General features: G+C 32.8%; 121 protein-coding genes and 2 tRNA genes (1 of these 123 running past the window's edge). 74 read left to right on the top strand and 49 right to left on the bottom strand.

Annotated features, from left to right (window positions below; genetic code table 11):
- From truA to prfA, 5 genes are all read left to right on the top strand, one after another.
- A protein-coding gene (gene truA, locus A9601_RS17275) for a tRNA pseudouridine(38-40) synthase TruA (RefSeq protein WP_011819149.1) crosses the window boundary here: on the top strand, window positions 1-137 show its 3' portion. The gene continues 670 nt to the left of window position 1, outside the view; the window shows 137 of its 807 coding nt (coding positions 671-807); its start codon lies off the left edge, out of view; its stop codon occupies window positions 135-137.
- Between the two features lie 116 nt (window positions 138-253).
- Entirely contained in the window at window positions 254-685 is a 432-nt protein-coding gene (gene rplM, locus A9601_RS18430; RefSeq protein ID WP_011819148.1) for a 50S ribosomal protein L13, read from the top strand.
- A gap of 9 nt (window positions 686-694) precedes the next feature.
- Window positions 695-1,105, top strand: coding sequence for a 30S ribosomal protein S9 (gene rpsI / locus A9601_RS18425; RefSeq protein ID WP_011819147.1), 411 nt, complete (start codon window positions 695-697; stop codon window positions 1,103-1,105).
- A gap of 14 nt (window positions 1,106-1,119) precedes the next feature.
- Window positions 1,120-1,380 carry a 50S ribosomal protein L31 gene (rpmE, locus tag A9601_RS17260; protein WP_011819146.1) on the top strand — a complete coding sequence of 87 codons (261 nt, stop codon included), beginning with the start codon at window positions 1,120-1,122 and terminating at the stop codon, window positions 1,378-1,380.
- Window positions 1,381-1,408: 28 nt separating this feature from the next.
- Window positions 1,409-2,503 carry a peptide chain release factor 1 gene (gene prfA, locus A9601_RS17255; protein ID WP_011819145.1) on the top strand — a complete coding sequence of 365 codons (1,095 nt, stop codon included), beginning with the start codon at window positions 1,409-1,411 and terminating at the stop codon, window positions 2,501-2,503.
- Window positions 2,504-2,516: 13 nt separating this feature from the next.
- Here the strand turns inward: prfA and A9601_RS17250 are convergent, their stop codons facing one another.
- Window positions 2,517-3,074: an HNH endonuclease gene (locus A9601_RS17250; RefSeq protein ID WP_011819144.1), complete on the bottom strand. Its 558-nt coding sequence runs from the start codon at window positions 3,072-3,074 to the stop codon at window positions 2,517-2,519.
- A 17-nt stretch (window positions 3,075-3,091) separates the two neighbouring features.
- On the opposite strand from A9601_RS17250, the gene alr reads away from it, so the two are divergent.
- The 6 genes from alr to A9601_RS17220 all read left to right on the top strand — a co-directional run bounded on the left by alr (window position 3,092) and on the right by A9601_RS17220 (window position 7,665).
- Window positions 3,092-4,291 (top strand): alanine racemase, encoded by a 1,200-nt coding sequence (gene alr / locus A9601_RS17245; RefSeq protein ID WP_011819143.1) that lies wholly within the window; start codon window positions 3,092-3,094, stop codon window positions 4,289-4,291.
- Window positions 4,292-4,352: 61 nt separating this feature from the next.
- A tRNA-Ser gene (locus A9601_RS17240) sits at window positions 4,353-4,441 on the top strand.
- A gap of 94 nt (window positions 4,442-4,535) precedes the next feature.
- The gene (locus A9601_RS18975; RefSeq protein ID WP_263890294.1) at window positions 4,536-4,664 is read left to right on the top strand and encodes a hypothetical protein; all 129 of its coding nucleotides are present in this window, start codon (window positions 4,536-4,538) and stop codon (window positions 4,662-4,664) included.
- 85 nt (window positions 4,665-4,749) lie between these two features.
- A complete protein-coding gene (locus A9601_RS17235) occupies window positions 4,750-6,111 on the top strand; it encodes an arylsulfotransferase family protein (protein WP_011819142.1) in 1,362 nt (453 codons plus the stop codon).
- Complete coding sequence (locus tag A9601_RS17230; protein WP_011819141.1) at window positions 6,104-6,328, top strand: hypothetical protein; 225 nt, start codon at window positions 6,104-6,106, stop codon at window positions 6,326-6,328. Before A9601_RS17235 ends, A9601_RS17230 begins: the two co-directional genes overlap by 8 nt.
- A 350-nt stretch (window positions 6,329-6,678) precedes the next feature.
- The gene (locus tag A9601_RS17220) at window positions 6,679-7,665 is read left to right on the top strand and encodes a sulfotransferase (protein WP_011819139.1); all 987 of its coding nucleotides are present in this window, start codon (window positions 6,679-6,681) and stop codon (window positions 7,663-7,665) included.
- A 229-nt stretch (window positions 7,666-7,894) separates the two neighbouring features.
- Here the strand turns inward: A9601_RS17220 and A9601_RS17215 are convergent, their stop codons facing one another.
- Together A9601_RS17215 and cobJ are read right to left on the bottom strand one after the other, a co-directional pair.
- A complete protein-coding gene (locus A9601_RS17215; protein ID WP_011819138.1) occupies window positions 7,895-8,683 on the bottom strand; it encodes a TIGR01548 family HAD-type hydrolase in 789 nt (262 codons plus the stop codon).
- Between the two features lie 96 nt (window positions 8,684-8,779).
- Complete coding sequence (cobJ, locus tag A9601_RS17210) at window positions 8,780-10,582, bottom strand: precorrin-3B C(17)-methyltransferase (protein WP_011819137.1); 1,803 nt, start codon at window positions 10,580-10,582, stop codon at window positions 8,780-8,782.
- A gap of 334 nt (window positions 10,583-10,916) precedes the next feature.
- Here cobJ and psaA point away from each other — a divergent pair, with 334 nt between their 5' ends.
- The 3 genes from psaA (at window position 10,917) to A9601_RS17195 (ending at window position 16,542) form a co-directional block, all read left to right on the top strand.
- Window positions 10,917-13,220, top strand: coding sequence for a photosystem I core protein PsaA (gene psaA, locus A9601_RS17205; RefSeq protein ID WP_011819136.1), 2,304 nt, complete (start codon window positions 10,917-10,919; stop codon window positions 13,218-13,220).
- Between the two features lie 27 nt (window positions 13,221-13,247).
- Entirely contained in the window at window positions 13,248-15,476 is a 2,229-nt protein-coding gene (gene psaB / locus A9601_RS17200) for a photosystem I core protein PsaB (protein WP_011819135.1), read from the top strand.
- Window positions 15,477-15,579: 103 nt separating this feature from the next.
- Window positions 15,580-16,542 (top strand): glycosyltransferase family 2 protein, encoded by a 963-nt coding sequence (locus A9601_RS17195; RefSeq protein ID WP_011819134.1) that lies wholly within the window; start codon window positions 15,580-15,582, stop codon window positions 16,540-16,542.
- A 4-nt stretch (window positions 16,543-16,546) separates the two neighbouring features.
- Here A9601_RS17195 and A9601_RS17190 read toward each other — a convergent pair whose 3' ends face one another.
- Window positions 16,547-16,939 carry a hypothetical protein gene (locus A9601_RS17190; RefSeq protein WP_011819133.1) on the bottom strand — a complete coding sequence of 131 codons (393 nt, stop codon included), beginning with the start codon at window positions 16,937-16,939 and terminating at the stop codon, window positions 16,547-16,549.
- A gap of 92 nt (window positions 16,940-17,031) precedes the next feature.
- Here A9601_RS17190 and A9601_RS17185 point away from each other — a divergent pair, with 92 nt between their 5' ends.
- Together A9601_RS17185 and A9601_RS17180 are read left to right on the top strand one after the other, a co-directional pair.
- Complete coding sequence (locus A9601_RS17185) at window positions 17,032-17,145, top strand: photosystem I reaction center subunit VIII (RefSeq protein ID WP_002807990.1); 114 nt, start codon at window positions 17,032-17,034, stop codon at window positions 17,143-17,145.
- A 27-nt stretch (window positions 17,146-17,172) separates the two neighbouring features.
- Complete coding sequence (locus A9601_RS17180; protein ID WP_011819132.1) at window positions 17,173-17,772, top strand: photosystem I reaction center protein subunit XI; 600 nt, start codon at window positions 17,173-17,175, stop codon at window positions 17,770-17,772.
- Between the two features lie 64 nt (window positions 17,773-17,836).
- Here the strand turns inward: A9601_RS17180 and A9601_RS17175 are convergent, their stop codons facing one another.
- On the bottom strand, window positions 17,837-18,595 hold the full coding sequence (locus tag A9601_RS17175; protein WP_011819131.1) for a C40 family peptidase: 759 nt from the start codon (window positions 18,593-18,595) through the stop codon (window positions 17,837-17,839).
- A gap of 3 nt (window positions 18,596-18,598) precedes the next feature.
- Here A9601_RS17175 and A9601_RS17170 point away from each other — a divergent pair, with 3 nt between their 5' ends.
- Window positions 18,599-19,507, top strand: a complete 909-nt coding sequence (locus A9601_RS17170; protein ID WP_011819130.1) for a serine hydrolase — start codon at window positions 18,599-18,601, stop codon at window positions 19,505-19,507.
- Here A9601_RS17170 and A9601_RS17165 read toward each other — a convergent pair.
- Window positions 19,504-19,716: a hypothetical protein gene (locus tag A9601_RS17165; RefSeq protein ID WP_011819129.1), complete on the bottom strand. Its 213-nt coding sequence runs from the start codon at window positions 19,714-19,716 to the stop codon at window positions 19,504-19,506. The genes A9601_RS17170 and A9601_RS17165 overlap by 4 nt on opposite strands.
- A 1-nt stretch (window position 19,717) precedes the next feature.
- Window positions 19,718-20,341, bottom strand: coding sequence for a recombinase family protein (locus A9601_RS17160; RefSeq protein ID WP_193328896.1), 624 nt, complete (start codon window positions 20,339-20,341; stop codon window positions 19,718-19,720).
- Window positions 20,342-20,684: 343 nt separating this feature from the next.
- Here A9601_RS17160 and lipA point away from each other — a divergent pair, with 343 nt between their 5' ends.
- On the top strand, window positions 20,685-21,578 hold the full coding sequence (gene lipA, locus A9601_RS17155; RefSeq protein ID WP_011819127.1) for a lipoyl synthase: 894 nt from the start codon (window positions 20,685-20,687) through the stop codon (window positions 21,576-21,578).
- A gap of 6 nt (window positions 21,579-21,584) precedes the next feature.
- Here lipA and A9601_RS17150 read toward each other — a convergent pair whose 3' ends face one another.
- Entirely contained in the window at window positions 21,585-21,878 is a 294-nt protein-coding gene (locus tag A9601_RS17150) for a YciI family protein (protein WP_011819126.1), read from the bottom strand.
- Window positions 21,879-26,453, bottom strand: a complete 4,575-nt coding sequence (gene gltB / locus A9601_RS17145) for a glutamate synthase large subunit (RefSeq protein ID WP_011819125.1) — start codon at window positions 26,451-26,453, stop codon at window positions 21,879-21,881.
- A gap of 195 nt (window positions 26,454-26,648) precedes the next feature.
- Here gltB and rpsL point away from each other — a divergent pair, with 195 nt between their 5' ends.
- The 7 genes from rpsL to A9601_RS17110 all read left to right on the top strand — a co-directional run bounded on the left by rpsL (window position 26,649) and on the right by A9601_RS17110 (window position 33,005).
- Window positions 26,649-27,023, top strand: a complete 375-nt coding sequence (rpsL, locus tag A9601_RS17140; protein ID WP_002805703.1) for a 30S ribosomal protein S12 — start codon at window positions 26,649-26,651, stop codon at window positions 27,021-27,023.
- 25 nt (window positions 27,024-27,048) lie between these two features.
- Window positions 27,049-27,519, top strand: coding sequence for a 30S ribosomal protein S7 (gene rpsG, locus A9601_RS17135; protein ID WP_011819123.1), 471 nt, complete (start codon window positions 27,049-27,051; stop codon window positions 27,517-27,519).
- Between the two features lie 97 nt (window positions 27,520-27,616).
- Entirely contained in the window at window positions 27,617-29,692 is a 2,076-nt protein-coding gene (gene fusA / locus A9601_RS17130) for an elongation factor G (RefSeq protein WP_011819122.1), read from the top strand.
- Between the two features lie 45 nt (window positions 29,693-29,737).
- Entirely contained in the window at window positions 29,738-30,937 is a 1,200-nt protein-coding gene (gene tuf, locus A9601_RS17125; protein ID WP_011819121.1) for an elongation factor Tu, read from the top strand.
- Window positions 30,938-31,035: 98 nt separating this feature from the next.
- On the top strand, window positions 31,036-31,356 hold the full coding sequence (rpsJ, locus tag A9601_RS17120) for a 30S ribosomal protein S10 (RefSeq protein WP_002807536.1): 321 nt from the start codon (window positions 31,036-31,038) through the stop codon (window positions 31,354-31,356).
- A gap of 56 nt (window positions 31,357-31,412) precedes the next feature.
- The gene (locus A9601_RS17115; RefSeq protein ID WP_011819120.1) at window positions 31,413-32,069 is read left to right on the top strand and encodes an LON peptidase substrate-binding domain-containing protein; all 657 of its coding nucleotides are present in this window, start codon (window positions 31,413-31,415) and stop codon (window positions 32,067-32,069) included.
- The gene (locus tag A9601_RS17110; protein ID WP_011819119.1) at window positions 32,070-33,005 is read left to right on the top strand and encodes a methyltransferase domain-containing protein; all 936 of its coding nucleotides are present in this window, start codon (window positions 32,070-32,072) and stop codon (window positions 33,003-33,005) included.
- Between the two features lies 1 nt (window position 33,006).
- Here A9601_RS17110 and pheA read toward each other — a convergent pair whose 3' ends face one another.
- Window positions 33,007-33,852, bottom strand: a complete 846-nt coding sequence (pheA, locus tag A9601_RS17105; protein WP_011819118.1) for a prephenate dehydratase — start codon at window positions 33,850-33,852, stop codon at window positions 33,007-33,009.
- 52 nt (window positions 33,853-33,904) lie between these two features.
- On the opposite strand from pheA, the gene A9601_RS17100 reads away from it, so the two are divergent.
- Entirely contained in the window at window positions 33,905-34,423 is a 519-nt protein-coding gene (locus A9601_RS17100; RefSeq protein WP_011819117.1) for a DUF1997 domain-containing protein, read from the top strand.
- Here the strand turns inward: A9601_RS17100 and A9601_RS17095 are convergent.
- A complete protein-coding gene (locus A9601_RS17095; protein ID WP_011819116.1) occupies window positions 34,409-35,026 on the bottom strand; it encodes a ribonuclease HII in 618 nt (205 codons plus the stop codon). The genes A9601_RS17100 and A9601_RS17095 overlap by 15 nt on opposite strands.
- The gene (locus tag A9601_RS17090) at window positions 34,983-36,803 is read right to left on the bottom strand and encodes an Rne/Rng family ribonuclease (protein ID WP_011819115.1); all 1,821 of its coding nucleotides are present in this window, start codon (window positions 36,801-36,803) and stop codon (window positions 34,983-34,985) included. Before A9601_RS17090 ends, A9601_RS17095 begins: the two co-directional genes overlap by 44 nt.
- A gap of 298 nt (window positions 36,804-37,101) precedes the next feature.
- Here A9601_RS17090 and A9601_RS17085 point away from each other — a divergent pair, with 298 nt between their 5' ends.
- Together A9601_RS17085 and clpS are read left to right on the top strand one after the other, a co-directional pair.
- Window positions 37,102-38,328 (top strand): LL-diaminopimelate aminotransferase, encoded by a 1,227-nt coding sequence (locus A9601_RS17085; protein WP_011819114.1) that lies wholly within the window; start codon window positions 37,102-37,104, stop codon window positions 38,326-38,328.
- Window positions 38,329-38,359: 31 nt separating this feature from the next.
- A complete protein-coding gene (clpS, locus tag A9601_RS17080; RefSeq protein WP_011819113.1) occupies window positions 38,360-38,677 on the top strand; it encodes an ATP-dependent Clp protease adapter ClpS in 318 nt (105 codons plus the stop codon).
- A 15-nt stretch (window positions 38,678-38,692) separates the two neighbouring features.
- Here clpS and A9601_RS17075 read toward each other — a convergent pair whose 3' ends face one another.
- The 3 genes from A9601_RS17075 to A9601_RS17070 form a co-directional block, all read right to left on the bottom strand.
- The gene (locus A9601_RS17075; RefSeq protein WP_011819112.1) at window positions 38,693-40,312 is read right to left on the bottom strand and encodes a photosystem II high light acclimation radical SAM protein; all 1,620 of its coding nucleotides are present in this window, start codon (window positions 40,310-40,312) and stop codon (window positions 38,693-38,695) included.
- Window positions 40,313-40,425: 113 nt separating this feature from the next.
- Window positions 40,426-40,596, bottom strand: coding sequence for a hypothetical protein (locus tag A9601_RS18845; RefSeq protein ID WP_011819111.1), 171 nt, complete (start codon window positions 40,594-40,596; stop codon window positions 40,426-40,428).
- 18 nt (window positions 40,597-40,614) lie between these two features.
- A tRNA-Thr gene (locus tag A9601_RS17070) sits at window positions 40,615-40,686 on the bottom strand.
- 54 nt (window positions 40,687-40,740) lie between these two features.
- Here A9601_RS17070 and A9601_RS17065 point away from each other — a divergent pair.
- Window positions 40,741-40,977, top strand: coding sequence for a DUF3493 domain-containing protein (locus tag A9601_RS17065; protein WP_041484569.1), 237 nt, complete (start codon window positions 40,741-40,743; stop codon window positions 40,975-40,977).
- 16 nt (window positions 40,978-40,993) lie between these two features.
- Here A9601_RS17065 and infB read toward each other — a convergent pair whose 3' ends face one another.
- Genes infB through rimP form a run of 4 tightly spaced genes read right to left on the bottom strand, consistent with a single transcriptional unit; the run spans window position 40,994 to window position 46,606 of the window.
- Window positions 40,994-44,374, bottom strand: a complete 3,381-nt coding sequence (gene infB / locus A9601_RS17060; protein ID WP_011819109.1) for a translation initiation factor IF-2 — start codon at window positions 44,372-44,374, stop codon at window positions 40,994-40,996.
- A gap of 57 nt (window positions 44,375-44,431) precedes the next feature.
- Entirely contained in the window at window positions 44,432-44,704 is a 273-nt protein-coding gene (locus A9601_RS17055) for a YlxR family protein (RefSeq protein ID WP_011819108.1), read from the bottom strand.
- Entirely contained in the window at window positions 44,701-46,104 is a 1,404-nt protein-coding gene (nusA, locus tag A9601_RS17050; RefSeq protein ID WP_011819107.1) for a transcription termination factor NusA, read from the bottom strand. The genes A9601_RS17055 and nusA overlap by 4 nt, the downstream gene beginning before the upstream one ends.
- Window positions 46,105-46,138: 34 nt before the next feature.
- The gene (gene rimP / locus A9601_RS17045; RefSeq protein ID WP_011819106.1) at window positions 46,139-46,606 is read right to left on the bottom strand and encodes a ribosome maturation factor RimP; all 468 of its coding nucleotides are present in this window, start codon (window positions 46,604-46,606) and stop codon (window positions 46,139-46,141) included.
- A gap of 159 nt (window positions 46,607-46,765) precedes the next feature.
- On the opposite strand from rimP, the gene A9601_RS17040 reads away from it, so the two are divergent.
- Window positions 46,766-47,896 (top strand): trypsin-like peptidase domain-containing protein, encoded by a 1,131-nt coding sequence (locus A9601_RS17040; RefSeq protein WP_011819105.1) that lies wholly within the window; start codon window positions 46,766-46,768, stop codon window positions 47,894-47,896.
- A 65-nt stretch (window positions 47,897-47,961) separates the two neighbouring features.
- Window positions 47,962-48,657 (top strand): ribose-5-phosphate isomerase RpiA, encoded by a 696-nt coding sequence (gene rpiA / locus A9601_RS17035; protein WP_011819104.1) that lies wholly within the window; start codon window positions 47,962-47,964, stop codon window positions 48,655-48,657.
- Here the strand turns inward: rpiA and hisD are convergent.
- Window positions 48,654-49,940 carry a histidinol dehydrogenase gene (hisD, locus tag A9601_RS17030; protein WP_011819103.1) on the bottom strand — a complete coding sequence of 429 codons (1,287 nt, stop codon included), beginning with the start codon at window positions 49,938-49,940 and terminating at the stop codon, window positions 48,654-48,656. The two genes, rpiA and hisD, sit on opposite strands and share 4 nt — an antisense overlap.
- 119 nt (window positions 49,941-50,059) lie before the next feature.
- On the opposite strand from hisD, the gene rpsT reads away from it, so the two are divergent.
- From rpsT to A9601_RS16970, 13 genes are all read left to right on the top strand, one after another.
- On the top strand, window positions 50,060-50,353 hold the full coding sequence (rpsT, locus tag A9601_RS17025; RefSeq protein WP_011819102.1) for a 30S ribosomal protein S20: 294 nt from the start codon (window positions 50,060-50,062) through the stop codon (window positions 50,351-50,353).
- A 17-nt stretch (window positions 50,354-50,370) separates the two neighbouring features.
- On the top strand, window positions 50,371-51,165 hold the full coding sequence (locus A9601_RS17020) for a TatD family hydrolase (RefSeq protein WP_011819101.1): 795 nt from the start codon (window positions 50,371-50,373) through the stop codon (window positions 51,163-51,165).
- Between the two features lie 236 nt (window positions 51,166-51,401).
- The gene (rpoB, locus tag A9601_RS17015; RefSeq protein ID WP_011819100.1) at window positions 51,402-54,695 is read left to right on the top strand and encodes a DNA-directed RNA polymerase subunit beta; all 3,294 of its coding nucleotides are present in this window, start codon (window positions 51,402-51,404) and stop codon (window positions 54,693-54,695) included.
- 38 nt (window positions 54,696-54,733) lie between these two features.
- On the top strand, window positions 54,734-56,638 hold the full coding sequence (locus A9601_RS17010) for a DNA-directed RNA polymerase subunit gamma (protein WP_011819099.1): 1,905 nt from the start codon (window positions 54,734-54,736) through the stop codon (window positions 56,636-56,638).
- Between the two features lie 33 nt (window positions 56,639-56,671).
- Window positions 56,672-60,772 carry a DNA-directed RNA polymerase subunit beta' gene (locus A9601_RS17005; protein WP_011819098.1) on the top strand — a complete coding sequence of 1,367 codons (4,101 nt, stop codon included), beginning with the start codon at window positions 56,672-56,674 and terminating at the stop codon, window positions 60,770-60,772.
- A gap of 55 nt (window positions 60,773-60,827) precedes the next feature.
- Window positions 60,828-60,980 carry a high light inducible protein gene (locus tag A9601_RS17000; RefSeq protein ID WP_011819097.1) on the top strand — a complete coding sequence of 51 codons (153 nt, stop codon included), beginning with the start codon at window positions 60,828-60,830 and terminating at the stop codon, window positions 60,978-60,980.
- A gap of 28 nt (window positions 60,981-61,008) precedes the next feature.
- On the top strand, window positions 61,009-62,055 hold the full coding sequence (rlmN, locus tag A9601_RS16995) for a 23S rRNA (adenine(2503)-C(2))-methyltransferase RlmN (RefSeq protein WP_011819096.1): 1,047 nt from the start codon (window positions 61,009-61,011) through the stop codon (window positions 62,053-62,055).
- Between the two features lie 48 nt (window positions 62,056-62,103).
- On the top strand, window positions 62,104-62,250 hold the full coding sequence (locus tag A9601_RS18840; protein ID WP_011819094.1) for a hypothetical protein: 147 nt from the start codon (window positions 62,104-62,106) through the stop codon (window positions 62,248-62,250).
- Between the two features lie 18 nt (window positions 62,251-62,268).
- Window positions 62,269-63,036, top strand: a complete 768-nt coding sequence (locus tag A9601_RS16990) for a HEAT repeat domain-containing protein (protein WP_011819093.1) — start codon at window positions 62,269-62,271, stop codon at window positions 63,034-63,036.
- Between the two features lie 147 nt (window positions 63,037-63,183).
- Window positions 63,184-63,399 carry a DUF2997 domain-containing protein gene (locus A9601_RS16985; protein ID WP_011819092.1) on the top strand — a complete coding sequence of 72 codons (216 nt, stop codon included), beginning with the start codon at window positions 63,184-63,186 and terminating at the stop codon, window positions 63,397-63,399.
- Entirely contained in the window at window positions 63,386-63,778 is a 393-nt protein-coding gene (locus tag A9601_RS16980) for a DUF1257 domain-containing protein (protein ID WP_011819091.1), read from the top strand. The genes A9601_RS16985 and A9601_RS16980 overlap by 14 nt, the downstream gene beginning before the upstream one ends.
- A 9-nt stretch (window positions 63,779-63,787) precedes the next feature.
- Window positions 63,788-64,147, top strand: a complete 360-nt coding sequence (locus A9601_RS16975; protein WP_011819090.1) for a ferredoxin — start codon at window positions 63,788-63,790, stop codon at window positions 64,145-64,147.
- 10 nt (window positions 64,148-64,157) lie between these two features.
- Window positions 64,158-65,351 carry an aldo/keto reductase gene (locus A9601_RS16970; protein ID WP_011819089.1) on the top strand — a complete coding sequence of 398 codons (1,194 nt, stop codon included), beginning with the start codon at window positions 64,158-64,160 and terminating at the stop codon, window positions 65,349-65,351.
- A 2-nt stretch (window positions 65,352-65,353) separates the two neighbouring features.
- Here A9601_RS16970 and rsmG read toward each other — a convergent pair whose 3' ends face one another.
- Window positions 65,354-66,067, bottom strand: a complete 714-nt coding sequence (rsmG, locus tag A9601_RS16965) for a 16S rRNA (guanine(527)-N(7))-methyltransferase RsmG (protein ID WP_011819088.1) — start codon at window positions 66,065-66,067, stop codon at window positions 65,354-65,356.
- 89 nt (window positions 66,068-66,156) lie between these two features.
- Here rsmG and A9601_RS16960 point away from each other — a divergent pair, with 89 nt between their 5' ends.
- The gene (locus tag A9601_RS16960) at window positions 66,157-66,597 is read left to right on the top strand and encodes a J domain-containing protein (protein ID WP_011819087.1); all 441 of its coding nucleotides are present in this window, start codon (window positions 66,157-66,159) and stop codon (window positions 66,595-66,597) included.
- A 16-nt stretch (window positions 66,598-66,613) separates the two neighbouring features.
- Window positions 66,614-66,871, top strand: coding sequence for a DUF3143 domain-containing protein (locus tag A9601_RS16955; protein ID WP_011819086.1), 258 nt, complete (start codon window positions 66,614-66,616; stop codon window positions 66,869-66,871).
- 8 nt (window positions 66,872-66,879) lie between these two features.
- On the opposite strand, the gene bioA is transcribed toward A9601_RS16955, so the two are convergent.
- The 5 genes from bioA to A9601_RS16930 are packed head-to-tail and all read right to left on the bottom strand — an operon-like array spanning window position 66,880 to window position 71,444.
- Entirely contained in the window at window positions 66,880-68,181 is a 1,302-nt protein-coding gene (gene bioA, locus A9601_RS16950) for an adenosylmethionine--8-amino-7-oxononanoate transaminase (protein WP_011819085.1), read from the bottom strand.
- Window positions 68,182-68,847: a dethiobiotin synthase gene (gene bioD / locus A9601_RS16945; protein WP_011819084.1), complete on the bottom strand. Its 666-nt coding sequence runs from the start codon at window positions 68,845-68,847 to the stop codon at window positions 68,182-68,184. It lies immediately after the preceding gene.
- Window positions 68,844-69,602, bottom strand: coding sequence for a methyltransferase domain-containing protein (locus A9601_RS16940; protein WP_011819083.1), 759 nt, complete (start codon window positions 69,600-69,602; stop codon window positions 68,844-68,846). Before A9601_RS16940 ends, bioD begins: the two co-directional genes overlap by 4 nt.
- A gap of 1 nt (window position 69,603) precedes the next feature.
- Entirely contained in the window at window positions 69,604-70,308 is a 705-nt protein-coding gene (locus A9601_RS16935; RefSeq protein WP_011819082.1) for a hypothetical protein, read from the bottom strand.
- Window positions 70,305-71,444 (bottom strand): aminotransferase class I/II-fold pyridoxal phosphate-dependent enzyme, encoded by a 1,140-nt coding sequence (locus A9601_RS16930; RefSeq protein ID WP_011819081.1) that lies wholly within the window; start codon window positions 71,442-71,444, stop codon window positions 70,305-70,307. The genes A9601_RS16935 and A9601_RS16930 overlap by 4 nt, the downstream gene beginning before the upstream one ends.
- A gap of 139 nt (window positions 71,445-71,583) precedes the next feature.
- Between A9601_RS16930 and A9601_RS16925 the strand changes: the two genes are divergently transcribed.
- Window positions 71,584-74,310: a DEAD/DEAH box helicase gene (locus tag A9601_RS16925; protein ID WP_011819080.1), complete on the top strand. Its 2,727-nt coding sequence runs from the start codon at window positions 71,584-71,586 to the stop codon at window positions 74,308-74,310.
- Window positions 74,311-74,320: 10 nt separating this feature from the next.
- Here A9601_RS16925 and A9601_RS16920 read toward each other — a convergent pair whose 3' ends face one another.
- The gene (locus A9601_RS16920) at window positions 74,321-75,706 is read right to left on the bottom strand and encodes a class II fumarate hydratase (RefSeq protein ID WP_011819079.1); all 1,386 of its coding nucleotides are present in this window, start codon (window positions 75,704-75,706) and stop codon (window positions 74,321-74,323) included.
- Between the two features lie 48 nt (window positions 75,707-75,754).
- Window positions 75,755-77,050 (bottom strand): adenylosuccinate lyase, encoded by a 1,296-nt coding sequence (purB, locus tag A9601_RS16915; RefSeq protein ID WP_011819078.1) that lies wholly within the window; start codon window positions 77,048-77,050, stop codon window positions 75,755-75,757.
- A 281-nt stretch (window positions 77,051-77,331) separates the two neighbouring features.
- On the opposite strand from purB, the gene A9601_RS16910 reads away from it, so the two are divergent.
- A complete protein-coding gene (locus A9601_RS16910) occupies window positions 77,332-78,144 on the top strand; it encodes a TlyA family RNA methyltransferase (protein WP_011819077.1) in 813 nt (270 codons plus the stop codon).
- A gap of 1 nt (window position 78,145) precedes the next feature.
- Here the strand turns inward: A9601_RS16910 and A9601_RS16905 are convergent, their stop codons facing one another.
- Together A9601_RS16905 and A9601_RS16900 are read right to left on the bottom strand one after the other, a co-directional pair.
- Complete coding sequence (locus A9601_RS16905) at window positions 78,146-78,484, bottom strand: P-II family nitrogen regulator (protein WP_011377098.1); 339 nt, start codon at window positions 78,482-78,484, stop codon at window positions 78,146-78,148.
- Window positions 78,485-78,508: 24 nt separating this feature from the next.
- On the bottom strand, window positions 78,509-78,754 hold the full coding sequence (locus A9601_RS16900) for a hypothetical protein (RefSeq protein ID WP_011819076.1): 246 nt from the start codon (window positions 78,752-78,754) through the stop codon (window positions 78,509-78,511).
- A gap of 189 nt (window positions 78,755-78,943) precedes the next feature.
- Between A9601_RS16900 and queF the strand changes: the two genes are divergently transcribed.
- On the top strand, window positions 78,944-79,354 hold the full coding sequence (gene queF, locus A9601_RS16895; protein WP_011819075.1) for a preQ(1) synthase: 411 nt from the start codon (window positions 78,944-78,946) through the stop codon (window positions 79,352-79,354).
- Here queF and A9601_RS16890 read toward each other — a convergent pair.
- The 3 genes from A9601_RS16890 to A9601_RS16880 form a co-directional block, all read right to left on the bottom strand.
- Complete coding sequence (locus A9601_RS16890) at window positions 79,351-80,637, bottom strand: cytochrome c biogenesis protein ResB (protein WP_011819074.1); 1,287 nt, start codon at window positions 80,635-80,637, stop codon at window positions 79,351-79,353. The genes queF and A9601_RS16890 overlap by 4 nt on opposite strands.
- Window positions 80,638-81,294 (bottom strand): cytochrome c biogenesis protein CcdA, encoded by a 657-nt coding sequence (locus A9601_RS16885; RefSeq protein ID WP_011819073.1) that lies wholly within the window; start codon window positions 81,292-81,294, stop codon window positions 80,638-80,640.
- An 82-nt stretch (window positions 81,295-81,376) separates the two neighbouring features.
- Entirely contained in the window at window positions 81,377-82,612 is a 1,236-nt protein-coding gene (locus tag A9601_RS16880; protein WP_011819072.1) for an FtsW/RodA/SpoVE family cell cycle protein, read from the bottom strand.
- Between the two features lie 267 nt (window positions 82,613-82,879).
- On the opposite strand from A9601_RS16880, the gene A9601_RS16875 reads away from it, so the two are divergent.
- From A9601_RS16875 to A9601_RS16825, 11 genes are all read left to right on the top strand, one after another.
- Window positions 82,880-83,356 (top strand): ATP synthase subunit I, encoded by a 477-nt coding sequence (locus tag A9601_RS16875; RefSeq protein ID WP_011819071.1) that lies wholly within the window; start codon window positions 82,880-82,882, stop codon window positions 83,354-83,356.
- Between the two features lie 23 nt (window positions 83,357-83,379).
- Window positions 83,380-84,105 (top strand): F0F1 ATP synthase subunit A, encoded by a 726-nt coding sequence (gene atpB / locus A9601_RS16870; protein WP_011819070.1) that lies wholly within the window; start codon window positions 83,380-83,382, stop codon window positions 84,103-84,105.
- Window positions 84,106-84,270: 165 nt separating this feature from the next.
- On the top strand, window positions 84,271-84,516 hold the full coding sequence (gene atpE / locus A9601_RS16865) for an ATP synthase F0 subunit C (RefSeq protein ID WP_002805169.1): 246 nt from the start codon (window positions 84,271-84,273) through the stop codon (window positions 84,514-84,516).
- Between the two features lie 68 nt (window positions 84,517-84,584).
- Entirely contained in the window at window positions 84,585-85,046 is a 462-nt protein-coding gene (locus A9601_RS16860) for a F0F1 ATP synthase subunit B' (RefSeq protein WP_011819069.1), read from the top strand.
- Window positions 85,043-85,555 carry a F0F1 ATP synthase subunit B gene (locus A9601_RS16855; protein WP_011819068.1) on the top strand — a complete coding sequence of 171 codons (513 nt, stop codon included), beginning with the start codon at window positions 85,043-85,045 and terminating at the stop codon, window positions 85,553-85,555. Before A9601_RS16860 ends, A9601_RS16855 begins: the two co-directional genes overlap by 4 nt.
- On the top strand, window positions 85,555-86,097 hold the full coding sequence (gene atpH / locus A9601_RS16850; protein ID WP_011819067.1) for an ATP synthase F1 subunit delta: 543 nt from the start codon (window positions 85,555-85,557) through the stop codon (window positions 86,095-86,097). The genes A9601_RS16855 and atpH overlap by 1 nt, the downstream gene beginning before the upstream one ends.
- Before the next feature lie 31 nt (window positions 86,098-86,128).
- Window positions 86,129-87,646: a F0F1 ATP synthase subunit alpha gene (atpA, locus tag A9601_RS16845; RefSeq protein WP_011819066.1), complete on the top strand. Its 1,518-nt coding sequence runs from the start codon at window positions 86,129-86,131 to the stop codon at window positions 87,644-87,646.
- Window positions 87,647-87,665: 19 nt separating this feature from the next.
- Window positions 87,666-88,616, top strand: a complete 951-nt coding sequence (locus A9601_RS16840) for a F0F1 ATP synthase subunit gamma (RefSeq protein WP_011819065.1) — start codon at window positions 87,666-87,668, stop codon at window positions 88,614-88,616.
- Window positions 88,617-88,632: 16 nt separating this feature from the next.
- Complete coding sequence (locus A9601_RS16835; RefSeq protein ID WP_011819064.1) at window positions 88,633-88,959, top strand: 2Fe-2S iron-sulfur cluster-binding protein; 327 nt, start codon at window positions 88,633-88,635, stop codon at window positions 88,957-88,959.
- The gene (locus tag A9601_RS16830; RefSeq protein WP_011819063.1) at window positions 88,956-89,147 is read left to right on the top strand and encodes a hypothetical protein; all 192 of its coding nucleotides are present in this window, start codon (window positions 88,956-88,958) and stop codon (window positions 89,145-89,147) included. The genes A9601_RS16835 and A9601_RS16830 overlap by 4 nt, the downstream gene beginning before the upstream one ends.
- Before the next feature lie 27 nt (window positions 89,148-89,174).
- Window positions 89,175-90,236, top strand: a complete 1,062-nt coding sequence (locus A9601_RS16825; protein ID WP_011819062.1) for a DUF3326 domain-containing protein — start codon at window positions 89,175-89,177, stop codon at window positions 90,234-90,236.
- Here A9601_RS16825 and A9601_RS16820 read toward each other — a convergent pair.
- From A9601_RS16820 to A9601_RS16805, 4 genes are read right to left on the bottom strand one after another with little or no spacing between them, the layout of a single operon-like run.
- Entirely contained in the window at window positions 90,230-91,927 is a 1,698-nt protein-coding gene (locus A9601_RS16820; protein ID WP_011819061.1) for an NAD+ synthase, read from the bottom strand. The two genes, A9601_RS16825 and A9601_RS16820, sit on opposite strands and share 7 nt — an antisense overlap.
- A complete protein-coding gene (locus A9601_RS16815; protein WP_011819060.1) occupies window positions 91,924-92,502 on the bottom strand; it encodes a nicotinate-nucleotide adenylyltransferase in 579 nt (192 codons plus the stop codon). The genes A9601_RS16820 and A9601_RS16815 overlap by 4 nt, the downstream gene beginning before the upstream one ends.
- Window positions 92,503-92,510: 8 nt before the next feature.
- Window positions 92,511-93,752, bottom strand: coding sequence for a GTP-binding protein (locus A9601_RS16810; RefSeq protein ID WP_011819059.1), 1,242 nt, complete (start codon window positions 93,750-93,752; stop codon window positions 92,511-92,513).
- On the bottom strand, window positions 93,749-94,732 hold the full coding sequence (locus tag A9601_RS16805) for a CNNM domain-containing protein (protein ID WP_011819058.1): 984 nt from the start codon (window positions 94,730-94,732) through the stop codon (window positions 93,749-93,751). The genes A9601_RS16810 and A9601_RS16805 overlap by 4 nt, the downstream gene beginning before the upstream one ends.
- Before the next feature lie 74 nt (window positions 94,733-94,806).
- Here A9601_RS16805 and A9601_RS16800 point away from each other — a divergent pair, with 74 nt between their 5' ends.
- The 3 genes from A9601_RS16800 (at window position 94,807) to A9601_RS16795 (ending at window position 96,927) form a co-directional block, all read left to right on the top strand.
- Window positions 94,807-96,132, top strand: coding sequence for an aminopeptidase P N-terminal domain-containing protein (locus A9601_RS16800; protein WP_011819057.1), 1,326 nt, complete (start codon window positions 94,807-94,809; stop codon window positions 96,130-96,132).
- Window positions 96,133-96,185: 53 nt separating this feature from the next.
- Window positions 96,186-96,344: a hypothetical protein gene (locus A9601_RS18835; protein WP_011819056.1), complete on the top strand. Its 159-nt coding sequence runs from the start codon at window positions 96,186-96,188 to the stop codon at window positions 96,342-96,344.
- A gap of 106 nt (window positions 96,345-96,450) precedes the next feature.
- Window positions 96,451-96,927 (top strand): 30S ribosomal protein PSRP-3, encoded by a 477-nt coding sequence (locus A9601_RS16795; RefSeq protein WP_011819055.1) that lies wholly within the window; start codon window positions 96,451-96,453, stop codon window positions 96,925-96,927.
- 3 nt (window positions 96,928-96,930) lie between these two features.
- Here A9601_RS16795 and atpC read toward each other — a convergent pair whose 3' ends face one another.
- Window positions 96,931-97,335 (bottom strand): ATP synthase F1 subunit epsilon, encoded by a 405-nt coding sequence (gene atpC / locus A9601_RS16790; RefSeq protein ID WP_011819054.1) that lies wholly within the window; start codon window positions 97,333-97,335, stop codon window positions 96,931-96,933.
- 42 nt (window positions 97,336-97,377) lie between these two features.
- Window positions 97,378-98,838, bottom strand: coding sequence for a F0F1 ATP synthase subunit beta (gene atpD, locus A9601_RS16785; protein WP_011819053.1), 1,461 nt, complete (start codon window positions 98,836-98,838; stop codon window positions 97,378-97,380).
- A gap of 219 nt (window positions 98,839-99,057) precedes the next feature.
- Here atpD and groES point away from each other — a divergent pair, with 219 nt between their 5' ends.
- The gene (gene groES, locus A9601_RS16780) at window positions 99,058-99,369 is read left to right on the top strand and encodes a co-chaperone GroES (protein ID WP_011819052.1); all 312 of its coding nucleotides are present in this window, start codon (window positions 99,058-99,060) and stop codon (window positions 99,367-99,369) included.
- A gap of 51 nt (window positions 99,370-99,420) precedes the next feature.
- On the top strand, window positions 99,421-101,058 hold the full coding sequence (gene groL, locus A9601_RS16775; RefSeq protein WP_011819051.1) for a chaperonin GroEL: 1,638 nt from the start codon (window positions 99,421-99,423) through the stop codon (window positions 101,056-101,058).
- A gap of 68 nt (window positions 101,059-101,126) precedes the next feature.
- On the opposite strand, the gene secG is transcribed toward groL, so the two are convergent.
- Together secG and gpmI are read right to left on the bottom strand one after the other, a co-directional pair.
- A complete protein-coding gene (gene secG / locus A9601_RS16770; RefSeq protein WP_011819050.1) occupies window positions 101,127-101,354 on the bottom strand; it encodes a preprotein translocase subunit SecG in 228 nt (75 codons plus the stop codon).
- Window positions 101,355-101,377: 23 nt separating this feature from the next.
- Window positions 101,378-103,000 (bottom strand): 2,3-bisphosphoglycerate-independent phosphoglycerate mutase, encoded by a 1,623-nt coding sequence (gpmI, locus tag A9601_RS16765; RefSeq protein WP_011819049.1) that lies wholly within the window; start codon window positions 102,998-103,000, stop codon window positions 101,378-101,380.
- 138 nt (window positions 103,001-103,138) lie between these two features.
- Here gpmI and pyrR point away from each other — a divergent pair, with 138 nt between their 5' ends.
- Window positions 103,139-103,678 carry a bifunctional pyr operon transcriptional regulator/uracil phosphoribosyltransferase PyrR gene (pyrR, locus tag A9601_RS16760; RefSeq protein WP_011819048.1) on the top strand — a complete coding sequence of 180 codons (540 nt, stop codon included), beginning with the start codon at window positions 103,139-103,141 and terminating at the stop codon, window positions 103,676-103,678.
- Between the two features lie 3 nt (window positions 103,679-103,681).
- Here pyrR and A9601_RS16755 read toward each other — a convergent pair whose 3' ends face one another.
- Window positions 103,682-105,250 (bottom strand): Hsp70 family protein, encoded by a 1,569-nt coding sequence (locus tag A9601_RS16755; RefSeq protein WP_011819047.1) that lies wholly within the window; start codon window positions 105,248-105,250, stop codon window positions 103,682-103,684.
- A 99-nt stretch (window positions 105,251-105,349) separates the two neighbouring features.
- On the opposite strand from A9601_RS16755, the gene A9601_RS16750 reads away from it, so the two are divergent.
- The 3 genes from A9601_RS16750 to A9601_RS16740 all read left to right on the top strand — a co-directional run bounded on the left by A9601_RS16750 (window position 105,350) and on the right by A9601_RS16740 (window position 106,520).
- Window positions 105,350-105,586, top strand: a complete 237-nt coding sequence (locus tag A9601_RS16750; RefSeq protein ID WP_011819046.1) for a DNA-directed RNA polymerase subunit omega — start codon at window positions 105,350-105,352, stop codon at window positions 105,584-105,586.
- Between the two features lie 2 nt (window positions 105,587-105,588).
- Window positions 105,589-105,960: a DUF1818 family protein gene (locus A9601_RS16745; RefSeq protein WP_011819045.1), complete on the top strand. Its 372-nt coding sequence runs from the start codon at window positions 105,589-105,591 to the stop codon at window positions 105,958-105,960.
- A 308-nt stretch (window positions 105,961-106,268) separates the two neighbouring features.
- Window positions 106,269-106,520: a DUF2811 domain-containing protein gene (locus A9601_RS16740; RefSeq protein WP_011819044.1), complete on the top strand. Its 252-nt coding sequence runs from the start codon at window positions 106,269-106,271 to the stop codon at window positions 106,518-106,520.
- Between the two features lie 6 nt (window positions 106,521-106,526).
- Here A9601_RS16740 and A9601_RS16735 read toward each other — a convergent pair whose 3' ends face one another.
- On the bottom strand, window positions 106,527-106,985 hold the full coding sequence (locus tag A9601_RS16735) for an EVE domain-containing protein (protein WP_011819043.1): 459 nt from the start codon (window positions 106,983-106,985) through the stop codon (window positions 106,527-106,529).
- A 1,077-nt stretch (window positions 106,986-108,062) separates the two neighbouring features.
- Window positions 108,063-108,338, bottom strand: a complete 276-nt coding sequence (locus tag A9601_RS16730; RefSeq protein ID WP_041484568.1) for a DUF3764 family protein — start codon at window positions 108,336-108,338, stop codon at window positions 108,063-108,065.
- 160 nt (window positions 108,339-108,498) lie between these two features.
- On the opposite strand from A9601_RS16730, the gene A9601_RS16725 reads away from it, so the two are divergent.
- The 3 genes from A9601_RS16725 (at window position 108,499) to A9601_RS16715 (ending at window position 111,557) form a co-directional block, all read left to right on the top strand.
- Window positions 108,499-109,020: a hypothetical protein gene (locus A9601_RS16725; RefSeq protein WP_011819041.1), complete on the top strand. Its 522-nt coding sequence runs from the start codon at window positions 108,499-108,501 to the stop codon at window positions 109,018-109,020.
- 206 nt (window positions 109,021-109,226) lie between these two features.
- Window positions 109,227-110,954 (top strand): polysaccharide biosynthesis/export family protein, encoded by a 1,728-nt coding sequence (locus tag A9601_RS16720; protein WP_225866254.1) that lies wholly within the window; start codon window positions 109,227-109,229, stop codon window positions 110,952-110,954.
- Window positions 110,955-111,248: 294 nt separating this feature from the next.
- The gene (locus tag A9601_RS16715; RefSeq protein WP_025932142.1) at window positions 111,249-111,557 is read left to right on the top strand and encodes a hypothetical protein; all 309 of its coding nucleotides are present in this window, start codon (window positions 111,249-111,251) and stop codon (window positions 111,555-111,557) included.
- 27 nt (window positions 111,558-111,584) lie between these two features.
- Here the strand turns inward: A9601_RS16715 and A9601_RS18830 are convergent, their stop codons facing one another.
- Window positions 111,585-111,755 carry a hypothetical protein gene (locus A9601_RS18830; protein ID WP_011819038.1) on the bottom strand — a complete coding sequence of 57 codons (171 nt, stop codon included), beginning with the start codon at window positions 111,753-111,755 and terminating at the stop codon, window positions 111,585-111,587.
- A 300-nt stretch (window positions 111,756-112,055) separates the two neighbouring features.
- On the opposite strand from A9601_RS18830, the gene A9601_RS18825 reads away from it, so the two are divergent.
- Entirely contained in the window at window positions 112,056-112,220 is a 165-nt protein-coding gene (locus tag A9601_RS18825; protein ID WP_167315831.1) for a hypothetical protein, read from the top strand.
- Between the two features lie 77 nt (window positions 112,221-112,297).
- Entirely contained in the window at window positions 112,298-112,456 is a 159-nt protein-coding gene (locus A9601_RS18820) for a hypothetical protein (RefSeq protein ID WP_167315830.1), read from the top strand.
- Window positions 112,457-113,008: 552 nt separating this feature from the next.
- Here A9601_RS18820 and A9601_RS16710 read toward each other — a convergent pair.
- The 4 genes from A9601_RS16710 to A9601_RS18520 all read right to left on the bottom strand — a co-directional run bounded on the left by A9601_RS16710 (window position 113,009) and on the right by A9601_RS18520 (window position 115,081).
- The gene (locus A9601_RS16710) at window positions 113,009-113,875 is read right to left on the bottom strand and encodes an LOG family protein (protein WP_011819034.1); all 867 of its coding nucleotides are present in this window, start codon (window positions 113,873-113,875) and stop codon (window positions 113,009-113,011) included.
- Window position 113,876: 1 nt separating this feature from the next.
- Window positions 113,877-114,395 carry a hypothetical protein gene (locus A9601_RS16705; RefSeq protein WP_011819033.1) on the bottom strand — a complete coding sequence of 173 codons (519 nt, stop codon included), beginning with the start codon at window positions 114,393-114,395 and terminating at the stop codon, window positions 113,877-113,879.
- Between the two features lie 79 nt (window positions 114,396-114,474).
- Window positions 114,475-114,621 carry a hypothetical protein gene (locus A9601_RS18815; RefSeq protein WP_011819032.1) on the bottom strand — a complete coding sequence of 49 codons (147 nt, stop codon included), beginning with the start codon at window positions 114,619-114,621 and terminating at the stop codon, window positions 114,475-114,477.
- A 202-nt stretch (window positions 114,622-114,823) separates the two neighbouring features.
- The gene (locus A9601_RS18520; protein WP_032555741.1) at window positions 114,824-115,081 is read right to left on the bottom strand and encodes a hypothetical protein; all 258 of its coding nucleotides are present in this window, start codon (window positions 115,079-115,081) and stop codon (window positions 114,824-114,826) included.
- Between the last annotated feature and the right edge of the window lie 262 nt (window positions 115,082-115,343).

Raw genomic sequence — 115,343 nt, 5'->3', positions numbered from 1 at the left:
AAAAGAAAAATGATGTAAAGGAATCTGCTCCAGCCAAGGGGTTATGTTTTGTAAATGCTGTTTATGAAGAAAATGTTTTTAAAAAGATTAAAAACAACGATTTTTTTCCTATATTTTTAATTGAAGGTTTTTCTTAAAATAAATTTTAATTGAGCAAATTTTTTGTGAAAATCATTGGAAAATGTTGTTTATTATTCCTCTAATAAGGTAGAATTTAGAACTAACTTTAAATTTATTTGCATAAGTTTGGTAAATGAATAAAACAATTACTCCATCTTTAGAGACCATTGAAAGAAATTGGTTTTTAGTTGATGCAAAAGATAAGACACTTGGGAGACTTGCTACAGAAATTGCAACTGTTTTAAGAGGTAAGAATAAACCAACATATACTCCTCATTTAGATACCGGAGATTTTGTCATCGTAGTAAATGCCGAAAAAGTTGAGGTAACAGGTAAAAAAGCATCACAAAAGTTGTATAGAAGACATTCCGGCAGACCAGGTGGAATGAAAATTGAAAAATTTGAGTCTCTGCAAGAGAGAATTCCTGAAAGAATCATCGAGCAAGCTGTTAAGGGTATGCTGCCACATAACTCTTTAGGAAGACAGCAATTTAAAAAACTAAAAGTTTATAAAGGTGCTGATCATCCGCATGCTGCTCAGAATCCTGTATTATTAAATAGTTAATTTATCAAAATGAATAGTCAAATAAAAAACAAAGCTGTGTATTGGGGAACTGGAAGAAGAAAAACTTCAGTAGCTAGAGTGCGCTTGATTCCAGGCAATGGACTAATAAAAATTAATGGTCGTTCTGGAGATGATTACTTAAACTTTAATCCTCTACATTTAAATTCAATAAAAGCACCTTTGCAAACATTAGGTCTTGAAAATTCTTATGATATTCTGGTAAATGTTTTCGGTGGTGGATTGACTGGTCAAGCAGACGCTATCAAGCAAGGAGCAGCAAGAGCACTTTGTGAATTATCTCCAGACAATAGGAAGCCGCTTAAAACTGAAGGTCATCTCAGTAGAGATCCTAGAGCTAAAGAAAGAAGAAAATATGGTCTTAAAAAAGCAAGAAAAGCCCCTCAATTCTCTAAACGTTAAAGGAAATCTAAATTATGCCAAAATCAGAAATACACCCAAAATGGTATCCAGATGCAAAAGTTATTTGTAATGGAGAAGTTGTAATGACTACTGGCTCAACTCAGCCTGAATTACATGTTGACGTATGGAGTGGTAATCATCCCTTCTTCACTGGAACCCAGAAAATTCTTGATACAGAAGGAAGGGTTGACAGGTTTATGAAAAAATATGGAATGGGTTCAGCTAATTCAGCCACATCAAAAGAGCAAAAAGAAGAAAAAGATTCTAAAAAATAGATTTTCCAAAAATTAAGCAAAATTTCAATTGGAATACTCAACATTAATTGCAAGGTTGAAAACTGCTTCAGAAAGTTTTGAAAATTTGGAGGTTCAGCTTGCAGATCCTGATATAGCTAATGATCCCAAAAAATTAGAATCAATAGCAAGAGAAAGGTCAAAATTGGAACCATTGGTTATTGATTTTAATAAGTTGCTTGATACTGATAAAGAAATCGAAGATTCAAAAAATCTACTAAAAGAGAATAGAAATGATAAAGAAATGGAATCTTTGATAAACGAGGAGTTAATAAATCTAGAGGAAATTAAGAATGAACTGATTCAAAAAACCACTATCGCCTTATTACCAAAAGATCCTAGAGATGAAAGAAGTGTAATGTTAGAAATCAGAGCTGGTGCTGGAGGTAATGAGGCTTGTATTTGGGCTGGTGATTTAGCAAGAATGTATGAGAGATATGGACAAAAAATTGGATGGTCTGTAAAACCTGTTAGTGCTTCCGAGTCCGATATGGGTGGATTTAAGGAGTTAGTTATATCCGTTAAGGGTGATTCTGTATACAGTCAGCTTAAATTTGAGGCTGGTGTACATAGAGTCCAAAGAGTTCCAGCTACTGAATCCCAAGGTAGAGTTCACACCTCTACAGCTACAGTGGCAGTTATGCCTGAGGCTGATCCTGTTGAGGTTAAGATTGATCCGATTGATCTAGAGGTTGGTACCGCGAGATCAGGAGGAGCAGGGGGACAAAATGTTAATAAGGTAGAGACGGCTATTGATCTTCTCCACAAGCCTACAGGAATAAGAGTTTTTTGTACTCAGGAGAGATCACAATTGCAAAATCGTGAACGAGCGATGGAAATTTTAAGAGCTAAATTATATGAAATTCAATTAAAAGAAGCTAATGCAAAAGAGAGATCACAAAGGCTTTCTCAGGTTGGGACAGGCGATAGGAGTGAAAAAATTAGAACTTATAATTTTAAAGATAATAGGACAACTGATCATAGATTAGGTTCCAATTTTTCACTTGAGCCAATTCTTGCTGGTCAATTAGATGAAGTAATTGATGCATGCATAGCGCAAGAACAAAAAAGAATGATGGAAGATTTTAATAACGAAGTGAATTAAGTTTTTATTTTTATTAGATTGCAACCCCTATTACGTATTTACTCCATTCTTTATGTCTGCCAGAGTCAATTTGTCTTGTAGCCTCAAAATTGAGATTACTTAGTGGACGATAAGGCTTCCGTTTTAAAGGCATATTTGCTTCTTCAGGGGTTCGATTACCTTTTGCTACATTGCATCTAAGACATGCTGTAGTGACATTTTCCCAGATATCAGTTCCACCTCTGCTTCTAGGTAAAACATGATCTATTGATAAATCGCTTCCCCTGTAGTTACAGTATTGGCAACAATTATTATCTCTTAGAAGAATATTTTTTCTCGTTAGAGATACTTCCCTAAATGGAATCTTCACATAATAACGAAGTCTTATAACTGTTGGTAATTTTCTGCCGCAATGTATTAAAAAAGAGTTATCCTCCTCTAAGCTTTCTGCTTTACCCTTGATCATTAAAATAACAGCCCTTCTCCAAGAAGTAATGTTTAAAGGTTCATAAGAAGCATTTAAAACTAGAGTCTGGCTCATGCCAAAATACAATTTACATGTCATGCTAACTGTATATTTCAATAAGCGCATTTAATTATGCAGAGTTAATGCAAATTCGGCAAACAAATCATGAATTTAATTTTGGAAGTTATCCAACATTTGGACATAATATTGATCCAAAACAAAGAGCTTGGATTGAAGTAAGAGGTAAAGCACTAGAGACAAATGTCAGGAATTTAAGATCTAAATTAAGTAAAAATTGTCAATTTATGGCAGTGGTTAAAGCTGATGGTTATGGACATGATGCCAAAGTAGTTTCTGAATATGCTATTAGGGGTGGAGCTTCTCAATTAGGCGTTGCCACTCTAAAAGAAGGGGTTAAGCTTCGTTCTTTTGGAGTAAAAAAACCAATTCTTATTCTCGGAAATCTATATACAAAAAGGGATTTAATAATATCTTTTAAAAATGATCTGATGCCAACTATTAGTAGTATAAGAGAGTGTTTGATTTGCAATAATATCGGGAAGCAATTTGGGTTAAAATTTTCTTTACATCTTAAGGTTGATACTGGAATGTCAAGATTAGGATTTGAATATAGTAGATTTATTCAGAACTTTGAGAAAATAAAATCTTTTGAGAATATTTTAATTGAAGGAATATATAGTCATTTATCTTCCGCAGATGAAGATAACGCATTAGATCCTAAAAGTATTACACAACTACAAAGACTGAAGTTCAATGAATTATTAAAGCAAATTAATCTTGATAGAAATAATGAAATTAAGATTCATTTGGCTAATTCAGCGGCAATGCTTCTTAACAAAGACTTTCATTTTAATATGGTACGTGTGGGGCTCTCTATGTATGGATATAGTCCCCTAACAAAAATTGATAAAAACTTATCGCTTGAACCAGCTTTATTTTTGAAAGTTAAAGTAGCTTTTATTAGGACTATTGAACCTGGTGTAAATGTAAGTTATGGAGGAAAATTTGTAAGTTGCAGAAAAACTAAATTAGCTGTCTTAAGTATTGGTTATGCAGATGGAGTTCCGAGAAATCTTTCAGGCAAGATAAAAGTTATTTACAAAAATAAACTTTACCCCCAAGTTGGATCTATAACAATGGATCAAATGATGGTGGACATAACAGGTTCAAATGAAATTAAAGTTGGTAGTACTATGATTTTACTAGGATCTGATGGAGACAAAACTATTACTCCTATTGATTGGGCAAAAGAATCCGATACTATTCCATGGGAAATTCTTTGTTCTTTCAAAAATAGATTGCCAAGAGTTCAAGTTGATTAGACATTTCGATTAAATAAATAATTTTGAATGTTTGCAGAAAAATTGATAATCTATAAGAACTGGAGAGGTGGCTGAGTGGTTGAAAGCGGCTCCCTGCTAAGGAGTTACAGGAGGTAACTTTTGTCGAGGGTTCGAATCCCTCCCTCTCCGTAATTATTTGGTTCGTGGAAGTTTATAAGAGTTCCCTGAGGTTTCAGATCTACTGATATGACTACATATACCAGCATATAAGGTGCTTATAGGTTTGCACAAGTTCAATATTAAGTCCACAAACTGGTGGGTAAATTGTTGGGTAAAACGAATATCTGGAGTAAAAATGGTGGGTAGAGATAACGTAGTCAGAGAAAACGTTCTAAGCGATTATGGTGGGTAAAATATATTATTAAATTGATAAAAAAATTTTTTACAGGATGGATGTTATAGTACCAAAAAAAATAATATAAATAATACGAACTTTTATGTTCAAAAAGATTGAAATTTGGATACTTTATTTAATTGTTTTTTTAGGCATACCCATAACAATTGGTTTTGGTGTACTTGTCAGGCAAGAATTGATAGGGAGCACCAAATTAGGAAGGGTTTCTAAAACTGCATTATTTCTTGCAGAAATACCTATGAATTTAAAGAAGATATTTTTGAGCAATCAACTACAAGTTGCTGGAGAAAGATTTCCACTATTAGATAACTTTAATGGTACGCCTAATTCTAGTGAATCTTATCTTTTACTTTCCAGGTATGACCGAGATTTAAAAGAGGGAATTGTTGAACTTGTAGATTTAATGAACTTTAAAGTGTTACATACCTGGAATCCAGATATTAATAAATTTAACGACTCCGTAAAGCAGAGTGGTGAGTTCAAATATTTAAATAGGGATGGAAATAATTCAAGATTTTTACTTCGTCATCCTCTTCTTCTTAAAGATGGTGGTTTGGTTTTTCAAGATTCAAGTCCTTTAATGAAAATAGATGAATGTTCTAATTTGATTTTTCAAAATACTCAGGATAGATTTCATCATTCAATTGAAACAGATATTGATGGCAATATTTGGGTCCCCTCATATATGTATCCCCAAACTCTTCCTGTTGAAAAAGTAGGTAGAGATATTGTTGAGGAGAATGGATATATTGACGATGGAATTGTGAAATTATCTCCTAATGGAGAAGTTTTATTTGAAAAATCTGTATCACAAATATTTATAGATAATAATCTAGAATCTCTTTTATTCTCTTCAGGAGATTATAGGTTTGTGAAAGATCCAATTCATCTTAACGATATACAACCGGTTGACTTTGATGGAGAGTATTGGAAGAAGGGAGACGTATTTTTATCTATAAACTCTCAATCAATGCTTATTTTATATAGACCGTTAACTAATCAAATTATTTGGCATGGTAAAGGACCTTTTTCTCGAGTACATGATGTAGATATATTAGATGATTACAGAATATCTGCTTTTCATAATAACTACAAATTCTTTGTAAACACTAATGTGGTAGACGGTAACAATGAGGTAATTATTTACGACTTTAATACTAATAAATATTCAACTTATCTCGAAGAAAGTTTAGTTGAAAATGATGTCAGAACAAAGACTAACGGAAGAAGTCAGATTTTACCGAACGGTGATTTATTTATTGAAGAAACAGATTTTGGAAGAACACTATACTTTGATTCAGATGGTTCACTTAGGTGGACGCACGTAAATCGTGCAGATAATGGAAATGTTTATGGTATTGGTTGGTCCAGAATTCTTTATACCCCAGAAAGTATTAAAATTGTGAAAAATTTCTTAGAAGCAAGAGGTAAATGCAATGATTAATGCAGTAATATACATCTCTCTGTCTATTAACTTTTCTCAATATTTTTCTTATATAGGTCCTGGAATGGGCGGTGGAGTTATTGCTGCTATTTTTGGAATTATTGCGGCATTTTTTTTAGGATTATGGGGGATTTTATATTACCCAATCAAACGTGCCTTCAAGAATAAGAAAACGAAGCAGATGTTATCTAAAAATGATAAGCAAAAAGGTAAGTGAATCATATCATTCTTCTTCTTCTTTGTTTATTATCGGTTGAGATATTTATTATTTTCAATTACATTCATTTAATTAAATTAACAGTTAATGTAAGCAAGAAAGCAGTACTTATTATATTGAATAAAAATATTAGCGATCACTGGAAAGAAAATATTATCCCCAAATATTCATTGCAGATGACGAAGTATTCACTGCAAATGTTATTGATTTTATTTTTGATTATTTTTATTTTTCTTATTGCAGATAACTTGTTTAGCGGCTTTATTGCTTTTATATTGTCTTGGAAAGGAATTATTGAATCTATATTAATTACATTTTCTTATGCCTACATTAGAAAACTAATTTTTTAAATGAATAATTACTCTTGGTTAGAACAAAAGTTGCATAAATTTGCTCTTTCATCACAATTTATGCGTGAAGTAACTTTTGATGTCGAAAGTACAAATATTTCCTCTGCAAGTAAAACTGGAAATCATATTTTTATTACAGGACTTGCACGAGCAGGTACAACAATCTTACTGAATGCAATTTATAAATCTAATTTATTTGCCTCCTTAACGTATTCTGATATGCCATTCGTCCTCGCACCAAATTTGTGGTCTAAAATATCTTTCAATAAAAGACATTCAGAATTTAAGGAAAGAGCACATGGAGACGGAATTAAAGTCTCCACAGAATCACCAGAGGCGTTTGAGGAGGTATTTTGGAAAACTTTTGCAAAAGAAGAGTATGAAGAATTAGAAGATAAGTTTAGAGTTTGTGTAGGAAATATTGTTCATAAGTATAAAAAAAAAAGATACCTTAGTAAGAATAATCAAAACATAAAAAGAGTTAAATTGATTAATTCTATTTTCAGTAAATCAAAAATACTTATTCCTTTTAGAGATCCAATACAGCATGGATATTCCTTGCTGACACAGCATAAAAGATTTATTGAGGAATCTAAAAAAGATAAGTTTATATCAAAATATATGAAATGGATTGGACATACAGAATTTGGTCCAAATTATGCTCCCATTTATAATGAGAACATAAATTTTGATATTGATTTAGATATTAATCATTGGATAGAACAGTGGTATCTTACATATCATAACGCTTATAAATTCTTAAAGAATAACCAGAACGTACATTTCATTTCTTATGAAAAACTTTGTTTAAATAAAGAATATTGGTTTCAAATCCAAAAATTACTGAACATAAATAAACCTTATGATTTTGAATTTAAAGAATCAAAACAAAATATTTCATTAAAAATTGATAAAGAGTTGAGAGAAAAAGCATTGTCCTTATATCTTGATTTAAATTGTTTAACTCTTATGAAAAAAGAAGATTAAAAATATATGTCGAGAAAGTTCTAATTATTTAATTATTAATTAGTAATTTCAATAATAAGGCCAGTTAATTTCATTTAAGCAAATGGTGGGTAATTTGAATTTGGTGGGTAAATTACGTCGATCTTGTCTCATATTAGTTCGTATTAGTTCATTCAGGTTTTCTAGTGTTCTCTTTCTAGTGACTCCCCCTTCGTAATTTTTTCAGAAAATTTTTTAATTAATATTTGGTTTAAAACAATTCAAGATTAATATCTTTTAGTTCATAAATAGAATTTAAAATCAAGTCTGCGCCTGCATTTCTAAGATTTGTTTCGTAAGAATTACGTTCTTTTAATCGAGAATTCAAATGTAAGTGAGGGGGGGCTATTCCGATACTTATGAATTTCTGAGATGGTATTTCCTTTCTAGCGTTAACTACCGTATTTATATCTGCAATAGTATCACCTACATATGCAATTGGAATATTTGATTCCCCAAGTTTATCTCCACTAAGTTTTTTTGATAAGTTAATTAAACCTTGAGGATCTGGCTTGTCAGGGGCATCTCCCATAGATATTAATGGTGGTGATTTTAGTCCAAGTCTTTTTTCTAAAACAAATTTTGCAGAAGCAGACTCTGCACCACTAACAAAACCCCAGATTATTCCATTTCTTTGAATTACATCAAAAAACTTTTTATCAACTAATAACTCCTCATTTGTTATGTATCCAGACCAATATTTACTATCTTTATTTGGATCTCCACCAAAGTAAAACTCTTCAAAACATTTTACTATTGCCTCTCTTGAAGGAATTTTAAGGTTTAAGCTCTCTTTTTTGATACATCTTTTTATAAGCTCTAAACTTAAATCCCAATCATTATTCCAAATCCCTTCATTTTTTGCATTATCAATATCTATATAACTTGGCTCCCATCCCGAAAATTTGTAAACTGTTTTTTTTAATGAAAGTCTGTAACTATTTTCTACGCTGCGGATTACCCCATCTATGTCAAATAAAATTAAACCAATATTTTTCAATTAATTATTTAACTATTATTATAAAAAGATTAGTCTTCTTATAAAAAAAAAGCAAAGAAAAACTTCCTATATTATTAAATTATGGATTATTGAAACTTAATTTTTTAAGTATCCTCTGGGAGTGAGAAATATTTCATCAACTAAGGTTGTTTGAGAATTGCCAATAATAATGATTGATAACATATCAATCTCTTTAAAAGGGATAGTGTTTAAAGTAAAAAATTTTTTGGATTGATTTTCTCTCCCTACTTGTCTAGCTATTAAAACTGGAGTATTCCCAAGCCTAGATTTTAAACATATATCTATTACAATTTTTAGCTGCCAATTTCTTTCAATGGATTGTGGATTAAATAAAGCTATTACAAAGTCACCCATAAGAGCTCCTGCAATTCTTTTTTCTATTAAAGACCATGGAGTTAATTTATCGCTTAAGCTTATTGAACAAAAGTCATTCATTAATGGTGCTCCACTAATCGCAGCAGCCAATTGAACACTACTTATACCTGGATGAACTTCAAAGTAAGGTCTATATTCTATTTTGATTTTTTGAAGTAATTCTAAAAGTAAACCAGCCATGCCATAAAATCCAGATTCACCTGAAGAAATTAAAGCCACTTTTATTCCTTCCTCGGCTAGTTTAATTGCTTTACTGCATCTATCTTTTTCTTCAGTAAGTTTACTTTCAATTAAAACTTGATCATTCCTTTTTAAGGGCTTAATTAAATCTAAATACATTTTGTATCCGATCCAAACAGTACATCTTGAAAGTGCTTTTTTTGCATTACTAGTTAAAAAGGAGATATCACCAGGCCCACTTCCAATAATATGTATTTCGCCATGGGTTGGATTATATTGATTTTTTGATTCTGCTACAGCAATAGTTACTGCCCCAGATTGATTTTTAAAAATTCTTTTTTCTTTTAATAATTTTGATTCTTCTCCAGCTGCCAGTAAGCAAGAGGCTTCTGCTACGGAAGGTGTGCCAATTTCCTTCTGAACTACGGTTGATGGATTTGGAACAATTATTGTTGAAAGATCTTCTTTACTAAAAAACTTTATAGGCAAGTTTTTTTCTTTGGAAAGTTCTAAAATTCCTTTCTCATCTTTTTTAATATCAATAGTTGCAAATCCCGCAATTGATTGCTGAGAGAAATTTCCTGACTCCAAAAAATTATTAAAAGAATTTGCTATTAATTCTTTGCTTGTATTTCTTTCACATCCAATGCCAACCCATAATACGGGAGGATGCCAAGTAGTTAAATGCTTTTTGAATATACTTACATGAAATGTTGAATCTGGTTTTTCAGTTTCTTTTTCATTAATTTGATTAATAATCTCAGCTGATTCTGAAGTTTTCCATAAGCTATTACCAGATAATTGTTTGCAAAAAATTTCTTCGTTCTTAGCTTGTTTAATTACTAGTTTTGACCAATCCTTTATTTTGCCAGATCTTTTCCAACCCCATTGATACCCAAATGCATCAAGATTTAAAAAGCTTTGATCATTGGAATTATTAGTTTCTATTATTTCGCCACCAAATAAATTAGCAATTTGAAACGCAATATTTTGCGTATTTGAATGATGTAAGCCAATTAAAGGAACTATCTTGGAGCATTTTTTATCTATAACGATTACACTTGGATCTTGATCTTTAGAGGTTAAAAAAGAATTTATAATGCGTATTGATGCAGCAATTGAGCCTATAAAAATTATTAAATCTATCTCCGACCATTTTTTAAGTAAAATTTTTTTTGGTTTTTGTACTTGAATAAGTTCATTTACTTTTCCTGCATCTTTAGAAGAACCTGCAATATAGATGTCTTTGACAAATTCAGTTTTTTTAAGTCTTTTTAAAATTTCTTTTGAATTATTAGATAGACCTATCGCAATGCCTTTCAAATTAGAAACTATTGGTAGTAACTTTGAAATTATATCCTGTCGCTGGATTTAAAAAATTTTCTTTGAAATATAAAAAAAAATTTAAGAAATTTATATAAAATTTGAGTAAAAATACTCATAATTTAGTCATAGACTAGAATTTAACAAAATTTTCATATAGTAACAATCATTAGAACATTTGTTACGTTAATGCATAACGAAAGAATCTTTGCCTTATTATTTTTGAAACGAATATCTAAAGTTCCGAAGGTATCGTTTTCTTGAACATTATCATTAAAAATAGGTTCAAGATCCGATCTATCGGCTTTAATGTCAATTATTTTCGAGGTGCTAGATGACCATCAGCCCACCAGAAAGTGGAGAAAAAAACAAAAAAGTTTTGGAAGATCCTGTAAAGGCCGATCCAAGACCTATTGATTTTGCCAAATTAGATAAGCCAGGTTTCTGGTCAAGTAAATTATCTAAAGGTCCAAAAACTACAACTTGGATCTGGAATTTGCATGCTGATGCACATGATTTCGATGTGCATACAGGCGATGCTGAAGAAGCAACAAGAAAAATCTTTTCAGCTCACTTTGGACATCTTGCAGTCATTTTTATATGGATGAGTGCTGCATTTTTCCATGGAGCAAGATTTTCTAATTACTCAGGTTGGTTAGCTGATCCAACTCATGTCAAACCAGGAGCTCAGCAAGTATGGGCAATCGTTGGTCAAGAAATGCTTAATGCTGATCTTGGTGCTAATTACAACGGTATTCAAATTAGTTCAGGAATATTCCACATGTGGCGAGCATGGGGAATCACTAATGAGAGTGAACTCATGGCTTTGGCAATAGGTGCTGTTGTAATGGCTGCACTTATGCTTCATGCTGGAATTTTTCATTATCACAAAGCGGCTCCAAAAATGGAGTGGTTTCAAGATATAGAGTCTATGCTTAACCACCACATAGCTGGTTTAGTAGGATTAGGATCTTTAGCATGGGCTGGCCATTGTATTCATATCGGAGCTCCTACTGCGGCTCTCTTAGATGCAATTGATGCAGGTTCTCCTTTAGTTATTAATGGGAAAGAAATAGCAACAATTGCAGATATGCCTATGCCGCATCAACTCTGCGATCCACAAATTATCGGTCAGATATTCCCTGGATTAGCAAGTGGTACAGGCAATTTCTTCAGTTTAAATTGGTTAGCTTTCTCAGACTTCCTTACTTTCAAAGGTGGACTTAACCCTGTGACAGGTAGCTTGTGGATGACTGATGTTTCACATCATCATTTAGCTTTTGGTGTAATAGCAATAATCGGTGGTCATATGTATAGAACCAATTATGGAATTGGTCATAGTATGAAAGAAATATTAGATTCACAACAAGGCGACCCAATATTATTCCCTGCGCCTAAAGGTCATCAAGGACTTTTTGAGTTCATGGCAGAAAGTAGACATGCACAGCTATCGGTAAATCTAGCGATGCTTGGATCAATAAGCATTCTTGTATCTCACCACATGTATGCGATGCCTCCGTATCCTTATATAGCTACTGACTACATGACAGTTCTTGGATTATTTACCCATCACATGTGGATAGGTGGATTATTCATAGTTGGAGCAGGTGCGCATGCTGGAATTGCAATGGTTAGAGATTATGATCCAGCAAAACATATTGATAATGTCTTAGACAGAATTCTTAAGGCAAGAGATGCTTTAATCAGTCACTTGAACTGGGTATGTATGTGGTTAGGATTCCATAGTTTTGGACTCTATATTCATAACGATACTATGAGAGCTTTGGGTAGACCTCAAGATATGTTTAGTGATTCAGCAATCCAACTTCAGCCAATCTTTGCTCAATGGGTACAGAGTATTCAAGCATCTGCTGTTGGAACTTTTCTTTTAGCAGGTACTTCAGAAGCTTTACCTCACAAAGCTTTAAGTGAAGTTTTTAATGGAAGTTTAGTAGAAGTTGGCGGAAAGGTAGCTATAGCGCCAATTCCATTAGGTACAGCTGATTTAATGATTCATCATATTCATGCTTTCCAAATACATGTAACTGTCTTGATACTTCTCAAAGGAGTACTTTATGCAAGAAGTTCAAGGTTGATCCCTGATAAAGCTTCTTTAGGATTTAGATTTCCTTGTGATGGACCTGGAAGAGGTGGTACATGTCAAGTTTCTTCATGGGATCACGTTTTCTTAGCTCTCTTCTGGATGTATAACTGTTTATCAATAGTTATTTTCCACTTCTCTTGGAAAATGCAGAGTGATGTTTGGGGACTTACTGGTGGTAATTTCGCACAAAGTTCAATTACTATCAATGGTTGGTTAAGAGATTTCCTCTGGGCTCAAGCTTCTCAAGTATTAACAAGCTATGGTCAATCAATAAGCATGTACGGTTTGATGTTCTTAGGTGCTCATTTTATATGGGCGTTCAGTTTAATGTTCCTCTTCAGCGGTAGAGGATATTGGCAAGAATTGTTCGAATCAATTGTTTGGGCACACAATAAACTAAAGGTTGCACCAACTATTCAGCCCCGAGCTCTATCTATTACTCAGGGACGTGCAGTAGGTGTTACACACTTCCTAGTAGGTGGTATTGCTACCACATGGGCCTTCTTCCATGCTCGCCTTTTCGGGCTGGGCTAATAACCTGAACTTCACCTTTTTAATTCAATGGCAACAAAATTTCCATCATTTAACCAGGGTCTAGCTCAGGACCCCACAACCCGACGAATATGGTACGGGATAGCTACCGCTCATGACTTTGAAAGTCATGATGGTATGACCGAAGAAAAACTTTATCAGAAGCTATTCTCTACACATTTTGGACATCTAGCAATAATCGCTCTCTGGGTAGCTGGTAACTTATTCCATATTGCTTGGCAGGGTAACTTTGAGCAATTTGTACTCGATCCGACTCATGTACGTCCTATAGCTCATGCTATTTGGGACCCTCATTTTGGATCTGGCATCACAGAAGCAATGACACAAGCTGGAGCAAGCGGTCCAGTAAACATAGCTTATTCAGGTCTCTACCATTGGTGGTACACAATTGGAATGAGAACTAACGAGCAACTCTTCCAAGCATCAATATTTATGAGCATTCTTGCTTGTTGGACTTTATTTGCAGGTTGGTTACACTTACAACCAAAATTCAGACCTTCTCTGGCATGGTTTAAAAATGCAGAGTCAAGATTAAATCATCACTTGGCTGTTTTATTTGGTTTTAGTAGTATCGCTTGGACAGGTCATTTAGTTCATGTTGCAATACCCGAATCAAGAGGACAGCATGTAGGCTGGGATAACTGGTTAACGGTTCTTCCACACCCTGCAGGATTAGCTCCTTTCTTTACTTTAAACTGGGGAGCATATGCACAAAATCCTGATTCCTTAGACCAAGTATTTGGAACAGCTGAAGGAGCTGGAACAGCAATCTTCACTTTCTTAGGAGGTCTTCATCCTCAAAGTGAAGCATTATGGCTTACTGATATTGCTCATCACCATATTGCAATTGGAACAGTTTTTGTAATTGCTGGCCACATGTATAGAAATACTTTTGGCATAGGGCATAGCCTCAAAGAAATTACAGAGGCTCATAATACTAGACACCCAAATGATCCTCATAAAGGTAGTTTCGGAATTAATCATGATGGTATATATGAAACTGTAAATAACTCATTACATTTCCAACTCGGACTAGCATTAGCATCACTTGGAGTAGCAACTTCTCTTGTGGCGCAACATATGGGAGCACTTCCTTCTTATGCTTTTATCGCTAGGGACTACACTACACAATCTGCTTTATATAGTCACCATCAATACATAGCAATGTTCTTGATGGTTGGTGCTTTTGCACACGGAGCTATTTTCTTTGTGAGAGATTACGATCCTGAATTAAATAAAGATAATGTATTAGCGAGAGTTCTTGGAACAAAAGAAGCTTTAATAAGTCACCTTAGTTGGGTAACAATGTTGCTTGGATTCCATACTCTTGGAATATATGTCCATAACGATGTTGTTGTAGCTTTTGGTAATCCTGAAAAGCAAATTTTAATTGAGCCAGTATTTGCTCAATTTGTTCAAGCAGCTCAAGGTAAGATGATGTATGGCTTCAATGCTCTACTATCTGATCCTACAAGTTCAGCAAGTCTTGCTGCTAATTCATTACCAGGTAATCATTACTGGATGGATCTTATCAACAGACAAGATGCTTTAAGTGCATTCTTACCTATAGGTCCTGCAGATTTCTTAGTTCATCATGCTATTGCTTTAGGTCTTCATACAACTGCTTTAATCCTTATCAAGGGGGCTCTTGATGCTAGAGGTACCAAATTAATTCCTGATAAGAAAGACTTAGGTTACGCATTCCCTTGTGATGGTCCTGGACGTGGAGGTACTTGTGATAGTTCATCATGGGACGCTATGTATTTAGCTATGTTTTGGGCATTAAATTTACTAGCATGGGTAACTTTCTACTGGCATTGGAAACATTTAGCAATTTGGCAGGGTAATGTAGCACAATTTAATGAATCAGGAACTTATTTAATGGGTTGGTTCAGAGATTATCTCTGGTTAAACTCTGCTCAACTGATTAACGGATATAATCCATTTGGAGTAAACTCATTATCTCCTTGGGCTTGGATGTTCCTATTCGGACATTTAGTTTGGGCTACTGGTTTCATGTTCCTAATATCATGGCGTGGTTACTGGCAAGAATTAATTGAAACATTAGTTTGGGCACATCAACGTACTCCCATTGCTAACCTTGTTGGCTGGAGAGATAAGCCAGTAGCACTCTCAATTGTTCAAGCTAGATTAGTTGGTTTAGCACATTTCACGATTGGTAACATTCTTACTTTCGGTGCATTCGTGATTGCATCAACTTCTGGTAAGTTTGGCTAGAATCTCATTTAAATAACTCAAATCACCACAGATGTGGTGATTTTTTTTGTTTAATTTTAATGTTGTAAATTAAGTTAAAATTATATAAACATATCAAATATAAATGTCAGATATTAAACAATTAATTTCTATTGTCATCCCTGTTTTCAATGAAAGTGAAAGTATTGGTTTTTTATTGGATGAAGTTATAAATGTAATGTCATTACATAAATTTAATTTTGAATTGATTGTTGTAAATGATGGTTCTAAAGATAATACTCAACAAGTATTAAAACAATTAATGCTCAAAATTAAAGAATTGTCAGTGATTTCCCTACGCAAAAATTATGGGCAAACTGCAGCAATGTCAGCTGGCTTTGATAACTCTAAAGGCGATATTGTCATTACTTTAGATGGTGATTTACAGAATGATCCAAATGACATTCCGATATTAATTTCAGAAATTAATAATGGCTACGATTTGATTTGTGGATGGAGGTTTGATAGAAAAGATAAATTAATTAATAGAAAGATACCATCAAAAATAGCGAATAAATTAATAGCTCTAGTAACAGGTTTGAAGTTGCATGACTATGGATGTTCATTAAAAGCTTTTAAGAAAGAAATAATTGATGATATTAAATTGTATGGAGAACTTCACAGGTTTTTGCCCGTCTTAGCGAATATTGAAGGTGCAAGAATCAAAGAAATTAAAGTCAATCATAGAAGCAGGCAATATGGATCTAGCAAATATGGAATAGATAGAACTTTTAGGGTTTTAATGGATTTACTAACTGTTTGGTTTATGACTAAATTTTTAACAAGACCGATGTATGGATTTGGTTTCGTTGGAATCATAAGTATTTTGATTAGCCTTGCAATGAGTTCCTATTTGATAGTTTTAAAAATAATGGGTGAGGATATTGGAAATCGTCCGCTATTAATGTTTGCATTAATATTGGGAATTACTGGGGTTCAATTATTTAGCTTTGGTTTATTGAGCGAACTTTTAATTAGAACATATCATGAAAGTCAAAGTCGTCCAATTTATAGAATAAGGTCAATAAGTAATGCCAATCAAAATTAAATTTTTACTTGAATTTTCTTATTAATAAAGCTGAAAGTTTAACCACTTCAGGAGACATATCTCTTAAACCTTGTCGTAAAATTGATAATGTTGATTTGTCAGACAATTCTTTCGCAATTTTTAATGATTTTAATTTGTCTTCTGTATTTCCCTGGAAAAGCCTAAACATTTTTTTTCTTTGAGAATTTTTATAAAATAATGAGTACTTTTTTGCTTCGTGATCGTATAAAAAACTTTTTTTATTAGATAGAAATTTATTATTATTTTTTCTATTTTTTTTAAATTTAACAGAATGTAATTTGCCTGTATTTATTAACTTTCTAAAGCTTCTTTTTTTTAAAACTAGAAGTAATATTCCTATAAAAATAATAAGTACAATTGCGAAAAAATTTAACATGTAAAAAGTTAATAATTTTTATATCATCCAGTAATAAAATTAACACTATTTCGCAGATAAATACTAAAGTGTTTAAAGATGTTTAAAGAACTATGCCATCTGATTTACCAAGCCTCTTACCCTCAATTTTTGTTCCATTAATTGGTATAGCAATGCCTGCTGTTTTTATCGTATTGATTGGAAGATTTATTACAGCAACTGAATAAATTATTAAACACTAAACTATTAAAAACATGAGCGACTTTCAAAAATCATTCTCAGAATCAACAAGTTCAATTAAGTTTGATGAGAAATACATAGATAATTCTGTACAACCAAATGATATTGGTGTTGCAGAACAATGGGCAGTAAAAACTGTTGCTGATCCATGTGTTGGCAATTTAGCTACCCCAGTTAATAGTGGCTATTTTACAAAAGCTTTTATAAATAATTTGCCTTTTTATAGAGAAGGTATTTCTCCTAATTTTAGAGGTTTAGAAACTGGAGCAGCTTTTGGATATCTCCTATACGGTCCTTTTACTATGACTGGCCCATTAAGAAATTCTGAATTTGCTTTAACTGCTGGACTTCTTGCGGCTATTGGAGCTGTTCATATTTTGACAGCACTTTTAGTTCTTTATAATGCACCCGGTAAAGCACCTAATGTTCAACCTCCAGACGCGACTGTTAATAATCCGCCAAAGGACTTATTTACAAGAGCTGGTTGGGCTGATTTCACAAGTGGATTTTGGTTAGGAGGCTGTGGAGGATCTGTTTTTGCTTGGCTACTTGTTGGGACATTACACTTAGATACCATAATGCCAATTATTAAAAATATTTGGACTGCTGGGTAATCCTAAATAAAAGAATAAGTAATATTTTAAATTTAATTTTCAATCTAAAGGTGAGCTCTACTTACTAACGTATTGTTCTGTCCCATCTATAATTTCTAACAACTCTTCCTGCAGAAATAAGCTTTGATTTATAATGCAATGAGATTTTATCATTAGACTGTTTTAGAGTATCTAATCCTATTCCATTTCTACCAAAATCTTTTCCAGAGCTATGGTAATACAAACCGTCTCCTTTATAGATTCCAATATGATCACATTTTTCTAAAGTTCCAAAAAATAAAAGATCGCCAGGTCTTAGCGCTGTATAAGACTCTTTGAAATAAAAAAGGTGTTTACAAAAACTTTTTATTTGATAAGAGTCTCGAGGTATATGAATTTGATGCTTTAAAAAAGCAGTCTGAATTAAACCGGAACAATCAAAATTGGGTCCTAATGAGCCTCCCCACAGGTATTCATTAGATAACTCAGCTTGATCCTTGATCCATTTTAAAATTGAGTTAATTTTATCTTTTATAAGTAAGTTTTCATTTTTTAAACTCTCAGTTTTATTTAAGTCATATTTTTCAATAATCAATCCATCTAAATTTATCCAACAGATGTAACCATCTTCATATAGTTGAACTAATATTCTTGAAAATTTATGGTTGTTTTGATGAATATTTGGATAAATAAGCCTAAAAATTCTATTTTTAAATATTTCAGTAACTAATTTATTTTCTGTTTCATTTTGATATCCAGAAATATTAACTTTTAATTTCCACCAAATAGTTTTTGAAAAATTAGTTTGTTTAAATAGTGAGATAGGATTTTTATAACTTTCCATACAATGTCCTTTTACTATTTAAGTAAAGAGATGGGTCTAGCCCTAAATGATATTTTAGGGAGAGTATGTACTCATAGTAAAGATTTTTCAAGAGAAGATATTGCTATAACTTGGATTAATTACAAAAGTGAAAATAACAGTGTATTTAAAGGTTTTGGTACGGGTATTAATAATAAAAAAATGGTTTACCCTGCCAGCATAGTCAAGTTGGTTTATGCCCTTGCTGCATTTTATTGGATTAAAAAAGGAAGTTTATTATTATCAGATGAACTTAATGATGCTGTAAGGAAAATGTTGTCTTTCTCAAGTAATAATGCAACAAGCTTCTTAGTTGATTTACTCACAGGAACAACAAGTGGACCTTGTATTGAAGGGGAATTATGGGAAAATTGGAAATATCAAAGAAGTATAATAAATAATTGGCTTCATGATTTAGATTGGGAAGAATTGAGAGGTATAAATTGCTGTCAGAAGACCTGGGATGATGGACCATATGGTCGTGAAAAAGAATTTTATGGGCATGAAAATAAAAATAGAAACGTTATGAATTCTGATTCAGCCGCAAGGGTTTTGGAGGAAATTATGATTCATATTGATTATCAAAAAAATGACTTAAATTTACGAAGTTTTTTAAAAAGAAATTTAAATAAAGTTGTTCTTAAAAATGATTCTCTTAATCAAATAGATGGTTTTTTGGGTGAAGGATTACCAGAAAGCATTAATCTTTGGAGTAAAGCAGGCTTAATGTCTGAAGTTAGACATGATTCAGCTTGGTGGACTAATAGTCAATCTCTACACACTTTATTAGTTGTTTTTTGTAATGGTGAAAAATATTCTAAAGATACTTCCTTTTTACCATTATTAGCCAAAGAAGTATATGAATTTAATAAGAGATATCCTATTAAGGACTAAAGTAAATCGTCTAAGTAATTAGAGTCTAATTTGTCAGTATAGGCTTCATAAGGTAACATCATTACCTCTTCAGAATCTAAATCATTCATAATCCATTCTCTATATTCTGCTAACAAACTTTTTCTATCTTCATCATCTAATTCATAAATACGTAATGCTGTATCTTTAAAATTTTCTTTAATTAAATTTTCAATTTCTTTATTCCTCATTTTATGTTAATTCTCCTTCCAAAATAACTCTTCTTATTGTTGATAATGCAATCCCAGTTTGAGATCTGATTGATCGATATGAATATCCCTCATTACGTAATCTGATTACTAAAGATTCTTTTAAAGGACTTATTTTGGGCCTTCCTCCCAGATTATTCCCAGATAATTTTCTGCGTAATAGTTGTTCTTTTTTTCTTTCACCTAAACTTTTCTCTTCTAAATTATCTAATTCATATAAAATCTGAAAAATTGAAGAATTTGCTTTAGTTAATTCATTAGCCGCAAAAAAACCAGTCAAAGTTCGCAATTTAATATCCTTATTAATAAGTTTATTTATTGTCTTCAAACATTCTTTTTTATTTTTAAACGCTCGATCAAGCTGAGTTATTATTAATTGATCACCTTTAGACAAGCAATTTATAGCTTTATTGAGTTGGGGTTTGATTTCTTCATCTAAACTTATCAACTCAGAGAAAACTAAACTGCAACCCTCCCCCTTTAAAAATTTTATTTGTTCTTCTAAATATTCATATTCATTATTAGTAGCTCTAGCATAACCTATTGCTTTAGAGTTTTTATTTTTTTCAGATAGTAAAATACGCTTTCTTTTAAATTTAAAAGTCAATGTTTTATTACATATATTTTTTACTGTATCAATAAATAAATAAAAAAACACTTTTTAGTACAAAAAAATTTAAATAGATTAGACACTCTATTCATTAAAACCATAAGAACATGTTCTTATATCTGTATTAAAAAACACGTTCTATATTCTGTTCTGGTTTTAGTTGATGGAACAAAAATATAGTGTAACTATTATTTTGAATAAGGATCTTTCAAATTGTCGACGGATTAATTAAATTTATTTATTTTATGACCTCTACTGAGTAGTCTTCATTTTTGAAATTATTAATAGTTAATTTATCTTGTTTTTAGTAAAATAAGAATACAGGCTAGAAAATATTAATTTGACTAATAATTCCAATAGTTTAATTTCAAAACCTGACTGGTTAAGAGTAAAGGCTCCACAAGTTGAGAGAATTGGGAGTACTGCAAATTTGTTAAATGATTTAAATCTCAATACTGTATGTCAAGAGGCAAGTTGTCCAAATATTGGTGAATGTTTTGCTAGTGGCACTGCCACTTTCCTCATAATGGGTCCTGGCTGTACTAGGGCATGTCCATATTGCGATATTGATTTTGATAGATCTAAAAGAGAATTAGATCCAACAGAACCATATCGTTTAGCCGAAGCTGTTTATAGAATGCAACTTAAACATGTTGTAATCACATCAGTTAATAGAGACGATCTTGAGGATGGTGGCGCATCTCAATTTTTTGAATGTGTTTATCAAGTAAGAAAAAAATCGCCTGAAACTACTATTGAGCTTTTAATACCTGACCTTTGTGGCAACTGGAAAGCGCTTGAAAAAGTTCTTGATTCAAATCCAAATGTTTTAAATCATAATATTGAAACTGTGCCTGCGCTATATAAAAAAGTAAGACCTCAGGGTAAATATGAGAGAACTCTTGAGTTGCTTAAAAGGACCAGAGAATATTCTCCCAAAGTTTATACAAAGTCAGGTTTTATGCTTGGTTTAGGGGAAAAAGATGAGGAGGTCTTAAGTCTTCTTAAGGATTTAAAAACTAATTCCGTTGATATTGTTACTATTGGCCAATACTTATCTCCTGGTCCAAATCATTTACCTGTACAAAGATTTGTGAGTCCCTCAAAATTTAATTATTATAAAGTTTTCGGAGAAAAAAATTTGGACTTTATGCAAGTAGTTAGTTCTCCTTTAACTCGTAGCAGTTACCATGCTGAAGAAATTCAAAAACTTATGAAAAAGTATCCAAGATAGTCATTTTTATTTATTTGAATCTATCCACTCATTTAATTTCCATTCAACTAGATCATTTTTAATCATTGGATCATTCTTAATTATTTTTAGTGCATTTTTATAATTATTAATCTCAATAATCAGTAATCCGCCATCACCTGGCCTCTTTAACTCATCTACTAAAAAACCACTTTTTATATTAATTCCCTCTTTTTTTAATTTTTTTATCCAATCAATATGTTCGTGAATTATTTTTTGTTTTAAATCATGATTTATTAAGTATTCTTTTTTTATGATTTCAGTTTTTATAAAGAAAGGCATTTACATTTTCTTTATACCAAGCATTTCTTCTTCGCTTGGGGGAACTATTAATCTAAAAGTACTCTTGTAATAAGACCAATTTTCAATTATTTTGGCAGCCTTTAAGCTATTTGTTTTTGCTAGATATTCTCTAATAATTTCCAATAAGATATCTTCCTGCTTTGATGAAGTTATTTTATGAATGCTAACTATTTCCTTGTTAACTTTATTACTTAAATCGTTCTTCTCATCTATTATAAAAGCTATTCCACCAGTCATGCCTGCACTAATATTCCTTCCTATGGAACCTAGAATAACTACTTTCCCACCAGTCATGTATTCACAACAATGATCACCTGCTCCTTCTGTTACTGCTGTAGCACCACTATTTCTTACTGCAAATCTTTCTCCAGATTTTCCTAATGCAAATAATTTCCCACCTGTTGCTCCATAAAGACAGGTGTTTCCTAAAATGACCTGTTCGGAGGAAGTTTTCTCTATTTTTGGTGGAATTATTGTAAGTATTCCTCCATTCATTCCTTTACAAACATAATCATTAGCTTCTCCGATTAATTGAACATTCATTCCCTTCAATAAAAAGGCACCAAAGCTTTGTCCTGCGCATCCTTTGAAATTTAAGTTGAGTTCGCCATTGAAGCCAGTATTGCCGTGAAGTTCTGCGATTTCGCCTGATATTTTCGCACAAACACTTCTATCTGTATTTTTTATCTCAATTTCTTTGGTTAATATTTCGTGATTTTTAATTGAATTTACAAATTCAGTATCAGACAAAAACTCGTCTTCTAATACAAAACCATTACTATGGGCAGCTTTTGAATGTTTTAACCATGATCTATCAGTGTTTAGGTATTTTTTATTTAGTAAAGAAGAAAGATCAATATTAGAAGTTTTTGGAAGATCGATATTTCTTGCAGAAAGAAATTCTTGATTACCAATCAGTTCTTCCATATTAGAAACACCGATACTACTCATTATCTGCCTTACTTCTTCAGCAATATACAAGAAAAAATTGACAACATTTTCTGGAATACCTTTAAATCTTTTTCTTAATTCTTCTTTTTGAGTGGCAACTCCAACAGGACACTTGTTTGTATGACAAACCCGAGCCATTATGCATCCTTCAGCAATCATCGCTACAGAACCAAACCCGTATTCTTCAGCACCTAGTAAAGCTGCAATAACTACATCCCAGCCTGTTTTCAGACCTCCATCAGTTCTTAAAATTACTCTTTCTCGTAAGTTATTTTCTAATAGAGATTTATGAACCTCTGCAACACCTAGTTCCCAAGGTAAACCTGCATGTTTAATAGAACTTAGGGGTGAAGCACCTGTACCTCCGTCATGGCCTGAAATTTGAATTACATCTGCATTAGCTTTGCTTACTCCAGCAGCAATAGTACCTATACCAATTTCAGAAACAAGTTTAACGCTTACTTTCGCTTTTGGATGAACTTGGTGTAAGTCATGGATAAGTTGAGCTAAATCTTCAATTGAATAAATATCATGATGCGGAGGAGGAGATATTAGGGCTACTCCAGGTTTACTATTTCTAAGTTTTGCGATGTAAGAATCAACTTTTGGACCAGGCAATTGTCCGCCTTCTCCAGGTTTTGCACCTTGAGCCATTTTAATTTCGAGTTGTTTACCACTTCTTAGATATTCAGGCGTAACTCCAAATCTACCTGATGCTATTTGTTTAATAGCTGAACATGCTGTGTCTCCATTTTCTAGACCTTTTATAAATGGCAACGTCGCTGATTGAGTATTTTCATCGATATCATTTAAAACATTAAAACGAGCTGGATCTTCTCCCCCCTCTCCACTATTACTTTTCCCACCAATTCTATTCATTGCAACTGCTAACACTTCATGTGCTTCTCTTGATAAAGCACCCAAACTCATTCCTCCAGTACAGAACCTTTTGCAAATTGATTCAACACTTTCAACTTCCTCTAATGGAATGCTTTTTCTTTTAGAATTAATTGTTAGTAAATCTCTTAAAGATGTTGTAGGTCTATTACTAATGAGTTTTTTGTAAGTTTCAAAATGATCGTATCCTGGTCCTAGTTTTACAGCTGAATGTAAAACTTTGGACATCTCAGGATTATTTGAGTGATATTCTCCATTATTTCTAAATTGTACAAATCCTAAAAATTCTAATTTTTTTAAATCGATTTCTGGATAGGCTTTCGTATGTATTGAAAGTGTTTCATTAGTTAATTCTTTTAAAGTTATGCCAGCAATGCGGCTTGTTGTACCATCAAAAGCCATTTTTATTAAGTCAGATCCAAGGCCTACAGCTTCAAAAATTTGCGCGCCATGGTAACTAGATAAAAGTGAGATACCAATTTTCGAAAGAATTTTTCTTAGTCCGTCTTCTAGAGCTTTTTTAATATTTTCCTGAACACCAATTATTGATAATGGATCAATTTTTTTGCTATCAATGAGTTTTTGTGTTTTTGGATGTTTTAACCAGTGTCTTCCTGCTTCGAAGGTCAACCAAGGACAAACTGCACTTGCGCCATAACCAATCAAACATGCCAAGTGATGCGTGCTCCAACATTGCCCAGTTTCAATAATTAGAGAAGCTTTTAGCCTTATTTCTTTTTTTAGAAGATAATGATGAATTGCCCCAACAGCAAGCAAAGGAGGAATAAAAGTCTTTTTAGGATTTATTCCTTTATCAGAAATAATAATTAAAGAGCAACCTTCTTTTATAGAGAGCTCACTCTGTTTGCAAATTGCTAGTAATTGGTTCTCTAAACCTTGAACACCTTCCTCAATATCAAACAAACTTGAAATTGTTTGAGATTTAATTTTTGATTTTTTAATGGAAATGAGTTCTTCCTCATTGAGGATTGGACTTTGTAAATGAACAAAAGGTTTAGGATCTTTAATCTCAAATGGTGTACATCTTTCTCCAAGATGCATCTCCAAACTCATTACTAGTTTTTCTCTCAGAGGGTCAATAGGAGGATTGGTAACTTGCGCAAATCTTTGCTTGAAATAGTCATATAAAATATGTGGCTTTGAAGAAAGTACTGCTAATGGGATATCGTCCCCCATGCAATAGGTAGGTTCTTTAGCTAACGAAGCCATTGAATCTAAAATTAAATCATTATCTTCTGCTGAAAAACCGTACGCAGTTTGTTGTTGTAACAACTCAAGGTCTTTTAGTTCGCAGTCTTTAACCCACTGACTATTCTCAATTTTTATAGTTCTATTACTTAGGAGTTTTTTATAATCATGCCTTTGGGCTGCTTCAGATTTTACCTCCCAATTTCTGAGGATTCTATTTTGATGAAGATCAACCGCCAGCATTTGTCCCGGTCCTAATCGACCTTTTTCTATTACTCTTTCCTCTTCTAGATCTACTACTCCTGTTTCGGAACCCATTACTACAAAACCATCATTTGTTATTGAATATCTTGCTGGTCTTAGACCATTTCTATCAAGCGTTGCTCCTACAAAATTTCCATCTGCGAATACAAGTAGAGCAGGACCATCCCAAGCTTCTTGTATGCTCGCAGAATACTCATAAAATGATTTAATGTCTTTTCTTTGTTCAAGTTCTGGTTGATCTCTAAATGCTTCAGGAACAAGTTTTAGTAATGAATCAGTTATTGGTTGGCCTGAACGAATATTAATTTCAAGGGTGGCATCAAGATTTGATGAATCACTTTTATTTACATCTACGATAGGTTTTATTTCGTTAGATAACTCTCCCCAAAAATCATCTATATGTGTTTCAGAAGCCTTGGCCCAGTTAATATTACCTAAGAGAGTATTTATTTCACCATTATGCCCTAAAAATCTCATGGGTTGAGCAAGCGGCCATTTCGGAAGTGTATTGGTACTAAATCTACGATGATAAACAGAAAATGAGACTTTAAAACTTTCTTGTTTTAGATCTTGATAAAACTCGGATAATATTTCAGAACGAACCATGCCTTTATAAACAACTGTTTGAGAACTTAGTGAGGCAAAATAAAATTCACAATCCCCAACATGATTTTTGAGAGTTTCTCTTATGATTTTCTCAATTCTTTTTCTTAATTGGAATAGAATTTTCTCAATATTCTGATGATCTTTTTTGTCTATACATAAAATCCACTGACATATAAAGGGGGCATTTGTCTTAGCTAAAGGACCCAAGATTTCATTATTAACAGGTACTGTTCTCCAAAATGTTTCGTTGACATTTAATTTTTCTGCTTCCTTATCACATATTGATTTACATAATTCAATTTTCTCTTTTTTGTTAGGCATAAAAACCATGCCTAACCCTTTATCGGATTCTTTTTTATTTTTAAGATTGACTTCTTTTTCTAAGTAGTTCCATGGAATTGAACATAAAATGCCTGCTCCATCTCCTGAGTCACTATCTCCTCCACAACCTCCTCTATGTTCCATGCAGTTCAGACCTTTTATGGATTGTTTAAGGATCCAGTTACTTTCTATTCCTTTGACATTTGCTATGAAACCAACCCCACACGCATCTTTCTCCCCAATTATTCCATTTGGGGAATAACTATCTTGATATGGTCCACCGATTCTTTTGATACTCTCTCCCATAGATTATTTAATTATATTTAGTTATTTATGTATTTCTATTATAAAAATAAATATGAAAATAAATCTAAAGATAATGAATATTTACCAAAGAATTTTAATTTGACAAATTTTGAAAAAAATATAATCAAAAAGTTTTAGTTGGTACTCATAAAAGGTTATGATAGTTAAATCTTTATTTTTATCTAAGTATATTAGATGCCCACCATCTCACAATTAGTAGGTTCAGAAAGAAAACGTCTGACGAAGAAAACAAAATCTCCTGCATTAAAAGCTTGCCCTGAAAGAAGAGGTGTATGTACGAGAGTTTATACATCAACACCTAAAAAACCTAATTCAGCTCTAAGAAAAGTCGCAAGGGTAAGATTAACTTCTGGTTTCGAAGTAACTGCTTATATTCCTGGGATTGGACATAATCTTCAAGAACATTCTGTAGTGCTACTTAGGGGTGGAAGAGTTAAAGATTTGCCAGGAGTTAGGTATCATATAATTAGAGGAACTTTAGATACAGCTGGAGTCAAAGATAGACGTCAATCCAGATCTAAGTATGGAGCGAAGGCTCCAAAAGATTAATTTGTAAACATCACTTTTTAAAAACATGTCACGTCGTAATGCAGCAGTAAAAAGACCAGTTCTTCCAGATCCTCAATTCAATAGTCGTCTGGCTTCAATGATGATTTCTCGATTGATGAAGCATGGTAAAAAATCTACAGCTCAAAGAATATTGTCTGATGCTTTTTCCTTAATAAGCGAGAGAACAGGTGGGAATGCAGTCGAATTATTTGAAACAGCCGTAAAAAATGCTACTCCTCTTGTCGAGGTACGAGCTAGAAGAGTTGGTGGTGCAACATATCAAGTACCTATGGAAGTTCGCCAAGAGAGGGGTACGGCTATGGCATTAAGATGGCTTGTTACATTTTCGCGTGCAAGGAATGGCAAAAGCATGTCTCAAAAACTTGCTGGTGAGTTGATGGATGCGGCAAATGAAACTGGTAGTTCAGTTAAAAAAAGAGAAGATACTCATAAAATGGCTGAAGCTAATAAAGCTTTTGCACATTACAGATATTAATTTCATCAAAAAGGTACTTAAGTAGTTTATTATTATTAAAGTTTGCTTTAAGAGCGAACTATATTTATTAAAAATTATTTTATTTGGAGCTTTAAAATTGGCACGCGACTTTCCCCTAGAACGAGTAAGAAACATAGGTATAGCCGCTCATATTGATGCTGGGAAGACTACAACTACTGAAAGAATTTTGTTTTATTCAGGAGTTGTTCACAAGATAGGAGAAGTGCATGATGGTGCTGCAGTGACAGATTGGATGGCTCAAGAACGAGAAAGAGGAATAACTATAACTGCTGCTGCAATATCAACTAGCTGGCAAGATCACAGAATTAATATTATTGATACGCCTGGACACGTTGATTTCACTATTGAAGTGGAAAGATCAATGAGAGTCTTGGACGGGGTCATAGCCGTATTTTGCGCGGTTGGAGGAGTTCAGCCTCAATCTGAAACAGTTTGGCGTCAAGCTGATAGATATTCTGTTCCAAGAATGGTTTTTGTTAATAAAATGGACAGGACTGGTGCGGATTTTCTAAAAGTTAATAAACAAATTAAAGATCGATTAAAGGCAAATGCACTCCCAATTCAGCTGCCTATCGGAGCTGAAGGTGATCTTACAGGCATTATTGATTTAGTAGCCAACAAAGCTTATCTTTACAAAAACGATTTGGGTACTGATATTGAAGAAGCACCAATTCCATCAGAAATGGAGGAAGAAGCTGCTGAGTGGAGATTCAAGTTGATGGAAAGTGTCGCAGAAAATGATGAAGAGTTAATTGAAATTTTCCTCGAAACAGGAGAACTATCTGAAGAACAACTTAAAAAAGGAATTAGGGAAGGGGTTTTAAAACATGGATTGGTGCCTGTACTATGCGGTTCAGCTTTTAAGAATAAAGGTGTTCAACTTGTATTAGACGCTGTAGTTGATTACTTGCCAGCTCCAGTTGACGTGAAACCAATACAAGGTGTTTTGCCAAGCGGTAAAGAAGATATTAGACCGTCAGATGATAATGCTCCTTTTAGTGCATTAGCTTTCAAAGTGATGTCAGATCCCTACGGGAAATTAACTTTTGTGAGAATGTATTCAGGTGTTCTTTCAAAAGGAAGCTATGTAATGAATTCCACTAAGGATGCTAAAGAGAGAATTTCTAGATTAGTGATTCTTAAGGCTGATGAAAGAGAGGAGGTTGATGAATTGAGGGCTGGGGATTTAGGAGCTGTATTAGGTCTTAAGAACACAACAACTGGAGATACTCTTTGTAACACAGAAGATCCAATAGTTTTGGAGACATTGTTTATCCCTGAACCTGTTATCTCGGTGGCTGTTGAGCCAAAAACTAAAGGTGACATGGAAAAATTATCAAAAGCTTTAACTGCTTTGTCTGAAGAAGATCCAACTTTTAGAGTAAGTACTGATCCTGAGACAAATCAAACTGTTATTGCAGGTATGGGTGAGTTGCACTTAGAAATCCTTGTTGACAGAATGTTAAGGGAATTTAAGGTTGAAGCAAATATAGGAGCTCCTCAGGTTTCATATAGGGAGACCATTAGGTCTAGTTCTAAAGGTGAAGGTAAATATGCAAGACAAACAGGAGGAAAAGGCCAATATGGTCATGTAATTATTGAAATGGAACCAGCCGAAGTTGGTAAAGGTTTTGAATTTGTAAACAAAATTGTAGGTGGAGCCGTACCAAAAGAGTATATTGGACCTGCATCTAATGGGATGAAAGAAACCTGTGAATCTGGTGTTCTTGCCGGTTATCCACTCATTGATGTAAAAGTAACACTAGTCGATGGTTCATTCCACGATGTAGACTCATCTGAAATGGCCTTCAAAATTGCAGGTTCCATGGCTTTTAAAGACGGGGTTAAAAAATGCAATCCTGTCCTTTTAGAGCCTATGATGAAAGTTGAGGTCGAAAGTCCTGATGACTTTCTTGGATCTGTAATTGGTGATCTTTCTTCTAGAAGAGGTCAAGTAGAAGGACAATCTGTTGATGATGGATTGTCTAAGGTACAGGCCAAAGTGCCCTTAGCCGAAATGTTCGGTTATGCCACTCAACTCCGATCAATGACTCAAGGTCGGGGTATATTTTCAATGGAGTTCGCAAATTATGAGGAAGTACCTCGTAATGTTGCTGAAGCTATCATTTCCAAGAATCAGGGCAACTCCTGATCTCTAAACTAAAACACTCTTAAACCCTCGATTCTTTAATTCAAAATGGCTCGCGAGAAGTTCGAAAGGAACAAACCACATGTCAACATAGGTACTATTGGCCATGTTGATCATGGAAAAACAACATTAACTGCTGCTATTACAAATGTTTTAGCTAAAAAAGGTCAAGCTCAAGCTCAAGACTATGGAGACATTGATGGTGCTCCTGAAGAAAGAGAGCGTGGCATTACCATCAATACAGCTCATGTTGAATACGAAACTGAAGGCAGGCATTATGCTCATGTTGATTGCCCAGGTCATGCTGATTATGTGAAAAACATGATCACAGGCGCCGCCCAGATGGACGGAGCTATCTTAGTCTGTGCAGCTACTGATGGTCCTATGGCTCAAACAAAAGAACATATTCTTTTAGCTAAACAGGTTGGAGTTCCTGCTCTTGTAGTTGCTCTCAATAAGTGCGACATGGTCGATGATGAAGAAATTATTGAACTCGTCGAAATGGAAATTAGAGAACTGTTAGATAGTTATGACTTCCCCGGAGATGACATACCTATAGTTCAAGTTTCAGGTTTAAAAGCACTCGAAGGTGATACTACTTGGGAATCAAAGATTGAAGAATTAATGAAAGCAGTTGATGCTAGTATTCCCGAACCAGAAAGAGAAGTTGATAAACCATTCTTGATGGCAGTTGAAGACGTTTTCTCAATTACTGGTAGAGGAACTGTTGCTACTGGAAGAATTGAGAGAGGTAAAGTTAAGGTTGGAGAAGAAGTAGAAATAGTCGGAATAAGAGATACAAGAGTAACAACTGTTACTGGAGTTGAAATGTTCCGAAAACTTCTTGATGAAGGTATGGCTGGCGATAATGTTGGTTTACTTTTACGTGGTGTTCAGAAAGAGGATATTGAGAGAGGAATGGTTCTTGTTAAGAAAGGATCTATTACCCCTCATACTCAGTTTGAAGGAGAAGTTTATGTTCTCAAAAAAGAAGAGGGAGGAAGACATACTCCTTTCTTTGCAGGATATAGACCTCAGTTTTACATCAGAACAACTGATGTGACAGGTCAAATAACTGCATTTACATCGGATGATGGTTCTAATGTTGAAATGGTTATGCCAGGAGACAGAATCAAGATGACTGGAGAATTGATTTGTCCAGTAGCTATTGAACAAGGTATGAGATTCGCTATACGTGAAGGTGGACGTACCATAGGTGCTGGAGTTGTTTCTAAAATACTCAAATAATATTTTTGAATTTTAAAAATTAACCTCAATCATCTAGTATAGGTTTATGGATAAGGGTCATTTAATCAATGACCCTCCACTAGAAGTTATCTGAAATTATGACTGCATCAATCGCACAACAAAAAATAAGAATTAGGCTCAAAGCATTTGATAGAAGAATGCTTGATTTATCTTGTGACAAAATAATTCAAACTGCTGATACCACTTCTGCCTCAGCAATAGGTCCAATACCTTTACCTACAAAAAGGAAGATTTATTGTGTCCTAAGATCACCACATGTTGATAAAGATTCTAGAGAGCATTTTGAAACAAGAACACATCGAAGAATAATAGATATCTACAGTCCTTCTGCAAAAACTATTGACGCTTTAATGAAACTTGATCTCCCTAGTGGTGTAGATATAGAAGTTAAACTTTAAAAAATCCCGAAATCGTCCTAAATTTACTAGTATAAAAATAATGAAATGAGGTTTAAATGGGAGAACTCTCAGTAAGGGAATTACCTTTATTTCCTTTGCCAGAGGTAGTCCTTTTTCCTCAAGAAGTATTGCCTTTACATATTTTTGAATCTAGATATAGGATTATGCTCCAAACTGTTCTTGAGAGCGATTCTATGTTTGGAGTTATTAAGTGGGATCCAACTTCTAAAAGTATGGCTAACGTTGGATGTTGCGCTCAAATTATAAAACACCAAACTGCTGAAGATGGTAGAAGTAACATTATCACTCTAGGCCAACAGAGATTTCAAATCTTAGAAATTACCCGTTCGACGCCATTTTGTTCTGCGATGGTTAGTTGGATTAGTGATGAGAATATTGATGACCTTCAAAAATTAGATTCTTTAAGAGATTCAGTAAAAGAAGCACTTGGTGATGTTATTACATTAACAAGTAAATTGACTAATACTAAAAAAAATCTACCTGATAAATTACCTAACAACCCAATGGATTTATCATTTTGGATAGGAGCTCATTTGGGCGGTCCTGTTGCGGAGGAACAGCAAAGACTTTTAGAGGAAAGAAATACTTTTACCCGTTTACAGAGAGAATATGAAATGCTTGATCATACAAGAAAACAACTTGCAGCAAGAACGGCATTGAAAGAAAGTTTTCCTGATATAAAAGAAAATTAAATGATTGATTTATTATTCCCTTTTTTTATACTTTTTTTACTCTTTCTAGTCCTTGCAATAATTTGGAGAAATAATGCTAGAAAATACATTTCTTCCGGTACAGTAGCTTCTGCATATGATGCTTGGACCAACGATAAATTACTTGAGAGATTATGGGGAGAACATATACATTTGGGTTTTTATCCCTTAGGAAACAAAAATACTGATTTTAGAAAGGCTAAAGTTCAGTTTGTTCATGAATTAGTCAAATGGAGTGGTTTAGATAAATTGCCACGGGGATCCAGAATACTCGACGTAGGTTGCGGAATAGGGGGGAGTTCTAGGATTCTTGCAGAATATTATGGGTTTAATGTCACTGGCATTACAATTAGTCCGGCTCAAGTTAAAAGAGCAAGAGAACTTACTCCTCATGGGCTAAATTGCAACTTCCAAGTTATGGATGCTTTAAATTTGAAATTTGAAAATGGATCATTTGATGCCATCTGGAGTGTTGAGGCTGGCGCACACATGAATAATAAAACTAGGTTTGCAGATGAAATGATGAGAACCCTAAGACCTGGAGGGTATCTAGCATTGGCAGATTGGAACTCAAGAGACCTCCATGCATATCCCCCATCATTTTTTGAAAAGTTAGTTCTTAAACAATTACTTGAACAATGGGTACATCCTAATTTTATTAGCATAAATGAATTCAGTAACATTCTTAGAACAAACGAAAATAGTTCAGGAAGAGTTATATCAGAAAATTGGAATACCTATACAAATCCTTCATGGTATGACTCCATTTTTGAAGGTATTCGAAGACCCTTTGTAATTTTGTCGCTTGGCCCATTTGCGATAGTGAAGTCGATTAGAGAAATACCAACAATACTTCTCATGAATTGGGCATTTAGAAAAGGTTTAATGGAGTTTGGAGTTTATAAATGTAGAGGATAAGTTAATCTAGTTCAACATTTTCAGAAAAATAATTTCCAAAATCAACAAAATTCTTACAAAGCGGCTTTATTTTATTTTTTAACTCAAGAAAACTTTTTATATTTTTTTGATTATTGATTTCTACATCTATATAAATTATGTATTCGCCTAATTCTCTTTTTGAAGGTCTCGATTCAATTTTACTCATATTAAATCCAAAATCTGCAATATAATTTATAGCTTTAAGCAAAGCGCCAGGTTTATTTGAAATTAATGAGAAAGCAAAACTGGCAATATTAGCTAAATTTGAATTTGATTCTTTGCTCAATAAAACAAATCTAGTGCAATTACCTGGAACATCATTAATAGGAAAGGCTAATTCTTTAAGTCCTTCGATTTGAATTATTGATTTTGAACCGATAGCAGCTCTGAATTTACTCCCTTTTACCATATTGACAGCTTCTGATGTTGAGTTTGTTGGGAGGGGAATTGCATTTGGAAGATTCTCAGATAACCATTCTGAACATTGAGCTAATGCTTGAGGATGAGATAATACTTCTGAAATGCTTGAAAGTTCTCCATCACTAATTAATGCATGTTTTATAGGTAAAACAATTGCTTTATTTATAAAAATTTCAGGAAATTTCCATAGGGCATCTAGAGTAGCTGTAACTCCACCTTCTACAGAATTTTCTATAGGGACTACAGCAGCATCACAATTGTTATAAGCTATTGATTTAATGACCGAATGTAACCCGTTACATGGTACAAATATAGGTGAATGAAAATTGGCAAGCTTTGATAATATATGGGCTGCTTTTTCTGCGTATGTTCCTTGAGGACCTAAATATGCAACTTGTTTGGGCATGATTAATCGTAAAAAAAAAAGAGATCAAATAAGCATTGGAGGAATATAGAAAATGCTATTGTCTTTTGATGCTAAACAGAAACTTAAGCTTTCTGTAACACGTAATAAAGAATATCTTTCTAAATATCTTTTGGAAGAAGAAAGAGTTGTTGGAGCAATGCTTGACTCCAAAAAATTAGTACCAGAAGGAGTAGGTAGATATAAGTATACAGTAACAAGTTTTAAGGTTTTTCAATTGGATATTAACCCTGTTGTCTCAATTGCGGTAGAAAATAAAGATGGAATTTTAAAAATGAGTGCTCTTGAAAGTACATTGGATGGTTTGGGTATGGTTGATGATTTTAATCTTATTTTGAAAGCAAATTTGGAAGCAACTGATATTGGCTTAGAAGGGGAGGCGCTTCTTGGAGTATCTGTAAGCCAACCCCCTCTACTGAAGCTGGTACCAAGGAAGATTTTGGAATCTACTGGTCATTCGGTGTTAAATGGGATTCTGTTGGGTATAAAGTCAAGGGTTCAACAGCAGCTCGTAAAAGATTTTTTAGAATGGTGTGAATTAAATAAGTTTTGATTTTTTTAAAAAACTTTTCCTATGAAGTTCAGTTATTCCATTTTTTTTGATTAATGAAAGATGCTCTCTGGTTCCATAACCTTTATTTTTAAATATCAAGTATCCTGAGTAATTTTTTTCTAACCTCTCCATTAGATTATCGCGTGAAACTTTGGCAACTATGCTTGCTGAAGCTATCGAGATAAACTTTGAATCTCCTGATACTATGTTTTTCTGAATTCCGTTCCATGGTCTTAATAATAAGGGGCCATCAATTATTAATTCAGATGGCTTTTCTTTTAATTTTCTTAAAGCTCTTATCATTGAAAGTTCCGTCGCAACCCTAATACCTAACTTATCTATTTCTCTGGCCGAAGATTGCCCAATTCCATAATCTGAAGAGAGTAATAAAATTTTTGGTAAAAGTAATTTTCTTTTTTTGGGAGTTAGTTTTTTACTATCTGTTACTCCAAATTGTTTTAAGATAAATTTATTTTTTTCTGTTAATACTACAGCTGCTGCAAAAACTGGACCAAAAATTGCTCCCTTTCCAACTTCATCTATTCCAACTTCTGATACTTTATTCAATGCTTGCTGAAGATCTTCTTCTTTTTTTTCTTGCATTGTTTAGCTCATCTGTAAGTTCAATTTGATCCTTTTTATCTGTAGATACAACTTCATTACTTTCATTAGTTTTATTTGAAGTTTTATCTTTAGAACTTGCATTTGCTTCAATTTTAATTTGAATCTTTTCTTCTCCCGATTGTGAGATTTTTTTAGTTTTTTTTGATGTTGCTTTTTTATTATCTAAGGGTTTTTCCGTTTCCTTATTACTCTCTTTTAATCGCACAAAATTATTGCTAGTTAGATATTCTTTACCTAACTTTATAAGTGGATTTATACCCAATTCACTGAAAACAATTTTTTCTTCATTAGTAAGATCAACTGTTATTATATTTTTTTCTTTTGAATTTGATTGGTTTAAATTATCATTTTCATTTTCTTTTTTATTCGAAGAATTTTCTTTACTTAGGTCTTTGGAATTCAGTAATTCCTTGTCAATTATTTTTTCTTGCTCATCAGTTGATTGAGAAGTAACTATATCTAAAGATGTTAAATTGTTTGATTGATTAGATTTATTTTCAACATTTTTAATTTTTAAGTAAGAAATTTCGTGATTTAATATATTTTCTACATGTCCTGTACCGTCGCATGAAGAACATTTTTTGCCGAATAGTTCATATATATTTTGCCCTTGTCTTTTTCTTGTTAACTCCACTAAACCTAATTCAGTAAGCTGAGCTATTTGAGGCCTAGCAGAATCATCTTTTATTGCTGAGGTAAAATGTTCAAGTAACTGAAATTGATCTCTTCTAGATTCCATATCAATAAAATCAACTACTATAACTCCACCGATATTTCTTAATTTCATTTGTCTTGAGATTTCAACTGCTGCTTCGCAGTTCGTCCACAAAACGGTTTGTCTTGAGTTAGCGGATCTGGTAAATGATCCAGAGTTTACGTCGATTACTGTTAAAGCTTCAGTAGGTTCAATAATTATATAACCCCCCGAAGGAAGATCTACTCTCGGCTGGAGAGCTTTTTGAATTGTTTTCTTAATTTCATACTTCTCCAAAATATGTTGGTTTAAACTGTTATCGTGAAATTCAATATCTACATTAGACTCATAATTTATTAAAAAATCTTTTGCCCTTATAACTGAAAATTTACTATCGATAATTAAACTTTTAGTAGATTCTTTAATATAATCTCTTAAGATCTTAAGAGAGAAATCATCATCTCTTTTTATTAAATTTGGCGGATTAGAAGCCTCAGAAACTTTTAGTATATTTTCCCATTGTTGAATTAAATGTTCTAAATCTTCAATTAGAAGTTCTTCTTTTATCTTTTCAGCCTCTGTTCTAAATAACAAGCCTGTGCTAGGTGGTTTAATTAAAACCCCAAGAGCTTTCAAACGGCTTCGCTCTGTTTCTGTATTTATTTTTCTTGAAATATTTACTCCTTGTCCATATGGCTGTAGTATCAAGTATTTCCCTGGGATTGAAATGCTCCCGGTTAGTCTAGGCCCTTTAGATCCTGTAGGTTCCTTTATTACCTGCACTAGGACTTTTTGTTTTGGTTCTAGTAATTCCGTTATTCCAAATGTCCCTTTTTTGAGTCTTAGTGGACCTAAATCTGAAACATGGATGAATCCATTTTTCTCACTTTCACCGATATTTATGAAAGCTGCATCAATACCAGGGAGAACGTTTTCAACTGTTCCTAAAAAAATATCGCCAATTTGATATTGACCTTGTGCGACGATTAATTCATCAACTCGATCATCTGTGAGTAGTGCTGCAATTCGAGCCTGCTCAGCGATGATAATTTGCTGAGACATATATTTGATTCTGTATGTTTTGGATTTTGAAAATCATCTAAATTAAAGAATTAGATTTTTATCTTTTAATAAAGCGATTCTTATAGCCTCTATGATTTACTTTTTTAAATTAATGAAGTTAATAGTGATTGAATTTTGCTATTTATAGAGCTTTAAACGATTTTCAAAATAATTGAAATTGAATTCATAGCTATGATTATTTCTTAAATTAACCATAACTAAAATAATACTAACACCTAATCACCACTTAAGCACGTTGATACATTATTCTAAGATAGGTGAACTTTTTTATCTAACAGTGGTTCAAGTAAACGAAAATTATTTAAAACTCAAAGCAGGCTATTTATTCCCTGAAATTGCTAAAAGGGTAAAGCTATATTCTCAATCAAATAAGAATGCTGAAATTATCAAGCTTGGAATAGGAGATGTTACAGAACCATTACCAAGAGCATGCATTGAGGCTATGGGTAAAGCTTTAGATGATATGGGCACAACAGATGGTTTTAGAGGTTATGGACCAGAACAAGGTTATGCTTGGCTCAGAGAAAAAATATCTGAGCATGATTTTATTTCGAGGGGCTGTCAAATTTCACCTGAAGAAATCTTTGTTTCAGACGGATCAAAATGCGATAGTAGCAATATTTTAGATATTCTTGGCAAGGATAATTCAATTGCTGTAACAGATCCTGTTTACCCTGTTTATGTAGATAGTAACGTGATGACAGGTAGAACTGGAGATGCTCTTGAAAATGGTACTTATCAAGGATTGACATATCTTGCAATAAATGAAGCGAATAACTTTTTGCCAGAACTACCTGAAAAAAAAGTTGATATTTTATATCTTTGTTTTCCTAATAATCCAACTGGAGCAACGATTAATAAAGAAGAATTGAAAAAATGGGTTGACTATGCACTTCAAAACAAATCCTTAATACTTTTTGACGCAGCTTATGAAGCATTTATTCAAGATAATGATATTCCACATTCAATATATGAGATTGAGGGAGCAAAGGATTGTGCTATTGAATTTAGATCTTTTTCAAAAAATGCAGGATTCACTGGAGTTAGATGTGCTTTTACAGTAATACCTAAAAATCTCAAAGGTTTGAGCTCAACAAATGAGGAAATAGAGTTATGGCCTCTTTGGAATAGGCGACAATCTACAAAATTCAATGGAGTAAGTTATGTTGTTCAGAAAGGAGCAGAGGCTGTTTATTCTCTTGAAGGGAAGAAACAGGTGAGAGGTTTAATTGATTTTTATATGGAAAATGCAAAAATAATGAAAAATAAACTTCAGAATTCTGGATATAAAGTTTATGGTGGGGACAATGCTCCTTATATCTGGATTAAGGTTCCAGATCAAATGACATCTTGGGACTTTTTTGATTTCCTTCTACAAAAAGTTAGTGTAGTGGGAACACCTGGGAGCGGATTTGGATTGGCAGGAGAGGGTTATTTTCGCTTGTCAGCATTTAACTCACGATCAAACGTCATTGATGCAATGGAAAGGATTATTAATATATAATTATTAGTATTATCTAGATTCTGAAATTTTGATGTTATCCATAAAGTTAGAACAAAGTGGAAGTAATAATTCAGCAGTGATTGAAAAGAAACCTGCTGAATTAAAAAATAAATCTCCAAAATATAAGGTTTTACTTCATAATGACCCAGTTAATTCTATGGAGTATGTCACTATTTCACTGAGGGAAGTTGTGCCGCAATTAAGCGAACAAGATGCTATAGCCATAATGCTTGAAGCACACAATACGGGTATAGGTTTGGTGATAGTTTGTGATTTAGAGCCAGCAGAATTCTACTCAGAATCATTGAAATCTAAAGGAATTTCTAGTTCAATTGAGAAAGAGGATTAATAGTGGTTGGATTTATTATTTAGAATGAGCTAATTTCCTTTCAGATAATGGACGGACTTTTAAGGATTCTTTTAAGGAGGACTTTCCATATTCTCTCTCAAGAATGTCGATAACTGTTTTACCGAATTCATCTTCTGGATTATCAAAAGCTTCTAAGCAAATCTCCCCAAGTTTTTCCCCTAATGAGCCTGGATTCCATAGAAGTTTTCTCGCTGTCCAAGGCATCATGCTCATTGGATTATAATTTGGCTTCAAAATTTTATGTTCCAGCGCGTACTTCTCAAGAAGAGTGTGAGGTTGCAATCCTATAAAAAATATAGCTGGGTCAACTAAGCCTTTACCAAATATATTTTCTAATTCTCTATGGTAAGCAATTGTTTGTCTTATGGTGCTAGGCGTTTCATCAAAAACATTAAAAGAATAATTCACTGAAACATGATTCTTAAAACCTGATTTGACAAGCATTCTGCAATTATTTAATACAGTTTCGAGATCATACGCTAATCTCATTTTTCTAACAAGTTCTTGAGATCCCGACGTGATACCTATTTCAAAATAGCTCATACCTGTATCAACCATAAGCTGAGCTAGCTCAGCATCAATATTATCTGCTCTAATGTATGCAGCCCAATTAATATCGTCCCAGCCTTGATCTTTAATTGCTTGCAAAAGTGATTTTGCATCTTCAATATGTTTTTTAGCTGGAATAAACTGTGCATCTGTGAACCAAAATCCTCTTACTCCAAGATCATATAATTGCTTCATTTCTTTGATTACTTCGTTAATAGGATTGACGCGAACCTGCTTACCCTCCACAACTGTATAAACACAGAAACAGCAATTATGAGGGCAACCTCTTTTTGTTTGCACCCCTACGTAATAATCTCCGCCTTCTATATACCAATTGAATTCAGGCCATATTGATTTTATATATTTATAATTACAAGCTGTTTTAACAGTCCCCGAAGGTTGTTCATGTATCAATTTATTTCTAGGTTTTTGTCCAGCAATGTAACATCTTTCTTCCTCTATTGAATCTCCTCTAATGATTTTTTCAATGAGATTTTCTCCCTCCCCTACTGAAATAACAGTTCCTTTTGGGAGTAAATTTCCCAATTGTTCATAGAAGACACTAACAGCTCCACCTCCTAAAATTACTTTGACATTTTTATTGTATTTTTGTGATCTTTTTAGTCCCATCTTGACTAAAGAAGTATTTCTATATATTTCTCCATAATGAGATGCAATTAATTTTAATCCTCCCCAGGAACCTCTAATTTTTTTAAAGATATTTTTTGAGTAGAAAACTTCAAAAGAGTTTTGTAGAGGGTTCCCACTCCTACCATCAACAGGTGCATAAATTTGTATATCTCTCCACGAAAAAATGATTAGATGCGGTCTAAATTGATCAATTTTTCTGGCTAAATATTTGGAAACTTTATTTGATGGAATTATTGCTAGATCAATGAATTGCTGCTCTAGATCTGGGAAGCATTTATGAATATGGTCTGCTAAATAAATAGGCCCAATTGGAAATATTGGATTACACGGCAATCTTACAGTTAGTATTTTTCCATAGTGCTTTCTTTGGTAATTTTTTTTATTTAATTTTTCGAACTTCAAATTAAAATTCATGTCATGAAATTTAATGAATCTATTTCTTTTAAGAATCTAACTACTTTATTACTAATTTGGAGAAATTGAAAATACTAAGAAAATACTCGGGATAATTTTATTAAATTCATATATCAGAAATCATATAAATCCAGCATACTTTGAGAAGTTTTAATCCATCTAGCTTGTAGTGCATAAAAACCTTCATCAAAAGCAATATAACTTCTTTTGCCAAAATAAAATATAAGAGGAATAAAAACAATTAATTTAAAAAGATATCTAAATTTAAAAATTTTATTAACCATTTTAATTTACTTTGTAAGTGCCGATAATTGGAATTGAACCAATGGCCTACTGTTTACGAGACAGTTGCTCTACCGCTGAGCTATACCGGCCAAATTAAATATTTAATTTTTCATATAGACTTAATCTTATAATTGAAAAAATTTATGTCAAAAATAGATCCTGAATTGAAAAAGAAATTATTAAAGGAATCCCAAGCTCCTTTCAAAGGATTGAGAAGAATATTGTGGATAGCTTTTAGCGGTTCTGCATTTTTGGGACTTATAATAATGCTTTCCAGAATTGCAAGCGGAACTGAATTACAGCAAAATAACCTTCTCATACAGTTGGGTGCTTGTGTAATATTTCCTACTTTATTAGTCTTTGACAAAAATAAAGATTAATAAGCTGGATGTTTAATTATTGTGATAAGGTCCTCTTTTTGGTGACAAATTTGAATGCTTCGATTACATCTCCTTCGACCCATGAAGAGAATTTATCGCAGCCAACTCCACATTCAAATCCTGTATTTACTTCTTTTACATCATCTTTAACTCTTTTTAGAGAGTCTAAATTACCCTCAAATATTACTTTTTCTGATCTAATAACTCTTAGCGAACAATTCCTTTGTAATTTTCCAGTTTGTATGTAACAGCCTGCAATAGCTCCTTTACCGACTGAGAAAGTTGCTCTAACTTCAGCTTGCCCTAATGATTCTTCGACAAGATCGGGTTCAAGTAGCCCTTCCATGGCCAACTGAATATCTTCTAAGAGTTTATAGATAACTTCATATTCTCTTATGTCAACGTCATTAGCATCAGCTGCTCTTTTCGCGCCAGAAGCTAATGAGGTGTTAAACCCAACAATTACTGACCCAGATGCAGCAGCAAGATCTATATCTGTCTCAGTTATTTCTCCAGGAGCAGAGAGTAGGACTCTGACTTGAACTTCATTTTTTGGTAATTGTTCTAGTGATCCTAATATCGCTTCAACACTACCTTGAACATCAGCTTTTAGAATTAAGTTTAACTCCTTAAGTTCCCCATCATTTGCTTGAGTTGATAAGGATGATAAGCTGACTCTTCTTGAGGCCATTTGCTGAGCTAATTTTGTGGCTCTAGCATCTGTTGCCCTTTCTCCGACAATGGCTCGAGCAGTTTTCTCATCAGGGTAGACTTCGAATTCATCTCCTGCAGTAGGTACTTCACTGAATCCTAGCGCTTCCACTGGGAATGATGGTCCTGCTTCTTTAATTCTATTACCATGTTCATCAACCATTGCTCTAATTTTTCCAAGGACTGAACCCGCAGCTAAAACATCTCCAGATTTCAAGGTTCCATTTTGTACTAATAAAGTAGCTACTGGCCCTTTGGCTTTGTCTAGGTGGGCTTCAATAACAGTACCTTTTGCAAATCTATCAGGGTTAGCTTGTAGATCTTCAACATCTGAAACTAATAAAATCATTTCGAGTAATTTATCAATGTTTTGTTTTTTGATAGCACTTACTGGAACCATCACTGTATCTCCTCCCCAATCTTCAGCAATTAAATCTTTTTCTGATAGTTCCTGCTTTACTCTTTCTGGAGATGCTCCCTCTTTATCAATTTTATTAATTGCAACAACAATTGGTACTTTTGCAGCTCTTGCATGACTAATAGCTTCTAAAGTTTGAGGTCTGCAACCATCATCTGCAGCAACTACAAGAACAGCTACATCAGTAACCTTTGTACCCCTTGCTCTCATTGCAGTAAAGGCTTCATGACCTGGGGTATCAAGAAATGTTAATTTTTTCTTTTGAGATTCATGTTCAAATTCAACTTGATAAGCTCCTATGTGTTGAGTGATACCCCCTGCTTCTCCTGAAGCTATTCTTGATTCTCTGATGGAATCTAGAAGACTTGTTTTACCATGGTCTACATGACCCATCACTGTAATAACAGGTGGTCTTCTTATAAGATTATCAATATCTTCAGATTCAATCATGTCAACTGTTTTCTCAGCGGCTTCTTGAATATCATCTTGCAAAACAGGTACCCCAAATTCTTCTGCTACTGTTTCAATAGTTGCTAAGTCGAGTGATTGAGTAACAGTTGCAGTTATTCCTTTAAAAAAAAGAGATTTGATTATTTCAGAACTTTCAAGACTTAATTTATCCGCTAATTCTTGGACTGTTAAATTATCTTCGGGCACGATTATCATTTCAGGTCGTACTTGTTTGGCTTCTTTGGCAGCCTTTAACTCCATAGCTCTTCTTTTCTGTCTTTGCCTAGTAGTCTCTTTTTTCTTCTTTTTAAATTGTTTTATTGTTTTTTGAGATTTGGATTCATCAGACTTTCCTTTCTTTGGACGTGCCAAACTTGCTGATAAGATTGAAATTTTTTCGCCTGAATATCCACTAGTTTCAGACGTTAATGAATCATCATTTTCACCAATAATATGAACTTTCTGTCTTTGTTTTTGGGTATTTTTGCTTCTTAGTGCTTCAAGTTTTGCGCTATCATCCCAGTCTGTCTTTCCAGGTTTCTTTGAACTATTAGAAAATGTTCTATGAGGAGGTTTTTTGGAACTTGGAGTAGCATTTGGACGATTATTAGGCGCTTTAGCTTTCTGCTTAGGTACCTCGATATTTTGTTTTGAGTTATTCTTTATACCTATTTTGTCTTTCTCAGAGTTATTATTTTTTTGAAGTTGTAAAAGTTCATTAGGTGATACTGGCTTCCTAATCCCAGAGGAATTTTGGCCATTGAATTTAGAACCAGGCCTATTATTAGGCATGCCAGGTCCGTTGGGAGAACCAGGTCTATTAGGATTGCCTTGCCTATTAAATGAGCCAGGTCTGCCTTGATCTGAAGGTTTGTTTCTTAAACCAGGCCTATTGGGCATGCCAGGTCTGTTGGGAGAACCAGGTCTATTGGGATTGCCTTGCCTATTAAATGAGCCAGGTCTGCCTTGATCTGAAGGTTTGTTTCTTAAACCAGGCCTATTGGGCATGCCAGGTCTGTTGGGAGAACCAGGTCTGTTAGAGGCAGTTTGTTTAAAAGCAATGTTTTGCTTATTATTGTTTTGCTTATTAGGATTTATTATTGGATCTTCTCTTCTTATTGGAGCTCCTACGAGCTCAGGAGTGTTCTTTCTATTATTAAAATTTTTTGTTTTAGGTTTGTTCGTATTTTGATCAGGTTTGCTTGATAGTCGTCTTTTATCTTCTGCCCTGGCGATGTTCTGGGAAGATTCACTAGATTTAACATTATTATTTATATTTTTAGGCTTTGCAATTAGTTGAATAGGTGGTTTTGCCGGACTTTTGATAGGTGGGGGTGTGTTATTTACGAAAGTTTTTTTATCTTGGTTGAAATTCTGTGAAGGTTTACTATTTGTATTTGTAAGATTTGCTCGAGATTGTGAACTGTTAACAATATTAGGTTTATTGGGATTTTGAAGTTGATTTGAAATTTTTTTTACACTCTCAGGCTTGTTAAGTGGTTTTATCAATAATGGCTTTTTGTTCGAATTATTTTTGAGAGGTTTCCCTTGTTTAGAAGAGAGAACAGGAGATTTATCTTCTTTGTTTTGTTTGAAGTTATCTTTTTTAATTGAAGGTTTATTAATGGAAAGTATTGTTTTATCTGGATTCTTTTTATTAATAAGATTTTTAATTTTTTTTGCCTCTTCTGAACTAATAGAGCTGCTATGGCTTTTTACTGAAATTGAAAGTTTTTGAGCGGCATCAAGTATATCTTTATTTTCCAGATTTAAGTCTCTGGAAAGTTCGTAAATTCTGATTTTATCGCTGATAGTCATTTAATCTGATTTGTACTCTTTTTGAAATTAAAGAGGATTTATTTTAATTATATTCCCTTAATGGGGATAGTTAATGTAGCTTGTAATTTCTTTTTCAAAAATTTCAATAAATTCAGGTTCTAAAAATGTTTTTAAAGCTTTTTGAAGCTTTTTCTTGATCTTGGAATCTGAGTAGCATTTTTTTGACTTGCAAATGTAAGCTGATCGCCCCATTCCCTTTTGAAGCATGATACCTTGCTTATGATCTTTAGTAATCTTTAAAAGATCTTTCCTGTCATATGTTTTTCTACATGAAATGCATAAACGCATGACAGGGATTTCTTGTATCACCGTTTTTTCTCCTCTTTGGCAGATGTCTCAGTATCTTGAACAGTCTCTAATGGATCATTATCTGTGAATTCTACTCCTTCGTATTGTTCCTCTCCATATTCTTCTTCATCTTCGGGAAGAGGATAAAGCTCTCTTAATCTCGCATCTTCTGCAGCACGCTCAGCTTGTTCTGCTTCTAATCTTAATTCAGCTTCTCTCTGGAGATTCTCTTCATCTTCCCTTTGAATAATTAATTCAGAGACCGCAGCATCTTCTGCTTCCTGATCGTATTCATGTGAGTTTTTAACGTCAATCTTCCAACCAGTTAATCTTGCGGCAAGTCTTACATTTTGACCTTCTCTACCAATTGCGAGACTTAATTGATCAGGAGGAACTAGTACGTGCGCATGTTGCCCTGCTGGGTCTACAAGTCTTACTTGATCTACTTTCGCAGGACTTAAAGAGTTTAAAATATACTGTATTGGGTTAGATGACCATTTAATAACATCAATTTTTTCACCCCTTAATTCATTTACTACTTGTTGAATTCTTGCTCCTCTAGCTCCAATACATGCACCTACAGGGTCCACTTCTTCTTCGACACTATCAACAGCTACTTTTGTTCTTGGCCCAACAGCTCTTGAAGGAGGGTTGGCTTCTCTTGAAACAGCAACAATTTTCACTGTACCTTCTTGAATTTCCGGTACTTCATTTTCAAATAAATAAACCACTAAACCAGCATTTGCTCTACTTACAAAAAGTTGCGGCCCTTTTCTGGCAATTTCGCTAACTTCTTTCAAAAATACTTTAAAAGTTGCATTTGCTCTATAATTATCATTTGGTAATTGATCTCTCTTGGGAAGTTCGGCCTCAACTTCAGGTCTACCAATACCCGAACTAACTCCCATAATGACTGATTGTCTTTCAAATCTTATAACTCTTGCCGTTAAAACAGGATCTTCCAAATCCGCAAATTCTTCCTGGATCATTTTTCGTTGTTGATCTCTTAACTTTTGGGCTAAAACTTGCTTTGTTGTTGAAGCAGCCATTCGCCCAAAATCCTCTTTTTCTGGAGTAACGTCTAAAACAACTGTGTCACCTATTTGAGCATCATCAGCGACTTGCTTAACTTCTACTAGAGATATTTGATGATCTTCGCTCTCAACTTCTTCTACAATAATTTTACTTGATAATATCCTGTAACCTTCTTCATCTAGATCTAGTCCAACATCAAAATTACTAAAATATTCTTCATCAAATGGATCTTGGTTAACTCCAATGTAAAAAGTTTTTCTATATTTTTCATATCCTTTTAATAAAGCTTCGCGTAAGGCTAATTCCACGATATTAGGAGGTAACTTTTTTTCCTCACTAATATCTTCAATGAGATTGTTTAAACCTGGGAGAATAACTAATGCCATCTATGATGGGAAATTGAATAATGGTTGAAAATGATTAATCTTTTAATGTACAAAGACTAATTTTTAGTACTTCATCAAAAGGGATTTTTTTAATCTTACCTTTAATGTTAATGGCTAAATAATCTTTAGACTTTTCATAAAGTAAACCATTCAGAATTTTTATTTTTGAATTCTTTTGGTTTAACTCAACATTAACTGGAAAACCTTTAAAAGTTTTGAAGTCTCTTTCTGAGGTTAGTTCATCACTGACCCCTTGACTACTAATTTCTAACACATATGAACAATTTAAAAGATTTGATTTTTCTATTTCGTCAGATGCCGGGGTATTAAATAGCGCACAATCATCTAAGGAAATGTCATCCCCATTAGTTTTTCTTATAGTTATTTCAATAACTACTGGATTTTGATTAGTTTGTATATTTAAACCGCAGATTTCTAAATCCCGCTCATTAGCAACTTTTTCTAATAAAGCTTCCAGTTTACTTTTGTTTTCTTTATTCAAATTTATTTATAAATTTATTTAAAATTTATTTTCACACATTAAGAAGTTTTTTCTATAGAAAAATTTTAAAATTTGCATTTTATGGATGTAAACAAAAAAACAACAATAACCTCTTTCTTCAATTAGATTTACTAGATAAACTCAAAAACTTTTAATAATATGAAGTATCTCAAGATTAAATTTATTAATTTAATCCAAATATTCATTGTTATTTGTTTTTGCATACTCAATTTCTTTCAAGATGCTGAAGTTTTAGCTTTAACTTCTTTTGAAAGTCATAATTTCGTATCATCGGCAGTTAAAAATATTGGCCCTGCAGTTGTAAAAATTGACACTGAGCGCTTGGTAGAGAGGCAACAATTTGATCCTACTTTACTTGACCCTTTATTAAGGGATTTACTTGGCGAGCAAGGCATTACTCCTGAAAGGGAGAGAGGACAAGGCTCCGGGGTTATCATTAATGAAAATGGTTTGGTTCTTACAAACGCTCATGTCGTAGAAAGAGTCGATAATGTTTCAGTTACTTTGGCCGATGGATCTATTTGTGATGGTAAAGTTTTGGGCACGGATACAGTAACTGATCTTGCTTTAGTAAAAATTGATGAAGATACTTATTCTGGTTTTGCTCCACTTGGAAATTCTGAAGATCTTGAAGTTGGGGATTGGGCAATAGCTCTTGGTACTCCCTATGGTCTTGAAAAAACAGTTACTTTAGGGATTGTAAGCAGCCTGCATAGAGATATCAGTAGTTTAGGATTTTCAGATAAAAGGTTGGATCTTATTCAGACTGATGCGGCAATAAATCCAGGAAATTCTGGGGGACCACTAATAAATGCTAATGGCGAGGTAATTGGAATAAATACATTAGTAAGAAGTGGCCCTGGTGCTGGTTTAGGTTTTGCGATTCCCATCAATCTAGCTAAAAGTGTTTCTGATCAGCTACTCAAAAATGGAGAAGTTATTCATCCATATTTAGGGGTACAATTAATTTCTTTAAATCCTAGAATTGCTAAAGAACATAATCTAGATCCCAATTCTTTAGTGCAATTACCCGAAAGAAATGGAGCTCTTATTCAATCAGTAATACCTAATAGCCCCGCTGAAAAAGCTGGTTTAAGAAGAGGCGATTTAGTCATAGCAGCCCAAAACATCTCTATAAATGAGCCTAAAACTTTACTAGATGAAGTAGAAAAAGCTCAGATAGGAAAAGTATTTCTTTTAAATATTGTGAGAGATAATAAAGAGATACAGATAAATATCAGACCAGAACCTCTACCAGGTTTGACATAAAGCACCGATTGAAATTTAATAATCTATAACCATTAGAGAAAAAGATTTTGGATTCACAAACTCAAATGAAACAGGTAGTTGCTGATGCAGCAATAAGGGAAGTAAAGAGTGACATGATTCTTGGATTAGGTTCTGGATCTACTGCTGCGTTAATGATAAAAAGCCTTGCGGATGAAATGCGTTCTGGGAAACTCCAAAATATAAGAGGTGTTGCAACTTCTTTTCAATCAGAAGTTTTAGCGCTTGAATTGAATATCCCGCTTATCGATTTAGCTTCTGTATCTCAAATTGATTTAGCTATTGATGGAGCAGATGAAGTTGATCCGGGATTTCAATTAATTAAAGGAGGAGGAGCATGCCATGTCAGAGAAAAATTAGTAGCATCTAAATCTGATCAATTGTTGATTGTTGTTGATGAAACTAAACTTGTCCAAAATTTAAATCTATCTTTTCCTTTACCTGTAGAAGTTCTTCCAAATGCTTGGAAGCAAGTTCAGGAAGTTATTTCAGAAATGAATGGCAGTTCTTCTTTAAGAATGGCTAATAAAAAAGCTGGCCCAGTTGTTACTGATCAAGGCAACCTAGTTCTAGATGTTTTATTTAATGATGGTATTAAGAATCCAAAAGACATTGAAAAAACTATTAATAATATTCCAGGAGTTTTAGAAAATGGATTATTCGTCGATCTTACAGACAAAGTTCTAGTGGGTAAAATTGAAAATAATACTCCAGTGGTTTACTCACCCTCAAGAGTTAGCTAATCTTCAAATCTTATTTGTACTGAGTTAGCGTGGCTGTGTAAGCCCTCACTATTAGCAAGATTTATAATATCCGGGCTATTGATTTTTAAACTTTCTTCATTAAATTCTATTATTGAAGTATTTTTCATAAAAGTTTCAACCCCCAAAGAACCGCTGAATCTAGAATTTCCTGATGTGGGTAAAGTATGATTTGGTCCAGCAAGATAATCTCCAACAGCTTCTGGTGTCCATTTCCCCAAAAATATCGCTCCTGCATTATCTATATCTGCAAGAATTTTTTTTGAATTTATAGTAAGAATTTCTAGGTGTTCAGGGGCAAAGTTATTACTTAGTTCAACACATGATTCATAATTCTCACAAATCACAATTAACCCCCAATTTTTAATTGATTGCATGCAAATTTCTTTTCTTGGATGATCATCTATTTTTTTATAAAGTTCTTCTAAAACTTCTTGTGCCTGATTTTTTGATGTAGTTAGAAGGATTGATGAAGCTAAAGGATCATGTTCTGCTTGGGCTAGTAGATCAGACGCTATATAAGTGCTTTGAGCTGTTTCATCTGCAATGATTAATATTTCACTTGGACCAGCTAAAGAATCAATCCCTGTAGAACCATAAATAAGTTTTTTCGCAGTTGTAACATAAATATTCCCTGGACCTGAAATAACATCAACTTTATTGATTTGATTTGTGCCAAAGGCTAAAGCACCAATTGCTTGAGCTCCTCCAATTCTAAATACTTTATTGATTCCTGATAAGTGAGCTGCTGCTAAAACAGTTTTGTTTATTTCTCCTTCTTTATTCCCAGGAGATACCATTATAGTTTCCTTAACTCCTGCTACTTTCGCAGGTATTGCATTCATTAATACAGTGCTTGGATAAGCAGCTCTGCCTCCAGGAATATAAATACCTGCATTTTTAACTGGTCGCCATCTTCTTTGGACTGTATCACCATATTCACCTTTTATTGTAAAAGATTTAGGAATTTCTTTTTCATGGAATTTTTGTATTCTTTTATGAGCTACCTCAAGAGAGCGCTTCAAATTGTTATCAATTTCATTCCATGCATTTTTTATTTGGTTCGAACTTACTTGCATAGGTTCAGGGTTGAAACCATCAAATTTTTTGGTATATTTTTTTACTGCTGTATCTCCATAATTTTTTACTTCTTGAAGAATTTCTTCGACTATTGCATTTATTTTGTGGTTGTTTTCTGAGTTAGTTCGAGTGGAAATCCTTTTTAATTCTTGGATAGCATCTTCTTTATTATTTATGATCTTCATATTCTTAATTTTTCAAATTGAAAGGCTCAAACCCAAATTAATAACTTTCTAAATTATATATGATTGATTAGTAGTCGATTTATTTGTTATGATAAGTATCTTCTATTTATATACCCTCTGTGGCCAATAACAAATCAGCAAAAAAGAGAATACAAATTGCCGAAAGAAATCGTTTAATGAATAAGTCGTATAAATCTACTGTTAGGACTTTAACTAAAAAAACCTTAGAAAATTGCGAAAAATATAAAAAAAACCCAAATGAAGATAATAAGAATTTAGTTAAGACAAGCCTTAATAAAGCTTTTAGTTTAATCGATAAAGCAGTTAAAAAAAATGTTCTTCACAAGAATAATGGCGCTAATAGAAAATCAAAAATTAACAATTTTGTAAAAACTACTCTTACCACAAAGTAAATAGGTAGTTCCTAATTATGAGCGATATAAAACTCATAGACTCACACTGTCATTTAATATTTGAAAATTTTGAGAAAGATCTTGAAGAGGTTATTTTAAGATTGCGTTCAAGAGGTGTAAAAAAATTAGTGCATGCTTGTTGTGAATTATCAGAAATCCCAAAGTTGAAAAAAATATCTCATGAATTTAATGAAATTTACTATTCAGTTGGTTTGCATCCGTTAGAGGCAAAAAAGTGGGAAGAAAGCTCAAAATCTCTCTTAAGAAAATCAGCTCAAGAAGATAAGAGAGTTGTAGCTATTGGCGAATTAGGCTTGGATTTTTTTAAGAATGAAAATAAAACTCAGCAAATTGAAGCACTTATTCCTCAAATGGAGTTAGCTTATGAACTTAAATTGCCTGTAATTATTCACTGTAGAGATGCTGCAAATGAAATGATTGAGATATGTAGTGATCTCTCTAAAAAAGGAAAATGCCCTGATGGCGTACTTCATTGTTGGACAGGAACCCGAGAAGAAATGCAGCAATTCTTGGATCTTGGATTTTACATAAGTTTTAGTGGAATAGTAACTTTCCCAAAAGCACATAAAATTCATGAGTGTGCCAAATTAGTCCCAAATAATAAATACCTTATTGAAACTGACTCACCATTTTTAGCTCCTGTACCTCACAGAGGTAAAAGGAATGAACCTGCATTTGTTGAAAATGTTGCCAATTTTATGGCAGATTTAAGATCTACTGAATTAATCACAATTGCTAAAGAGTCTTCTAAGAATGCTGAAGATTTGTTTAAATTTGACTTGTTATTTTGACGTAGCAGCTGTTATTATTAAAAATTACTGGAAATTTTTCTTAATTTTTTAGCTTTAACGCACTCCAATTAATGATTATCAGTATTAGACAAATTCTAATTATTGTTTATTGAATTGATTTTTTGTTGAAATCGACATTTAATGGTCGATCTCATATTGAGTGAAAAGTTAAAGAACTAAATATTGAGTAGATTAAAAGTAAATAGTAAATCTCACAAAATCGCAGGTTTTCTTGGATGAGCAGTAGCGCTTTACAGGTAGCAAAAACAGCTACTTATCTACCAGATTTAGTTGAAGTACAAAGAGCAAGCTTTAAATGGTTTTTGGAAAAGGGTTTAATAGAAGAACTACAAAATTTTTCTCCTATTTCTGATTACACAGGTAAATTAGAATTACATTTTATCGGTGAGGAGTACAGGTTAAAAAGACCTAGACATGATGTTGAGGAAGCTAAGAGAAGAGATGCTACATTCGCATCTCAGATGTATGTAACTTGCAGGTTAATCAATAAAGAGACAGGGGAAATTAAAGAACAAGAGGTATTTATTGGCGAATTACCATTAATGACTGAAAGAGGAACTTTTATCATTAATGGCGCCGAAAGAGTTATTGTTAATCAAATTGTTCGAAGTCCCGGAGTCTATTTCAAAGATGAACTGGATAAAAATGGTCGAAGAACTTACAACGCTAACGTTATTCCTAATAGAGGTGCATGGTTAAAATTTGAGACCGACAAAAATAATTTACTTTATGTGAGAGTTGATAAAACTAGAAAAATTAATGCTCATGTTCTTATGAGAGCAATGGGTCTTTCAGATAATGATGTGGTTGATAAACTTAGGCATCCTGAATTTTATCAAAACTCAATTGATTCAGCTAACGACGAGGGTATAAATTCAGAAGATCAGGCATTACTTGAGCTGTATAAGAAGCTTCGTCCTGGTGAACCGCCCTCTGTGTCTGGTGGACAACAACTATTAAATAGTAGATTTTTTGATCCTAAAAGATATGATTTAGGCCGAGTTGGTAGATATAAAATAAATAAAAAATTGAGACTAACCGTACCAGACGATGTGAGAACACTTACCCATGAAGATGTTCTATCTACCATTGATTATTTAATTAACCTAGAATTGGATATTGGTGGAGCTAGTTTGGATGATATTGACCATCTTGGTAATCGAAGGGTTAGATCTGTAGGAGAACTTCTTCAAAATCAAGTCAGGGTTGGGCTTAATCGGTTAGAGAGAATTATCAAAGAAAGAATGACTGTAGGAGAAACAGATTCTTTAACTCCTGCTCAACTAGTCAATCCAAAACCTTTGGTCGCTGCTATAAAGGAATTTTTTGGTTCCAGTCAATTAAGTCAGTTCATGGATCAAACTAATCCTTTAGCTGAATTAACACATAAAAGAAGAATCTCTGCATTAGGTCCAGGAGGTTTAACTAGAGAAAGAGCAGGCTTTGCGGTAAGAGATATACACCCTTCACATTACGGTAGATTATGCCCAATCGAGACTCCTGAAGGTCCTAATGCAGGACTTATAAATTCTTTAGCTACCCACGCAAGAGTTAATGAGTATGGTTTTATTGAAACACCTTTTTGGGAAGTTAAAAACGGTAAAGTTAATAAAGAAGGTAATCCTGTTTATCTTTCTGCTGATTTAGAAGATGAGTGTAGAGTGGCTCCAGGTGACGTCGCAACTGATAAGGATGGCAATATAATTGCAGATTTAATACCAGTAAGATATAGACAGGATTTTGAAAAAGTACCTCCTCATCAAGTTGATTACGTTCAGCTTTCTCCTGTTCAGGTAATTTCAGTTGCTACTTCACTTATTCCTTTCTTGGAACATGATGATGCTAATAGAGCTCTTATGGGATCGAATATGCAACGCCAAGCGGTTCCATTGCTCAGGCCAGAACGGCCTTTAGTTGGTACAGGTTTAGAATCTCAAGTTGCTAGAGATTCGGGTATGGTTCCCATAACAAAAGTTAATGGAACTGTATCTTACGTAGACGCTAATGAGATTGTCGTTAAAGACGATCATGGCAATGAACATTTTCATTATCTTCAGAAATATCAAAGATCAAATCAAGATACTTGCCTCAACCAAAGACCCATAGTGAAAATTGGAGATAAAGTGATATCGGGTCAGGTTTTAGCAGATGGATCTGCATGTGAAGGTGGTGAAATAGCCCTTGGCCAAAACGTTTTAATTGCTTACATGCCATGGGAGGGGTACAACTACGAAGATGCGATACTTGTAAGCGAGAGGATGGTAACTGATGATTTATATACTTCAGTACATATTGAAAAATATGAAATTGAAGCAAGACAAACGAAGCTAGGACCTGAAGAAATTACGAGAGAGATTCCTAACATCTCGGAAGAAAGCTTGAATAATCTTGATGAGATGGGAATTATTAGGATTGGTGCTTTTGTTGAGAGTGGAGATATCCTTGTAGGAAAGGTGACACCTAAAGGTGAATCAGATCAACCACCTGAAGAAAAACTGTTAAGAGCTATTTTCGGTGAAAAGGCTCGAGATGTGAGAGACAATTCCCTTAGGGTACCCAAAACTGAAAAGGGAAGAGTTTTAGATGTTCGCATTTACACTAGAGAACAAGGAGATGAATTACCTCCAGGGGCCAACATGGTTGTTAGAGTGTATGTGGCTCAGAGAAGGAAAATTCAAGTAGGCGATAAAATGGCTGGAAGGCATGGAAATAAAGGGATTATTAGCAGAATTTTACCAAGAGAAGATATGCCTTATTTACCTGATGGAACGCCAGTAGATATAGTTCTTAACCCTTTAGGAGTTCCAAGTAGGATGAATGTAGGTCAAGTTTTTGAATTATTGATGGGTTGGGCAGCTGCCAACTTAAATTGCAGGGTTAAAGTTGTTCCATTTGATGAAATGTATGGAGCTGAAAAGTCACATCAAACTGTTCAAGCATTTTTAGAGGAAGCTTCAAAACAGCCAGGTAAAGCATGGGTTTACAATCCTGAGGATCCTGGAAAGTTATTACTTAAAGATGGCAGAACAGGGGAACCCTTCGATCAGCCAGTTGCTGTCGGATACTCTCACTTCCTCAAATTAGTTCATTTGGTGGATGATAAAATTCATGCTAGATCTACTGGTCCTTACTCTTTAGTTACACAGCAACCATTGGGTGGTAAAGCACAACAAGGTGGACAAAGGCTTGGAGAAATGGAAGTATGGGCTCTTGAAGCTTATGGAGCTGCTTATACTCTTCAGGAATTGTTAACAGTTAAATCTGATGACATGCAAGGAAGAAATGAAGCTCTTAATGCGATCGTAAAAGGTAAACCGATCCCAAGGCCAGGTACTCCTGAGTCATTTAAAGTTCTTATGAGGGAATTACAATCTCTAGGCTTGGATATAGGGGTTTATACAGATGAAGGAAAAGAGGTAGATTTAATGCAAGATATCAATCCGAGAAGAAATACTCCATCAAGGCCTACTTACGAATCACTAGGAACCTCTGAATATGAGGAAGATTAAAAACTTAATTAAAACTCTTTAATTTAAATTCGCCAAAAATGACAAACAGCAACTTAAGAACTGAAAATCACTTTGATTACGTCAAAATTTCAATAGCTTCTCCACAAAGAATAATGGATTGGGGTCAGAGGACATTGCCCAATGGACAAGTTGTTGGTGAAGTTACTAAACCTGAAACTATCAATTACAGGACACTTAAACCAGAAATGGACGGATTGTTTTGTGAAAAGATTTTTGGGCCATCTAAAGATTGGGAATGCCATTGCGGGAAATACAAAAGGGTAAGACATCGCGGCATCGTTTGTGAGAGATGTGGGGTTGAAGTAACTGAAAGTAGAGTAAGAAGACATAGGATGGGTTATATAAAACTCGCTGCGCCAGTTTCCCATGTTTGGTATTTGAAAGGAATTCCTAGTTACGTTGCAATACTTTTGGATATTCCGCTTAGGGATGTAGAACAAATAGTTTATTTTAATTGTTATGTCGTTTTAGATCCAGGTGATCATAAAGAACTTAAATATAAGCAATTACTCACTGAGGATGAGTGGCTTGAAATTGAAGATGAAATTTATGCGGAAGATTCAACTATAGAGAATGAACCTTTTGTTGGAATTGGTGCTGAGGCACTGAAGCAATTACTAGAGGACCTTGATTTACATCAGATTGCTGAGGAGCTTAGAGAAGAAATTACTAATAGCAAAGGGCAAAAGAGGGCAAAACTTATAAAAAGGATAAGAGTTATTGATAATTTTATTGCCACTAATGCAAAACCAGAATGGATGGTTTTAGATGCAATCCCAGTTATACCTCCTGATCTTAGACCTATGGTTCAGCTTGATGGGGGGAGATTTGCAACTTCAGATTTAAACGACTTATATAGAAGAGTTATAAATAGAAATAATAGACTAGCCAGGCTTCAAGAAATTTTAGCTCCTGAAATCATAGTAAGAAATGAAAAAAGAATGCTTCAGGAGGCCGTTGATGCACTTATAGATAATGGTAGGAGAGGAAGGACTGTTGTTGGAGCAAATAATAGAGCTCTAAAGTCCCTAAGTGACATAATTGAAGGAAAACAAGGAAGATTCAGACAGAATCTTCTTGGAAAACGTGTTGACTATTCAGGGAGATCTGTAATAGTTGTGGGTCCTAAATTAAAAATGCATCAGTGTGGACTCCCAAAAGAAATGGCGATAGAGCTCTTTCAACCTTTTGTAATTCATAGATTAATACGACAAAATATTGTGAATAATATTAAAGCTGCAAAAAAATTAATACAAAAAGCCGATGACGAAGTTATGCAGGTCCTTCAGGAAGTTATTGAAGGCCATCCAATTCTCTTAAATAGAGCCCCTACTCTGCATCGTTTGGGAATTCAAGCTTTTGAACCGAAATTAGTTGGAGGTAGAGCAATACAACTTCACCCTTTAGTTTGTCCCGCTTTCAATGCTGACTTTGATGGAGATCAAATGGCAGTTCATGTTCCCTTAGCTCTTGAGGCACAAACCGAAGCACGCATGCTTATGCTAGCCAGTAATAATATTCTTTCTCCTGCCACTGGGGAACCTATTGTGACTCCATCACAAGATATGGTTTTGGGATCTTATTATCTAACAGCTTTGCAACCGAATTATCAAAAACCAGAATTCGGAGATAATAAGACTACTTTTGCTTCATTAGAAGATGTTATTTTTGCTTTTGAAGATAAAAGACTCAGCCTTCATGAATGGATCTGGGTTAGATTTAATGGAGAAGTTGAAGATGAAGACGAAATGCTTAGCCCACAAAAAACTAAAGAGCTAGAAGATGGCTCAAGATTAGAAATCTGGAATTTAAGAAGGGACAGATTTGGCTCTGATAATAATTTAATAAGTAGATTTGTACTGACAACTGTTGGGAGAGTAGTTATGAACTATACCATCATCGATTCTGTTTCTAAAACGTAATCTTTAAAAACTTTTTTCATTTATTTAAAAATCATGACTTCATCTAAACCTAAAAAAACATCTAGAGTACGTAAAACCACTAAAAACTCAAAAAAGAACAATCCAGTTACAATGCCTGCTCTTGCCAAAACGCCTCCATCTTTTAAGAATAAGGTAGTTGATAAGAAAGCCTTAAAAAATTTAGTATCTTGGGCTTATAAAACTCATGGAACTGCTATAACTGCAGCCATGGCTGATAATCTTAAAGACTTAGGATTTAAATATGCTACCCAAGCTGCTGTCTCTATTTCAGTAGATGACTTAAAAGTTCCTGATGCTAAACAAGATTTAATAGGGCAAGCTGAAGAGCAAATATCTGCTACAGAAGAATGCTATAGACTTGGTGAAATTACCGAAGTTGAAAGGCATACAAAAGTTATAGATACCTGGACTGAAACTAATGAAAGATTGGTAGATGCTGTAAAGAATAATTTTAATCAAAATGATCCTTTGAATTCCGTTTGGATGATGGCTAATTCAGGAGCAAGGGGTAACATGTCTCAGGTAAGGCAACTTGTTGGTATGAGGGGATTGATGGCTAATCCTCAAGGAGAAATCATTGACCTTCCCATAAGAACCAATTTTAGAGAAGGATTAACAGTTACTGAATATGTAATTTCTTCTTATGGAGCGAGGAAAGGTTTGGTGGATACTGCTCTAAGAACAGCGGATTCTGGTTATTTGACTCGAAGATTAGTTGATGTCGCTCAAGATGTAATTGTTAGAGAAGAAGATTGTGGAACAGAACGATCAATAGTTGTTGAAGCTGAAGATGGGAAATTTGGAGCAAGGCTTCTTGGTAGGCTTACCGCTGAGGATGTTTTGGATGCCGAAGAAAACCTTCTTGTTCCTCAAAACACTGCAATAGATCCTGCATTATCAGGAGAAATTGAAAAAGCATCCATTAATAAAGTAAAAATCAGATCCCCATTAACGTGTGAAGCTAATAGATCGGTTTGTAGGAGGTGTTACGGATGGGCATTGGCTCATAATCATTTAGTTGATTTAGGTGAGGCAGTTGGAATTATTGCTGCTCAATCAATTGGCGAGCCAGGAACTCAATTGACAATGAGAACTTTCCATACTGGAGGTGTATCGACTGCTGAAAGTGGAGTAGTAAGATCAAAAATTTCTGGTAAAGTTGAATTTAGTTCAAAAGCAAAGATTAGAGGTTATAGAACCCCTCATGGCGTAGAAGCTAAACAAGCGGAAGTTGATTTCATACTAAAAATAGTTCCTCAAGGAAATAATTCTGGCAAAGCTCAGAAAATTGAAGTTTCTAGCGGATCGCTTCTATTTGTAGATGATGGTGAAGAAATTAATTCTGATATAACTGTTGCTCAGATTACTGCTGGAGCAGTGAAAAAGAGTGTAGAAAAAGCAACAAAAGATGTCATCTGTGATTTGGCTGGTCAAGTTAGATACGATAAAGTTATTCAACCAAAAGAGGTAACGGATAGACAGGGTAATATTACCTTAAAAGCTCAAAGATTGGGCAGATTATGGGTTTTAGCTGGAGATGTTTATAACTTACCCCCTAATGCAAGACCTGTTATTTCATCTGGAAAATCTGTAGATGAAGGAACTGTTTTAGCAGAAGCGAGTCAATCAAGCGAGTTTGGAGGACAAGTTCGATTAAGAGAATCAATAGGAGATTCAAGAGAAGTTCAGATTGTGACCACATCAATGTCTTTAACTAATTTCAAATTAATTGAAGAATCTACTCACTCAGGTCAAATATATAATTTGGAGTCTATTGATGGTATATCCTATCGTTTGAATATTTCCCCCGGAAGTAAAATCAGTAATGGTGAGGTAATAGCAGATCTAACGGATGAAAGGTTCCGTACAAAAACTGGTGGCCTAGTCAAATATGCACCAGGATTAAGTGTCAAAAAAGCAAGATCATCTAAAAATGGTTTTGAAGTAAGTCAAGGAGGTACATTGCTCTGGATTCCTCAAGAAACACATGAAATTAATAAGGACATATCCCTTTTAATGATCGAAGATATGAAATGGATTGAAGCTGGTACAGAAGTTGTAAAAGATATTTTTAGTCAAACATCAGGAATTGTTACTGTTACACAAAAAAATGATATCCTTCGTGAAATAACTATAAGAAATGGAACTTTTCATGAGTGTGATGATGAAGAAGTTTTAAATAGATTTACAGAAGAAGGAAATCTTGTAAATCCAGGTGAAAAGATTTTAGATGGTGTTGATAATAAAGAAATTCTATTTGTTCAAAAATTAGAAACACCCAAATGTCGAGGATTGTTATTAAGAACTGTTGAAGAATTTACTATCCCTGACCAAGCGGAATTACCCCAACTTGCACATGTTAAGCAGGAAAAAGGACCATATCTAGGCTTAAAAGCTATCCAAAGGCTTACCTATAAAGACGGTGAATTGATAAAATCAGTTGAAGGAGTTGAATTACTTAGAACACATTTAAGCATTGAAAGCTTTGATGCTACTCCTCAAATGACCATTGACGTAGAGTCTATTGAAGATAAAAATGATTCATCAATTAATAGATTAAATTTAGTAATTTTGGAGTCTATTCTTGTAAGAAGAGACACTATATCTGACTCTAGTCATGGCTCAACACATACAGAACTACAAGTTAATGATAACCAATTAGTAAAAGCAGGAGATGTAATTTCTACTACTCAAATTCTTTGTAAAGAGAAGGGATTGGTTCAATTGCCAAATGTTGTTGACGATGAGCCCATAAGAAGGTTAATTGTCGAAAGACAGGAAGATAAAATTAAAATTAAAATTAGTGATAAAGCATTAGTTAAAGTCGGAGATCGCGTAGTTGATGGTGATCCTATTAGTAAGTCTATAAAATCAACTTTTTGCGGAGAAATAGAAGAAGTTTCTAATAGTTCAGTAACCTTAAGATATGGGAGGCCTTATATGGTTTCTCCTGATTCAGTTTTACATGTAAAAGACGGAGATTTAGTACTTAGGGGAGATGGTTTAGCTTTACTTGTTTTTGAAAGGCAGAAAACTGGAGACATTGTACAAGGATTGCCTCGCATTGAAGAGTTATTAGAAGCTAGGAGACCCCGAGATGCTGCAATTTTATGTAAAAAATCAGGAATCGTTCAGATAAAACAAGGTAATGATGAAGAATCAGTTTCTTTGTCGGTTATTGAAAAAGATGATTTAGTTAATGAATATCAGCTATTAGTTGGAAAAAATCTAATGGTTAGTGATGGACAACAAGTTGCAGGTGGAGAACCTTTAACAGATGGTCCACTTAATCCGCATGAACTATTAGATTGCTATTTTAATGATTTAAAAGATCAAAAGCCCCTTTTGGATGCTGCTCGAGAATCTATATCAAAACTACAAAGAAGTATGGTAAGTGAGGTGCAGAATGTTTATAAGTCACAGGGTGTAGCAATCGATGACAAGCATATTGAAGTTATTGTTAGACAGATGACAAGTAAAGTCCGTATAGAAGATGCTGGGGATACTACTCTTTTGCCCGGTGAACTCATAGAGTTGAGGCAAGTGGAAGATACAAACCAAGCAATGGCAATTACAGGAGGAGCTCCAGCAGAATTTACTCCTGTTTTGTTGGGTATTACCAAAGCCTCCCTCAATACAGATAGCTTTATTTCCGCAGCATCGTTCCAAGAAACAACAAGGGTTCTTACAGAAGCTGCAATTGAAGGTAAATCTGATTGGTTAAGAGGTTTAAAAGAAAATGTTATTATCGGTAGATTAATCCCTGCAGGCACTGGTTTTAGCGGATTTGTGGAGGAATTATCCTCAGAGGCTGGACCTCATCCCGATATCCTTGCAGAAGAGTCTGGTGGGTACAGAAGAGCACAGAACTTAAGGCCAGATTATACGGTTGATATGCCACAATCACCTGCTGTAAGCTCTAGTGCAATACTTGATGATCCTAGTGATGAAGATTTGGAGACAACTAGAAACAGACATGGAATCGATCCTTCTTCTAGTAATTTCGCGGCTTTCGCAAGGCCTAATGCTGAAAATCAATTTTCTGAAGATCAATTACCAGATCCTGCCGCATTGGAGGGATTGCAGGAGGAGGGTCTTCTTTCTGATGAATAAATATTATCTATTATTATTTTTAGTGACTAGAATGGATTTTTTAAATTTGTAAGTAATGATTAAGCCAGACATTGTACCCAAAAGAAAATTACCCCGTTATGGATTCCATTTTTATAATGAAAGACTGAATGGAAGAATGGCTATGATTGGTTTTATTGCCCTTATTCTTACAGAATTCTTTTTAAAACATGGTTTGCTGTTATGGTGAAAACTGTTTTAAATAAAGACTATTAAAATTGAAAAATCTTCTTGGAAGTAGTATTAATGATTTAGAAAATGTAGCTTTAGATTATGGGCAGGCTGCTTTCAGGGGTCGCCAAATCTATAACTGGATTTATAACTATAGAAATAAGAACAAAAATATTGATCAAATAGAAGTTTTACCTTTAGATTTTAGAGAGAAGTTAAAGGTTGATGGTTTTAAGGTTAGTGAGCTGGTTATTAAAGAAAGAAACTTAGCTAACGATGGTACTTTAAAGTTGTTACTTTCTACAGAAGATAATGAAAGTATTGAGTGCGTTGGTATACCAACTGAAAAAAGATTAACTGCTTGTCTTTCTAGTCAAGTTGGTTGTCCAATGGACTGCAAATTTTGTGCAACTGGTAAGGAAGGTTTGAAGAGATCTTTAAAAGCAAGTGAAATTTTAGATCAAATTTTATTTATCGAATATGAAATGAACAGAAAAGTGACTAATATTGTTTTCATGGGTATGGGTGAGCCCTTATTGAATATTGATGAATTACTTTTGTCAATTAGATCTATAAATAATGATTTTCAGATCAGTCAGAGAAAGATAACTGTAAGCACAGTAGCTATTCCAAAAATGATAAGTAAATTATCAGCAAAATCTTTTCAGATTTTGAGTAATTGTCAATTTACATTAGCAATTAGCCTACATGCTTCAAATCAAAAAACAAGAGAGACCATAATACCAAGTGCAAAAAACTATGAAATCAAAAATATAATCGAAGACTGTAAGACATTCGTAAGAGAAACTGGTCGAAGGGTAAGTTTTGAATATCTAATGCTAAGTGGGGTAAATGATAAATTAGAACATGCTTGTGAATTGAGTAATTTGCTGAAAGGTTTTCAATGTCATGTAAATTTAATCCAGTATAACCAAATTGACGAGGTTGAATTTCAACGAACCTCTTTAAAAAATCTTCAATTATTCCAATCTAGACTTGTTAACAATGGCATCGCTGTTAGCTTGCGAAAAAGCAGAGGTCTAGATAAAAATGCTGCATGTGGTCAGCTAAGACAAAATGCAAAAAGTAAATAGTATTATCTAATAAAAATTTTTTAAAAGTCTCTTAAACAGGTTATTATTGTGTTAATTAATCTTAAATCTTTGAGTTTTATTAAAACAAAAATTTTACCTTTCGCTATCGTCTCACTTTTTGGGATTGCCTTCTTTGCGGTTAGTGCAAGAATTTGGTTGCCTGGAGATATGATGTCTCCTGCTCCCATAAATTAATATTTTAAGTTTTTCAAAATGACAAAAAATAATGATTCTAATAAAGAAAGCTTAGTTGATATCGCTGTTGATCCAGATGTTTTGGCAAGAGAATTGGCTTTAGAGATTGAAATAGATCCTTTAGAACAAATTGATGAAGATGCTTTTTCAAAAAATTTAAATATTAGTCAAGAGTGTGATGCAGCTTTGAATTTGCTCAAAGGTAATAGAGAAGAGCGAATACAAGGCTTACGAATATTTTGTGAGTATAGAGATCAAAGATCTTTTCCCCTTTTATTACCATTGCTTGATCAACCTTGCCCTGTTGAAAGAATGAGTGTTGTATATGCTTTAGGTCGTAATCCATGTCCTAGTGCAGTCCAGAAACTTGTCAGTCTTTTGAAGACAGATGATAATGCTTATGTCAGAAGAGCAACTGCATGGAGCTTAGCTAATTATGATAACCAAATTGTTTTAGAACCATTAATAAATGCTTTAAAGAATGATGTGGCTGCAGTAAGGTTATGGTCATCAAGTTCCTTAGCTGAAATTGGAAATGTTTCTTTTGAGAACGCTCAATTAGCAGCAGAACAACTTTTAATAAGTTTAAAGATAGATAATGAACCAGGTGTAAGAAGTAATTGTATTTGGTCATTGTGTAGGTTGTACGAAAAATTAAACAATACATTCCAAGAAAGTTTTGTTGATGAATGTACTAAGATAGCTCTCTTCGATAAAGAACCATCCGTTATGGAAGAAGCAAAAACTGCCCTTGATTCAATGGGGATGCAAGGTTTTTATAATTAAAAATCTTAATTTTTTAGAAGAACACTAGATAACAAATTAATTTATCAGATATTCAATATAAAAATTAAAATTAATTAACTTGTACCAACTGAAACAAAATATTTTCGTTATTCTATATAAAGTAAAAGTACTTAGTACTTGAATTTAATGCCTCAAAAAACATTGAGATTCAAAATTCATCAAGACGGAAAAGTTGAAGAGACTGTTGAGGGATTTATTGGTAATTCATGCAATGAAGCTACAAAAAATCTCGAAGACGCTCTCGGTAAAGTAACAGTTAAGAATAAAACTTCTGATGCTTTCATCTCTAATCAAAGTGAAAACTCAACACAATTAAATAACGAATCTAATGTCTCATTTTAGTACAATTAAAACTCAGCTCAAAGAAGTAGAGCCATTAATTAAGGCTTTAAATTATTTCGGTTATAGTATCAACCAAGAAAAAAAGTTTGTGAAAGGATATAAAGGTCAATTCACACCCGTTGATATAAGTATGAATTTACCTGGTGATACACAAGTTGGATTTAAATGGGACAACAATTCTAATTCATATGAATTAGTTACTGACCTTGATCTATGGAAATTTGAGATTCCAGTAGAAAGATTTATCTCAAAAGTTACACAAATGTATGCTTACCAAACAATCATTTCTAAAACGCAAGAAGATGGATATCAAATCGTAGAGGAAAAAAATAAAAATGATGGTTCTATTGAATTGGTCTTAACCAAGTGGGAAAACTAATGTCAAGATATGGATTTTACGGATCCATTTCATAATAATGAAGAAAATATTGAGATTTCAGGCTATGAGCCAGTTTTGGGTGGTCAGTTAGCCGAAAGAGCAGTTTGGGTTGATGAAGCAAAGTGTATTGGTTGTCAGTACTGTGTTCACGTCGCTTCGAATACTTTCACTGTTGATGAATTTCATGGTAGAAGTCGAGCTATTAGGCAAGATGGAGATAGTTCTGATGTCATACAAGAAGCAATAGATACATGCCCTGTTGATTGTATTCATTGGGTCAAATTTGAAGAATTAGATGATTTAGAGAATAGTCTCGATAGGGATATGTTTCAAACATTTGGAAAGCCACCGAGAATGAATAAGCACTAATATCAAAAAGATGCAATATCGTAGATTTGGTAGAACCAATCTGAAGATTCCTGTTTTATCTTTAGGTGGTATGAGATTTCAAAAAAGTTGGGATCAATTAGATTTTTCTGAGGTTTCATACGAAGAACAAAATAAAGTAGAAAATATATTAGATCTTGCATCACAATATGGCTTAAGTCATGTAGAAACCGCCAAGTACTATGGAACTTCTGAGGTGCAATTAGGGATGTGTTTTAAGAATACTAAGAAAATCCCAAATATAATCCAAACAAAGATTCCACCAAATAGTGATCCGGAAATTTTTGAGCGAGATGTATTATCTAGCATTGAAAAATTGAAAGTTAAAAAAATTGATTTGTTAGCAATACATGGTATTAATACTGCTGAACATTTACATCAGGCTATTCGAGATGGAGGTTGCATTGATATTTTGAGGAATTTTCAAAAAGAAAATTTAATTGGATCTATTGGATTTTCAACGCATGGAAAATCTTCACTTATTGAAAAGGCCATATCAACAAACTTATTTGATTATGTAAATTTGCACTGGTATTTCATTAATCAGGAAAATACAAAGGTTATTAATTTAGCCAATAAGCATGATCTTGGGGTTTTCATAATAAGTCCCACTGATAAAGGGGGACATCTTCATACACCCTCAAGAAAAATGTTGGAATTTTGTAAACCACTTCATCCTATAGTTTTTAATGATCTTTTTTGCTTAAGAAATAAAAATGTCCATACTTTGAGTGTCGGTATTGCAAAAGAGACAGATTTTGCTCTGCATTTAGAAGCTATCGCATTGTTATCAGAATCTGAGAAGTATGTGCCTAAGATAATTAACAAATTAAGGCAGGAATCAGTTAATTCCTTAGGTTTAGAGTGGCATCAAAATTGGAATAGAAATTTACCAAGTTGGGAATATACTCCGGGAAATATTAATATTCCTGTTCTGCTTTGGCTTTCAAATTTAATTGATTGGTTGGGTATGGAAGGCTATGCAAGAGCCAGATATCAATTACTTGGTAATGGAAGCCACTGGTTCCCAGGATTCAACGCGAATTTACTAGATGTAGATGTTTCTGAAGGGCAATTATTGAAAGTATTAGAAGATCATATAAATCCAAAAAAAGTTATAAAAAAATTGAGAAATTTAAAAGAAAAGTTTGGAGATAAGAATGCTAAAAGATTATCAAGAAAATAATTTCATAATGGATTTTTTTCAGGTTTGCCAACTTTTCTTGGGTAAATTTCAGGACAAAAATTCTTTGATTGAATAAGAATAATATTTCGGGTTCCTTTATTTCTTGGTAATAGTATCTCTTTTTTATCTTTAACTTTCCCTTCTAATATTTCTAAAGTTTTATCTAGATTTTTGCTTTCTTGATTCGTCCATTTGCCACAATATAAAACTCCAAACCCTTCTTTTTTTAACATTGGTAGTATATATTCTGAAACTGTTGATGGATTACTAACCGCTCTAGTTGTTGCAATATTAAAATTATTTCTCATTGACGATTGGTGGGCTAAATTCTCAACACGATCATTGATTACATGAATATTGTTTTTGAAATTGATCTGCTCAACTAAAATTTTTATTGCATCTGTTTTCTTTTTCAAAGAATCAATTAGGTATATCTCAGAATTAGGATGAGTTATTGCATAAGCTAAACCTGGGAAGCCACAGCCTGATCCAATATCTAAAAATTTTTTATTATCAAAATTAATATTCGTGAAAGCTTTGAATGGCCAAATGCTGTCAAAAACTTGAGATACCCAATAATCATCACCATCAGTTAATCTTGTGAGATTGGTCTTATTATTTAATTCTTTAATTTTAATTTGTAACTCTTGAAATAAATTTATTTCTTCTTCAGTTATTAAGGAAAGAATTTCTTCTGGAATGTTTTGTTTTTTCATTTCGTTTTAAATATGAATTTTAACCATCCATTAAATACATTCTATTTAGTAAAAATTTATTAGAATTACAATATTAATAAAAGATTATTTTGAAAGGGGAAACTTCCTATTACAAAATCTTAGGTGTAAATGAAAATGCATCCAATCATGAATTAAGAAAGGCATTTTGTAAACTTTCTATTGAGTTGCATCCCGATACAACTTCATTAGAAATAGACGTTGCTAAAAGTAAATTTCAAGAAGTTCTTGAAGCTTATGAACATCTAAATAATAGTAATTTAAGGAAAATATATGATGACAAACTAAAAGAAAACTCTAGGATTAAAAATAATACTAACGTTTTAAATAATTTAGTAATCGATTCTAATAATCAAAATTTAATAGGAAATAGAAGACCTTTTTCGAATGGAGAATTGTTTTCGTTGTTTCTTTTAATTATCATCATTTCTATAAGTTTAATTGGTTCAATTTTTATTGCTTCTTTTACTGGAAAAGAATTAGAGACAATGCCGCTATGGCTAATTAAATAATTTTTTAAAAAAGTCTGTGAATTCCTCTAAAAAACCTATCAATCAAAATTCACTGCAATCATTGGAATTGTGGCTAACTGATTTAGGTGCTGTGAAGGATATTAATAATCCATCTAAATGGTATCTGTTACTTTCAAATTGGAATGCAACTATTATTTTTGAACAAGAAGATTTAAGTGTTATATGGGAAAGTGAAGGACAAGAAACTAAAAGACTATTTTCCTACTGCATTAATAGAGAAGATGTGGAAAATGCAATACTGCAGGGACCTTAAATTTCTATCTAAAGATTTTCTAAGATTTGCCTTATTATCCAGTAACTTTTCCCCAATTGATCATCTGTTATACAGAGAGGCGGCAAGAGGTAAATAACATTCCCGAGGGGCCTAATGAATAAACCTTGCTCCATTGCAAGACTCTTTATTTCTTTCCCAATATTATTGAAATAACCTTTTTTGTTCCCAATATCTAAATCGAAGGCTGCAATTGTGCCGGATACCCTTACCTTCTTTATATAGGGTAAGTTTTTAAATTTAATTAGATGAGATAAATGTTTTTCTTCAAATGAAAGGTATTTTTGTGGTTCTTTTTCTAATAAATCAAGGCTAGCGTTTGCTGCCGCACAACCTAAAGGATTAGCAGTAAAACTATGTCCATGCCAAAAAGTTTTTCTTGGGGAATCATCAATAAAGGATTGAAAAATTTTTTCTTTACATAAAGTTATTCCCATCGGTAAAAATCCACCAGTTAAACCTTTTGAAATACTTATTAAATCAGGAACGATTTTTGCCTTTTGAAAAGCAAAAAGGGTCCCACATCTTCCAAACCCAGTCAATACTTCATCGGCAATTAACAAAGAATTACTTTTCTTTATAATTTCTGAAACTTTTTTGATAAACTGAGGCCTAACCATATTCATCCCTCCTGCTCCTTGTACAAGTGGCTCAAGGATAACTGCAACTGTGGGAGTTTTAAGTAGGGTTTCTAATTTTTGGATCGCCTTATTTTCTTTCTTTTCTACTTCTTCATCGTTCATCCAAGTTGAAGGCCATGGGACTCTTCTAACTGGGAACATAAGATTATCGAAATTCTCATTAAAAATATTTCTTTCACCTAAAGCCATCGCGCCAAATGTATCACCATGATAGGCGCCATCAAAAGCTACTATTTGAGTTCTTGTCTCTCCTCTATTTTGCCATGATTGGAAGGCAATTTTTAAAGCAACTTCCACTGCAGTAGAACCGTTATCAGAAAAGAATAATCTTTCTAGTTTTGTTAATTCACTAAGCCTTTCCGCTAATTTTTTTGCCTGTGGATGTAAGAAATCAGCAAATATAACTTGCTCAAGTTTTTTTGATTGATCAAAAATGGCATCCGCAATATATTCGTTACTATGACCATGAAGAGTTACCCACCAACTACTAATTGCATCTATTAGTTCTTTTTTAGGATCTTTAGTAAATAGGAGGGCATCTTTACCATGAGTTACTTCAATCTGAGGTTTGCTGTTATTGATTTGCGTAAAAGGTGGCCAAATATTTGGGTGCCAATCTTGATTTGGAGTTTTTGAATCCAAAGATTTCATTTAACTTATTTTTGAGTTTAATAGTGAGATCAACTTATTTTTGATGTCTAGTTCTTTCCATAGTATATCTAAATTATTTGAGTCCATTTTTTTGATGTAAGGAAATTCAGCAATTAAAGGAATACCACTAAAATCAACTAGAGTTTTTGGATTATCTAGGTGTTTTTCGCCATTGACTACTAAACCTAAAATCTCAATATTTCTTCGTTTTAAGGCCTCAATACTAAGCAGGGTATGGTTAAGAGTGCCAAGTGCGCTCTTACATACAAGTATTACCGGAAGATTCCATTCTTTTATTTGATCTATTTGCAAAAAATTGCGTGTTATTGGAACCATTAATCCACCTGCAGTTTCTATAATTAATGAGCCTCGCACTTTTGGTAATCTCAACTTGTCAAAGTTAATAGCTTTTTGATCTATTTCAGCAGCCCAATGAGGAGATAGAGGTTTTGTAAAGACATAAGCTTCTTTGATTATTTTCTCTTTACTTACTTGTGCAAGTTTTTCAACAGTTTGACTATCAGTTTGTGATTCAATCCCACTTTGAATAGGTTTCCAATAAAAGGAATTTAATCCTTTAACGAAAAAAGAGCTTATTAAAGTTTTCCCAATATCAGTATCTGTTCCACAAATTATAAATTTGAAAATATTTTTGTGACTACTCATAATTTCTTTATGATTTGAATCTCAATTTCCCATGAAAGGTTTACTGTATTATTGTAATTCTTTGGCCAAAACTTTTGAATTTCCTTTAACTCTCTCACTGTTTTGCGTTTACAATTTGTTGATTGTGCTCCTACATTTTTAATGCTTCTAAAAAGTTTATATACATCTTCAAAATTTTCAAGATAATTAAACTGTTTTGAATAATGTATTTCAGTTGATTTGAAATCTTTTAATAATTCTTTAGAGCAAAGGAATTTAAGACCACTATATTCAATATCAATTTTTTTGCAAGTATCTTTCCATTCAGGAAAACAATCTTTTGTTGGATATGAAATGATTAAAAAACCTCCAGTTGTTAATTTGCTAAACCAATTTTTTATTATCTTTTCTGGGTTGTTTAACCAATGTATGCAAAAGTTAGATGTTAATAGAGAACAGTTATTTATTTCAGAAGGTAAATCATTATTCAAATCCCATAAAATTTTTTTTCTAGATAATTTATTTTCAAGAAGCATTTTCTTGCTGAAATCAATTCTGGATACTTTTTGGGAAGAAATTTTTTCTATTTCATCTGCTAATAGGCCCGGTCCTGATCCTAGATCTATCCATTCACCTTTTTTTTGGGGATTTAATTCTTTGATAAGATGAACAATCTTTTTTGCAAAAAATTTCTGAATATTTGAATGCTCTAAATACCGATATGCAGCATCATTGAAATTATTTTGTATTTTCTCATTCCACTTTTTACTATCCATTTCAATCTTTAACTTTATTAACTAAGATCTTGTATAAATTTAAATTATTCAAGCAATGACCTTGTTGAGCTAATTTAATTAAAATTGGCTTCCTTTCAAGTGTTTTATTTAAAGAATCTAAAAAGTTATTATTTGATTCGTTGTCAAGAATCAAATCATTTTCTGATTTTATAAAAATAATTTTGCAATCTTTTCTTAAAAATGCTGGAAAATCTCTATTGATGTAAAGTTCTTTTAAATCACTTAAAAGAAGAGTTTTATTTAAACTCTCTAGACTTTTATAAAAGATATTTTTAAAACTATTATTTATATGATTTGGCATAAATGATCTATATATAAATTCCTTTAACATATCCTTAGGTTCATCTTTTATGATTTTTGTTTCCATTCTTTTTAGAGACCTCAAAATAAAGTTTCTTTTATTACCTAAAGGAAGAAAATTATTAAAAGAATTTATAAGAACAATATGAGTTGCTTCTTTTAAAATTTTTTTTGACATTATATGAAAACCAAATGAATGGCATAAAGTCATTCTGATTTCTTTTTTAGATTCGCTTTTAATCCATTTTGCTTGATAATTATTTGTTGAAAAATAGCCCCTTTCATTATCTTGCCAATGCCAATTATTATTTAAAAAATCAACTTTATAATCATCCCAGAAATATTTATTTAGTCCCCACCCATGTTGAGTAATAATTTGTTTCATTTAAATTCTTTTAATACTGCAATGAAATTATTTAGCAGATTAAAATCTAAGTTTCTTCGTATTGTTATTCTGATTCTTGACTGCCCCACTGGAACAGTTGGAGGTCTTATCGCAATTGCTAAAAACCCATTTTCTTCGAGATATTTTTGTAGATAGATTGCTTTCTCTTCTTGGCCAACAATAATTGATAAAATGTGAGAATCTCCCTGAACTGGAAAACTAAAATTTTTAATAATTTCATCTTTCCATACTTTCGCACAAGATAACAAATCATTACCCCATTCTTTATTTTCTAAAATTTTTTTTAAACCTTCTAGTGCCCCAGCAGCCAAAGATGGCGCAAGTGCAGTTGTATACCTAAATGCACCACTTGTTTGGATAAGATATTCTCCAATTTCTGAATTGGAAGCTATGAAAGCTCCACCGCTTCCAAATGCTTTGCCAAAAGTTCCAGTAATCATATCTATATCTGAACGACAATTAAAACTTAAACCCCTGCCTTCAGGGCCCAAGATCCCAATTGCATGGGCTTCGTCAACTAATAATCGAACACTATTTTTTTTGCAAATTTCCGTTATTTCTCTGAGCGGAGCAATTGATCCCTCCATGCTATAAAGAGATTCAACAACAACTAAAATGGAATTTTTTGTGGGGTTAGATTTAATAATCTTATCTTCTAAATCTTTTAAATTATTGTGTGAGAATCGAACTAGTTTTGCTTCAGCAGCTTTGACTCCAACCAATAAAGAGTTATGGATCAATTTATCTGCTATTACGATACTATTTCTGTTTGCTAAAGTCTGGATTGCGGCTATATTTGCTTGAAATCCGCTTGGGAAAAGTAATACTTTCTCTTGATCAAGCCACTTGGCAAGTTCTGTTTCTAATAATTTATGTATTGGTCTTGAACCTGTAATAAACCTAGAGCTTCCTGAACCAATGCCTTCTAACGAGCTTATTTCGTAAGCAGCTTTTATTAAATCTTTGTCCCTGCTTAATCCAAAATAATCATTACTGCATAAGTCTATAAGTTTTTTATTTTGTGAATTTAAACTTAGAAGTTCGAAGGATTTTTTACCTAAAGAAAATGTTTTTAATTTACGGATTCTATTTTTTGGAATTTTTACTTTTCTCATTTTGGCAAAATAAAATATAGTGGATTTAATTAAAAAGATTTAGATTTACTATTAAAGTTTGCAAGGTATTTTTTGTTTATTAATATCTATATAGATCATATATTAAGAAGTTAACTCATCCTCTCTTCAATCACAATTATTGCTTAATTTAGAGGAATATTTCCCCTTTCCGCTAGATGATTTCCAATTAGAAGCAATAGGAGCTATTAATAGCGGAAATTCTCTTGTTTTAACAGCACCAACAGGTTCGGGTAAAACATTGATAGGTGAATTTGCTATATATAGAGGCTTATCTCATGACAGCAGAGTTTTTTATACAACACCTTTAAAGGCCCTATCAAACCAAAAGTTTAGAGATTTTACTAATCAATATGGTGAGAATAAAGTTGGTCTTTTAACTGGAGATATAAGCATAAATAGAGAAGCACCAATTTTAGTCATGACGACTGAGATTTTTAGGAACATGCTTTATGGCGAATTTGATGAATTTGACGATCCCTTAGAAAATTTAGAATCTGTAATTCTTGATGAATGTCATTATATGAATGACCCCCAAAGAGGTACGGTTTGGGAGGAAACTATAATCCATTGCCCTACTAGAACTCAAATAATAGCTTTATCAGCAACAATAGCCAATGCAGATCAATTGCAAAATTGGATAGAAAAAGTTCATGGACCCACAGTACTAATTAATAGTGATAAGAGACCAGTCCCACTTGATTTTATTTTTTGTAGTGTTAAAGGCCTTCATCCACTTTTAAATAATAAAAGTAATGGAATTCATCCAAACTGTAAGATTTGGAGAGCTCCTAAAGGGCAGAAAATAAGAGGAAAAGTGGGCAGGATAATGCAACCAAAGTCTCCCTCAATTAGCTTTGTGATCTCGAAACTAGCTGAACGAAATATGTTGCCAGCTATTTATTTTATTTTTAGTAGAAGAGGATGTGACAAGGCTATTGAGAATATAAAGGATTTAACTTTAGTAAGTTATTCAGAAGCAAGTATGATATCCCAAAAATTAGAGTTTTATCTTAAAAATAATCAGGAAGCAATTAAAGATAAATCTCAATGCGAGGCATTAAAACGCGGAATTGCATCTCATCATGCTGGATTATTGCCTGCATGGAAAGAATTGGTTGAGGAATTATTTCAGCAAGGTTTATTAAAAGTTGTTTTTGCAACTGAAACTCTTGCTGCAGGAATAAATATGCCCGCAAGAACAACTGTTATTTCTTCTTTATCAAAAAGGACAGAAGATGGTCATAGATTATTATTTAGCAGTGAATTTTTGCAAATGTCAGGAAGAGCTGGAAGAAGAGGAAAAGATACTCAGGGATATGTTGTTACATTACAAACAAGATTCGAAGGTGCCAAAGAAGCAAGTGCACTGGCTATAAGCAAACCAAATGCTTTAGAAAGTAAATTCACTCCAAGCTATGGAATGGTACTTAATCTTTTACAAAGTTATACTTTAGAGAAGTCTAAAGAATTAATTAAAAGAAGTTTTGGTAGTTTTTTATATTTAGGTGAATCATCAGGTGAGAATATAATTCTTGAAAATTTAGATAAGGATTTAATTGAGTTAAAAAAAATTACATCTAACGTTTCATGGAAAGATTTTGATGCATACGAAAAGTTAAAAAATCGTCTTAAAGAGGAGAGAAGACTCTTAAAAATTTTAGAAAAACAATCAGCAGAAAAATTATCAGAAGAGATAACCAATGCACTTCCATATATTAAAGATGGAAGCTTAATTTCAATCAAAGCTCCCCAAATTAAAAGAAAAATTGTTCCAGGATTAATTTGTAAGAAAATATATGAATCCCAAAAAATTAAGAGTTTATTGTGTTTGACAATTGATAATTTATTTATTCTTATAAAACCCTCATACATAGTAAGTATTTTTAATGATTTGGATGTAATTGATGTCTTAGGACTTGAAGTGCCAAAGATGTATTTTTCTGGAGAGGTATTTAGGGGAGATGATATGTCGCAGTGTTATGCGGACCAAATTTTAGAAGTTTCTAAAAAAAATGATTTACAAACTCCACAATATGATTTGACAACGGAAGTTTTGGCACAAAAGCAACAAATTAATAATTTAGAAGAGACAGTTACTGATCATCCTGCACACAGATTTGGAGACTCCAAGAAATTAAAGAAATATAGAAAAAGAATTATTGATGTTGAAGAAGAAATAAATATTAGAAAAAAACTTCTTGAGGATAAAGAAAATCATAACTGGAGAACTTTTACTGATTTGATTAAAATTTTGAATCATTTTGGTTGTTTAAATGATTTGGATTTGACAGAAGTTGGACAAACAGTTGGTGCAATAAGAAGTGAAAATGAATTATGGATTGGTCTTGTTTTAGTTAGTGGTTATTTAGACGATTTAGATCCTCCTGAGTTAGCTGCAATTATTCAAGCTATATGTGTTGATGTAAGGAGGCCTAATCTTTGGTGTAATTTCAAGCCTTCTTTAAAGGTAATAGATGTTTTTAATGAATTAGATGGTTTAAGAAAATTAGTGTCTTTTCAACAAAATAAGTTTCATATCGAAATTCCTATCTATTTAGAAACAGAGTTGACTGGAATTATTTCTGAATGGGCAAGAGGAAAAAAATGGAAAGATTTGGTTTTTAATACTTCATTAGACGAAGGTGATGTAGTGAGGATTATTAGAAGATCAATTGATGTCCTTTCTCAAGTGCAATACTGTATTGGAGTTAGTAATAAATTAAAAAGCAAAGCTAAGCTAGCATTAAAAGCTATTAATCGTTTTCCTGTTTCTGAATCTAATGATCTTATAAAAGTCTCTGAAGATGTTAATCCTGCGACAAAACGAATTGACAATAATTCTTAAATTTTTTTAATCAAATCATTGAATTGATATTCATTGCTTCATCAAATTCATCTTCGTTTAAATAACCTAATTTAATTGTTGCCTCTTTTAAATTTAATGATTCTTTGAAGGCAAGGTTTGCAATTTCAGCTGCTTTTTCATAACCAACTTTTGGCACTATGGCTGTAACCAACATTAGTGAATTTTCTAAATTTAACTTCATTTTCTTTTGATTAGGTTGCATACCATCAACTAATTTTTTTCTGAAGTTTTCTATTACATTTTTAAGTAATTTTAAACTTGTGAGAATATTAAATCCAATAAGAGGCTTATATTCATTCATCTGTAAAGTGCCGCTAGAATTTGCCATTGAGACTGCATATTCAAGACCCATTATCTGAGTACAAACCATTGATAATGCTTCGCATTGAGTTGGATTCACTTTCCCTGGCATAATAGAACTTCCAGGTTCATTTTGAGGAATAATCAGTTCATATATTCCTGATCTTGGACCAGAAGATAGAATTTTTATGTCATTTGAAATTTTAAATAATGCACTTGCTAATATTTTTATCTGACTCATTACTTGAGCAAGACGATCATGCGAGGCCATGATAGAAAAATTATTTTTTGATTTATAGAACATTAAATTAGTATCATCGGAAATTGATTTTATAGACTCTTCACAAAATCCTTTTGGACAATTAATCCCTGTACCAACCGCAGTTCCTCCCAGAGGTAAGAAATACAATTCATTCAGACTCATAATAATTGCATTCTCAGCATCTTTAAGTTGCTCTGACCATCCTGATATTTCTTGCCCAAAAGTAAGGGGAACTGCATCTTGAAAATGGGTTCTTCCTATCTTTATAAGGTCTTTCCATTCTTCACTTTTTTTATCAAAGACCTTAGTAAGTTCTCTGATCGTTGGAACTAGATTTTTGATTATTTCATTAACAACAGATATTTGAATAGCAGCAGGAAAAGTGTCATTAGTTGACTGAGATTTATTTACATCATCATTCGGATGAATTGGTTGATGACTACCAAGCTCTGAATTAGTTTTTAAAGCTGCAATATTTGAAATTACTTCATTAACATTCATATTTGTTTGCGTACCACTACCTGTTTGCCAAACCTTTAAGGGAAACTGTGAATCGTGAAGCCCATCAAGTATTTCCGTACATGCCTCTACAATCAAATCTTTTTTCCTTTTATCTATTAAACCTAAATTGAAATTCGCAATTGAAGCAGCTTTTTTTATGAGGGTCAGTGAATAAATTAACTCAATTGGAATTAATTCTTCTCCAATAGAAAAATTTATTATCGATCTTTGTGTTTGGGCACCCCACAAAGCTTCCATGGGAACCTCTATTGTTCCCATACTATCTTTTTCAATCCTAAAATTTTTGGTCATTATTCCTCTGAAAACACTGGTTTAACTTAGATAAGGTTTTCAGTAATCCTAGATACCTAACTTCTCCCATATTACACTTAAATTATTAAGATGAATTGAAGGATTAAAACATTCTTCTAAGTCACTTTGATCAATATAATCCATAATTTCATTATCGCCCTCTATATTTTGTTTGAAATTCCCATTCTGCGTGTTCCAGGCCTGATGCGCATTTTTTTGCACTAAGCTATAAGCTTTTTCTCTAGACAATCCCTTTTCTACAAGCAAAAGTAAAACTTTCTGACTAAAGATTACACCACCATATATATTTAAATTTTTGAGCATATTTTTTGGATAAACTTCTAAATTGCTTACTATATCTTGCATTTCCCTGAGCATAAAATGCAAGCAGATTGATACGTCAGGTAGCATGATACGTTCATTTGAACTATGGCTTATATCTCTTTCGTGCCAAAGTGGAACATTTTCAAGTGCGGTTAAGACATAACTCCTCAAAATTCTTGCTAAACCACTTACCCTTTCACTCCGAATAGGATTTCTTTTATGAGGCATGGCAGAACTTCCTTTTTGCCCTTTTGTAAAGCCCTCCTCAACTTCTAAAACATCAGTTCTTTGTAAATTTCTTATTTCAGTCGCGAATCTATCTAAAGAAGCTCCAACTAGTGCAATAGTTTGCACATATTCTGCATGTCTGTCTCTCGATATAACCTGCGTACTTGCTGTATCAGGTTTTAAGCCGAGTAAATCACAAGTTATTTGTTCTACTTTAGGATTTGTATTAGCGTAAGTTCCCATTGCACCACTTATTTGTCCAATTGCTACAGAATCTTTCAGAGTTAACAATCTTTTTTTGTTCCTTATTATTTCTGCTAACCATCCAGCAAGTTTAAAACCGAAGGAAATTGGCTCCCCATGAATTGCATGAGATCTGCCAATCATTAATGTATTTTTATGCTTCCTTGCTAATAATCTGACCTCATTTTCTAGGTTCTCAATTTCTTCTAATAGCAATTCGCAAGAATCTTTTAACTGAAGAGATAAGCCAGTATCAAGTACATCACTACTGGTCATACCAACATGTATGTATCTTCCTGAATCTCCTACAAATTCATTAACGCTTGTAAGAAATGCTATGACATCATGTTTAACTTCTTTCTCAATTTCTGTGATTCTAGATTCATCAAACTTTGCATTTGAACGTATCTCTTTCATGGCATTCTCAGGGATTTTCCCGAGGGAAAAATTTGCTTCACATGCAGCTATTTCAACCTTAAGCCAACTCTGGAATTTTGCGCTTTCAGTCCAGATTTTCCCCATTTTGGGTAATGTGTAACGCTCGATCACAATTTTTATTTATTATCAATTTAAACTTTATAACAAAATCGAATTATTGCCCTATACCTTTAAAGATGTACTTGCCATTGAACATATTTGACTGATTATTATTTTCCTATGTAACATTTTTCTGGCTAATAAAGAAAGCTTAAATATAAAAATGTTTGCATATATTCTTTCGTTAATCATGGGTATTTTTTTAGTTCTTATTTAAAATTGAAAGGTATTAAAGAATTTGGATCTTAATTTTATAGAAGTTCATTATTCAGTCTTTTTTTATTGATTAATATATGATTAAAAAAAGTAGATTAGATCTTTATCTTCTAAATAAAGGTTTATGTGAAACTCGTCAAAAAGCCCAAGGGTTAATTCTTGCGGGCAAGGTTAGAGATATTAATGGGAAAGTATTGGATAAACCTGGACAACAAGTATTAATTGGATCTGAGTTTTTTATTGATTCCGAGCCTATGTTTGTATCAAGGGGCGGCGAAAAATTATTGGAGGCATTTAAAAAACTTGAAATTAAAGTAAAAGACAAAATATGTATTGACGCAGGAATCTCTACTGGGGGATTTACTGATTGCTTATTGCAACAAGGCGCAAAGTTAGTTTATGGGATAGATGTTGGTTATGGACAAACTGCATGGAAGATTAGAAATAACCCAAAAGTTATACTTTTTGAACGAACTAATATTCGAAATTTAAAACCTAATGATCTTTTATCTAGAAGTAATGAATTACCAAATTTTGTTGTTGCTGATTTGTCTTTTATTTCATTAAAGTTAGTTTTTAAATCTATTGGTAATTTATTAGAAGGTGATTGTATTGAGGGAATATTTTTAATTAAACCCCAATTTGAGGTAGGTAAAGATAAAGTCAGTAAAGGAGGTGTTGTTCGCAATCCTAAATTTCATATTGAGGCTATAGAGTCTGTTATCTATTCGGCTAAGAATTTCCAATGGAATATAAAGAATTTGATAGCTTCTCCGCTGGTAGGTCCTGCAGGGAATCATGAATATCTAGCTTGGATGACCTTAGGAAGTCAATCAAATAAAAGTATTGATAGTGAATATATACAAAATTTAGTAAAAGAAACTCTTTGAATTAAAGAGCTTCTTCGTCTTTATCGCCAGTTCTAATTCTTACAACTGAATCAATTGATGTGATGAATATTTTTCCGTCACCTATCTCTCCAGTTTTTGCTGCTTCAGCAATCGCATCTATGACTGAATTAACCTTTTCATCTTCTACGACAACTTCTACTTTAAGTTTTTGAAGAAATTCAACAGTAAATTCAGAACCTCTATATCTTTCAACTTGTCCTTTTTGCCTTCCAAAACCTCTAACTTCACTAACTGTCATTCCAACAATACCGGAATTTACTAATGCAATTTTTACATCCTCCAGCTTAAATGGACGTATGATTGCTTCAATTTTCTTCATAATTAAAGATAGAACATTCCTATTTTAATTGTTTTTTGGGAAAACATCCAACATTGAAATATCAGAAAAACATTCAACATTAAGGCCTGCATTCTTGGCGTCTTCAATTAATAGTTGGGAATTTTCTTCAGAAATTATTACTGTACTATTTGATAACGCTTCCCACTGATCATTCTCGAAGTGTGTTTGAAGCCATAACATTCCAATTGCAGTTTTTGGTTGAAGTGATTTATTTAAGTTGTTATCGATAGTTATCAAACAAATGTCCATTAATTTTTTATTGAACTAAACACATCTAAACCTTTCGGCAGACATTATGAATGTTACTATTGATACAAAAATAAGATTTAATATCTTTTGACTTAGTCAATTGTAATACTTATATTTGTTGATACTTTTGCGAATTTTTATCTTTATATATAGTTTTTATATAGGTTTAGTAAAAAAGTTCTACTAAAAATGAGTACAGCTAAATTAGAAGATTCGACTCAAAGACCGCTATATGGTGAAAGAATTATTGAAGAATCAAAAATAATTTGTTTCGATAATCCAAATAAGAAAAGAATTTATGAAATTTCTATTCAGTTACCTGAATTTACATGTAAGTGCCCCTTTTCTGGTTATCCAGATTTTGCAAAGCTAAATATTACTTATCAACCTAATTTGAAAGTCTATGAGTTGAAGTCTTTAAAGCTTTATATTAATAATTTTAGGGATATAAAAATATCACATGAGGAAGTTGTGAATAGAATTATGGATGATTTAGTGAATGAAGGTTTACCTCACTGGATACATTTAAATGCTGCATTTAACCCCAGAGGGAATGTTTCTATGCAGTTAGATATTTTTAGTGGGCAGAAAAGAAATTAAAAATTTTTTATTTCGTCTGATAATTTAAAAAATTCTTTTTTAAAACCAACTAGATTTTTATTACTAAGGCCTCCAATAGATAACTTTTGTGATTCTTTATTTACCAGAATCCATAATTGGTTGGTTGGTATAAGACTTATAATTGTTCCAAAAATTATTAAGATAAAAGAAAAGTAAATAAATGGTATAGACGGATCATTTTTAATTATTAATCCACTGCTGGGGATTATTTTTTTCAGAGATACTTTTGAAGAGTTAACTTCTAAAGGGTCTTCATTGATATAGAGATTATTCCCGGAAAAATTTTCTATATTCGAAATTTTAAGTGGACCATTTTCATTATCTATCGTTAAGAGGTAATTTTTTTTAGTCTCCGATCCTAATTCAACTAAAACTCCCCAAACTTGATTACCGATTTCTGGAATCTCCTTTAATTGTAATTGATAAAGGATATTATCTATTTCTAAAACAATATTTGATATTGCCCAATCTGCTTGATAAATAGTTAATCCTTTAAACCTGATTGGGTGATTAACTTTGGTTGTTTTTATTTCATTTAAATTTAGATTTTCAGAAGAAAAATTTAATTTTGAAATAAACTGTTTGGGCACACCATCACTTTCACGTTCTATAGAAAAATCGACTAATTTTACATTGGCTCTTGAGTTTGTGCTCTCATTAACAAGATTTAAAGTTTCTCCAGGCAGTAAATATTGTTCTTTTGATTGACTTGTAAAACTTCCATATGCTGATCCTATAAGTAAGACTATTAATCCGATATGTACAACTAAAGGACCGATTTTTCCAATTAACCCCTTTCTTGCAGAAATATGACTATTAAATTTATATGTTTTCCATCCTTTTTTTTTAAGTAATAAATCTACTTTAGATATATGTTCTCCATCTTGATTGATTGGATGACTTCTAGTTAGTTGCAGTTTGCTAAATTTTTTTTCGCTCTTATATTCAATCCATTTTAATGAAGCTTTTAATGAAGGAATTTGCCTCCTGAAACTACAAGCTGCCAGAGAAATGCAAAGAAGAATTAATGTAAATAAAAACCAAAAGCTTGTATATATATGATCCAATTGAAGTTTTAAGACTTTTTCTCCATCTAAAAGTCCAAAAATGGGAGCTCTATCGAAATTATCAATATAAAATTTATTATTATTATCTTGAGGTATAAAAGTACCTATTCCACTGGCAATAGCTATGAAGATTATCAGTGATATTGCAAATCTTAAACTAGATATTTTTAAAATTAGATTCTTAAAAATAATCATTTAAATCCAATTTGAAAATAAATTTAATAATCCTAGTGCTACTAAAAATATCCCGCTTAAGGTGGGAATTATTTGACTAAATTTTCTAAGCTCTAAAAATTTTTTTAAGTTTTCTGCCGTGGCACCCGCAATAATTAGTGGAGTGACTTGGCCTATTCCAAAGAAAAATAAAAAAATAATTGAGATTATCGGGTTTTTAGCTTGCGATACCCAAGCTAGAAGAGTTGCTAAAACTGGAGTAATGCAAGGTGAAGAGGCTAATCCAAAAGTAGTTCCTATCGCAAAAGGTGCCATGAGGGATGGTATCTTATCCTCTATTTTTTGTAGATCAGGTCCATTCGGGAACTGAAACTTTAAAATTCCTAGTAAATTCAAACCCATTATTATTGCTATCAAGGCAACAATCGAAGTGTAATAAGATGGGATTTGCCCATATATCCTACCTAATAATCCACTGGCAGCACCAAGTGCAACGAGGGAAAAAACGACTCCTCCTGAAAAACTAATAAGTTTAAATTGTTTTTTCTCTGTTCCTCCTATATAAGCAATAGTGATTGGTAGTAATGATAATGAGCATGGACCAAGACTCGTTAAAAGTCCTGCGCTGAAAATCAAAAATATAGTAAATGGGCCAGGATTATTAATGCCATTCTGCATAAGCAGATATCCCTTTTGAGATAATTCTGAAATAACTAAATTAAATGATTCGATAGCTTGACTTAAATAATTTAAATTCTAACTAATTAAGAGTCTTTCGTGTACTAATCATACCTATGAAGCCTGTAGATTCTAATGAACATCTCAGTAACATCCCTGCAATAAAAAATGATGCGATTAATGAATTGCCACCATAACTAATGAAAGGTAGTGGCAAGCCTGTAGTAGGCATAGAGCCTGTTGCTACAGCAATATGCATTATTGATTGACCTATCAACAATACACCACATCCAATAGAAACTAATTTTGTATAGTTGTTCCTGCACTTTAGAGCAATTCTTACAGTTATATAAGAAAAAACTGCTAGAAAACCTAGGAATAAAGTACAACCTAATAAACCAAATTCTTCAGCAAAAATGGCAAAAATAAAATCTGTGTACATAAAAGGTAGGTATTGTAATTTTTGTATAGACAAGCCAAAACCTTGACCGAATAGACCACCTGAACCTATAGCTAATAAACTTTGAACCAATTGAAATCCACTTTCCTGTTGATCTTTCCAAGGATTAAGAAATGAAGTAACTCTAAGTTTTTGATATTCGTTATTGAGGATACTAATACATCCAGTAATAAATCCTAATGAGGCAAATGAGCAGAGAGAACTTAGTTTAACGCCTCCACATAAACCCATTACCCAAAAAAGAATTCCTGTTAATGATGCAGTACTTAAATTAGGCTGCTTTAGTATTAATAAAATTAATAATCCAAAAGAGAATATTGAAACTAATTTTTTATCATTCTTTACTAGATTCCAATGTGCGAAAAGATTAGAAGCTTCTAGAATTAGAAAAGGCTTAATTAATTCAGATGGTTGCAGACGTAAATTGCCAAGCACTAACCATCTTGAAGATCCGTTAACTGTAATCCCAGCTATATTAGTAAGAAATATTAGAAAGAATAAAATAAAAAAAATAATTCTTGATAACTTTAAAAGATTTTTAATTTTTGTATTCAGAACAAAATAAAATATACTGATTCCTGGAATTGTCCAAATAATTTGTTTTTTTAAGAAGTAAGCCCAATTTCCCATTTCCCTACTAGCCACCCACCAACTTGATGATCCTAAAATGCATATTCCTAATATTGACCAAACTGCAATGAGAACAACGAGGATTTTTGCCTCATAGGGCCATATCGTCCAAGGTAAGGGAAATAAAGACTCAGTTAAATTGCTTAGATTTTTTTTGTAAGTAGAACTAAAGGTCTTTTTTCTTTTAGAAATTCTTTTATATTTTATTTTTTCTTGACTTATCGCCAATTTTTTTGATGTATATGTACTATTGAGACGTTTAATTGAGATTTTGCCAAGTCTTTTATTAACGTTTTAAAGTGTTTAAGCAATTAATAATAATGACTTTTTATAAATTTTATTTTTGAAGAATTAAGTAAAAAATGGTTTACATATTCATAGTAAATCTTAAGAATTAATCTTTTATGAAAAAAAACTAGCTAAAAGGTACCTCTCCGTGATAGATTCCGTGAGTTTATATACTTACTTCAAACCATTCAGAGAGGGTTTTAAACTATGTTCACATCAGTGGACTCAAATAGAAAAAAACTTGAGCATCCTTCTAATGAGAATGTTCAATTTCCTCGATCCCTGAATATTTCGATCATCAAAAAAAGTAAATCTGGCATTGCCAATCAAATAGATTATTTGCTTTCTCAAAATGATGAATACACAAAATTGCAATTAACAATTTTTGGAATTACTTTTATTTTTTCTATTTTTTTAGCATCAATAACTGGAATTTTTCTAGGATTAACTTTTGGTTTTAGTATTTTTATAGGTGCAATTTCCGGCATTTTTTACCTACGTTTGCTTGCCAAAAGTATAGGGAAACTTGGTAAAAAATCATCAGGTGTATCAAAATTGCAACTATTAGTTCCAGTTTGCCTCTTTATTTTTGCGAGCAAGCTAGGATCTTTGGATATTTTTCCTGCAATGATAGGTTTTTTCATTTATAAGCCTTCACTCATTCTTTATTTTTCACGTTCTTAAGTAAATTTTTTTATTCAAAACAAATGTTTTTTAATTCCTTGCTAACTAATTTTGCAGCATTAGAAGTTGGTCAACATCTTTATTGGCAAATTGGAAATATCAGACTTCATGGGCAGGTATTTTTAACATCTTGGATTTTATTAGGAGCTTTATTAGTTTTTATTTCTTTTGGAACTAAAAAAATGGAAAATGATCCTAAAGGCCTTCAAAACTTGCTTGAGTTCCTTTGGGATTACATAAGAGATCTTGCTAGGACTCAAATAGGTGAAAAAGTATATAGAGATTGGATGCCGTTCATAGGTACTTTATTTTTATTCGTCTTTGTTAGTAATTGGGGAGGCGCTTTAATTCCGTGGAGATTGATTAAGTTACCAAGTGGAGAATTAGGAGCACCTACTGCAGATATCAATACAACTATAGCCTTGGCTTTATTGGTTTCACTGTCTTATTTCTATGCAGGTTTAAGCAATAAGGGTTGGAGATACTTCGAATATTATGTTCACCCAACTCCTATAATGCTTCCTTTCAAAATTCTAGAGGACTTTACGAAACCTTTATCACTTTCTTTCAGGCTATTTGGAAATATTTTGGCTGATGAACTTGTTGTTGGTGTTTTAGTTTTTTTAGTTCCACTAATTCTACCAATACCTGTTATGTTCCTAGGATTATTTACTAGTGCAATTCAGGCATTGATTTTCGCAACTTTAGCGGCCTACTACATTGGAGAAGCTGTTGAAGAACATCATTAGCTTATTTCTAATACATCCAGACGCTTTTACAAAGGGTCTGTAATCTGGCAAAATATCTAATCGCGTAGGTCTGAACATATCAGACCCATTCTTATAAAGAAAGGATGTCCAAGCGTGAATGACAACAAAGATTATCACAAGTATTAAGCTTTTTATTTCAAAATTATGGATTCGATTACTTCCGCTGCATCAGTTGTAGCTGCTGGTTTAGCAGTTGGTCTAGGTGCTATTGGCCCAGGTCTTGGACAAGGTAACGCAGCTCAAGGTGCTGTTGAGGGTATTGCCCGTCAACCAGAAGCTGAAGGTAAAATCAGAGGAACTCTTCTTTTATCTTTCGCTTTCATGGAGTCATTAACAATTTACGGATTAGTTGTGGCTTTGGTACTACTTTTTGCGAATCCTTTTTCCTAAAAGTTAATATTGCTTCTAATCCTTATTAGCAATATTTAAATTTAATTTTTTAACTTCAACTGAATCATATGTTGGCCTTTAATTTTTTTGGTGCTACAGAAGGTGGATTATTTGATATAAATGCCACTTTGCCTCTAATGGCGATACAAGTAGTTGCGCTTACTTACATTTTAAATTCTCTCTTTTTTAAGCCTGTAGGCAATGTTGTAGAAAAAAGAGAAAAGTTTGTAAGTAATAATATTATTGAGGCCAAAAATAAACTTTCTGAGGTTAAAAAGTTAGAAGCTGATTTATTAACTCAGCTTCAAAGTGCTCGTACAGAAGCCCAAAGAATTGTAAGCGAAGCTGAGAATGAGTCTGATAAGCTTTACAAAGAAGCACTAGAACTTGCTAACAATGAAGCAAATGCTTCAAAAGAAAAAGCAAGACTAGAAATTGAAAGTCAGACATCTGCTGCTCGTGATCAACTTTCTAAACAGGCTGATGATCTAAGCGAACTTATTGTTAATAGATTGATTCTAGAAAAATGAATTTAACTCTTTTAGCTACAGAAGGTTTTGGATTGAATTTCAATTTATTTGAAACTAACATTCTTAATTGGGCTGTAGTTGTTTTCGGTCTTTATAAATTTTTGCCTGGGTTCTTAGGTAAAATGCTTCAAAAAAGGAGAGAAGGAATCCTTCTTGAATTAAAAGATGCAGAAGATCGACTCTTAAATGCAACTCAAGCTTTAGAAAAGGCGAAGAAAGATTTATCTTCAGCAGCAGAAAAAGCTTCTCAAATAAAAGCAGATTCTCTAAAAAGATCTGAATCAATCAGAATGGAAAGTGAGAAAAAAGCGATTGAGGAGATGGCACGAATTAAACAAAGTGCAATCTCTGATGAGAGCTCTGAAGCATCCAGAGCAATTTCTCAACTTCGAAAAGAAGCTGTTGAACTGGCAATTAAGAAAGCTTTAGATTCTCTACCAAATCGACTTGATAAAACAACACAAGAAAATTTGGTTACTCAATCAATTAATAATATTGAGGTGAACTAATGCCACTTTTAAATTCAGTTACTACACCATACGCAGAGGCATTACTTCAAGTTGTGAATGAAAATTCACAAACTGAAGAGATGGTTTCTGAGGTTAAACAACTCTTAGAATTAGTAAATGATTCCCCCGAATTGGAGAAGGCACTATCCTCTCCCATTCTAGAGACCGATGCTAAGAAGAAAATCATTATTGAAATTTTTTCAAATAAGGTTAATTCTTCTTTACTGAATTTCTTAAAATTATTGGCCGATAGGCAAAGAATTGGAATCCTTACCTCAATTCTTGATAGGTTTTTAGAGATTTACCGAGAAAATAGTAATATTGCTTTGGCAACTGTTACTTCTGCAGTCGAGCTTACTGATGAACAGAAAGGTTTAATCACCAAAAAGATCATCAATATTGCTGGAACAGAAAAATTAGAACTTGTAACTAAAATCGACCCATCTCTTATTGGTGGTTTCGTCGCCAGTGTAGGATCAAAAGTAATTGATGCTTCCCTTGCTTCACAAATTAGAAAACTTGGCTTAACTCTTTCCAAGTAACTTTTAAATCAACCTTAAATTCTTAAAATCCATGGTATCTATACGCCCTGATGAAATCAGTTCAATCTTAAAACAACAAATAACTGATTATGACCAATCTGTAAGTGTTAGCAATGTAGGAACTGTTCTGCAAATCGGTGATGGCATTGCAAGAATATATGGCTTAGATCAGGTCATGGCAGGTGAGTTGTTGGAATTTGAGGATGGTACCGAAGGTATAGCTTTAAATCTTGAAGATGATAATGTTGGGGCCGTTTTAATGGGAGAGGCACTTGGTGTCCAAGAAGGAAGTAACGTTAAGTCCACAGGTAAAATCGCATCTGTTCCAGTTGGTGAAGCAATGCAGGGGAGAGTTGTTAACCCTCTCGGACAACCAATAGATGGGAAAGGGGAAATTCCAACAAGTGATACAAGATTGATTGAAGAAATGGCGCCTGGAATAATCAAAAGAAGATCAGTTCATGAACCAATGCAAACTGGTATCACATCTATTGATGCAATGATTCCTGTTGGAAGAGGTCAAAGAGAATTAATTATTGGCGATAGACAAACTGGAAAATCTGCGATTGCTATCGATACAATTATCAACCAAAAAGGTCAAGATGTAGTTTGTGTATACGTAGCTATTGGTCAGAAGTCAGCATCAGTAGCAAATATCGTAGAGGTTTTAAGAGAGAGAGGAGCTCTAGATTACACCGTTGTAGTTAGTGCAGGAGCTTCAGAACCAGCTGCTTTACAGTACTTAGCACCTTATACTGGTGCAGCAATTGCTGAGCATTTTATGTATCAGGGTAAAGCAACACTTGTTATTTATGATGATCTAACAAAACAAGCTCAGGCTTACAGACAAATGTCTCTTCTTTTAAAAAGACCACCAGGAAGAGAGGCTTATCCTGGAGACGTGTTCTACTTGCACAGTAGATTACTAGAAAGAGCAGCAAAACTTTCTGATGCAATGGGCGGGGGTTCTATGACAGCTCTTCCAATTATTGAAACTCAGGCAGGAGACGTTTCGGCTTACATTCCAACTAATGTTATTTCAATTACGGATGGACAAATATTCTTGAGTGCAGATTTATTTAACTCAGGATTAAGACCAGCTATTAATGTTGGTATATCTGTTAGTCGTGTTGGAGGAGCAGCTCAGACAAAAGCAATTAAAAAAATTGCAGGAACTTTAAAATTAGAACTCGCACAGTTTGATGAACTAGCTGCTTTTTCTCAATTTGCATCTGATCTTGATGAAGCAACTCAGCAACAACTTGAAAGAGGCAAAAGACTAAGAGAGCTATTAAAGCAACCTCAATTCTCTCCTCTAAACCTTGCAGAACAAGTTGCAGTTGTTTATGCAGGAGTAAAAGGTCTTATTGATGAGGTTCCTGTTGAAGATGTTACTAAATTTGCAACTGAACTTAGGGAATACCTAAAATTAAATAAATCAGAATTTATAGAAGAGATTCTTAAAGAAAAGAAACTAAATGATGGATTAGAAGCGACACTAAAAGAGGTGATAAATGAAGTTAAATCATCAATGCTTGCCACAGTTTAAATTTATTTAAGGAGATACCATGGCAAATCTTAAAGAGATTAGAGATCGAATCGTTTCTGTTAAAAACACAAGAAAAATAACTGAGGCAATGAGACTTGTTGCAGCTGCAAAAGTTAGGAGAGCTCAAGACCAAGTTCTTAAGAGTAGACCTTTTGCAGATAAACTTGCACGAGTCTTAGAAAATATTCAATCTAGAGTACAATTTGAGGCTGTCGACTCCCCTCTATTATCTAAGAGAGAAGTAAAGAGTATCTCCTTGGTTTGTATAACTGCGGATAGAGGTTTATGCGGTGGTTATAACACAAATATTATAAAAAAGGTAGAAATAAGATACGCAGAATTAGTCAAACAAGGGTATCAGCCAAATTTAATTTTGGTAGGTAAGAAAGCTATTGGATATTTTCAAAATAGAAAGGATAGATATGCAATTAAAAGTACTTTCAAAGAACTAGAACAGGTACCCACAGTCAAGGATTCTGAAGGAGTTACAAATGAGATCTTAGCTGAATTTCTCTCAGAAAATTCTGATAGGGTAGAAATTATTTACACGAAATTCATCACTCTAGTTAGCTGCGCCCCTGTAGTTCAAACACTTTTGCCACTTGACCCTCAAGGAATTGCGGAGGAAAACGATGAAATTTTTAGGTTAACTACAAAAGATAGTAAATTACTTGTTGAAAAATCAAATATTGAAAAAAGTGATTCAGAGAAGTTGCCATCAGATATTGTTTTTGAACAAAGTCCTGATCAACTATTGGATTCGTTATTACCACTATATTTACAGAATCAGGTACTAAGAGCTCTTCAGGAGTCGGCAGCTTCAGAACTCGCTTGCAGGATGACTGCTATGAATAATGCCAGTGATAATGCCAAAGAATTAGCAAGTACTTTGAATCTAACCTATAACAAAGCTAGACAAGCAGCTATTACTCAAGAAATATTAGAAGTTGTAGGAGGTTCAGCAGTTTAGCAATAAGATTTAGGATATGCCTGAATATAATATCAAAGTTCAATTTGAGCAAAAGACTTTTAGTTTTTTATGTTCTGAAGATCAAGATATTATTTCAGCGGCAAAAATGAATGGAATAGATTTACCAAGTAGTTGTTGTTCTGGAGTATGTACAGATTGTGCATCCATGATACTGGAGGGATCTGTAGATCAAGAAGATGCTATGGGATTAAATGATGATTTAAGGGAAAAGGGCTTTGCACTTTTGTGCGTGGCATATCCCAAGTCAGATTTAAATATTGTTATTGGTAAAGAAGTCGAAGATGATTTATATAATGATCAATTTGGTAAATATCAAAAATGAAATTAAGTTCAGTTGATTATTATTTAGATTGGCCAGTTTCAATTAAATTAAAAAATTTAAGAGAATATATTATTGCAAATTTAGAAAAAAAAGGGAATTTAATTCGATGGTCAATTGTTGATATTCAAAATTCTATTGACTCTTTTGGAATGAAAAAACTTAAAATTAAAGCTGTCTTAGCTAATTAAAAAATAAAAATTTAAATATTTTTAATAATGGAAAATTCACCAACAATATTCATTGTTCCAACTGGCATTGGTTGTGAAATAGGAGGTTTTGCTGGGGATGCGCTTCCTACCGCTAAATTATTAGCATCGGCAAGTGGATGTTTGATTACTCATCCAAATGTTATGAATGGCGGCACTCTTTCTGAAAAAGATAAAAATATTTTTTATGTTGAGGGTTATAGTTTAGACCGACTTGCTAAAGGAGAAATCGCTTTAAAAAGGGTAAAGCAACAGAAAATTGGAATAATTTTTGATTCAGCCATTGAAAAAGAAATATTATTAAGACATTTACAAGTTGCTGATGCATGTGTTTCTACTTTAGGGATTAATGTTCATTCTTATGTGATTACAAAAAAGCCATTAAACATAGTTATTGATTCTGATTCTTCAAAAATCAGTGGTGGCATAATTGAAAATCCTGATACTCTAATTGATGCTGCAAAATGTTTAATAGAAAAAGGAGTGACGGCAATAGCAATTGTGGCAAAATTTCCAGATGATTCAGATTCTTTAGAGACAAATATATATCGAGAGGGGAAAGGGGTTGATCCTATTTCTGGGGTCGAAGCAGTTATCAGTCATTTAATAAGCAAATTTTTAAAAGTTCCTTGTGCTCACGCACCGGCTTTAAATCCAATTGAATTGAATGAAAAATTAGATCCTCGTGCAGCTGCAGAAGAAATAGGATACACCTTTTTACCATCAGTACTAATTGGGTTGAGCAATGCACCTGACATTGTTGAATTGCCCTTTAAAAATAAATCAATCTCACTACACCCTGATCAGATTGAATCTATTGTTGTTCCTAATGGGGCACTAGGTGGAGAAGCAGTACTAGCTGGGATTGAAAAAGGTTTAAATATTATCTCTGTAAAAAATCAAAATACATTAAAAGTGATAAATGAGTTTTATGATTATCCCAATCTTTATGAAGTGGATAATTATTTAGAGGCTGCAGGCATAATTCTTGCTATCAAAAAAGGTATCAACCTTGATTCAGTTAAACGGCCTTTAAAAAAAATCCAACAGTATTCCTATAGTGATCAATAAGATATTGCTATGGGAACTCTCCAGTCACTTCCTAATGATTGACTGCTTAGTTTTAGGATTGGAGGAGCCTGCTTTCTTTTGAATTCCGCTTTTTTTATGAGTGAGATAATTTTTAAAATTAAATCTTTTTTATAACCATCTTTTTCTAGTTGTTGTAAATCTTTTTTCTCTTCAATAATTCCTTTAAGAATATTATCTAAAATTGAATAAGGTGGGAGAGAATCAGTATCTAATTGATCTGGACCTAGTTCGGCACTTGGCGCTTTAGTACGAATATTTTTTCCAATTATATCTACATTAGTATCTAACATATATGATTTTCTATGATTAATTGAATCTTCACTATCAAGCCAATTGCATAATTTAAAAACATTTGTTTTATATAAATCCCCAATTACCGATAATCCCCCATTCATATCTCCATAAAGTGTGCAATATCCTACGGCCAGCTCAGATTTATTGCCTGTTGAAAGTAACAAATGCTTTTCTTGATTTGCTAAAGCCATAAGAAGTGTGCCTCTTATCCTTGACTGAATATTTTGATTTGTTATTTCAGCCATTTCAAAATCTATGGTTTTTATAAATGATTCTTCAAAAGAGTTCATCAAGTTTTCAATTGGAATGCTCTTGAAACTTATCTTTAATCTTCTTGCTAAGTCTTTTGCATCAATCTTTGAATGAGATGAGCTCCACTTAGAGGGCATTGAAACGCAATAAACATTTTCACTTCCTAAAGCTGCTGTAGCAATTGCTGAGACAAGTGCTGAATCAATACCACCACTTAATCCAACTAAAGCTGTTTTAAATCTACATTTTTTTGCATAATCTTTAACACCTAGGACTAATGCATCAAAAATTGATGACATTTCGGAGTTTTTGAATTCTTTTTTTTCAGGTTTTGTTTGCTCAATTTCCCAGCTGGAGAGATCTTCTGAAAAAGATTTTAATTGCTTAATTGTAGATCCATTCTTATCAAGAATAAAACTATTTCCATCAAAAATTAAATTATCATTCGCTCCAATCTGGTTGACATAAATCAGCGGTACTTGAAGATATTGTGCAGCAAAACTAGAAACCTTGGATCTTAGCTCTAACTTTTTCAGAGTGTATGGGGAGGCTGATAAATTAACTAAAATATCAACTTCTTTTTTCTTTAAATCAACAATGGGATTTTTTCTATGAATTCCTCTACCCTCTATATTTTTGTTGACCCATAAATCCTCACATATAGTGAAGCCAAGTCGCCAAGTTTGATTTTTAATTTTTTTAATCAATACAGAAACTTTTTCTTCTGATCTAAAATATCTTTTCTCATCAAATACTTCATAAGTGGGAAGAATAATTTTACGAGCAATTATTCTCCATTCACCGCCCTCAACTAACGCAATAGAATTATAAAGATTAGGAAAAAAAGAATCGTTTATTAACTCAGCTATTCCGACTGTGATACTTAAGTTTCCATATTTTTTATTAGTATCTGAAGCTAATTTATCAAGAATTTGGTATTGATTTTTGATTAAATTTTTTTTTAAAAGCAAGTCATTTGCGGGATATCCCCATAATGACAATTCAGGAGTAAGAACAAAATCAGCAGAAATTGAGCTAGCTTTTGAGGCAATATTAAGTATTTTCTTTGCATTGCCCTCCAAATCTCCAACAACTGGATTTATTTGGGCAAGTAAAAACTTCATTCAACTAATTTGATGGATTCATATAAATTATTCTTCTTAACTATATCTATTAACGACGACGGTAAATTAGAACATTTAAAATTTAATCTAACCTTAGAACTTGAAATGTTTGGGGTTTTGATGTTTGAAATCTTAAATTTGACTTTATAAGTTTCTAACATTTTAAGAGTATTTGATTCAATAGGGTATCCCTCTCTTAGAATTATCAAAAAACTTACCTCCGAAATAATTTTGTCAAAATTTTTCCAGTAAAAAATATCTTTAATTAAATCACTACCAATAACAAAATCTAAATTATTAAATTTATAAATTTCTTTACATTTTTTGGCTGACTCTAAAGCCCATTGGCTACTTATTTGTTGATTAAATAAAATTTTCGGATTATCTAAATCATCAATAAGCGTTTTCAATAAATGGCTACGAATTGAGATATCCTCTATGTGTGTTTTTTTGGGGTTGTTGCTCACATAGCTAATGGTAAAAGCATAAATTTTGGATAATTCTTCAAGAATTTTTTTGTGTCCAATTGTAGGTGGATCAGCACTCGTACCAAATAAAGCAATCCTTTTTCCCATTTTAAATTTTAAGGTAGAAAACTAACAAAATTATTATTTAAATTTCTTTTTGATAAATAGATATTGATGTGTTTAAAAATCTCTGGTTCATTAAAGTTGATATTTTGAATCATTATATAAGGTTCTATAAACGAAGCTTTGCTTCTCTTAAATATTTCTTTGGCTGCTAATTTCCCAAGAATTTTTGTAGATTGAATTGCTATTGCTGCTTGAATAATTGCTATAGGTCCATAGGGTAATAATGATAGCCCGTTAGTGAAAGGTGCGGTTACTAAAATTACTTTCCTAATAAGGTTGAAAGATATATTGACTCCAACTTGAGTGACTCCTAAAAATAAATTATTAATAGATATGTTTTTGAATATTTTTCTTGTAGATTCACCCTTCAAATTTAATCCATAAATCTTACTTAATTCGCTAATCAATGCAGTATCTATTGCAAAACTACTAGCAATATCAAACATAACAAAAGGATTAAGAGCTACCGTTGATGCCTTTATGGTTGAAAATTTACCAATAGTTGACTGAGCTAATTTCTGCCTTTTTTTCAATCGTTGTTCTTTTATCATTAGAAATAATTTGTCAGCTGATTGAAGAGAATTTAGTGTTAAAAATATCTCACCGTGTTGATTTATTATTTTTGTCATGTAATTTTTCAGGTTATTTCTATGATTAATAATTATGGGAATATTAAAATCTTTTGGAAGCTTAAAATTAATATTTTCTATTATTTCTTTTAATTCTATTTTATTAAAAAGATCGATTTTATTTAAAACTACAATAATTTTTTTTCCATCTTGAATAAAGGAACTGATTTCGCTTAATTCATTTCTATTTAGATCTCCCGAAATTATAAATAAAATAAGATCTGAGTGATTTATAGAGGAGTAAACTTTATCTGGGAATTTTATATCGCAGAAATCAAATCCTGGAGAATCTAGTAACTCTACACTGTTCAGTGATTGATCTTTAAATTTCCATTCTTCAGATTGTATTTCTCTTGTGGTCCCATTGATAATATCTGTTTTAAATATATCTTTTTTTAATAAAGAATTTAAAACAGAAGATTTTCCTACGCCTGATTTACCATATGCGCCAATTCTTATTTTTTGTTCTTTGAGCCTAAAAAGCTGTTGATTAAAAGAAATTATTTCTCTATTAAAATAACTTTTTTCAAAATTGGTAAGATCAATAGTCTCCCACCAATTTTTTAATAGTAAATAACTTGTATTAATTTTCAATTGTTTCATGATTTATTTTTCCACCAGCCAGCTAAAACAGATAGGACAGCTTCTGCTCCAATAATGCCCACGAATCCTCCAAATTCATCTACTACTACTTTCACTCCTTTATGATTCTTGTCAAATCTTGTTAATAATTGATCTGCCTTAATCATTTCGGGAATGTAGTCCACAGGTTCGCAAATTTCTGACAATAATTTTTTATTTTCTCCATTAATTAATTCTGCTAACATTTTTTCACGCTTAACTACCCCTTGTATTTTGTCAACTTTATCTCCCAAAATAACCCACCATGGAGAGTTGTCAGCCATTATAAGTTTTGAAATTTCTTCAAGATTCGAAGAACCATCAAGACAAGGTGCTGATACTCTAGGGATCATTAAATCTTTAGCTTTTAAATCATTTAATTGAAAAACCTTAAATATCATTGCTGCCTCATCAGCTTCTATCAAACCTTTTTGGCTTCCAATTTTTGCCATTTGTCTAATTTCTTCTTCATCAGTTGAAATTTCATTTTCTGCAGTAATAACAGGAAATATTTGTTCTATTAATATTAAGAATGGCCTCATTAAAGTATGCAAGATTCTCAAGATAGGAACTGATAATAATGCTATTTGAACTGAGAATCTTGTACCAAGGGCCTTGGGTAGTACTTCTCCTACTAAGACAACCAGGATATAAAAAGCAATTGAAAACAGGGTTAGGCCATAACTACTATTAATAACCAATGCTCCATATACACCTAAAATAAGACTTCCAATTATGTTAAATCCATTATTAGTAATAGTAATTACAGTTAATGTCCTTCCAAGATGTTTTCTAAGTTTAAGAAGTTGATTTGCAGAACTCTTTGGTTTTTGTTTAGAGGCTATCTCTAGAATTCGAATTGAATTTACAGCTAAAAAAGCAGCTTCTACTCCCGAACAACATGCAGACCCAATTAAAATAATAATTATAAGAATTACTAAACCGTAAACACTTGGTTCCATTAAAATAGATTAAGTACTAAATCTGTATTAATTCATTCTTCCATTTTTTTTTTAAACACGCCAATACACAATCTATGTTTAAACCTGAAAATAAAGTTTTTGAAGAAAGAAGAGAAGTCTTCCTCAATAAATTAAATGGAAAAGCTGCTATTATCCCCGGTGCTAATCTCGTAAAGCATCATGCTGATTGTGAATATCCTTTTAGACAAGATAGTAATTTTTGGTATTTAACCGGTTTTGATGAGCCGGATGCAATCGCCCTTTTCTTATCGCATAAGCCAAAGGGAGAGAGATTTATTATGTTTGTTGCTCCTAAAGATGTTATCAGCGAAGTCTGGCATGGCTTTAGATGGGGTTTAGAAGGCGCTGAAAAAGAGTTTAATGCGGATAAGGCTCACTCAGTAAATGAATTCAGAGATTTACTCCCAGCTTATATAAATGGTTCCGATGAACTTGTTTTTTCTATTGGTAAGCATCCATCAGTTGAGAAAATAATACTTGAAATTTTTTCACAACAACTTGAAAATCGCTCAAGATTAGGCATTGGTGGAAATTCTATAAAATCTCCAGAAATTTACTTAAATGAGATGAGATTAATTAAAAGTGAATTTGAAATTAAGAGAATGAGAAAGGCTATACAAATCTCAGCCGAAGCTCATGAACTAGTTAGAGAATCTATCTCATCAAAGAAAAATGAAAGACAAATTCAGGGTCTACTAGAGGGATTCTTTCTGGAAAAAGGGGCGAGAGGTCCAGCTTATAACTCAATTGTTGCATCAGGAGATAATGCGTGTATTTTGCATTACACTTCAAATAATTCACCACTGAAGAAGGAAGATTTATTATTGGTTGATGCTGGCTGCTCACTAATTGATTATTACAATGGAGACATAACAAGAACTATACCAATAGGTGGCAAATTTTCTAATGAGCAAAAAGTTATCTATGAAATTGTATTGAGAGCGCAGAAAAATGCAATTAAAAGTGCTGTAAAGGGATCGAATTCTAGTGCTGTTCATAATGTCGCTTTGACAATTCTTATAGAAGGATTAAAAGAAATTGGGTTATTGTCGGGCAGTACTGAGGAGATAATTGATAATCAATCTTATAAGCATCTTTACATGCATAGAACTGGACATTGGCTAGGCTTAGATGTTCATGATGTTGGAGCATACAGAATGGGAGACTATGAAGTGCCATTACAGAATGGAATGATTCTTACGGTTGAACCTGGGATCTACATAAGTGATAGGATCCCAGTCTCTGAGGGACAACCCCCTATAGATGAGAAATGGAAAGGCATAGGGATAAGAATTGAAGACGATGTCCTTGTAAATGATACAAACCCAGAAGTTTTAAGTATTGCAGCACTAAAAGAAATTTCTGATTTAGAATTTTGAAATTTGACTTATCAAGTTAATAGATTTATTTTTTATTAAGTTAAAGCTCAAAAATGAATAAGTCCGATTCATATGATTCGAAACTCTCTCAAGCAAGAGGCTTAGCTAGTCAGCTTGGCATGTTCGCAGAAGAAAACGATATCCCCAAAGATCTATGGGATTCATTGGAAGCCACTATTTATGATTTTTATGAAGTACCTCATGACAGATAAAAATTCTTTTTAGTAGTTATCAATAACTAAAATCAAGAAATTTTGAATAAATCAATCAAAATGTGTCCATAAACTGATAAATTATTTATTGAACATAAATAAGTGAATGACCTCATCAGATAAGTTAAATCAAAATTCAACAGAAAAAAAAGAAAAAAACAGTGATGTACCAAACTCTAAAAATTCTTCTCCTAATTCAGGAATGATGGGTGCTACAGCTGTGTTGGCAGCTGCCAAAATTGATGAAGATGGTGTACCTACTGGCTATACCCCTAAACCTGATGAAGGAAGGTTCATAATTAAAGTATTGTGGTTACCTGATAATGTAGCTTTAGCTGTGGATCAAATAGTAGGTGGAGGTCCAAGCCCTCTTACTGCCTATTACTTTTGGCCAAGGGATGATGCTTGGGAAAAATTAAAAAGTGAACTTGAGAATAAAGGTTGGATTACAGATAATGAAAGAGTAGAGATATTGAATAAAGCTACTGAAGTGATAAATTACTGGCAAGAAGAAGGTAAGACAAAAAAATTAGAAGAAGCCAAACTAAAGTTTCCCGAAGTAACTTTTTGTGGAACTGCCTAAATATTAGTTCTTTGCTGCTTGAATCCTAGCTTCAGCCTTTGAAATCTCTTTCAAGGCTTTAATTTTTTCTGGATTTTTTTCATTTTCAGAAAATTTGCTAATTGCTAATTTTGCTTCTTTAAGATCTTGTTCAGCATTTTGAACATTAATTTCAGAACCAATTTCCGCATTATTTACTAAAACTATAACTTCATCTGATTCAATTTCAGCGAAGCCTCCCATAAGAGCTATTGATTTCCACTGGGAATTCATTCTTAGCCTTAAAACGCCAATATCTATAGCAGTAACTAAAGAAATGTGTCCTGGTAGTATCCCAAGTTGACCAGTAGTACTAGGAAGGATTACTTCTTCAGCTTCGCCTTGATAAACATTTTTATTAGGAGCTAAAACTTTTAAAGAGATTGCCATTAATTTAAAATTATTGAAGGTTAAATATATATGTTCAAATATTTATTTTTCTGATTTTATTTTTTCAGCCTTTGCTTTAACTTCATCAATATTCCCAACTAAGTAAAATGCCTGTTCTGGTAAATCATCCAACTCACCTGACAAAATCATATTGAAACCAGCAATGGTATCTTCTAATTTTACGTATTTACCAGACATTCCTGTAAATATTTCTGCAACAAAGAAAGGTTGTGAAAGGAATTTTTCAATTTTTCTGGCCCTGTCAACTGTTAATCTATCTTCTTCAGAAAGCTCATCTAAACCGAGAATTGCAATAATGTCTTGAAGTTCTTTGTATCTTTGTAAAGTTGATTGTACAGCTCTGGCTGTTTTGTAATGCTCATCGCCAACAACTGATGGTTGTAGCATAGTGCTTGTTGAGTCTAGTGGATCTACTGCTGGATAAATTCCCTTAGCTGCAAGAGCTCTGGCAAGCACAGTGGTAGCATCTAAATGGGCAAATGTTGTAGCTGGAGCAGGGTCTGTTAGGTCATCTGCAGGTACGTATACAGCCTGGATAGATGTTATTGACCCTTCTAATGTAGATGTAATCCTTTCTTGCAGTTCACCAACATCAGTTCCAAGAGTTGGTTGGTATCCAACAGCTGAAGGCATTCTTCCAAGTAATGCAGATACTTCAGAGCCAGCTTGAACGAATCTAAAAATGTTATCAACAAAAAGTAGAACGTCTTGTTTATTTACATCTCTAAAATGTTCTGCCATTGTAAGTGCTGATAAGCCTACTCTCATTCTTGCACCAGGTGGCTCATTCATCTGTCCAAAACATAAGGCAACTTTTGATTGAGTTAAATCATCTGCATTGATAACGCCTGATTCTTTAAATTCTTCGTATAAATCGTTCCCCTCTCTAGTTCTTTCCCCTACGCCACCAAATACAGAAACCCCACCATGTTCTTTTGCGATATTATTGATCAATTCTTGAATAAGAACCGTTTTCCCAACACCAGCGCCTCCGAATAATCCAACTTTTCCTCCTTGTCTATAAGGAGCTAAAAGGTCAATAACTTTAATACCAGTTTCAAAAACTTTTGGCTTGGTTTCTAGGTCGGTTAACTTTGGAGCAGCTCTATGAATTGGAGCAGTATCTTTAGTATTTACTGGACCTTGTTCATCTACTGGCTCTCCTAAAACATTAAATATTCTTCCTAAAGTTGCCTCTCCCACAGGTACTGATATTGGTGCACCTGTGTCGATTGCTTCCATGCCCCTTACAAGGCCGTCTGTGCCACTCATTGCAACTGCTCTTACTCTGTGGTCACCTAGGAGCTGTTGGACCTCTGCAGTAAGCGCTATATCTTGTCCCGCAGGATTTTTAGCTTCAATCCTTAAAGCATTTAATATTTTGGGTAATTTACCAGCTGGAAATTCTACATCTAGAACTGGGCCAATTACCTGACGTACTACGCCTTTTGTTTGTGAAGAAATTGATGGAGTTGCTACCATTTTTTATTGATTGGTGGTGAATAGCTGATTTTAAACAGCGCATAATCCGAAAATACTACCACCTCGCGGGTAGATTCGTTAAATGGGTTCGGCCACCCGCACAGTTTAAGTATGGTTTAATTGCCTCTTTGCAGATTATGTTGTTGATGATACGGATGGAGAATTTCTCTTTCCACTTTTATGGCGCAAAGCGTCTCAACTATGATCCTCCATTAATTTATGGCAGCTGTTTCACTTACAGTCTCTACAGTAAAACCACTGGGAGATAGAATTTTTATTAAAGTTTCCGCATCTGAGGAAAAAACTGCTGGGGGCATTCTTTTGCCTGATTCAGCTAAAGAAAAACCACAGGTTGGAGAAGTTGCTCAGGTGGGCCCTGGCAAACTTAATGAAGATGGTTCTCGACAAACTCCAGAAGTGAGTATTGGCGATAAAGTTTTGTACAGCAAATATGCTGGTACAGACATTAAATTGGGAGGAGATGAATATGTCTTGCTCTCAGAAAAGGATATTTTGGCTGTAGTAAGCTAAAATATTTGTTTCAAAAATTATTAAAACTTATTACTAAATTACTGCCTAAACATGGCTAAAAGAATTATTTACAATGAGCAAGCTCGTAGAGCGCTCGAGAGAGGAATTGATATCCTTGCTGAGTCTGTGGCTGTAACGCTTGGACCAAAAGGAAGAAATGTTGTACTAGAGAAAAAATTTGGTGCTCCACAAATTATCAATGATGGCGTAACGATTGCTAAAGAGATCGAATTAGAGGACCACATTGAAAACACAGGGGTTGCTTTAATCAGACAAGCTGCTTCAAAAACTAATGATGCAGCTGGAGATGGTACTACAACAGCTACCGTTTTAGCTCATGCAATGGTTAAAGCAGGGTTGAGAAACGTCGCTGCAGGAGCTAATGCAATTACCTTGAAAAAAGGAATTGATAAAGCGACTGAATTTCTGGTTGGTAAAATTCAGGAGAATTCCAAACCTATTAGTGATAGCAATGCTATAGCCCAATGTGGAACTATTGCTGCTGGTAACGACGAAGAAGTAGGTCAAATGATTGCCAATGCTATGGATAAAGTTGGTAAAGAAGGTGTTATTTCCTTAGAAGAAGGAAAATCAATGACTACTGAATTAGAAGTTACTGAGGGGATGCGCTTTGATAAAGGTTATATTTCACCTTACTTCGCAACGGACACAGAGAGAATGGAGGCTGTTTTAGATGAACCATATATACTTCTGACTGATAAGAAAATTGCCTTAGTGCAAGATTTAGTTCCCGTTTTGGAACAAATAGCTAAAACTGGTAAACCACTAGTCATTATTGCAGAAGATATTGAAAAAGAGGCTTTAGCAACTCTTGTTGTCAATAGATTGCGAGGTGTGTTGAATGTAGCTGCAGTAAAAGCTCCTGGATTTGGTGATAGAAGAAAAGCTATGCTTGAAGATATGGCCGTTTTAACTAATGGACAACTTATTACTGAAGATGCAGGTTTGAAATTAGAGAATGCTACTTTAGATATGCTTGGAACTGGTAGAAGAATAACTATCAATAAAGAGACTACAACTATTGTAGCTGAAGGAAATGAGCAAGCAGTTAAAGCTAGATGTGATCAAATTAAAAAGCAAATGGATGAAACAGATTCCTCATACGATAAAGAAAAGCTTCAAGAACGTCTTGCTAAATTAGCTGGAGGTGTAGCAGTTATTAAAGTTGGAGCTGCAACTGAAACTGAGATGAAGGATAAAAAGCTTCGTCTTGAGGATGCTATTAATGCAACAAAAGCTGCTGTTGAAGAAGGCATTGTACCCGGCGGAGGCACAACTCTCGCTCATTTATCTCCTATTCTAAAAGAATGGGCCGATAAAAATTTAGAAGGAGAGGAATTAATTGGAGCTAACATTGTTGAAGCTTCACTTACTGCTCCTCTTATGAGAATTGCTGAGAATGCAGGCTCTAATGGAGCTGTAATTGCTGAAAATGTAAAAACTAAACCATTTAATGATGGATTTAACGCTGCTACTGGAGAATATGTAGATATGTCCTCTGCTGGTATAGTTGATCCTGCAAAAGTTACACGTTCAGGATTACAAAATGCAGCTTCAATAGCAGGAATGGTTCTAACCACCGAATGCATAGTTGCAGATTTACCTGAGAAAAAAGACTCAGCTGCTCCTGCGGGTGCTCCAGGTATGGGCGGTGACTTCGATTACTAACTAAACAATAGTTATTTAATTAATTTTTTAAAAGGGATCATTAATATGGTCCCTTTTTTATTCAACTTTTATGAAATCCACCCAGCGCTTAGAATAATTGCGAGAGACAAAAATATAACTAAAAAAGTCCAAGTTATTTTATTTAGAGAGGCCTCTGCACTACTAGCGCTGTTAAACATAGAGCTTCCACTTGCAGCTATTCCTCCCATTCCATCACCTTTAGGGCTATGAAGTAAAACTAAGAGAATGAGAATAAGTCCAGTGAATACCCATATCCAACTAATAATTTGAATCATTGCTTAAAAGACTTTTATTAACTTTAAACATGTTGAACTACCTTATTATAACCTTTTAATTCAATTTCTTGAATAAGTGATTTGCCTGTCATTTCTGTTGGTATTGGGAGATTTAACAATTGCAATAAAGTTGGAGCAATATCTGCTAAGCCAGCATTATCTCTTAAATTAATTTGATTCCCCATATTTGGGATTTTTCTTTTTTCACCTTCAATTAAAATTAATGGAACTTTATTAATTGTATGAGCTGTCCATGGTTCTCCTTCAGGTCCTTTCATGACCTCTGCGTTGCCATGATCGGCTGTAATAAGAATGCTTCCACCCATTTCTCCAGTAGCGTTAACTATTTTACCAATACATTTATCTACTTTCTCTATAGCTTTTATTGTTGCATCCATGTTGCCTGTATGACCAACCATATCAGGATTGGCAAAATTGATTACAACAAAAGAATAATTTCCACTTTTAATTGCTTTAGAGCAACTAATAGTTAGTTCCTCCGCAGACATTTCGGGTTCCAAATCATAAGTTGCGACTCTTGGAGATGGAATCAAATGTCTCTCTTCTCCAGGTAAAGGAATTTCAACTCCTCCATTGAAAAAGTATGTTACGTGAGGATACTTTTCTGTTTCCGCGGTTCTATATTGCTTTAGACCGTTTTCTGAAACTATTTGGCCTATAAAATTATTGAGTGATTCAGGAGGAAATGCAACTTTAACGGGAAAGTTCTGATCATATTGAGTAAAAGTGACAAGATCTAGATTTGGATAATTTTTTCTTTCAAAGTCTGAGAATTCTTTAATTGAGAGGGCTTTGATTATTTGTCTTGCTCTGTCTGGACGAAAGTTAAAGCAAATCAAACTATCACCATCTTTAAGATAGTTTTCAGAAATTCGTATGGGCTCTATAAATTCATCGGTTATGTTTTTGGCATAACTTTTATCTATGTAATCCTGAGGAGAAATATTTGTTATTTGAATATCTGGATCAGTTAAATTAGCATATGCTTTTTCAGTTCTATCCCATAATAGATTTCTATCCATAATCCAGTATCTTCCGCATATAGAAGCTATTTCGCCAGTATTAAATTTTTTTATACATGATTCTATTTGATTTAGATATTTAGATGCACTTTTTGCAGGAGTATCTCTTCCATCAGTAATGATATGGATTGCAACTTTTTTGATTTCATTATCAGATGCCCATTTTATTAAACCTAATAAATGTTCAATATGACTATGTACACCTCCATCAGAACATAATCCTGTTATGTGCAAAGTAGAATTATTTTTCTTTAATGAATCAGCCATCTCTCTTAACTCATTCACCAAACTTAACTGATTTTTTTTTACAATATTTGAAATCCTTACAAGTTCTTGTTGTATTATTCTTCCCGAACCAATTGTAAGGTGCCCTACCTCTGAATTACCCATTTGACCATCTGGGAGGCCTACATCAGATCCACTAGCACTTATTAATGTGTGGGGATAAGCATGCCACAAAGAGTCCATTATCGGTGTGCGGGCACTTTTTATGGCATTATCTGATTTTTCTTTTCGATATCCCCATCCATCTAATATTGCTAGAACTACAGGGCTCTGAGGAACACTTAATCTTTTTATATTTTTGCTGCTAATCTTTGACATATTTAGATCAAATTCAATTTTTAATGATCCAACCTTAAATTTAGCTTCAAACGTTACTCTTTAACAATTTATATTTAACATAGTTAGCTTTTGCTAATTTATGGAAATAGTTAGATGACTTTTATTTAGTGATAAATTATGTCCAAGAAAACAAAAAAAATCGTAATACTTTCTGAAGTTGAGCTTAGAAAGACCGTTTCACGTCTAACTTCCGAAATTATCGAAAAAGTAAATAACCTGGATAACCTTCTATTGGTTGGTATCCCGACTAGAGGAATTGAGTTGGCCGAAGTTCTTGAAAAAGAATTATTCTTAAAAACAGGTTTAAGAGTTAGCAAAGGAACAATTGATCCAACTTTTTATAGAGATGACCAAAATAGAGTTGGAACTCGTTTAATAAAAATTACTGATATTCCAACTCCTATTGAAAAAAAAGAAATTCTTTTAATAGATGATGTAATTTACACAGGAAGAACAATTAGAGCTGCTATGGATGCTTTATATTCTTGGGGCAGACCTCAAAGAGTTATGTTATTAGTAATGGTAGATAGAGGTCATAGAGAATTACCTATTCAACCAGATTTTTGTGGTAAAAAAGTGCCTACTAGTAAAATTGAAAGTATTAGTTTACGTTTAAATAGAGTTGATAATGAAGAAGGAGTCTTCTTGAATAGCTAGCTTTTAGAAGATATTTCCTAAATTATATTCGCCTAAACATTCATCTTTAATATCAAAACACTTAACTAATAAATCAGCACTTTCCGTGATTTTAAAAAAAAGTTTTAAGTTGTCTTGTCCAATATTCGATCCTTTTTTCAGTATTATTTTGAGTGGAGTTTTGTCCCATTTTATAATTTCTTCTTCATTTTGAACTTCTGATAATTTTGGAAGTCCATTTTCGAAAATGACATCATATGCTCTTTCTTTTTGTGTTTCCCCAATAATGATTTCGAATATTTTCTGATTATTTTTACTCGGTTGAAGGATTATTTTAAATGGTTTTTCAGTTGGCCATGTTTGACCTTTGCAAAAAATAGGATGCCAAAAGTGTTTTTGTTCTCTTTTATTAAATAATCTTATAGATAATCCTTTGTTTAATATGTCTTTAATTTTTACCCCTGGGGTCATTGCTAAAGCTCCCAAAGCTATTGATTCGATAGGAGGTGGAGACTTTATTTGAATTTTCGAAATTTTTTTTGTTATCCATTCTTTAATTAATGGTATTTGAGTTCCTCCACCTACCAAAACAATTGCATTTAAATCGTCAACTGTGCAAAATTTTCCTCTTGATTGATTTAATAAATCTTTGAGCAAAGAGTTAAGGTGTTTAAGAAAATTATTTTCAATGAGTATGTTCTCAAATATTTCTTTACTTAGGTAAAATTCTTTTTCTTCAGATTGTTCAGTAAATAATTTTATGGGATATTTATCATCATATTTGATTGCAGATGAACTGAGTTTACATTTTATCGCTTCTGCATTAAAAAGATTAGTAGTAGAATTATTGCCTGGAATAAAATAATTAACTAACCATTGATCAATATCTTTCCCACCAATTTTTGAGCCTGTTTTGCCAATTATTTCAGCACACCTTATTTTTTGTTTTGAAATTGAGCTTACATCATTACCCTTAAATCTTAAAAGTTCAGCTATTGGACCAGATTTTCCTTCTCCTCCCTCTATTTTGACTATATTCATATCGATTGTACTTCCCCCAATATCTAATGTCATAATTTTTGAGCCAAATGGTATATTTATTCCTAAACTTGCGGCAGTAGGTTCATCAACAAGAGCTATCTCATCTACAGATATATCCTCGCAAAGGTTAACTAACCATTCTCTGTACCCCTTGTATGTATCTATAGGAGCAGTTAAAACAAGTCTTTTGATCTCATACTTTTGAGGAATATTTGCCCACAAAATTTGAAAAAATTTTTCGCCACATTCATTAGGGTTTAAAATATTTTTTTGGTTATTTTTTTCAATAGAATTTCCAATTAATCTTTTAAAGTTCGAATGAAAAAATAAATCAGAATTTGAGTTGTCTCTCATCTCTAGAGCACTAATACCAATTTTAGTAATTTTTGAAGGTTCCTCGAACCAAACTGCTGAAGGAATAACTCCTGGAGAAGATGTAATATTCGGTATTTCAACTAAAACAGAATTTATATCTTTTTGATCTTGAAAAGCTACAACAGTATTAGTGTTCCCTAAATCAATAGCAAGTGTTCCAGATAAACTTTTTTCCATATGAAATTATTTAAATCAATTAAGTTCTTTTTGTAATTTATGTTTTGAAACGGTCGAATAAATTGTAAAATACATTATTATAGTAAAAAATTTTTTTTAATGAACATATCTAATAATGCAAGAATTGATTCTAATGATCTTGCAAAGAGAGGTGAGAGCTTGATAAGAAAATCAACTAATAGATATTTAACTACAGTGAAAATTGCTTTCAGAGCTAAACAAAGACGTTTTGACGATTTTGATGGCTTATTAGAGGAGTCAAATATTAAACCCGTTCAAAGGTCAATTATTGAACTAAGCGATGAACAAGATCAACCTGATTTACTTCCAGGCTAATTTTGGTAAAAGACCAAAAAAGATGGAGATTACTTAGAGATTATAAAAAAGGCAAATTTTGCTTTTTGATTGGTGTTGATAATTGGTCAATCGAGTTACAAAAAAGTGAATTCTATTCACTTTACCTTTTACTCTTAAAAATTAATGAACAATTATTAGTTATCAAGGATCAACTGATGGATGAAGAATCTATTACTTTAGAATTAGAAAAACTTCCTTGGTATGTTGAGTTAGAGGGGAAAAAGAATGAATGGAGTTTAAGGTTTGTTTTTGAAAGCCAAGACCAAACTAGATCCTTCGAAATGTATTGGCCGATACCAATAGCACAAAATTTATTTTATGAAATAAAAAAGATGTGGGAATCAATGGATTAAAAGATAAATAAAATTGGAAATTTTAGAAAATATTTCCCCCTCCAAAAAAGAATTTTTCACAACTTTTCCACAGTATTTTTTTTAAAAATATCTGACGATCTAAAGGATGTGGAAAACTTTTGATTTTAAATAAATCTTTATATTTTAGTAAGATTAAATTTTACAAAATTAATTTTGATGAATACCCTATTTATGACTGAATTCTCATTATTCTATACCTGAGACTGTGTTTTAATAATGCTTGTTGACGATTTATTGATTTTGGAGAAAACTACGTCTTGTAGGTTTAAATTTCAAAATTTTTTAATATGCAAGAGTTTAATTACGAAGAAAATTTAAAAGTATTAAATCATAAAGATGAGGTAATCAGTTTCAAATGTGAACTTCAAGAAAATCTTCAAAAGGCTATGAAAGAATTCGTTGAGGAGCATCCTAACTGGGATCAATACAGGATACTACAAGCTGCTATTGCTGGATTTTTGATGCAAAAAGGATTTCAAAATAGGGATTTAACAAGACTCTATATTGGTAATATGTTTTCAATGAATTTTGAGGATTAAAAATTTTTATATTTTTTCTAGCAGTATTTTTGCAATGTCATTTCTGACAGGCAATATAGATAACCTATTTCCTTTTTTTACGACTAATAAATCATCCTCATTAAATAAAATCTTTAATTCAGGTAAACTTAAAATCTTATTTGATTTAGAAATGTATTTTACTTTTACACAATCCCATCTAGGATTATCAGGTTTCGATTTTTGATCAAAATATTTTGAATCTTGATCAAATTGAGTAGGATCAATAATATTTAGATCTATTACCTCCATAAGTCCCACAATACCTGGGGGTTTACAATTCGAATGATAGAAAAAAACTTTATCTCCTTTATTCATTTTTCTCATGAAATTTCGAGCCTGATAATTTCTTATTCCATCCCATAAAGTTACACCGTCATTTTTTAAATTATCTATGCTGTAAGCATCAGGCTCACTTTTCATTAGCCAGTAGTTTATTTCAGTCATATCAGTTAATTATGAGAAAGTTACAATGTGTGAACAGTGTGTGAACAGAGTGCGTATTTAGTCTTCTCTGCAAACGTTCAAATCATCGATTTATTTAATCTAATTTACCGTAAATAAATTAAACCTAAAAGTGTATAGTTACAGATCGCTTGAGAGATACTTTTTATTTATCCTCATTAATCTGTAGCTATTGAGAAACCTAGTTATAGCTTGATTCTTGACCTATCTGTTCACACAGAATTGATTATCTGTTCACATAGGGGTTATAAATTAAAGCTATTACTAGGTTTTGTTCTCTCTCAATAGAACAACGCACCCAAAGCTTAAGCCGCTTCTGGAGCGAATATTCTGCTGTTCTCCCTCCAGTATCTGCAGCCCTTAATTAGGTGATCACCTTGAGGAATAAGCTTTTGATGAAAGGGACAAGTAAGGATGGTGACACAAGAACTTGTCGTGCTGTACCTGAAGTGATTGCAAGTAATACAAATCTTCCGTCGTTTTCTTACTAATATTTCGTCCTCTAGATAACCCCATTCCTGCCAGTACTCCATAGCTATATAGTACAAGTGTACTAATATTTATAGCAACTGAAAAGGGTAAGAGTCAACAAGTTTATTTGCCCTTTAAAAGGATAGCTCTTGCTATGTTCCATCTCCGCTCGAAAGACTCTTCTCTGCTTGATTCTTCTATCTGTTGCCTTGCTTATCTACACCGTTGTAATAAACGCCTAGAACATTTTCTACAAAGGGTTCAAGGGCTTACTTTTTGATTTAAGAAGCTTTGTGAACTCTTCCATCAACCTCTCAAGCTTGTCACTCTTTAGGTTGTTTATCCACATTGAACCCTGATGATGGAAAGAATAACCTTCACTACTTCTTCGCAGCTGAGCCAAGGATGAGCGTCTTTTATTAGTTGCGTTCTGTCCATTTTTATTTAGTCTTAATTATCTAGCTATAGTTTTCAAAGGGGTATAGGGGGTCAATTCTTTTGGCGATTATATATAAAAACTAAGAGAGATTTATTTAATTTTTTCAGATTGCCTGAGATCTTATCAATTCATTGCATTTAGTTAGCTTTTTATATCCAATCTGAAACTTCTATTGTTGAGATATTAACTCCATGAGTAGCTATCCAAGAGCCATGGGCTTCAAAGAACTTTTGCATATTACCTTCCGGAGCCTGATGGATAACAATAACTTTTTGAGGATTTTTCTTGCTTTGACCTCTATAAAGAGGCTTGATATCAAATTCAGAAAGTCTTTCACTTGATTCCTTGCTATCAAAAAACTTTAACCATTCATCAAAAGTAGATCCAATTTCAAATGTGAAGACAGTTGTTAGATTAATTGTCATACAAAATTGACTCATCTTTAATTACTGATGAATATAACTAGTAAATAATTAGAAATCTAGTAATTTATCTGAATCCCAATTTTCATCGTTAAATTATCATTAGGTGGGCCTATTAAAAATCGAATAATTAAGTACAATTAAATAGATATCATTATCAGGATTGACAAAGAGACATCAGTTAAATATCAACATAGATGAGGCTTTATTAAAGCAACTAAAATTACTCGCATTGTCTGAGGATTTAGCTTTAAGTGTTTTTATAAGAAATTCGCTTAGAAAAATAGTTTCTAGTAAAAAAGAAGATTTTCCAAATAAGAAAAATCCCTTTTCGGAAATGGACGCCTTGAATTGCACTAATTTCATGAGAGCAATATTTCAAAAGAAGCGCGTTAAAAAGCCTTATTCATCCGATCTAGATGCATTTAATGAGCTTTTAACTTATATAGAATCTTCCAAGCAATGGACTAAAGATTATACAAAACGATTGAGAGAAATTTTGCTTGACGACTCAAATCCTCCTTGGAATGCAAATGAATTAAATGCCATAACAAGAAAAAGAGAATGTGAATGCCCAATATATTTAGGATTAAAAGATTGGACTGGTTGTAATGAGTATCCTTCTCAAGATTTAATTTGTAACTTAGGAGGCTCCTTGGTTTTACTTATAGAAAATCAAATTTAAAAATAAATTCTGATTTGAAATCCTAATAAAAATTAAAAATGAACATTAATTTATGAATATTCAAGTATTTAAAACCAAGATTTTTGTCTGAAAGATTTTTATAGACTAGATTTATAGCAATAAAAATGAAATATTATTTGTTTTGTTACTATATTAATAGTAATTTACTAGTAATATAAAAGGAAAGAAGATTAAATTTCTTGTTCTTGACTTATCAAAAGGAAACAAAAAAAAATTTTTCAAAATTGCTTTCATTTAGAAGTAATTTGAACTTCCTTTTTATTGTTAATTTTTTAATATCTATTTTTATATTTGATCTAGCGAATGCAGACAGTGATGATGCAACTTTAAAAATTAATACTGAACTCGTAGTAGATTATTTAGAATCAAAAGGTGAAATAGAAGTCCTCAATCTTGATTCAGAAGTTATTGAGCTTATCCCAGAATATGCGAAAAAAAGAACTGAGATTGATATTGATTATTTAGATCCAAAAAATGAATTAGAGGATTATATTGTTGATACTGGAGATTCTCTATTAATTACATTTAAAAATAAACCTAGAGGTTTAGGATTAATTGAATGGGAATATGATCCTGAGAGCATATCATATTTGAACCCTAGAAATGACTTGAGAAACTATAAATTAGATGAAGGAGATACTATATCGATTCGATTTTTAAACACTCCCGAACTAAACGGTAACCATACAATTGATCAGGAAGGAGAAATATATATTTCTCTATTGAAATCAATATATATAAAGGGTCTCAACATATATCAATTAAAAAATTTATTAGAAAAAAAATATAAGGAATTTCTTATTGATCCTAAAATTGATATCAAAATTTCACGATTTAGATTTATAGGTTCTGGAATATATTCAATTAATAACGAAGGAGAGCTAATGCTCCCACTTCTTAAAGAAACTTACGTAAGGGGGTTAACTACAAATGAAATATCTAATTTATTAAGTAAAAAATATTTAAATTCGGAATATATTTCTTCAGAGGTGGAAATTAGAATAGCTAACTTTAAAAGTCAAAGAATCTTAATATCTGGCGAAATAAGAAATCCTGGAATCTATACATTCCCAGCTTATAGTTCTGGAGGGTTTCTTGCAGTAGAAAATATAAAAGATGAATCATCTCAAAAAGGAGAAATGGGAAATGATACAGGAGACTCTATTTCAAAAGAAATTGATGGGAATAATATTACTCAAGGACAAATGAATAGCCGCGAATTAAATGCATCTTTAAATCAAAATGCTCAGAACAACACTAATATGAAAAATTTTCAAATAAAAAGTCCATCTGAAAATTTCACTTCTATCTCTAATGCAATTAGAAAAGCTGGAGGAATAACTTCTAAAACTGATTTGTCCCGCATCGAAATAATAAGAGATATACCTATAGGGAAAGGAGGTGGAAAGCAAAGAGCAATAGTCGACTTTACTTCTTTTCTAAATGAAAGTGATCCTACTAATGATATTAGATTATTTGACGGAGATAGAATATTTTTACCAGAACTCGCATCAGCTTCTTCAGATATTATCCCAAAATCAATTCTAAGCGGTCTTTCTCCAAGATTTATAACAGTTAATATTTTTGGTAGAGTAGAAAATCCTGGAACTGTAAAATTGCCCCTAGAGGCTTCCTTATCAGATGCTATTAATTTGACTGGACCAATAAGACCTTTATCAGGAAAAATTGTTTTGATAAGGTATAACAAAGATGGCACAATTTTAAATAAAAATATTTCTTATTCTGACAAAGCAAAAAAAGGTTCCCAAAGGAATCCTTTTTTGAAACAAGGTGATTTAATATCTGTAAAAAATAGTTTACTGGGGAAAACTACAGGAGTTATTAGGGAATTTACAACACCATTTGTCGGAATTTATTCAACTAAAGAAATAATTGAAAGTTTTAATGAATAGGTTTTTTTTTATGGCTTATGTCTCTGTAAGTTTAAATCGGTACTTAATGTAAATTAACCTAGTTCTATATTATAAATTAAATCTTAAATTATGTAGATAAACTTATATTGAGCTCATTTATATATAAGTTATATAAATCAAAAAAAGTAGTCTTTTTTACCAATTAAATCTACCTGTTATTGAATAAATATATTTGTACTTGAAAAGCCAATAAAAAGTACTTTTTCTTGAAATAAAGATTGACAAGACATTCATAAAAAAAACTTTTATAAAGCATTAACTTCTTTTATGAATATGTTCCTAACCAACAAGACTCGTTTAAAAATTAAGGATATTGTAAAAAGGATTTCACTTGATGAACCTGTTGCATTGGAAGAAAGAATTTATGTAGAAAAGTTTGCAAAACATAATTCAACTATATGGACATGGCTTAAGAAAGCTAATAGCTTGAGGAGATATGGCAAACAAAAATCAGATGGAATAAATGGACTTATCCAGAATCTTGGCCTTGATGGTTTAGAAACTGAAAATCATTTCGATCCCAAAAATGATGATCTTGCTGATTGGTTTAGTGGATCTCCTGATTGGGTTAGAAGGAGCTAATTGCTCTTCGTTTAAAATAAATTCAAATTAATAATGAAAAAAGGGAACTTCCTCAACTTGTCTTGGAGCATAATCACAAATTCCGAATTGCATACATTCCATTTGAGCATCAGTTAGTTTTCTCTCAATTGATAATGTATCAAACAAACCACCAAATGCATGTTGAATTTTATTTTTAATTAGATTTCCGTAAGTCATAATTAACCCCCTTTTTTAGAAGTTATTTAGTATTAGTTATATACAAGAAGCAAGAGTTTTAATACCTAAAATACAAACTATAAATTAATCTTTTTTAAAATATTTCACTAAATTCATAATCAGTATTTTTGCTCTAGGAAATTTTGACTATAACCTCTAATTTAGACCTGCTAATTGGAGGTTTCACTTCATGAGTACTTACAAAACGAAATACTTTAAAAACACAAAAAAAATCAATAATACTCTCTGGTTGGATAAATTAATTAATCAACTTGAAAAAAAATCAAAGGGAGTTTGATCATGAATACATTTAGAAATAAACAATTCAAAAATGAATTAGATCCTAAGTATGCCTTCTATGATTGTCTTCGTAGTTGCGAAATTAAGAGTAATTATGAAAAGTCCTTAGAAGAATGCGTCGAAAATTGTGAACATAGTCCATTACCAAAGAATCTCGATGGCTAAAAATAGGAATTTAAACTCTATTCAATACTTATTTTGACGTTGTAGGATTTTTATATAAATTTAAGGAGGGTAATCTTATGACCAACCTCGCAATTGAGCTACTTCTTCTAATTGTAGTTTTAGTAAATTTTGGAGCGATTCTTACAGCTAACATTTATTCTCAATCACTAAGAGAAATGCAACGCAAGAGATTATTTTGTAGTGAATCTATAAGCAACCCATATTGTATTGTTTGATAAATTTATTCCAAACTAATGTCTCAAAAACTAGTTTCAAATATTAAAAGTTAACTTACATCAAATTTAAAAATAAGGTGTGTATGGAATTTCTGTTTTTAATGCATCGCCATAGTAACTTTCAGCTGACTTTAGTAGGATCCAATAAATAAAATTTAGAAATGATTTTTCCATAAAATTATAAATAACCTTTCCTAATTCAAATCAGAATTTCAAATAAAAACATCGTAGAAAATACTTAACTAAAGAGATTTAGGTTTTCTTAGTTAATTTGTGATGGCAGGTTTGTCTGAAATGCTACTAAAGCTTGTTTTATCAATCGATTTGGTAATATTGCTTATTGATTCCTTTAATTTCTGAAGATATATTAAATAAAATATAAAAATAAGAAATTTATGAGTACTCAAAAAAGCCAAAGCCATAAAAGACAAGAGCAAAATAATACAGAATGGTTAGATGAATTAATCAATAAGATTGAAAGCATGAAAAACAAGATATCAAATACTTATTAATCATTCTTCTACATTTGTTATCAAGTCAGCTTATAGTTTTCTAGGTTGGCTTTTTTGATGATTTGATAATTTTCCATGCTTCTGATGCCGTGTCTGCATATTGGAAAAGGTTTAAATGTTCATCTTCAATTAATCCAAGATCAGCTAAATATTCAAAGTTAATTATCTTATTCCAATACTCTCTACCAAAAAGTATGATTGGGATTTTTGTTTTCATTCCTGTTTGACAAAGAGTCAATAGTTCAAATAATTCATCTAGTGTTCCAAAACCTCCAGGAAAAAATACGGCAGCTACTGATCGCATAACAAAATGGATCTTTCTTAATGCAAAATAATTAAATTTAAAGCAAAGACCGGGAGTTATAAAAGCATTTGGTATTTGTTCATTAGGGAGACTGATATTTAACCCTATAGACTTACAATTTGCTTCAAATGCACCTCTATTAGCAGCTTCCATAATTCCTGGCCCCCCACCTGTAACAATCACATGCGAATTACAGTTTTTATTTTGATTATTAATTGAAGCAAGCTTAGAAAACTCCCTTGCAGATTGATAGTAATGACTCATTATAAGCAAATTTTCTAATCTATTTAAATTTCGTTTTAGAAGTATCGATTTAGGATTTTTTTTAATTAACTCTTTTATATTTTCAATTCTCTTTTTTGTATTTGACTCTTCTGTAATGCTTGCGCCTCCAAAAATAATTATGGTTGAAAGAATTTTATTTTCTTCAAGGATTAAATCTGGTTTCGTAATTTCAAGAAGCATCCTAACTCCACGCATTTCATTTCGGCTAAGTAAACCATTATCTTCGTGAGCCAATTTATAAGTATCAGAATTAATAATTAAATTCAGGTTTTTTAAATTATTAATTTCATGAGATATATGCTTTTTGTTTTTTTTCATTTCAAACAAGAGTTTTAACTTTTCTTTCTAAAGGATTTAAATAGACTCTTTTGATTTTGTTATTTTCGTAAATCCAATAAACAGGAGGACTTTGTCTTGCCTTAATTAAATTAACTTTGTCTAATTTTTGAGGGATAAATTCTTTAGCAGGATCAAAAAATTTATCTCTTTTGGGTTGGTTTAAAACAATACTACCTTCTTTCCCTGAGATAGATCTGTGATAAGTTCCTATAGGAATTTGTAATGCTCCCATAGATCTATTTAAATAAATCACATGATGAGGTTCATCCCAGGAAGGATTTATTAAAACAAATTTCCTTTCTCCAGTGATTACTAAATTGTGGTCAATTTGATGATTGTGAACGTAATATTGCTCATCTTTTAAATCATCTGGAGGAGATATAGCTTCCCCAGAATGGATCACAACATCAGAACCATTAGAACTATCTATGCCTGCATCAAAGAATGTGACTTTTGGAGTCTCTCTAAAAATATTTATTGGGAAGAATCTTAATTCCATAGTGCTAACTCCCTTTTAGAAAATTTATAAATACAAATAAAAATTTATTTACTTTTAAAAAACAGCTATTTTTTGATTTCTAATTGCAACAAACCAAGCAATCTTCTTGATTTGGATAATCTATACATTCTTTGTTTAATGTTTCTTCTAAGAAATCTACTTTCTTAACATAATCAAGATCTTTTAATTCTTTTTTTGGAACAGTGAATTGAGTTTGAAGTTTCATTTTCTATTCTCCTAATTAATACTGTTTTTTGAATCCATTCCAAGTTTGAGAAAACCTTAATCCCAGATAAGAAATTAAAATTGTCCAAAATAAGATTTCTATACCTAAATTAGTCATTTGCTTGGCCTCCTTTCTGTCTGATTATTCTTTAGTACGGGTATTATGTAAAAATCAAGCGTAAGAATACCTAAAAGTTAAAGTATTAATCACAAAAAATCTTGCAATGGTTGTTACTCGGATGTTCTGCACATTCGTTATTCCAATAAGCTTCAATTTTTTTAAGCTTATTATCAAATGAAAGGTTTTTTTTATCCAAATTAATTTCTTGGATAGTAAATGTGTCATTTAATGCCATAAGACTTACCTCTTGACTACACCTATGTTCTAATTCATTTGAATAGTAAATTTCAAGTTTTATGTGTGCGGTTAGAGGAACAAAATTGTACGGATTAAGGATCAAAAAAAAATCTCAAATTATGAATAATTGCAATGAAAATATCCTTAAAAAATTTATTCCAACTTTAAAAAAATTTGTATAAATTTTGCTTAGAAATTTTATCTCTTTAATACTTTCTCAGGTCTAAAAGTATCTATCATTCATCTAATCTATCTGCATATTCTCTTAAAATCTCAGCCATCTTCTGAGGTGGAATTTCTTGTTGATATTCTCTACATAAATCAAAAAATTTATCTAAGAAATCTTTCATTGAAGAGGAAATAAA

The organism is Prochlorococcus marinus str. AS9601 (assembly GCF_000015645.1).
Taxonomy (GTDB): domain Bacteria; phylum Cyanobacteriota; class Cyanobacteriia; order PCC-6307; family Cyanobiaceae; genus Prochlorococcus_A; species Prochlorococcus_A marinus_O.
This window is presented reverse-complemented; position numbering and strand designations above follow the sequence as displayed.

Bases quoted from the DNA above. Each gene is read 5' to 3' on its own strand.
- A9601_RS17190 (WP_011819133.1), bottom strand. From the start codon at position 16,939: ATGTTAAATTTTTTCGCAATTGTACTTATTATTTTTATAGGAATATTA.
- atpH (WP_011819067.1), top strand. From the start codon at position 85,555: ATGCCACTTTTAAATTCAGTTACTACACCATACGCAGAGGCATTACTT.
- atpE (WP_002805169.1), top strand. From the start codon at position 84,271: ATGGATTCGATTACTTCCGCTGCATCAGTTGTAGCTGCTGGTTTAGCA.
- A9601_RS16980 (WP_011819091.1), top strand. From the start codon at position 63,386: ATGTCTCATTTTAGTACAATTAAAACTCAGCTCAAAGAAGTAGAGCCA.
- A9601_RS17235 (WP_011819142.1), top strand. From the start codon at position 4,750: ATGTTCAAAAAGATTGAAATTTGGATACTTTATTTAATTGTTTTTTTA.
- A9601_RS17220 (WP_011819139.1), top strand. From the start codon at position 6,679: ATGAATAATTACTCTTGGTTAGAACAAAAGTTGCATAAATTTGCTCTT.
- bioD (WP_011819084.1), bottom strand. From the start codon at position 68,847: ATGAGTAGTCACAAAAATATTTTCAAATTTATAATTTGTGGAACAGAT.
- A9601_RS16750 (WP_011819046.1), top strand. From the start codon at position 105,350: ATGAACATATCTAATAATGCAAGAATTGATTCTAATGATCTTGCAAAG.
- alr (WP_011819143.1), top strand. From the start codon at position 3,092: ATGCAAATTCGGCAAACAAATCATGAATTTAATTTTGGAAGTTATCCA.
- A9601_RS16835 (WP_011819064.1), top strand. From the start codon at position 88,633: ATGCCTGAATATAATATCAAAGTTCAATTTGAGCAAAAGACTTTTAGT.
- rplM (WP_011819148.1), top strand. From the start codon at position 254: ATGAATAAAACAATTACTCCATCTTTAGAGACCATTGAAAGAAATTGG.
- rsmG (WP_011819088.1), bottom strand. From the start codon at position 66,067: ATGAAAAAACAAAACATTCCAGAAGAAATTCTTTCCTTAATAACTGAA.
- rpsI (WP_011819147.1), top strand. From the start codon at position 695: ATGAATAGTCAAATAAAAAACAAAGCTGTGTATTGGGGAACTGGAAGA.
- A9601_RS16755 (WP_011819047.1), bottom strand. From the start codon at position 105,250: ATGGAAAAAAGTTTATCTGGAACACTTGCTATTGATTTAGGGAACACT.
- A9601_RS16990 (WP_011819093.1), top strand. From the start codon at position 62,269: ATGACAAAAAATAATGATTCTAATAAAGAAAGCTTAGTTGATATCGCT.
- A9601_RS16935 (WP_011819082.1), bottom strand. From the start codon at position 70,308: ATGAAACAAATTATTACTCAACATGGGTGGGGACTAAATAAATATTTC.
- pheA (WP_011819118.1), bottom strand. From the start codon at position 33,852: ATGCCCAAACAAGTTGCATATTTAGGTCCTCAAGGAACATACGCAGAA.
- A9601_RS16710 (WP_011819034.1), bottom strand. From the start codon at position 113,875: ATGAAAAAAAACAAAAAGCATATATCTCATGAAATTAATAATTTAAAA.
- A9601_RS16985 (WP_011819092.1), top strand. From the start codon at position 63,184: ATGCCTCAAAAAACATTGAGATTCAAAATTCATCAAGACGGAAAAGTT.
- gpmI (WP_011819049.1), bottom strand. From the start codon at position 103,000: ATGTCAAAGATTAGCAGCAAAAATATAAAAAGATTAAGTGTTCCTCAG.
- A9601_RS16830 (WP_011819063.1), top strand. From the start codon at position 88,956: ATGAAATTAAGTTCAGTTGATTATTATTTAGATTGGCCAGTTTCAATT.
- tuf (WP_011819121.1), top strand. From the start codon at position 29,738: ATGGCTCGCGAGAAGTTCGAAAGGAACAAACCACATGTCAACATAGGT.
- A9601_RS17195 (WP_011819134.1), top strand. From the start codon at position 15,580: ATGTCAGATATTAAACAATTAATTTCTATTGTCATCCCTGTTTTCAAT.
- atpC (WP_011819054.1), bottom strand. From the start codon at position 97,335: ATGGCAATCTCTTTAAAAGTTTTAGCTCCTAATAAAAATGTTTATCAA.
- A9601_RS18820 (WP_167315830.1), top strand. From the start codon at position 112,298: ATGACCAACCTCGCAATTGAGCTACTTCTTCTAATTGTAGTTTTAGTA.
- A9601_RS16730 (WP_041484568.1), bottom strand. From the start codon at position 108,338: ATGACAATTAATCTAACAACTGTCTTCACATTTGAAATTGGATCTACT.
- A9601_RS17150 (WP_011819126.1), bottom strand. From the start codon at position 21,878: ATGCCTTTCTTTATAAAAACTGAAATCATAAAAAAAGAATACTTAATA.
- A9601_RS18825 (WP_167315831.1), top strand. From the start codon at position 112,056: ATGAATACATTTAGAAATAAACAATTCAAAAATGAATTAGATCCTAAG.
- A9601_RS16875 (WP_011819071.1), top strand. From the start codon at position 82,880: ATGTTCACATCAGTGGACTCAAATAGAAAAAAACTTGAGCATCCTTCT.
- A9601_RS16885 (WP_011819073.1), bottom strand. From the start codon at position 81,294: ATGCAGAATGGCATTAATAATCCTGGCCCATTTACTATATTTTTGATT.
- atpA (WP_011819066.1), top strand. From the start codon at position 86,129: ATGGTATCTATACGCCCTGATGAAATCAGTTCAATCTTAAAACAACAA.
- A9601_RS17230 (WP_011819141.1), top strand. From the start codon at position 6,104: ATGATTAATGCAGTAATATACATCTCTCTGTCTATTAACTTTTCTCAA.
- A9601_RS16705 (WP_011819033.1), bottom strand. From the start codon at position 114,395: ATGGAATTAAGATTCTTCCCAATAAATATTTTTAGAGAGACTCCAAAA.
- A9601_RS16905 (WP_011377098.1), bottom strand. From the start codon at position 78,484: ATGAAGAAAATTGAAGCAATCATACGTCCATTTAAGCTGGAGGATGTA.
- A9601_RS17165 (WP_011819129.1), bottom strand. From the start codon at position 19,716: ATGAGGAATAAAGAAATTGAAAATTTAATTAAAGAAAATTTTAAAGAT.
- A9601_RS18830 (WP_011819038.1), bottom strand. From the start codon at position 111,755: ATGACTTACGGAAATCTAATTAAAAATAAAATTCAACATGCATTTGGT.
- A9601_RS17095 (WP_011819116.1), bottom strand. From the start codon at position 35,026: ATGCAAGAAAAAAAAGAAGAAGATCTTCAGCAAGCATTGAATAAAGTA.
- A9601_RS17110 (WP_011819119.1), top strand. From the start codon at position 32,070: ATGATTGATTTATTATTCCCTTTTTTTATACTTTTTTTACTCTTTCTA.
- A9601_RS16855 (WP_011819068.1), top strand. From the start codon at position 85,043: ATGAATTTAACTCTTTTAGCTACAGAAGGTTTTGGATTGAATTTCAAT.
- A9601_RS16800 (WP_011819057.1), top strand. From the start codon at position 94,807: ATGTTTAAACCTGAAAATAAAGTTTTTGAAGAAAGAAGAGAAGTCTTC.
- rpmE (WP_011819146.1), top strand. From the start codon at position 1,120: ATGCCAAAATCAGAAATACACCCAAAATGGTATCCAGATGCAAAAGTT.
- A9601_RS16715 (WP_025932142.1), top strand. From the start codon at position 111,249: ATGTTCCTAACCAACAAGACTCGTTTAAAAATTAAGGATATTGTAAAA.
- A9601_RS17065 (WP_041484569.1), top strand. From the start codon at position 40,741: ATGTCAAAAATAGATCCTGAATTGAAAAAGAAATTATTAAAGGAATCC.
- rpoB (WP_011819100.1), top strand. From the start codon at position 51,402: ATGAGCAGTAGCGCTTTACAGGTAGCAAAAACAGCTACTTATCTACCA.
- psaA (WP_011819136.1), top strand. From the start codon at position 10,917: ATGACCATCAGCCCACCAGAAAGTGGAGAAAAAAACAAAAAAGTTTTG.
- A9601_RS17185 (WP_002807990.1), top strand. From the start codon at position 17,032: ATGCCATCTGATTTACCAAGCCTCTTACCCTCAATTTTTGTTCCATTA.
- rpsJ (WP_002807536.1), top strand. From the start codon at position 31,036: ATGACTGCATCAATCGCACAACAAAAAATAAGAATTAGGCTCAAAGCA.
- A9601_RS16970 (WP_011819089.1), top strand. From the start codon at position 64,158: ATGCAATATCGTAGATTTGGTAGAACCAATCTGAAGATTCCTGTTTTA.
- A9601_RS16825 (WP_011819062.1), top strand. From the start codon at position 89,175: ATGGAAAATTCACCAACAATATTCATTGTTCCAACTGGCATTGGTTGT.
- A9601_RS16940 (WP_011819083.1), bottom strand. From the start codon at position 69,602: ATGGATAGTAAAAAGTGGAATGAGAAAATACAAAATAATTTCAATGAT.
- A9601_RS17115 (WP_011819120.1), top strand. From the start codon at position 31,413: ATGGGAGAACTCTCAGTAAGGGAATTACCTTTATTTCCTTTGCCAGAG.
- infB (WP_011819109.1), bottom strand. From the start codon at position 44,374: ATGACTATCAGCGATAAAATCAGAATTTACGAACTTTCCAGAGACTTA.
- A9601_RS16890 (WP_011819074.1), bottom strand. From the start codon at position 80,637: ATGATTATTTTTAAGAATCTAATTTTAAAAATATCTAGTTTAAGATTT.
- pyrR (WP_011819048.1), top strand. From the start codon at position 103,139: ATGTCCAAGAAAACAAAAAAAATCGTAATACTTTCTGAAGTTGAGCTT.
- A9601_RS16795 (WP_011819055.1), top strand. From the start codon at position 96,451: ATGACCTCATCAGATAAGTTAAATCAAAATTCAACAGAAAAAAAAGAA.
- atpD (WP_011819053.1), bottom strand. From the start codon at position 98,838: ATGGTAGCAACTCCATCAATTTCTTCACAAACAAAAGGCGTAGTACGT.
- groL (WP_011819051.1), top strand. From the start codon at position 99,421: ATGGCTAAAAGAATTATTTACAATGAGCAAGCTCGTAGAGCGCTCGAG.
- A9601_RS17180 (WP_011819132.1), top strand. From the start codon at position 17,173: ATGAGCGACTTTCAAAAATCATTCTCAGAATCAACAAGTTCAATTAAG.
- A9601_RS16810 (WP_011819059.1), bottom strand. From the start codon at position 93,752: ATGAAACAATTGAAAATTAATACAAGTTATTTACTATTAAAAAATTGG.
- bioA (WP_011819085.1), bottom strand. From the start codon at position 68,181: ATGAAATCTTTGGATTCAAAAACTCCAAATCAAGATTGGCACCCAAAT.
- A9601_RS16815 (WP_011819060.1), bottom strand. From the start codon at position 92,502: ATGGGAAAAAGGATTGCTTTATTTGGTACGAGTGCTGATCCACCTACA.
- psaB (WP_011819135.1), top strand. From the start codon at position 13,248: ATGGCAACAAAATTTCCATCATTTAACCAGGGTCTAGCTCAGGACCCC.
- A9601_RS18815 (WP_011819032.1), bottom strand. From the start codon at position 114,621: ATGAAACTTCAAACTCAATTCACTGTTCCAAAAAAAGAATTAAAAGAT.
- A9601_RS17170 (WP_011819130.1), top strand. From the start codon at position 18,599: ATGTCCTTTTACTATTTAAGTAAAGAGATGGGTCTAGCCCTAAATGAT.
- clpS (WP_011819113.1), top strand. From the start codon at position 38,360: ATGTTATCCATAAAGTTAGAACAAAGTGGAAGTAATAATTCAGCAGTG.
- A9601_RS16820 (WP_011819061.1), bottom strand. From the start codon at position 91,927: ATGAAGTTTTTACTTGCCCAAATAAATCCAGTTGTTGGAGATTTGGAG.
- A9601_RS16860 (WP_011819069.1), top strand. From the start codon at position 84,585: ATGTTGGCCTTTAATTTTTTTGGTGCTACAGAAGGTGGATTATTTGAT.
- queF (WP_011819075.1), top strand. From the start codon at position 78,944: ATGAGTACAGCTAAATTAGAAGATTCGACTCAAAGACCGCTATATGGT.
- gltB (WP_011819125.1), bottom strand. From the start codon at position 26,453: ATGGGAGAGAGTATCAAAAGAATCGGTGGACCATATCAAGATAGTTAT.
- hisD (WP_011819103.1), bottom strand. From the start codon at position 49,940: ATGAAGATCATAAATAATAAAGAAGATGCTATCCAAGAATTAAAAAGG.
- A9601_RS18845 (WP_011819111.1), bottom strand. From the start codon at position 40,596: ATGGTTAATAAAATTTTTAAATTTAGATATCTTTTTAAATTAATTGTT.
- nusA (WP_011819107.1), bottom strand. From the start codon at position 46,104: ATGGCATTAGTTATTCTCCCAGGTTTAAACAATCTCATTGAAGATATT.
- A9601_RS16930 (WP_011819081.1), bottom strand. From the start codon at position 71,444: ATGAGAAAAGTAAAAATTCCAAAAAATAGAATCCGTAAATTAAAAACA.
- rpsG (WP_011819123.1), top strand. From the start codon at position 27,049: ATGTCACGTCGTAATGCAGCAGTAAAAAGACCAGTTCTTCCAGATCCT.
- A9601_RS16910 (WP_011819077.1), top strand. From the start codon at position 77,332: ATGATTAAAAAAAGTAGATTAGATCTTTATCTTCTAAATAAAGGTTTA.
- A9601_RS18835 (WP_011819056.1), top strand. From the start codon at position 96,186: ATGAATAAGTCCGATTCATATGATTCGAAACTCTCTCAAGCAAGAGGC.
- secG (WP_011819050.1), bottom strand. From the start codon at position 101,354: ATGATTCAAATTATTAGTTGGATATGGGTATTCACTGGACTTATTCTC.
- rpsL (WP_002805703.1), top strand. From the start codon at position 26,649: ATGCCCACCATCTCACAATTAGTAGGTTCAGAAAGAAAACGTCTGACG.
- A9601_RS17090 (WP_011819115.1), bottom strand. From the start codon at position 36,803: ATGTCTCAGCAAATTATCATCGCTGAGCAGGCTCGAATTGCAGCACTA.
- A9601_RS17010 (WP_011819099.1), top strand. From the start codon at position 54,734: ATGACAAACAGCAACTTAAGAACTGAAAATCACTTTGATTACGTCAAA.
- A9601_RS17040 (WP_011819105.1), top strand. From the start codon at position 46,766: ATGAAGTATCTCAAGATTAAATTTATTAATTTAATCCAAATATTCATT.
- A9601_RS16975 (WP_011819090.1), top strand. From the start codon at position 63,788: ATGGATTTTACGGATCCATTTCATAATAATGAAGAAAATATTGAGATT.
- groES (WP_011819052.1), top strand. From the start codon at position 99,058: ATGGCAGCTGTTTCACTTACAGTCTCTACAGTAAAACCACTGGGAGAT.
- A9601_RS16735 (WP_011819043.1), bottom strand. From the start codon at position 106,985: ATGACTGAAATAAACTACTGGCTAATGAAAAGTGAGCCTGATGCTTAC.
- A9601_RS16740 (WP_011819044.1), top strand. From the start codon at position 106,269: ATGCAAGAGTTTAATTACGAAGAAAATTTAAAAGTATTAAATCATAAA.
- A9601_RS17075 (WP_011819112.1), bottom strand. From the start codon at position 40,312: ATGAATTTTAATTTGAAGTTCGAAAAATTAAATAAAAAAAATTACCAA.
- A9601_RS17175 (WP_011819131.1), bottom strand. From the start codon at position 18,595: ATGGAAAGTTATAAAAATCCTATCTCACTATTTAAACAAACTAATTTT.
- A9601_RS16920 (WP_011819079.1), bottom strand. From the start codon at position 75,706: ATGACCAAAAATTTTAGGATTGAAAAAGATAGTATGGGAACAATAGAG.
- A9601_RS16805 (WP_011819058.1), bottom strand. From the start codon at position 94,732: ATGGAACCAAGTGTTTACGGTTTAGTAATTCTTATAATTATTATTTTA.
- A9601_RS17100 (WP_011819117.1), top strand. From the start codon at position 33,905: ATGCTATTGTCTTTTGATGCTAAACAGAAACTTAAGCTTTCTGTAACA.
- A9601_RS16840 (WP_011819065.1), top strand. From the start codon at position 87,666: ATGGCAAATCTTAAAGAGATTAGAGATCGAATCGTTTCTGTTAAAAAC.
- A9601_RS16900 (WP_011819076.1), bottom strand. From the start codon at position 78,754: ATGGACATTTGTTTGATAACTATCGATAACAACTTAAATAAATCACTT.
- A9601_RS17020 (WP_011819101.1), top strand. From the start codon at position 50,371: ATGAGCGATATAAAACTCATAGACTCACACTGTCATTTAATATTTGAA.
- A9601_RS17005 (WP_011819098.1), top strand. From the start codon at position 56,672: ATGACTTCATCTAAACCTAAAAAAACATCTAGAGTACGTAAAACCACT.
- A9601_RS17250 (WP_011819144.1), bottom strand. From the start codon at position 3,074: ATGCGCTTATTGAAATATACAGTTAGCATGACATGTAAATTGTATTTT.
- rpiA (WP_011819104.1), top strand. From the start codon at position 47,962: ATGAAACAGGTAGTTGCTGATGCAGCAATAAGGGAAGTAAAGAGTGAC.
- A9601_RS17000 (WP_011819097.1), top strand. From the start codon at position 60,828: ATGATTAAGCCAGACATTGTACCCAAAAGAAAATTACCCCGTTATGGA.
- atpB (WP_011819070.1), top strand. From the start codon at position 83,380: ATGTTTTTTAATTCCTTGCTAACTAATTTTGCAGCATTAGAAGTTGGT.